We start from the raw sequence: 113,239 nt of genomic DNA, 5'->3' as shown, positions 1-113,239 counted from the left end.
CACCCGAGAGCGCCGGTTTGTGCGTGCCGACCCAGAGCGCCGCCGAACGGTCCCGCGCCTGTTCACGGAACACGCCCGCCGTGCCCCGGTCCGCGTCCGCATCGCCCGGCTGATCCAGATTGTCACGCCAGGTCGCCGGATCGATCTTCTCGCCGGTCTGCTGGCTGTCGTAGCCGTCGCGGGCCAGCTTGCGGTCCAGCAGGCCGGGGAACAGGGCGTCACCCACCCGCGCCTGCCAGGTCGGGCCACCGACGTTCAGCTCCCTGGTGCCGCGGTCGGCGGCCCAGACGACGGCGCGGGCGGCCAGCTCCGGAGTGAAGATCGGCGGCACCGGCTGCGGATGCCGGGGCAGCCGGGTGCGGACCCAGGAGAACTGCGGCGTGTTGACCGCGGGTAGCTGCACCATCGACAACTTCACCCCCGGGCAGTCGTGCAGCAGTTCGGCGCGCAGCGAGTCGTTGAACCCCTGGACGGCGTGTTTGCTGGCGCAGTACGCGGACTGCAGCGGGATCCCCCGGTAGGCCAACGCCGATCCCACCTGGACGATCGTGCCCCGCCCGCGCGCCCGCATGTGCCGCAGCGCGGCGAGGGTGCCGTGCACGGTGCCCAGGTAGGTGACCTCGGTGACCCGACGGAACTCGCGCGCCGGGATCTCCCAGGCCGGCGCGAACACCGAGGCCATCGCGTTGTTGACCCACACGTCGATGCCGCCCCAGTGGTGCACCACGTCGTCGGCGGCCTGCTGCACCGCGCCCGCGTCGGCCACGTCGACCCGGTACACGCGTACGTCCGTCGCGCCGCGCAGTCGGCACTCCCGCTCGGCGGCGACCAGACCGGCCTCGCCCCGAGCCAGCAGCGCCAACCGGGCGCCGCGAGCCGCGTACGCGTGGGCCACGGCCCGGCCGACGCCGGCGCTCGCCCCGGTCACCACCACGGTCCGTGTCACTGTCACCCCTTCTGCCGGGTGGCGATGTCGGAGAGCCGGGCCAGCGTCTCCCGGTTACGCCGGTGCAGGACGAGATCGTTGATCTTGTTGTGGACCCAGCGGAGCGGTCCGGCCGCGAAATCCTCCCCGAGACGCACCCGGGTGGCACCGTCGCCGACCGGTTCGAGGGTGAAGGCCACGATCGCCTCGCCAGCCGGCCAGAGACCGGCCTTGAGCACGAGCCGGTGCGGCGGTTCGCAGACCAGCACCGTCGACGCGTCCTGCAACGAGATCGGCCACGGCCCGGCCCGGTGATGCAGTTGGCTGCCCACCCGGGGCCAGGCCTCGTCCACGTCCCGCATGTGTGCGGTGCCCACCACCCAGTCGCTGTACGTCCAGCCGTCGGAGAGCACGTCGAACACCTGCTGCGGGGGAGCGTCGATCACTTTCTCCACAATTGCCACTGGGCTTTCATACCCACGCCACGCACCGGCTAACGACCGGCGGGGTTAGCTTCTCCGGGGCGGCGGGTAAGGCCTGCGCGGGGCAACGCCTTCGGCGCTGGCCCACCCCTTCGACGGCGACGTTTACTCCTCGGGGCGCAGGGAACCCGCCGGCTGTGCGACAGGACCAGGAGGATCCGTATCAGCGCAGGTCAGCCCCGGTGTACGCCGCCGCTGACCGCGCCGGCTCCGGATCTGTCGCAAGCCCCCGAGCGGTGCTCTACGACGCGGTGCTGCTGGACCGCGACGGCACCCTGATCGAGGACGTGCCGTACAACGGCGACCCGGAGAAGGTACGGCCGGTGCCCGGCGCGCGGGCGGCGCTGGACCGGCTGCGCGCGTCCGGGCTGCGGCTGGCGGTCGTCACCAACCAGTCGGGCCTGGCCCGGGGGTACTTCACCGCTGAGCAGATGCGGGCGGTGCACGCCCGCGTCGAGGAGCTGCTGGGCCGGTTCGACGCGTGGCTGGTCTGCCCACATGACGACGCCGACGGCTGTGACTGCCGCAAGCCGGCGCCGGGCCTGGTGTATGCCGCCGCCCGCGAGCTGGGCACGACGCCGTCCCGCTGCGTACTCGTGGGCGACATCGGCCGGGACGTCGCCGCCGCCCTCGCCGCCGGGGCCGCGGGGGTGCTGGTGCCCACCCCGGTGACCCGGCCGGAGGAGGTCGCCGCCGCCGGGTGGGTGGCCAACGACCTACCGGCCGCGGTGGCGGAGATCCTGCGCCGCCAACACGCCGTGCAGCCCGCGACCCCGCCCACCGAACCGGTACGGACGGCGCTGGTGGTCCGCTCGGACTCGGCCGGGGACGTGCTGGTCACCGGCCCGGCGATCCGCGCCGTCGCGGCCGGGGCGCAGCGGGTGGTGCTGCTGTGCGGTCCGCGCGGTCGGGCCGCCGCCAACCTGTTGCCCGGCGTCGACGAGATCATCGAACATCCGCTGCCGTGGATCGATCCCACGCCGGGGCAGGTCGACCCGGCGGCCATGCGGAGCCTGACCGCGCGGTTGGGCGCGGTCGGCGCGGACCAGGCGGTGGTGTTCACCTCGTTCCACCAGTCCGCCCTGCCACTGGCGCTGCTGTTGCGGATGGCGGGGGTCGGCCGGATCGCGGCGATCAGCGACGACTATCCGGGCTCGCTGCTGGACATCCGGCACCGGGTGCCGGTGGGCGTTCCCGAACCCGAGCGTGCCCTCTCCCTGGCCGCCGCCGCCGGCCATCGGCTGCCCGACGGAGACGAACCGGTCCTGCGGCTGCGTCGGGACGCCGTTCCAGCCCGCCCGGCCGACCTGGGCGATCCGGGGTACGTGGTGCTGCACCCCGGGTCGGCCGCGTCGAGCCGGGCCTGCCCGCCCGACGTCGCCACCCGGATCGCCGGGGCGCTGGCCGACGCCGGGCACCGGGTGGTGGTCACCGGCGGCCCGGACGAGCGGGCCGTCACCGCCCAGGTCGCCGCGGCCGGCGGGACCGACCTGGGCGGCCGCACCGACCTGGCCGGGCTGGCCGCGATCGTCGCGGACGCCAGCGCGGTGGTGGTCGGTAACACCGGGCCCGCGCACCTGGCGGCAGCCGCCGGTGTACCGGTGGTGAGTCTCTTCGCGCCGACCGTCCCGTTCGGCCAGTGGGGGCCCTACCGGGTGCCCACCGTCCGGCTCGGCGACGCCGCCGCGCCCTGCCGGGACACCCGGGCGGCCAGTTGCCCCGTCCCCGGGCATCCCTGCCTCAGCGGCGTCGACCCGATCGACGTGGTCGACGCGGTCCGGACCCTCACCGCCGGCGGTGGTGGCGGCCGATGAACATCCTGCTCTGGCACGTGCACGGCTCCTGGACCACGTCGTTCGTGCACGGCAGCCACCGCTACCTGATTCCCACCACACCCGACCGTGGCCCGTACGGCCTCGGCCGGGCCCGCACCTACCCGTGGCCGGACAGCGCGGTCGAGGTCAGCCCGGAGGAGTTGCCGAGCGCGGACGTCGACCTGGTCATCCTGCAACGGCCCGAGGAGATCGACCGGGCCGAGCAGTGGCTGCGTCGCCGCCCCGGCCGCGACCTTCCCGCGATCTACGTCGAGCACAACACCCCCAAGGGGGACGTGCCGAACACCCGTCATCCGATGGCCGACCGCGACGACCTGCTCATCGCCCACGTCACCGGGTTCAACCAGATCTTCTGGGACACCGGTGCCACCCGCACCACGGTGGTCGACCACGGCATCGTCGCCCCCTCCGCGTCCTACACGGGGGAGCTGGACCGGCTCGCCGTGGTGATCAACGAACCGGTGCGGCGAGGTCGGGTCACCGGCACCGATCTGCTGCCCCAGTTCGCCGAGATCGCGCCGCTGGACGTCTTCGGCATGGGCGTCGCCGGCCTGGCCGACCACCTCGGGCTGCCCGCTGACCGGCTGACCAGCCACGACGACGTGCCCCAGGAACGGATGCACACCGAGTTGGCCCGGCGGCGGGCGTACCTGCACCTGTGCCGGTGGACCTCCCTCGGGCTCAGCCTCATCGAGGCGATGTCGATCGGCATGCCGGTCGTCGCGCTCGCCACCACCGAGGCGGTGATGGCGGTGCCCCCGGAGGCGGGGGCGCTCGCCACCCGGACCGACACCCTGCTCGACGCCGCCCGCCGGTTCATCGCCGAACCGGACACCGCGCGGCAGGCCGGATCGGCGGCGCGAACCGCCGCGCGCGACCGGTACGGCCTCGACCGTTTCCTCGCTGACTGGGACCGGCTGCTGGAGGAGGAAGTATGCGGATCGCGATGATCTCGGAGCACGCCAGCCCGCTCGCCGTCCTCGGAGGGGAGGATGCCGGCGGCCAGAACACGCACGTCGCGGAGCTGTCCGCCGCGCTCGCCGCCGCCGGGCACGAGGTGCGGGTCTACACCCGCCGCGACGCGCCCGACCTGCCGGTGACCGTCCGCAGCCCGGACGGGTACGACGTGGTCCACGTGCCGGCCGGCCCGGCCGAGCCGGTGGCCAAGGACGCGTTGCTGCCGCACATGCGGGAGTTCAGCCGCTGGCTGATCGAGCGTTGGCGCGGCGGCGACTGGGTGCCCGAGGTGATCCACGCGCACTTCTGGATGAGTGGCCTGGCGGCGCTGACCGCCGGTCGGCAGAGCGGGGTGCCGGTGGTGCAGACGTACCACGCGTTGGGCACTGTGAAGCGCCGCTACCAGGGAGTGCAGGACACCAGCCCGGCCCGCCGGATCTCCTACGAGCGGGAGCTGGGCCGCTCGGTGGACCGGGTCGTCGCGCAGTGCCGTGACGAGGTGGGCGAGCTGGTCCGCATGGGCGTGCCCCGCTCCCGGATGACGGTGGTGCCCTCCGGGGTCAACCTCGCCACCTTCGCCCCACTCGGGCCGGCCGCCGACCGGGAACCGGGACGGGCCCGCATCCTCACCGTGGGGCGGCTGGTCGAGCGCAAGGGCTTCCAGACCGTGATCCGCGCGATGGAGTTGGTGCCGGACGCCGAGTGCGTGGTCGTCGGCGGCCCACCCGAGGGGCTGTTGGAGACCGACCCGTACGCCCGCCGGTTGCGGGCACTCGCGGAGTCGTGCGGGGTGGCCGACCGGGTGCACCTGGTCGGCGCGGTGCCCCGGGAGGAGATGGGCCGCTGGTACCGCTCGGCGGACCTGCTGGTCGCGGCGCCCTGGTACGAGCCGTTCGGGTTGACCCCGCTGGAGGCGATGGCCTGTGGGGTGCCGGTCGTCGGCACAGCCGTGGGCGGCATCCGGGACACCGTGGTCGACGGGACGACCGGTGACCTCGTGCCGGCCCGGGACCCGCACGCGCTGGCCACCGCGATGAAGGGGTTGCTCGACGACCGGATCCGGCGCTTCGCGTACGCGACGGCGGCGCGGGAGCGGGCCCGGGAGCGGTACTCGTGGGCGGCCACCGCCGAGCGGCTGGTCGAGGTCTACAGCGAGGTGGCCGCCGTGCGCCGGCCGACCCGGGTGGTGGCCTGATGCCGACGGGCAGCCTGCTCGACACGCATCTGACGAACCTCGCCGCGGCACTGGTGCCGTACCGACGGTGTGAGCGACAGTTGGCGCGCTGGGGCGCGGACCTGGCCCACCGGCTGGTCGCCGGAGGTCGCCTGCTGGTGGCCGGCAACGGCGGCAGTGCCGCCGAGGCCCAGCACCTCACCGCCGAGTTGGTCGGCAAGCTGCACGGCGACCGTCAGCCGCTGTCCGCGATCGCGCTGCACGCCGAGACGAGCGCGCTCACCGCCATCGCCAACGACTACGGCTACACCGAGGTGTACGCCCGCCAGGTGCGCGCCCACGGCCGCCCGGGCGACATCCTGCTGTTGCTGAGCACCAGCGGAACCAGCCCCAACCTGGTCGCCGCCGCGCGGGCGGCCCGCGAGGTCGGGGTGAGCACCTGGGCGCTCACCGGAGTCGCCCCCAATCCGCTCGCCGAGGCCTGCGACGACGTGTTGGCCGTCGCGTCCCCGGACACCCAGGTCGTCCAGGAGCTGCACCTGGTGACCAGTCATCTGCTCTGCGAGTACCTCGAACAGGAGTTGCCCGCCGCGCTGGCGGCAGCCGCCGGTCCGGGGGTCGTCCACCCCGTGGCCGGGGAGCCCGCCCCGGCCGGTCGGCTGCCTGCCGCGCCGGTACGCACCGGGGTCGAGGTGGTGCTCGACGGCGGGCCCGGACGGCAGGTCGACACGTGAGTCGGACAGCGGGTCGACGCGTGAGGATGAGGAGGCAAGCGTGAGGGGACCGGTGGTGGTGCTCGGGGACACCCTGCTCGACCGGGACGTGGAAGGTGTGGTGAACCGGCTCTGCCCGGACTCCCCGGTGCCGGTGCTCGACGAGACGGTGGCCACCGACCGGCCGGGGGGCGCCGGCCTGGCGGCGGTGTTCGCCGCCGCGCAGGGCGCCGAGGTGGTGCTGGTGACGGCGCTCGCCGACGACGCCGGTGGGGCCCGACTGAGTGCGCTGCTGGCCGCCGCCGGCGTGCAGGTGTACCCACTGGCCCTCTCCGGCGCGACGCCGGAGAAGATCCGGCTGCGGGCCCGGGGGCGGGTGCTGCTGCGCCACGACCGGGGCGGCGTGTCCGGGGAGCCGGGTCAGCCCTCCGACGAGGTGCTCCGGGTGATCGCCGAGGCGTCCGCGGTGCTGGTGAGTGACTACGGCCGGGGGGTGGCGCGGGAGCCCGCGCTGCGTGCCGCGTTGGCCGCCACCCGCGCCCCGGTGGTGTGGGACCCGCATCCGCGCGGCCCGGCGGCCGTGCCCGGCGTACACCTGGCCACCCCGAACGAGTCCGAGGTGCGTGACCTGGTCCCCGCGCTACCCGGTGCCTCCCGACTGGCCACCGCGTCGCGGGGTGCCCAGGGACTACGGCGGCGTTGGCGGGCGGGCGCGGTCGCGGTGACGCTGGGCGGCGACGGCGCGTTGCTCTGCCACGCCGGTTCGACGCCGCTGGTGGTGCCGACGCCGGGTAGCGCGGAGGGGGACACCTGCGGTGCCGGCGACCGGTTCGCGGCGGCGGCCAGCGTCGCACTGGCCCAGGGCGCGCTGGTCAGCGAGGCGGTGCAGGTGGCGGTCGCCGAGGCGTCCGCGTACGTGGCCGGTGGGGGAGTGGCCACGGCGCTGCCTCCGTCGGCGCCGGCGGTGCCGACCCGGAGCGCGCCGGGGCCGCGAGCCCTCCAGCCGGGACCACGGGGTGGTGCGGTGGCCGACCGGGTGGGAGTGGCCGCTGTCGCCACACTCCTGGGTGAGGTACGCGCCGCGGGTGGCACGGTGGTGGCGACCGGCGGTTGCTTCGACCTGCTGCACGCCGGGCACGTGGCCACCCTGGAGGCGGCCCGGCAGCTCGGCGACTGCCTGATCGTCTGCCTGAACTCCGACGCCAGCGTGGCCGGGTTGAAGGGGCCGGACCGACCGGTGCAGTCCGAAGGTGACCGCAGCCGACTGCTGGCCGCGCTGAGCTGTGTCGACGCGGTCCTCGTCTTCGACGAGCCGACCCCGCAGACGGCGCTGTCCTGGGTACGCCCCGACGTCTGGGTCAAGGGCGGCGACTACGCCACCGGTGGTGGGGACGCCGGCGCCGCACTGCCGGAGGCGGAGGTTCTCCGCCGTTGGGGTGGGAACACGGTGGTGGTGCCCTACCTGGACGGTCGTTCCACCACCGACCTGATCGTTCGCACGCTCGCGGAGCGGACCCGATGACCGCCACACGGCCCGGTGCCGGGCCCACCGTCCTGGTCACCGGGGGCGCCAGCGGCCTCGGCGCCGCGGTGGTCACCGCGGTGGCCGCCTTCGGTGGCCGTCCGGTCGTGCTGGACCGGCAGCCGCCGGCCGACGGGGTGTCCTGGACCGAGTGCGACCTGGCCGACACGCGAGCCGCCGAGGTGGCCACCCGGCACCTCGCCGAGCAGGCCGGTGGCCTGGACGCCGTGGTGACCGCCGCCGGCACGGACGTGCCGGGTCGACTCGCCGACCTGCCGGGGGAGACCTGGGACCGGATCGTCGCCGTCGACCTGCTGGCCACCGCGGCGGTGATCCGGGCCGCGCTGCCGTTCCTGCTCACCTCCCGCGGCCGCATCGTCACCGTCGCCTCGACCCTGGGCGTCAAGGCGGTCAGCGACGCCACCGCGTACTGCGCGGCGAAGTTCGGCGTGGTGGGGTTCACCCGAGCCCTCGCCGCCGAGCTGGCCGGTCAGGTCGGCGTCACCCTGCTCATCCCGGGTGGGATGCGCACCGCGTTCTTCGACGAACGGGACCCGCAGTACAAGCCGGGCCCGGACGCGAACCTCAACGAGCCCGCCGACACCGCCGCCGCGATCATGTTCGCGCTCAATCAGCCGCCCGGTTGCGCGGTGCGCGAGATGGTGGTCTGCGCCGAGCAGGAGACGTCGTACCCGTGATCCTCGTGCTGCGCGCCCTCGGCGTCGGCGATCTGGTGACCGCGGTGCCCGCGCTGCGGGCGCTGCGGGCCGCGTACCCGTCGCGGGAGCTGGTGCTCGCCGCGCCCGGCTGGCTGGCCCCGTTGGTCGACCTGGTCGGTGGCGTCGACCGGCTGGTGGACACCGCGGGGCTGGATCGCCCGCTCCGGGCGGGGTCGGCCCCGTGGATCGCTGTCAACCTGCACGGGCGCGGCCCGCAGTCGCACCGGCTGCTCGCGGCCACCCGGCCCGGTCGGCTTCTCGCCTTCGCCAGCCCGGACGCCGGCTGCGTCGACGGCCCGCGCTGGGCCGTCGACGAGCACGAGGTGGACCGGTGGTGCCGGCTGCTGTCCTGGTACGACATCCCGGCCGACCGCGCCGACCTGACCCTGCGTCGGCCCGCCGCGGCGGGGCTGCCCGGCGGTGTCACGGTGCTGCACCCGGGCAGCAAGATCGCGGCCAAGCGGTGGCCCGCCGAGCGGTTCGCCGGCCTGGCCCGGGCGTTGACCGAGCAGGGGCACCGGGTGCTGCTCACCGGCTCGGCCGACGAACGGGCGCTGGCGGCCCGGGTGGCCGAGGCGGCGGGCCTGGGCCCGGACGCCGTGCTGGCCGGCCGGACCGACCTCGGCGTGCTCGCCGCGCTGGTGGCCGATGCCCGGCTGGTGGTCAGCGCGGACACCGGCGTCGCCCACCTGGCCACCGGGTACGGCACTCCGTCGGTCGTCCTCTTCGGGCCGGTGCCACCGGCGCGGTGGGGGCCGCCACCGGATCGGCCACGGCATCGGGTGCTCTGGGCCGGCGAGCGGGATTGGCCCAGGTGGGATGGGGTAGGAAGCCACCCGACGATGGCGGCTCTGCGCCTCGAGGAGGTGCTGGCCGCCGTGGCCGAGGTGGAGAGGGTGGTGCGGGTCTCCGGTGCGGTTGCGGCGTAGCGACCCGGGTCGACCGGGGTACGGACGGCGTCGGCGCGGTCGGGGCTGGCTCTTCGTCGACCCGTCCGGAGCGCCGGTGCGGGATCCGGACGTCCTGGCCCGGCTGCGGGAGTTGGTCATCCCACCGGCCTGGCGGGACGTGTGGATCGCGCCGCACCCGAACGGGCACATCCAGGCGATCGGGATCGACGCGGCCGGACGCAAGCAGTACGTCTACCACCCGCAGTGGCGGGAGAAGCAGGACGAGGCGAAGTTCGACCGCGTGCTGGAGGTGGCCCGGCGGCTGCCGACGCTGCGTGAGCGGGTGGGGCGCGACCTGGACGGGCGTGGACTGGGGCGGGACCGGGTGCTGGCCACCGTGGCCCGGCTGCTGGACATGGGGATGTTCCGGGTCGGCAGCGACCAGTACGCCGCCGGCGACGACCCGACCTACGGGGTCGCCACCCTGCGCCCCGAGCATGCCCGGTCCCGCGGTGACTGCGTGGTGCTCGTGTTTCCCGCGAAGGGGGGCATCGAGCAGGTACGCCGGATCGACGACCCGGAGCTGTGCCAGGTGTTGGCCAACCTGCGCCGTCGTCGGCGACGGGCGGAGCGGCTGTTCGGGTACTGGGACGGCAGGGAGTGGCGCGATGTGCGCAGCGACGAGGTCAACGGCTACCTGCGCGACGCCAGCGGTGGGGAGATGACGGCGAAGGACTTCCGCACCTGGCACGCCACGGTGCTCGCGGCCACCGAGTTGGCCACCGCCGGCCCGGCCCGTTCGGTGACCGCCCGGCGTAAGGCGGTGGTCGCCGTGATGCGTGCGGTGGCGGAGCTGCTGGGCAACACGCCGACGGTGGCTCGGGCGTCCTACGTGGACCCTCGGGTGGTCGACCTCTACCACGACGGAGTGGTGGCGGCGGTGGATCCGCGGGCACCGCGCGAGGAGGCGGAGCGGGTGGTTTTGAAGCTGCTGGACGGGGCCTGACCGGCCCCGCCGGCGATTCTGGGGGGAAGCGCGACGGAGCCGGAGCCTCGGGCCTGCGCGGGGTGCCACCGGGCGGCCGCCCGCCGCTCGCGCGGCGGGCGCCTCGCCACGGCCCCCGTTGGCGACCCGCCAGGTGATGACCGGCCGCGTTGGTGTCAGTCTGCCGGCAGCGAGTTGACCGTGGACGCCCGGCGGTTGACGATCCGCGCCAAATCCGAGCGGCTGTCGCGGTGTTCCTGCGGGGTGGTGCCGTACGCGCCCCGGAAAGCTCGGCTGAAGTGGGCCTTGTCGGAGAAGCCCCATCTCGCCGCGACGGTCTGCACCGGCTGGTTGCGCAGCGCCGGGTCGGTCAGGTCGCGCCAGCACCGGGCCAGCCGCAGATCCCGGATGTACGACGCCACTGTGGTGTCCTCGGCCTCGAACAACCGGTGCAGGGACCGCACCGAGATGTGGTGGGCGTCGGCGACCACCTGCGGGCCGAGGGCCGCGTCGCCGAGGTGGCGGTGGATGTACGACTGCACCTGGGTGAGCAGCGCCCGGCGGCGGACCTCGGTCGGCACGGCGTCCTCGGCGACGAGGTGCCGGCCGAGCATGGTGGTGGCCAGGTCGAGCCCCACCGCGCCGAGCCGGCTGGCGTCGGCGGCATGGTACTGCTCGGGACGCCCGGTGATCTGGATCAGGAACTGCGCCAGCAACGCCCCGATCCCCTCGCTGCCGGACATCCGGCCGCCGTAGAGCGCTGCCATCCGCTGCGGCGGTAGGGGCAGCGCGGCGTGCGGGATCATCGTGGTGATCGAGGTGGCCCGCTCCCGCTCCGGCTCCGTCGCGTGGTGACCGAGGTCGTGCGGCAGGGACGCGTTGTAGAAGGTGAACTCACCGGCCAGGATCTCGCTGCGGCGACCGTCCTGGCTGGAGGTGCCGACGCCGCCGGTGGTGAGGGCGAGGATGTACAGCTCCGGGTCGGACTGACGGACCATTTTCCGGGTCCGGGCGGCGTGCAGGGAGGGGTACTCGTACTGCGCCAGCTGGATCGGGCCGAGGTCGATGAAGCTGGCGTGGGCGGCGAAGTCGTCGCTGTGGGCGGACCGGACCTGCATCGGCGTCGAGGTGCGTGCGACGAGTTCCAGCCACATCCCGAATCGTTCACCGGGTGGCAGGACGGTCGTGTCGAGGGTTTCTCTCGGCAGCATCCGGGCCCCTCAGCCCGCTCGGCGCTGGATCAGGGCCTCGACGCCGTCGAGGATCCGGTCCAGGCCGAAGGCGAACTCGTCGTCGGGGTCGTCGTCCTGGTAGAGCACACCGGCGCTCAGCACCCGGTGCAGCGCGGGGAAACGGGCCGGGTCGATGAGTCGGGCCACCAGCCGACCGTACGCCGGCATCATCTCGCTGGGCTCGACGCCGGCCGCCCGGCTGCCCTCGGCGATCTGCCAGGCGAGGGTGGCCTCGTTGCGGACGTACCCGGTGATCAGCAGGAGCACCGACATCTTCTCGCCCTCGCCGAGCGTGGTGCCGTCGAGGCAGCGCAACCCGTCCTCCAGCCAGCCGAGCTGCAGCGGGGTGACCGGTGGGCCGCTGATCGGCACCTGCAGCAGCCAGGACCGTCGCCGCAGCACCTCGTGCTCGGCCCGGGCCCACCGGGTGAGGCCGGCGCGCCAGTGGTTCTCCGGCTCGGGTGGGCCGGGGGACGGGCCGTACCCGGTGTCCACCATGAGCATGAGCAGCTCGTCCTTCGAGCCGACGTACCGGTAGAGGGCCATGGTCGCGGCGCCCAACTCCTTGGCCACCCGGCTCATCGAGACGGCCGTCAGGCCGTCGGCGTCGGCCACGCGTACGGCGGCGTCCACGATGGTGGGCACGCTCAATCCCGGCCGGGGGCCCTTGGGTGGCCGCTCCCGTAGGCCCCACGCGCTCTCGATGGCCGGCGGGAGTACGAGTCCGCCGTCGTCGTCTGTCTTCGCCGCCACATTTCCTCCTTGCCCCGCCATCCTAGTTCTGCGTATGGTCTACGCATTACAGCGTACGTCATACGCAGAAGGAGAACTGATCATGACGATCACCACCACACCGGCACCCCGGGCGGGCCGGCGGGAGTGGATCGGGCTCACCGTGCTGATGCTGCCGCTGCTCCTGGTCTCGATGGACGTGTCGGTGCTCTACTTCGCCGTCCCGTTCATCAGCACGGAGTTGCGCCCCACCGCCACCGAGCAGCTCTGGATCTTCGACATCTACGGCTTCGTGCTGGCCGGGCTGCTCATCACCATGGGCGCTCTGGGGGACCGGATCGGCCGACGCCGACTCCTGCTGATCGGCGCCGTCGCGTTCGGCGCCGCGTCGCTGCTGGCCGCGTACGCCGACAGCACCGCGACGCTCATCGCCGCGCGTGCCGTGCTCGGCGTCGGTGGGGCCACCCTGATGCCCTCGACGCTCGCTCTGGTGCGCAACATGTTCCACGACGCCACGCAGCGCGGCACCGCCATCGCCGTCTGGACCGCAACCCTCACCGGCGGCATCGCGATCGGGCCGGTGCTCAGCGGCGTCCTGCTGGAGCACTTCTGGTGGGGCTCGATCTTCCTGATCAACATCCCGGCGATGCTGCTCCTGCTCCTGCTCGTCCCGTTCCTGGTGCCCGAGTTCCGCAACCCGGCGGCCGGGCGGTTCGACCTGGTCAGCGCGGCACTGTCGCTCGGGGCGCTGCTGCCGGTGATCTACGGCATCAAGGAGATGGCCCGGGACGGCCTCAGCCCGGCGCGAATCCTCGCCATCGTCGGCGGTCTGCTGGTGGCGACGCTCTTCCTGCACCGGCAGCGGACCCGGGCGTACCCGATGGTCGACCTCGGCCTGTTCCGCCGTCGCGGCTTCGCCGGATCACTCGCTGTCAACCTGCTGGCGATGTTCGCCATCGTCGGTTTCGCCATCTTCACCACCCAGCACCTCCAACTGGTGCTCGGCCTGAGCCCGCTGCGGGCGGCACTGTGGAGCCTCGTGCCGTCCCTCGCCGTGGGCGCAATCGCGCCGGCCGCCGCCGCTCTCGCCCAGCGCGTCGAACGGGCGTACCTGATCGCCACGGGGTTCGGGATCGCCGTCGTCGGCTTCGTGGTGTTGACCCGGGTCACCCCGGAGACGCCGCTGTGGCTGCTGCTTGGCGGCGCCAGTGTCTACGCCGCCGGCCTGGTGATGGTGATGTCTCTCGTCACCGAGCTGGTCATCGGCGCGGCGCCACCCGAGCAGGCAGGTGTCGCCTCGGCGCTGACCGAGTCCAGCAGCGAGCTGGGCGGTGCGCTGGGGATGGCGATCCTGGGCAGCGTGGGTGCGGCGGTCTACCGCCGCGAGATCGTCGACGGTCTTCCGGCCGGGCTGCCCGCCGACGCCGGGGCGGCGGCCCAGGAGACCCTGGGCGGTGCGCTCGCGGTCGCCCAGGGACTGCCGGCGGAGCTGGCCGACGCGGTGCGGCACGCCGCCGGTGTGGCGTTCACCGACGGGCTGCACCTGGCGGCGTACGCCGCCATGGCGGTGATGCTGCTGGGCGCGCTCACCGCGCTCGTCACGCTGCGCGGCGTCCGGCCGGCCGACCCCGCGGCGCTGGCCGCCGAGCCGACCGGTCCGGCCGACACGTCGTTGTCGTCGGTCAGTCGATGAGCACGTGCGCGAGCCGGTCGCGGAAACGCCGCTCGGAGTCGCTGACCGACTCGCCGCCGATGCCCAGCAGCCCGCCGCTGGACGCGGCGCCCACCACCTGCTCGGCGATCTTCACGAGCCAGTGCTTGTACGCGCCGGCCTCACCCTCGTCGACCCGCGCGGCCAGCAGGGCGTTGGCCTCGCCGGCCCGCAGCAGCACGTCGTCGATGTACGCCCCGGGGTCGGCGGGCGCGATGACCGGCAGCTCCTCGCCGGTCTCCGGGTCACCGACCCGGGTGACGATCTCGCCGGCCACGGCGACCACCAGCGGGCTGGCCGACTCCCGGCCGGCGGCGATGGTCTCCAGTCCGGCCGCGTTCTCCGCCATGGTCCGGCGGGTGCCGTCGGACTCGGCGGCGCTCGCCGCGGTCAACACCGACTGTGGCAGGCCGACCAGCAGCCCCCACTCCTCGTCGGAGAAACCGAACCCGGTGTACGCCGGCTGCTCGATCACGACAACGCCCCTTCCGCCCTGCTCTTCGTGGTCAATCGGTGTTCTGCTCTGTCGATCCACCGGGCCCGCAACCGCGCCCGGGTCAGGCTAGTCCAGGGTCAGCAGGCCCTGTTCGGACACCACGCGCACCGACAACGTCTTGTACCCGACCTCCTCGAAGAGGACGGTCATCTTGTCGTCCTCGTACGAGAGCACCATGCCCGGCCCCCACTCGGGGTGACGCACCTGACTGTGCACCGGGAACGGCCCGACCGCGCCCTGGTCGGCCACGCTGGTGCCGCTGTGGCAGTTGTCGCAGTGCCCGCAGACGTCGCTCATCTGCTCGCCGAAGTAGGCCAGCAGGGTCTGCCCCCGGCAGGCCCTGGTCTCGGCGAAGGCCCGCATCATGTCGGTACGGGACCGGGTCACCGTCTGCTGGCGTTCCGCCTCGGCGAGGGCCGCCGCGGCGGCGTCCACCGCGGTGGGGGAGTAGCGCGGGGCGCCGATGCGCTGCCGGGCGCGCGGCTCGGCCGCGCCGACCTGCTCCAGCAGGGAGAGGTACTGGCCCAGCTTGCGCGGCCCCAGGCCGGTGGTCTCGCGCAGTTCGGTCTTGGTGGCTGCCTTCTTGCGCAGCAGAGCGGCCAGGTCGCGCAGCTCGTTCTCGTCGGGCAGGCCGCCGCTGAAGAACCGCTGCAGGCTCACGTCCTCGGCCCGCCACAGCAGCAGCACCCGGGCCGGTTGCCCGTCGCGCCCGGCCCGGCCGATCTCCTGGAAGTAGCTGTCCGGCGAGTCGGGCAGCGCCATGTGCACCACCCAGGCGATGTTCGGCTTGTCGATGCCCATGCCGAACGCCGAGGTCGCCACCATGATCGGGACCTGGTCGGCGAGGAACGCCTCGTGCAGCTCCGCGCGGGCGCCCATCGGCATCCCACCGTGGTAGAACTGCGCCGGGTAGCCGGCGTCGGTCAACCGGGTGGCCAGCTCCTCGGCGGCACGGCGGGTCGGCACGTAGATGATTCCCGGCCGCCCCTCGTCGCGCAGCAGCGTCATCAGGCGTCGCCAGCGGTAGTCCTCGTCCGGACAGTGGGCCACCTCGAGGAAGAGGTTGGGCCGGTCCAGCCCGGAGACCACCACGTCCGGGTCGCGCAGCCGCAGCCGGGCGATGATGTCGTCGCGTACCGGCGGGGAGGCGGTGGCGGTCAGCGCCACCACCGGCGGCCGACCGATGCCCTCGATGAGGTGCCCGAGCGCCAGGTAGTCGGGGCGGAAGTCGTGCCCCCACGCCGAGATGCAGTGCGCCTCGTCGATCGCCACCAGGGCCGGCTTCAGGCTCGCGACCTCGGCCATCCGCTCGGGGTTGCTGAGTTGTTCCGGGGTGATGAAGAGGAACTCCGCCCGGCCCTCGCGGACGTCGGCGAGCGCCTCGGCCTGCTGGGTGGCGGACTCGTTCGAGCTGATCCGCACCGCCCGCAGCTCCGGGCGTTGCCGCTCGTTGAGGGAGGCGATCTGGTCCTGCTGGAGGGCGAGCAGCGGAGAGATCACCACGGTGGGGCCGGGGATCAGACTGGCCGGGATCTGGTAGATCGCCGACTTGCCGGCGCCGGTGGGCAGCACCACCAGGGCGTCGCGTCGCTTCATGACCGCGCGCATGGCGGCCAACTGGTTGGGCCGGAGTGCCTTCCAGCCGAACAGGCTGCGGGCGGCGCGGCGCAACGTCATCGAATGCGTGGACAGTTTCATCGAGGGCCGGAGGTACCCGAGCCCAGGACAACCGAAACGCATTCGGAAGATCATGGGCTCGGGTGCCAGGGGCTCAGCGCAGCCGGGGCAGGACCTCGCGCTGGTACAGGTCGAACAGACCCTGGTGGTGCGGGCCGGTGTTAGCCACGTAGACCTCGTCGAAGCCCGCCTTGGCGTACTTGTCGATCATCTCCAGGTGCGCGTCGGCGCTGTTGCCGCAGACGAACGCCTCCTTGAGCATCTCCGGCTCGACCAGCTCGGCGGCCTGCTCGAAGTGCCGCGGCGAGGGGAGCACCTGGGACAGCTCACCCGGCACGCCCGCGTTGGGCCAGCGCTCGTACGCGATCCGCAACCCCTCGTCCTCGCTGTCCGCGTACGCCGCCTTGAAGCCGGCCTGGCACGGCTTGTCTCCGCCGCCGTTCTCGCGGAAGCGGCGGACCATCTCGCCGTCGGGCATGGTGCTCACGTAGCCGTCGCCGATCCGGGCGGCCAGGTCGATGGCCTTCGGTCCGAAGCCGGAGACGTAGATCGGCGGCGGAGTGTCGGGCAGCGTGTAGATCCGGGCATGCTCCACCGTGTAGTGCTTTCCGTGGTGGTTGACGAAACCGCCCTTCCACAGCTCGCGCAGCACCCCGACGGCCTCCTCCAGCATCTCCAGCCGGACGTCCGCCTGCGGCCACGCGTCGCCGAAGATGTGCTCGTTGAGGGCCTCGCCGGTGCCGACGCCGAGCACGAACCGTCCACCGTGCAGCACCGCGCTGGTCGCCGCCGCCTGTGCGATCACCGCCGGGTGGATCCGCACGGTCGGGCAGGTCACCGCCGTGGTCACCGGCAGCGACGAGACCTGGCTGAGCGCGCCGATCATCGACCAGACGAACGCGCTCTGGCCCTGTGCGTCCACCCACGGGTGGTAGTGATCCGAGATCCACAGCGCCTCGAAGCCGGCCCGTTCGGCACCGCGCGCCTGCTCCAGCAACTCGGCTGGCGTGAACTCCTCACTGGACAGAAAATATCCGATCTTCATGGCTTACCCCTTCGGCACGCGGACCTGCTGATGGGGAGAGCCGTACCCCGGCGGCGCCAGGTCACACCGGTTATCGGTGCGGGTGGGTCAGCGGCGTCCGAACATCGCCCGGATCGCGGCGAGGAGCAACAGGGCCCCGACCACCAGGCCGAGCAGGCGTACGCCGGGGATGTCGGCCGGGCTCGTCGCGTCGGCCAGCAGGACGGTATCCATCCCCGCACTCTCCCCGGGGAGCGGGCCGCCAGGCAACTGTAAGGTTTATTGACTATTGAATCGCTCAGTGTGACCATGGCAGAACCGCCTGCCGGTGGCGGTGCGCCGAGGGCGCGCGAGAGATGGGGTACGGGGGCCGCATGAGCGAGCGCAACCAGCGGATCGACGGGGGCGCACCGTCGCCGGTGATCGACACCGATCAGTGCGAGGGCGTGGCGTGACCACTACCAACGGGCACCTCCCGGCGCTCGCCGCCGCCGTCCTGCAACCCGGCTTCGTCGGCACCACCCCACCACCCTGGGTGTGCCGCTGGCTCGGCGAGGGTCTCGGCTCGGTGGTGCTCTTCGCCCGCAACGTCGTCGACACCGAGCAGGTGGCCGCCCTCACCGCGACGCTGCGCGCGGAACGGCCCGACGTCATCGTGGCGATCGACGAGGAGGCCGGCGACGTCACCCGGCTGGAGTCGGTGCACGGCAGCTCCCGGCCCGGCAACTTCGCCCTCGGCGCGGTCGACGACCCGGAGCTGACCGAGGCCGTCGCCCGGGACCTCGGCGCCGAGCTGGCCGCAGCCGGGATCACCCTCAACTACGCGCCGGACGCCGACGTCAACTCCAACCCGGGGAACCCGGTGATCGGCGTCCGTTCGTTCGGCGACGACCCGGCGCTCGTCGCCCGGCACACCGCCGCCTGGGTCCGTGGGCTCCAGGCCGGCGGCGTCGCGGCCTGCGCCAAACACTTCCCCGGGCACGGCGACACCCGGGTCGACTCACACCACGACCTGCCCCGGATCACCGCCGACCGGGACCGGCTGGACACCTGTGAACTGGCCCCGTTCCGCGCCGCCGTGGCCGCGGGGGTGCAGGCGGTGATGACCGGTCACCTGCTGGTGCCCGCGCTCGACCCGGACCTGCCGGCGACGCTGAGTCAGCGCATCCTGGGAGGGGTGCTCCGCGACGAGCTGGGCTTCTCCGGTGTGGTGGTGACCGACGCGATGGAGATGCGCGCGGTCGCCGACCGGTACGGCTTCGCCGGGGCCACGGTCCGCGCCCTCGCCGCCGGGGCCGACGCCATCTGCATCGGCGGTGAACGGGCCGACGAGCAGGCCGCCCGCGAGCTGCGCGACGCCATCGTGGCCGCCGTCGTCTCCGGTGAGCTGCCCGAGGAACGTCTCGCCGAGGCCGCCAAGCGCGTGGGCCAACTCGCCGCCTGGACGGTGGCCGCCCGCAGCTCCGGCTCGGCCGCGGCGCGCGCCGACGCCGGCGTCGGGCTGGTCGCCGCCCGCCGGGCCGTCCGCGTCACCGCCGCCCCGGGTACGACGGTCGCGCTGCCCCTGACCCGCGCGGCACACGTCGTCGAGTTCGAGCCGCTGCGCAACATCGCCATCGGCGCCGAGACCCCGTGGGGCATCGGCGGACCACTGACCGAGCTGCTGCCCGGCACCAGCACCGTCCGTTACGCCGAACGCGACGTGCCGGCGGACCCGGGCGCCGGGGCGGGCAGCCGTCCCCTGGTCCTGGTCGTGCGTGACCAGCACCGGCACGACTGGATGCGCGCCGCCGTGCACCGCGCGTTGGCCGTCCGGCCGGACGCCGTCGTGGTCGAGTTGGGTGTGCCCGAGCTGGTCACCGGGGCGGTGCACCTGGCCACCCACGGCGCCACCCGGGCCAGTGGACAGGCCGCCGCCGAGGTGCTCACCGGCGCCCGCTGACCGCCCGCGCTACGGGAGGTCGGCGACCAGGTCGGCGTACTCGGGGTGCTTGTCGATGAACGCGGCCATGAAGGGGCACTGCGGCACGATCTTCGTGCCGCGTGCCCGGAGCTGGTCCAGGGTGCCGCGGACCAACGCGCCGCCCACCCCCTTGCCCTGAAAGCCCCGATCCACCTCGGTGTGGGTGAAGACCAGCACCTCACCGCGCGGCAGGTACGCGGTGAAGCCGGCCAGCGCGTCGTCGACCAGGATCTCGAAGCGGTGCTTCGCCGGATTGTCCTCCACCAGGGTGCTCATCCGGCCATTCTCCCCGTCGGCTCGGCCAGCGCGTCGAGTTCGCCGAGCAAACGGTCCACCTCCTCGGCGGTGTTGTAGTGGTAGATGCTGGCTCGCACCGCGCCGCCGCTGTCGCGCAGACCCATCAGCTGGAAGTACTCGTAGGCGTAGTAGTCGCCGACGGAGAGGCAGAACCCGGCGGCACCCAGCGCCTCCTGGGTGGCCGCCGGGGACATTCCGGCGACCCGGAACGAGACGGTCGGGCAGCGCCGCGCCGGCGAGCCGTACACGGTGATCGCCGGCCGCTCCGCCAGCCCGGCGAGCAGCCGGTCCAGGAGCGCCTCCTCGTGCGCCTGGGCGGCGGCCAGCCCGGCCCGCAGCCGGTCGCGCCGGTTTCCGACCGCGTCCGGGTCCAGCCCCGCCAGGTGATCCACCGCCGCGGCCACGCCGGCCAGCAGCGGGAAGCTCGGCGTGCCGTACTCGAACCGGTCCGGCACCGCGTCGGAGGACGGCACCAGCTTCGCCGGGCGCAACGCCGCCCACCGGGCCGGGTCCGCCACCATCGCCGCCAGGTGCGGTCCGGACCACTTGTACGCGCTGGTGACCAGCACGTCGGCGCCGAGCGAGGCCAGGTCGGTCGGGCCGTGCGGCACCGAGTGCACCCCGTCGACACAGACCAGCGCGCCGACCGCGTGCGCGGTCTTGGCGATCGCCGACACGTCCGGCATGGTGCCGATGGCGTTGCTGCCGGCGGTCACCGCGACCAACCGGGTCCGCTCACCCACCAGGTCCGGGTACTGGGCCGCGGGCAGCTCACCGGTGTGCCGGTCGACCTCCGCCCAGCGCACGGTCGCGCCGGCCGCCTCGGCGGCCTGCACCCACGGCCGCACGTTCGCGTCGTGGTCGAGCCGGGACACCACCACCTCGTCGCCCGGCCGCCAGGTCGCGCCGAGCGTGCGGGCCAGGGTGTACGTCAGCGCGGTCGCGCTCGGGCCGAGCACCACCCCGGCCGGATCCGCGCCGAGCAGATCGGACACCGCCGAGCGGGCCTCGGCCACCAGCGCCAACGACCGGCGGCCCGCGACGTTGGCGGCGCTGCGGTTGCCGACCGCCGACCGCATGGCATCGGTGACCGCGTCGATCACACCGGCCGCGGTCTGGGTGCCACCGGCACCGTCGAGGTGGACGAAGCCCTCGGTCAGGGCGGGGTACGCGGCCCGGGTGCGGGCGATGTCGAACGGCATGTCCCGGACCCTAGCCGGGGCGCTCCCCGCGCTCGCTGTCGCCTGGCGTCGCGAGCGTCTCGTACTCTTGGCGAGGTGACGAACAGACCCGCCACCTTGCCCATTCCCCCCGTCCGCCGCGCCGCCGGTCTCTTCGCCGGTCTGGCGCTCGGCCTCGCCGTGCTCGCCGGGTGCAGCTCCCAGGGCGCCTCCACAGACTGCGCGCTGGACGCCTGCACCGTCACCTTCGAGCGGGGTGTCGACGCGAGGACGACCATCCTGGGCGTCGAGGCCAAGTTGGTCGGTGCCGAGGGTGACCAGGTGACCGTCGAGGTCGCCGGTGAGCAGCTCACCCTCACCACCGGCCAGCAGGCCGCCGAGGCCGGGGGCTTCGCGGTCACCCTGGACAGCGTGACCGACCAGCAGGTCAAGGTTCGCGTATCGCGTAACCCGGGCAGCTGATCTCGCGGGCGGCGGTGGCCGACGTTTGGGAATCTTCAGAATCGGAGATTGTGACGCCATGTCACTCACCCGTAGCGCCGAAGCCACCGCCTCCCGTACGGCGGACAGCCGGTGGCTGGAACTCCTCGCCCGGGCCGGCTTCATCGGCTACGGCATCGTCCACCTCCTCTTCGCCTGGTTGGCGTTGCAGATCGCGTTCGGTACGTCGTCCGACGACGGCGACCAGTCCGGCGCGCTGCGTACTCTCTCCGCACAGCCCCTCGGCAAGTTCCTGGTCATCGCCGTCGCGGTCGGCCTGCTCGCGATGGCGATCTGGCAGGCGCTGGAGGCGGCGGTCGGGCACCGCGCCGAGCGCGGCAAGGAGCGGGTCATGGAACGGGTCGCCTCGGCGGCCCGGACCATCGTCTACCTCTACTTCGCCTGGACCGCCTTCAAGGTCTTCAGCGACGCCTCGTCGAACAGCGCCGACCAGCAGGAGGCGTTGACCGGCAAGCTGATGACCTCCAGCGGTGGCCGCTGGCTGGTCGGCCTGGCCGGGCTGGTCGTCGCCGCGATCGGCATCGGCCTGGTGATCTACGGCGCCCGGAAGAAGTTCGAGAAGCACCTCAAGACCGGCGAGATGAGCCCGAAGACCCGCCAGCTCGCCCGCCGGCTGGGCATGGCCGGATACATCGCCAAGGGCGTCGCCTACGGCATCGCCGGTCTGCTGGTGATCGTGGCGGCGGTGAACTACGACCCCGAGAAGGCCCGTGGTCTGGACGCCGCGCTGCACACCCTGCGTGAGCAGTCGTACGGCATGTTCCTGCTGACCCTGGTCGCCCTCGGCATCGCCGCCTTCGGCGTCTACTGCTTCCTCCAGTCCCGGTACCGCAAGGTCTGAGCTGGTCGATTCTGAAGATGACGGGCACTCTTGGGCTTTTGCCCGGAGTGCCCGTCGTTTGATCGAAGGGAAGCACCGAAGCCGTGCAGAACTATCTCGAAACGGCCGTCGCCGCGCTCGCCGCGGCGGCGGTCGCCCTGTTCCTGGTCGAGGTCGTCCACCGGTTGACCCGGCGGTTCGGCCGCCGGTCACTGCTGTTGACCGAGTTGACCGACCACGCGCACCGCCCGTTCCAGGTCGCCGCGACGGTCCTGGCCGTGCAGTTCGCCGTCCGCTTCAGCACCGGCTACGCGGTCGGCGAGAGCTGGCGGCGGGTCCTGCTGCACCTGCTCATCCTCGGCGTCATCGCCACCCTGGCCTGGCTGGTCGCCTGCCTGCTGGTCGTCGTGGAGGACACCGCGCTGGCCCGGTTCCGGGTCGACGTGCCGGACAACCGGCACGCCCGACGGGTGCGGACCCAGGTGGTGATGCTGCGCCGACTGACCATCGCGGTGATCGTCATCCTGGCCGTCGGCGTGATGCTGATGACGTTCCCCAGCGTGCGCGGCATCGGCGCCGGCGTGCTGACCTCCGCCGGTGTGGTCGGTGTGGTGGCCGCGCTCGCCGCACAGAGCCTGCTCGGCAACGTCTTCGCCGGCCTCCAGCTCGCCTTCAGCGACGCCGTCCGGCTCGACGACGTCGTCGTCGTCGAGGGGGAGTGGGGCCGCATCGAGGAGCTGACCCTCAGCTATGTCGTGGTGCAGATCTGGGACGACCGTCGGTTGATCCTGCCCACCTCGTACTTCACCAGCAAACCGTTCCAGAACTGGACCCGCACGGAGGCGGCGGTGCTCGGCACCGCCGAGTTCGACGTCGACTGGGCGGTCCCCGTGCAGACCATGCGCGAGGAGCTACGCCGCCTCGTCGAGGGCACCGAACTGTGGGACGGGCGGGTCTGCGTCCTGCAGGTCACCGACGCCACCGGCGGGACGGTCCGGTTGCGCGCGCTGGTCAGCGCCGCCGACGCGGGCAGCCTGTGGGACCTGCGTTGTCTCGTCCGGGAACACCTGGTCGCCTGGATCCGGGACAACCGCCCGACGGCGATGCCCCGGCTCCGCACCGAGCTGGGCGACTCCACCAGCAACCTCTCCTGGCAGTGGGTGCAGCCGAGGCGGCCGGCCCGCCGCCTGTCCGACACCGAGGCGCCCGACGACGCCCGTGTCTTCGGCGGCAGCGACGACGGCGACGCCCGAAGCGAAGCCTTCGTAGGCCCCGAAGAAACCCGCCCCTGACATCCCCGGCCCGCGTCCATCTGGCGACCCGCCCCGCCCGGGCGGGGCTGCCCTGCCGGGCCGGGCCTGCCGGACCCGCCCGCGCCCGGCCCGCGTCCCGCGCCCGACCTCGCCCGCCCGTCCCGCGTCCTGCGTCCGGCCTCGCCCGCCCGTCCCCTCCGGCCCGGCCCTGCCCCGCCCGCAAGATCGTGCAACTTCCTGGTTGTAGTGGCCTCGACGGGGATCGAGGCCACTACAACCAGGATTGAGCAGGATCTTGCGCTATGAACCTCGACGATCATGAACTTGGCGGGTCCGTATGCCTATTTCGTCCCGGTCAACCTCATGATCACCGGCGGGCGGGCGGGCGGGCGGGCGGGAGGGGCGGGCGGAGGGGATGAGGGCCGGGAGAGGGGCGTGCGGGGGTGGGGGTTGGTTTCGGAGGTTTGGTTGGGCTTGGGTGGGGGATGTGCTGCCTGACGTCTCTGGCGCGATCGTGGCGGCTGGCCGCGTATCAGCGGCGCGGCGTCCGGACAACCGGGACGGTGAGCCGCCTGCCGCGCTTTAGGATTGACGAGCGGCGACTTCGGGCATACAGCGCGGTGATGAGGAAAGGAGGACAGCATGGCTGACGTGGCGAAAGCCCGCACATCCCAGAATGGGAGCGAGCCCTCCACCGCCGAGTTGGTGCAGCGGGCCACCGAGCAGATCTCCCGCCTCGTACGGGACGAACTGACGCTGGCCCGAGCGGAGTTGACCCAGAAGGGTAAGCACGCGGGCATTGGGATCGGCCTGTTCGGCGGCGGTGGCGCGCTCGCGTTCTTCGGTCTGGGTGCGCTGGTCGCCACGGCGATCCTGTTGCTCGACCTGGTGTTGCCCGCCTGGGCGGCGGCGCTGATCGTGGCGGTGGCCTGTTTCCTGGTGGCCGGCATCCTCGCCCTGGTGGGCAAGAAGCAGGTCAGCCGTGCTGTCCCACCGGTGCCGGCGGCCACGGTCCGTAGCCTCCGGGCAGACATGGACACCGTCACCGCCGCGGTGAAGGACAGGGGGCGGCAATGACCGGTAACGGGACCGGTGACACGGAAGCGCTCCGCGAGGAGATCCGTCGCACCCGGGTCGAGTTGGGCGAGACGATGGAGGCGTTGGCCGCCAAGGCCGACGTGAAGGCACGTCTCAAGGAGTCCGCCGAGCAGGCGAAGGAGCGGATGCGGGAACAGGCGGCGCAGACCGTCGCCCGGGTCCGCGGGCAGGCCGCGCGTGGCGCCGGAATGGCGCGGGCGCAGGCATACGAAAAGGGCGAGTTGGTACGCGCACAGGCGTACGACAAGAGCGAGTTGGTGCGCCGTAACCCGGTGCCGTGGGCGGCCATCGCGGCCGGCGCGGTGGCCACCGTGGTGGTGCTGATGATCGTGCGGGGGAGGCGTAGGTGAGCAAGAAAATCGGCAGGGTCGCGTACCGGCCGGTCGGCGTGTTGTTGGGTATCGCCGCGGGCACGGTGGCCGGGGCGATCTTCCGGCAGGTCTGGAAGGTCACCGCGGGCGACGGTGAGGCGCCCAACGCGACCGACGAGGATCGCGGCTGGGGCGAGATCCTGGCCGCCGCGGCGTTGCAGGGCGCCATCTTCGCGGTCGTCCGGGCCGCCGTCGACCGGGGCGGCGCGGTCGGCGTACGCCGGATGACCGGCAGTTGGCCGGACTGACCAGCAGCGACTTCAGCCCCCTTCCCGCATCGATGGGAAGGGGGCTTTCGCATGGCATCGCACGCCGCCCAGCGCGCCTGAGGCATCCGTCAGGTCACATGTCGGAGAAATTCGTCGGAGAGGTCGTGACAGACTTTTTACCTCCGTGATTTGCTGGTCCCCGCTGTTGCGAGATGGCGTGGGTTGAGAGAAGTCTCCTTCGTGGGGCCGCCTCAGGCACCGCTGCTCAAAAACGGCCAATCGGCCGGACGGCGTGCACGGCCGCCAGTTTTTCGAGGGAGATACACATGGCTCAGGGAACCGTGAAGTGGTTCAACGCTGACAAGGGCTTCGGCTTCATCACCGTCGATGGTGGGGGTGCTGACGTGTTCGTCCACTTCTCGGCCATCCAGACCAGCGGCTACCGCTCGCTGGAGGAGAACCAGCGGGTGGAGTTCGAGATTGCTCAGGGTCAGAAGGGCCCGCAGGCTGAGCAGGTTCGTCCCATCTGAGTAGGACGGCCGGCCCCCGCCGGCCAGTGGGACGACCCGGCTCACGGGTCACGGTGAAGCCCCGCATCCCGGTTGGGATGCGGGGCTTTCGCCTGATCGGGCTCGCCGCCGCGGCGGGCGGTCAGCGTCGACGCGAGCGCAGACCGAGCCAGAGCACCACCAGCCCGGCCACCGTCACGATCGGGCCGATCACCGCCCAGATCTTCTCGTCGGTCATCACGCTGCCGCTGACGTAGCCGAGGCCCTGGACCGTCCACACCGCACCGATCACCACGGCCAGCAGGCCGAGGGTGAGCGGAAGCCAACCTCTCATCGCGTCCCCTCTCCGCCGCCCGGGGCGGCGCGCCGCCGTCCAGCATCGCCGGCCGGACGGCGTGACGCGAGCACCCCGGGCACGCGGGTCACCACCGGTCGTGCACCTGCGGGCGGATCAGCTCGTCGTAGGTGTCGCGGACGGCTGCCAACTGCTCGTCGGTGAGCGGGGACAGGTCCGCCGCGGCGGCGTTGCGTCGGGCCTGGTCGGCGTCGCGGGCACCGGGAATGACCACTGTGACGCCCGCCTGGTCCAACACCCAGCGCAGGGCGAACTGCGCCATCGTGCGGTCCGCGTCGACGAGCGGGGCCAGCCGGCGTACGGCGGCCAGCCCTCGATCGAAGTCGACTCCGGAGAACGTCTCGCCGACGTCGAAGGCGGCGCCGTGCCGGTTGTAGTTGCGGTGGTCGTCGGCGGGGAACTCGGTGTGCTCGTCGTAGCGGCCGGAGAGCAGGCCACTGGCGAGCGGCACGCGGGCGATGATGCCGACGCCGGCTGCCGCCGCGGCCGGCAGCACCTGCTCCAGGGGCTTGTGGCGGACCGCGTTGAGGATGATCTGGACGCTCGCCACCCCCGGTCGGGCGATCGCGGTGAGGGCCTGGTCGCAGGTCTCGACGCTGACTCCGTACCCGGCGATGGCCTTCTCGGCGACGAGGGTGTCCAGACCGTCGAAGACCTCGTCGGAGGAGAAGACCTCGGTGGGCGGGCAGTGCAACTGGACCAGGTCCAGGGTGTCCATGCCCAGGTTGGCCCGGGAGCGGTCGGTCCACTGCCGGAAGTTGGCCAGGGTGTACGCCTCCGGCCGCTGCTCGACGCGGCGGCCCATCTTGGTGGCGACGGTCAGCCCGGCATCGGGTCGGGTGCGCAGGAAGCGGCCGATGAGTTGTTCGCTGCGGCCGTCGCCGTACACGTCGGCGGTGTCGAGGAAGGTGACCCCGGCGTCCACGGCGGCGGCGAGCACCGCCATCGCGTCGTCCTCGCTGACGGTGCCCCAGTCGGCGCCGAGTTGCCACGCGCCCAGGCCGACCGCGCCAACGGTCCGGCCGAGCCGGTTGAAGCTGCGCTGTTCCATGCCCCGAGCCTAGTGATCGGGTTGCCACCCTGCCAGGCGAGCCGTACCGTCAGCAGTACGGACGTACGGTTAAGGGGGCGGTCATGTGGGACCCGGCGACCTACCTGCGCTTCGGCGACGAGCGATCGCGGCCGTTTCACGACCTCCTCGCCCGGATCCCGGCCGAGCGCCCCCGGGCGGTGGTCGACCTCGGCTGCGGCCCCGGCCAGCTCACCGCCGTCCTCGCCGAACGGTGGCCGGCCAGCCGGGTACGCGGCCTCGACTCCTCAGCCGAGATGATCGAGCGGGCCGAGTCCCTCGGCGCGCCGGTCGACTTCGCGGTCGCCGACCTGCGCGACTGGCGTCCGACCGGCGACGACGACGTGGTGGTCAGCAACGCCGCCCTGCAGTGGGTTCCCGGTCACCAGGAGCTGCTGCGCCGATGGGCCACCGATCTGCCCGCCGGCGCCTGGCTCGCCATGCAGGTCCCCGGAAACTTCGCCGCCGACTCGCACCGCGCCCTGCGGGAGGTCGCCGACCGGCCGACCTGGCGGGCCGAGGTCGCCCCGCTGCTGCGCGCGGACCCGGTCGACGACCCGGCCGACTACGCGGCGCTGCTGACCGCCGTCGGCTGCGCCGTGGACGCCTGGGAGACTACCTACGTGCACCTGCTGCCGGCTCGACCCGCCGCCGAGCACCCGGTGCTGACCTGGATGGAGGGCACCGCGCTGCGCCCGGTCCGGGCCGCACTGGACGCCGCCGGCTGGTCCGCCTTCCGGGCCGAGCTGGGAGTACGGCTCACCGCGGCGTACCCGGTGCGGCAGGGTCAGGTGTACTTCCCGTTCCGCCGCGTCTTCGTCGTCGCCCGCACCGCCGCCCATGCCCAGGAGAATCCGTGACCGACCTGTCCACCTTCATCGCCGGCCTGCCCAAGGTGGAGCTGCACGTGCACCACGTCGGCTCCGCCCTGCCCCGGACCGTCGCCGAGTTGGCGACGCGCCACGAGGGGCGCACCCCCGTGCCGGCCGACCCGGACGCGCTCGCCAGCTACTTCGAGTTCCGCGACTTCGCGCACTTCGTCGAGGTCTACCTGAGCGTCGTGGATCTCATCCGCGACCCGGAGGACGTCTGGATCCTCACCCACGAGGTGGCCCGCGAGCTGGCCCGCCAACAGGTCCGGTACGCGGAGCTGACCATCACGCCGTACTCGCACGTCCGACGGGGCATCCCCGCTCCGGCGTTCTGCGAGGCCATCGAGGACGCCCGCAAGCGCGCCCTGACCGACTTCGGCATCGAGCTGCGCTGGTGCTTCGACATCCCCGGCGAGGCCGGCCTGCCGGCAGCCGAGGAGACGCTGCGGATCGCACTGGACGAGCGCCCGGACGGGCTGGTCAGTTTCGGACTGGGCGGCCCGGAGATCGGCGTACCCCGACCGCAGTTCCGGCCCTACTTCGACCAGGCCCGTGCCGCCGGGCTGCGCTCGGTGCCGCACGCCGGGGAGACCACCGGGCCGCAGACCGTCTGGGACGCGCTGAACGAGTTGGGTGCCGAGCGGATCGGGCACGGCATCTCCGCCGCGCAGGACCCGCGGTTGCTCGCGTACCTGGCCGAGCGGCAGATCGCGATGGAGGTCTGCCCGACGTCCAACGTGCGGACCCGGGCGGTCGCCACCCTCGACGAGCACCCGCTGCGTCAGCTCGTCGACGCCGGGCTGCTGGTCACCATCAACTCCGACGACCCGCCGATGTTCGGCACCACCCTCAACGACGAGTACGCGGTGGCCGCCCGCCTGCTCGGAGTCGGTGCCGAGGGACTGGCCGGGCTGGCCCGCAACGCGGTGACCGCGTCCTTCCTGGACGCCGCCGGCCAGCAACGGATCCTCACCGAGATCGACGCGTACCTCGCCAGCGCCGGCTGAGCCGGTCGGCCGCACGGGTGCCGGCCGGGCGGTTGGTCGAGCGGGGCTGGTTGGTCGAGCGGGGCGCGCGGCGGGAGCGTTGGTGTGGGGGGACCTGTGACTCCCGCCGCGCGCGCGGCTCCACCGGCCGTCGGTGCGTGGTGCGCTCGGCCGGTGGAACTGGTGGGTTCGTGCCCTGAATCCTGTCAGCCCACGGCCGACCCGACGGCGTCGTTAACCGGGATCTAAGGAAGACTTGCGCCGGCGCACAGCCCCGGTCCGGGCCGGGTCAGTCGTCGGTGGGGCGCTGGCGGGGCCAGCGGCGGCCGGTGGCCTTCGTGTCCCGGGCGTCGCGGGCCATCCGACCGACCAGACCGAAGCGGCTGACCTGCCGGGGCGTCGCCTCCGGGTCGGCCAGCAGCATCACCACACTGGCTCCGCCCAGCCGGGCACGGTCGATGCTCACCGAGCCGTTGGCCTGCAACGCGACCCGCTTGGCGATGTCCAGCCCGAGCCCGGTCGAGCCCTGGTCACTGGCGCCCCGGCGCAGCGCGCGGTCCGGGTTGGCGATGCCGGGGCCGGCGTCGTCGATCCGGATCGCCACGTAACCGTCGCGCCGGGACACCGCCACCTCGAACGCGGTGCCCTGCGGGGTATATCGGAAGACGTTGCCGATGACCGCGTCCAGCGCGGCGGCCAGTTCGGCCCGCGGCACCGGCGCCGGGATGCGCAGCTGGGCGCCGGTGACCCGGTGCGGCCGGTTCTGGTCGCCCGCCAACGCCGCCCAGAACACCATCCGGTCCCGGACCACCTCGCTGACGTCGCACATCGCCGGACCGGCCTCGAGCGCCACCGTCTTGCGGGTGGTCTTGATCAGCACGTCGATCTCACCCTCCAGGGTGACGATCGCCTGCCGTATCCGCCGGATCCCGCGCAGCCGGTCCAACTCCGCCGGGCTGAACGAACCCACGCTGGTGTCGTCGGACTCCAACGCCTCCGCGTCCAACCGCAGCACCGTCAACGGGGTACGCAGGCGATGCGACAGGTCGGCCACCAACTCCCGCTCGTCGGTGCGGGCGGCGTCCAGGCGGTCCGCCATCCGGTTGAAGGCGTACCCGGCCTCGGCCAGCTCGCGCGGACCGGTCGGCTCGACGCGTACGCCGAGGTCGCCGTCGCCGATGGAGAGCGCGGCTTTGACCAGACCGCGGGTGGCGTCCACCGCGCGGGCAGCGACCCGGTCGACCACCAGCACCGCCGCGCCGGCCATCGCCGCGCCGACAGCGAACAGCAGCAACCAGGTGCCGCCGGCGCCCTCGCCCAGCGTCGACTCCGGAAGGAACACCTCGACCACGGCCGTCCGGTCACCGAGCACGACCGGGTCGAGCCGGGCCACACCCCCGTCGACGTCGACGACGACCGACTGGCGCTCGGCGCGGGCCCGGTCCAGGTCGCTGCCGCTGGCCCGACCGGCGGATTCGTCCAACCCCAACCCGTGCACCACGGGCCGGGTGGGTGCGCCCTCGGCGCTGGCCACCACGGCACGCTCGACGACCGCCGGGTCGGTGCTGACCGCCAGCGCGCCGGTCACCAGCGCGCTGCGCCGGGCCGCTTCGGCGATCGCCTCGTCGCGGCTCTGCTCGCGCAGGCTGAGCCCGAGCGGGATCAGGAACGCGAGCGCGACGAGACTGCACATGCCGGCCGTGAGCAGGGCCAGCGCCGTCCTCAGTCCGGTGCCACCAGCCGGAACCCGACCCCCCGCACGGTGCGCAGGTAGCGCGGCTTCGCCGCGGACTCGCCCATCTTTCTGCGGAGCCAGTACAGGTGAACGTCGATGGTCTGATCCTCGCCGACCGATGGCTGCCGCCATACCTCCTCCAAGAGTTCCCGGCGGGACACTACCCGCCCAGGTCGTGCGGCGAGATACGCCAACAGGTCGAATTCCTTACGGGTCAGCGCCAGTGGCTCCCCGTCGAGCTGGGCGCTGCGCTCGCCCACGTCCACCCGCAGCCCGCCGACGCTGTGCACCGCGGGCTGCACGGACCGACTGGCCCGCCCGGCCCGGCGCAGCACGGTGGTGATCCGGGCATCCAGGTGCGCGCCGGTGAACGGCTTGACCATGTAGTCGTCGGCACCGGCACGCAGCAGCTTGACCACCGACTGCTCGTCGTCGCGGGCGGTGGCGATGATGATCGGAACATCGGTGATGCCGCGCAACATCCGCAGCGCGTCCGAGCCGTCCAGGTCGGGTAGGCCGAGGTCGAGCACCACCAGGTCGGGTGTCTCTGCGGCCACTCGACGCAGAGCGTCCAACGCCGTACCCACGGCGTGCACGGCATGCCCCCGGTCGGTGAGGGACCGCAGCATCGCGCCGCGTACGACGTGATCGTCTTCGACCAGGAGCACGGAGGCCACGACAAGACCGTACTTGGCCTGGCAAGTTGATCGCGTTGCGGCGTGCCTGGCGACCGGGCAAGCTGGTACGACGATGTCGTTCACCCTGTTCGCCGATGCCCGCCTGGCGCTAGCCCGGGACAGCCTCGCCGGTCTCTCCACCGGCGACGCGCTCGGCGCGCGGTACTTCCCGCCGGTGCCGGCGCCGGTGGATCTCACCGCCGACGCGCTGCCGCCAGCGCCCTGGGAATGGACCGACGACACCGAGATGGCCTGCTCGGTCTACGCCCAGTTGGCCGACTCCGCCGGCATCGACCGGGACCGGCTGGCCCTCTCCTTCGCGCAGCGATGCACCGAGCGGCGGGGCTACGGCGCGGGCGCGATGCTCATCCTGGGGCTGATCCGCTCCGGCACCCCGTGGCCGTTGGCCGCCGCCTCCGCCTTCGACGGGCAGGGCTCCTGCGGCAACGGCGCGGCGATGCGGGTCGGCCCGCTGGGCGCGTACTTCGCCGACTCGACGGCGCGCGCCGCGGCACAGGCGCGCGCGTCCGCCGAGGTGACGCACTCGCACCCGGAGGGGATCGCCGGGGCGGTCGCCGTCGCCGTCGCCGCCGCGCTGGCCGCCCGGGCCCGCCTCGACGGACACCGGCCGGCCCCGGAGCGGCTGCTGGCCGGCATCGCCGCCGCGCTCGACCCGGGCACCGAGGTGCATCGGGGCGTACACCGGGCGGTCGGGCTGCTCGGCCGTCCGTTGCCCCGGGTGGTGGCGGCGCTCGGCAACGGCTCCCGGGTCACCGCCCAGGACACCGTCGGGTTCACCCTCTGGGTGGCCGCCACCCACCTCGACGACTATCCGGCGGCGATCGAGACGTGCGTACGGGCCGGTGGTGACGTGGACACCACGGCGGCCATCGCCGGAGCGGTGGTGGCGGCGCACACCGGCGTCGGCACCCCGGGCGGGGTGCCCGCGCAGTGGCTGGCCGCCCGCGAACCGCTACCTACCTGGCTGCCCTGAGCACCTGTGGCCTGCCCTGGACGACCGGGTCCTGCCCCTGCGCGGTCTGCCCCTGCGCGGTCTGCCCCTGCGCGGTCTGCCCCTGCGCGGTCTGCCCCTGCGCGGTCTGCCCCTGAGCCTGGGCTGCCCGCGATCAACTCGGCTTCCTGCAAGTCGGGCTGTCCGCGCGGCGGGGATGCCGCGATTTCCTGAAGGTCGAGTGGATCACCGTTGAATCGGGCTGTCCGGGCGGCGGGGATGCCACGGTTTCCGGGAACCCGAGTGGATCAAGGATCAGCGCGATGCCGCCGAGACAGCCGGCGTCGGGTCGGCCGGCGTCGGGTCGGCCGGCTGCGGGTCGGCGGGCGTCGGTGCTGCGGGCGTCGGGCCGGTCGGCGTCCGGTCGGCGGTCTTCGCGGTCCCGTCCGCGTAGCCGGCCGTCTCCGTGGGGGTCGTGGCGTCGCTCGCGCGGCCACCCGCCGTGGAGGGCTTCGCGGTCCTGTCCGCGCGGCCGGTTATCTCGGCCAGGGTCGCGGGCGTCGCGGCCTCGTCCGGGTCGCCGGTCACCTCGGCGAGCGCGGTGGCCTCGGCCGGGTCGCGTCGGCGCCACCGGCTGAGCAGCCAGCCGATCGCCGCGCCGCCGCCCAGGCCGGCGAGCAGGCCGGCGGCCAGCAACCCGTCGGCACTGCCCCCGTCGGCATCGTCCGATGGGGCCGGCGGTGCCGCGTCCGCACCGTTGTCCGGAGCCCCAGGCACACCGGCAGCATCGGGCACACCGGCCGCCGGGCCGCCGTGGCCGCCGCCGTGCGCGGCCGGACCCGCCGCTCCGGGGGCCGCCGGCAGCAGGGTCAGCGCCGGGGCCCGGTGCGGACCGGTGGCGTCCGCCCACCGGACCACAGTGCCGTCGGCGTACGTCTGGACGACCTCGAAGGTGAGCCGCTCGGCCTGCGGCATCGGCCCCATGGAGAGCGCCAACCGAGCCGGCCCCGGGTCGCTGGCACCGACCCGGACCCAGGTCACCGCGGTCGTCACAGTGCTCACCCCGGAGGAGTGGATGCCGGGCAGCGGCTTGTCCAGGGTGCGGGAGCTGAGCCGGGGCGCCCAGCCGTCCACCGACATGGGGTAGACCTCGGCGATCGGCGCGTCGGCCGGCAGCCGTACCTCGATCTGCTTGGTCTTCGTGCCGGCCCGCTCCTCCGGGACGCTGAACTCCAGCCGCACCGCCTCGCCCTGCCGGGCCTCGGTCGGGGTGGTCGTCACGTCTGCCGCGTACGCCGTGCCAGGCCAGAGCAGCAGCCCGGCGGCGGTCACCGCGGTCGCCGCCGCGATCCTCCGCCGACGGCCACCGCCGTACGTGCTCGCCATGTCGTGCCCCCATCCGTGTCGGCGTGGCCGGTACCGGTTTCCGGCCACACCTTCTAGTTCGGCTGCGAGGCGCGAAAGGTTCAACGTCGGCGGTAAGGAGGTGCCGTTCCCGGGCGGGGGCGGGGGGACCGATAGCATCGGCAGGAGCCGAGGATCGGCACCGTTTCGTACCGCTTGGAGGAGTCACCGTGTCCGCACCCCGTACCCCCGCCGTGGCCGACCCCGTCGTCGTCGCCGCCGGGACCACGGCGGCCGACGCGGTGGCCGCAGCCGGACTGCCCGCGAACGGTCCCAAGGCCATCGTCGTGGTTCGCGACCCGCAGGGCCAACTGCGCGACCTGGACTGGACGCCGGCCGAGGAGACCGTCGTCGAGCCGGTCACCCTGGATTCGCCCGACGGGCTCAACGTGCTGCGCCACTCCACCGCGCACGTCCTCGCCCAGGCCGTACAGGACATCTTCCCCGAGGCGAAGCTGGGCATCGGCCCGCCCATCGAGAACGGCTTCTACTACGACTTCGACGTCGAGAAGCCGTTCCAGCCCGATGACCTCAGCAAGCTCGAGAAGCGTATGCAGGAGATCATCAAGTCCGGGCAGCGGTTCCGTCGCCGCCGCTTCGGCAGCCTGGACGAGGCGCGCTCCGAGCTGGCCGACGAGCCGTTCAAGCTGGAGTTGATCGAGGTCAAGGGCGAGGGCCTGGACACCGCCGAGGTGATGGAGGTGGGCGGCGGCGAGCTGACCATCTACGACAACCTCGACGCCAAGGAGGACAAGGTCTGCTGGTCGGACCTGTGCCGGGGCCCGCACCTGCCGACCACCCGACTGATCGGCGCGTTCAAGCTGATGCGCTCCGCCGCCGCCTACTGGCGGGGGTCGGAGAAGAACCCCCAACTACAGCGGGTGTACGGCACCGCGTGGCCGACCCGCGACGAGCTCAAGGCGTACCTGAAGCTGTTGGAGGAGGCCGCCCGGCGCGACCACCGCAAGCTCGGCGCGGACCTCGACCTGTTCAGCTTCCCCGACGAGATCGGCTCCGGCCTGGCGGTCTTCCACCCCAAGGGCGGCATCATCCGTCGCGAGATGGAGCACTACTCGCGGCGGCGGCACGAGGAGGCGGGGTACGAGTTCGTCAACACCCCGCACATCACCAAGGCGCAGCTGTTCCAGACCTCCGGTCACCTGCCGTACTACGCGGACACCATGTTCCCGCCCATGCAGCTGGAGGGCGCGGACTACTACCTCAAGGCGATGAACTGCCCGATGCACAACCTGATCTTCAGGTCGCGCGGGCGGTCGTACCGGGAGCTGCCGCTGCGGATGTTCGAGTTCGGCACCGTCTACCGGTACGAGAAGTCCGGTGTCGTGCACGGTCTCACCCGGGTCCGCGGCCTGACCCAGGACGACTCGCACATCTACTGCACCCGTGAGCAGATGGCCGGCGAGCTGTCCACGCTGCTCAGCTTCGTGCTCGACCTGCTGCGCGACTACGGCCTGGACGACTTCTACCTGGAGCTGTCGACCCGGGACGACTCACCCAAGTTCATCGGCGCGGACGAGGACTGGGAGGAGGCCACCGAGGCGCTGCGCACCGCCGCCGCGACCTCCGGCCTGGACCTGGTGCCCGACCCGGGTGGCGCGGCGTTCTACGGGCCGAAGATCTCCGTGCAGGCCCGCGACGCCATCGGCCGGACCTGGCAGATGTCCACCATCCAGGTCGACTTCAACCAGCCGGAACGGTTCGCGTTGGAGTACCAGGCCGCCGACGGCAGCCGCCAGCGTCCCGTGATGATCCACCGTGCGCTGTTCGGGTCGATCGAGCGGTTCTTCGGAGTGCTCACCGAGCACTACGCGGGCGCCTTCCCGGCCTGGCTCGCGCCGGTGCAGGTGGTGGGCATCCCGATCCGCGAGGATCACACCGACTACCTGCACGGCTTCGTCGCGGCGCTGCGTGCCGAGGGCATCCGGGCCCAGGTGGACGCCGGTGACGACCGGATGCAGAAGAAGATCCGGACGGCACAGCAGCAGAAGATCCCGTTCATGGTGATCGCCGGTGACGACGACGTGGCCGCCGGCACGGTCTCCTTCCGCTACCGCGACGGCTCCCAGCGCAACGGGGTGCCGGTCGCCGAAGCGGTGACCCACGTGCTGGACGTGGTCAGCTCACGGACCAACATCGGCCCCTCCGCCGCTGCGGAGTAACCCGCACGCCTCGCGGGGGCGCGCTCGTTGCCCCGCGTGTGCGGCGTGCCCCGCGCGTGTGCGGCGTGCCCCGCGCGTGTGCGGCGTGCCCCGCGCGTGTGCGGCGTGCCCCGCGCGTGTGCGGCCTGCCCCGCGCGTGTGCGGCGTGCCTCGACGTGTCCCGCGTGTGCGGCGTGCCCCGCACGCTCGCTCACCGCATGATCGTGCTCGATCCAGGAAGTAGTGGCCTCCGCGAGGTCGGAGGCCACTACTTCCATGTTCGAGCGCGATCTTCGCCCTCAGCGGGCGATGGCGCGAGCGCGATCTTCCTCTGCGGGCGGGCGATCTGGTACGTGCGCGATCTTCGCCCGCCGTCCGCGACCTTCGCTCGCCGAGCGCGGTCGGGCAGGAGCGCGATCTTCGCTCGCCGTCCGCGACCTTCGCCCGCCGTTCGCGGCGGGGGTGGGGCGGGGTGCGGCCCTCGGGTCAGATGCCGCAGTTCGGCGCTGACCAGCCTCCGACCGCCGCCACGTGGGTGTGGTCGTTGTGATCGGGGTAGCCGGGGCCGAGGATCTGCCCGAAGCCGTGGTTGCGGGCCTGCTGCGCCAGCCGGCAGAACGACGGGGAGCCGACCAGGTCCACCCCGTCGCCGTACAGGTGTCGGCTGTTCGACGCTCCGCCGACGGCGCTGTTGCAGGCGTAGCTGCGGAAGCTGCTGCTGATCGAGATGGCTACGTCGCCGAGGGCGTGCCGCATGGCCTGGAGCTTCCACATCGAGACGAGCGCGTTGAACCGGGCGGTGCTCGCCGAGACCGCGCCGCCGGACCAGTCGCTGTTGCACTTGTTCAGCTCGGGGTAGCTGAAGTTGGCCGGGGTGCAGTCGTCGTCCTGGAGGGCGTAGAGCCGGTTGAACGTCTGAGGGCCGGCGATGCCGTCGGCGGGCAGCCCGTACGCCTGCTGGAAGCGGATCACCGCCGACCGGGTGGCCGGGCCGTACGCGCCGTCGAGGGTGAGCACCGCGCCGTAGCCGGGGTAGCCGGCGACCCGGATCTGGAGTTGCCGGACATCCTCGCCGGACGCCCCCTGGGACAGGGTGCGTCCCCAGGTGTAGCAGCCGTCCGCCTGGGCCGCGCCGGCGGTGAGGGTGACGCCGGCCACTGTGGTGGCGGCGGTCATCGCCAGTGCCGCGAGGAATCTGCCGAGCCGTCGGTACATGGAACCCTCCATCATGCATGGAAGTACATGGATGAATGGAAGTTTCATGCCTCCGCTCTGATCCGTCAAGAACTTGCAATGCCGGGTTTCCCCCGGCGGGTGTCGCGGCAGGCCGGCGGGGCTCCGTAGGATCGGCTCGTGACAGGGGTGGAACGGCACACGGACAGTGACGGCATGGCGGACGGTCTGGAGCGGCTCTGGACGCCGCACCGCATGACCTACATCTCCGGCGAGGACCGCCCGGCCGAGGGCTACGAGAAGCCCGCCGGCTGTCCCTTCTGCCGAGGGCCGAAGCTGCCGCCGGAGGAGAGCCTGGTGGTGGCCCGGGGTGAGCATGTGTTCGCGGTGCTCAACCTCTACCCGTACAACCCGGGGCACCTGCTGGTCTGCCCCTACCGTCACGTGGCCGACTACACGGACCTGGACGTGGCGGAGACCACCGAGCTGGCGTCGTACACCCAGACCGCGATGCGGGTGATCCGCAAGGTCAGCAACGCCCACGGCTTCAACCTGGGCATGAACCAGGGTGGGGTGGCCGGTGCCGGCATCGCCGCCCACCTGCACCAGCATGTCGTGCCGCGCTGGGGTGGTGACGCGAACTTCATGCCGGTGATCGGCCGTACCAAGGTCCTGCCGCAGCTGCTCGGCGACACCCGCGACCTGTTCGCCCGCGCCTGGCCGTCCTGACCGCCGCCGGCCGCGCCGCGCCGGTCGCGCGACCTCCGCGCCGGTCCGGCCGGTCGGCGCGCAGCAGCGGGGTCAGCTCCAACCAGCCCTCCACCCGGTGTACGCGGGGCCCGCGTGTCCGCCCACCGATCTGCTACGCCCCGATCCGCCGAAGGTGGCACGATCGGCCGATGGCAGTCACGACACGGGTGTTGGGGCGCAGCGGCATCGAGGTCAGCGCCCTCGGCATGGGGTGCTGGGCGATCGGCGGTCCCTGGGCGGAGGGGACCCAGCCGCTGGGCTGGGGCGCTGTCGACGACGACGAGTCGGTGCGGGCGGTACGCCGGGCACTCGAACTGGGCATCACCCTCTTCGACACCGCCGACACGTACGGAGCCGGGCACAGTGAGCGGGTGCTCGGCCGCGCGCTCGCCGGTCGTCGCGACGACGCCGTGATCGCCACCAAGTGGGGTTACACCTTCGACGAGGCCGGCCGACAGGCCACCGGCGAGGATGCGTCGCCCGGGTACCTGCGCACTGCCGTGACCGCCTCACTGCGCCGGTTGGGCACCGACCGGATCGACCTCTATCAACTGCACCTGGCCGATCTGTCGGTGCCGAGGGCGCAGGCGCTGATCGGGACCTGCGAGGACCTGGTGGCCGAGGGTCTGATCCGCGCGTACGGGTGGAGCACCGACCGCACCGACCGGGCTGCCGCGTTCGGGCACGCCGCCGCCGGTGCCACCGCGGTGCAACACGCCCTGTCGGTGCTGCGCGACGCCCCCGAGCTGCTGGCCGTCTGCGACAAGTACGACCTGGCCAGCGTCAACCGGGGCCCGCTCGGGATGGGGCTGCTCACCGGCAAGTACACGGCCGCGTCGACGCTGCCCCGCGACGACGTACGCGGACTGGCTCCGGGCTGGTTGGAGTGGTTCCGGGGTGGCCGGCCGGCACCGGAGTGGCTGCGGCGGGTCGGCGCGGTCCGTGCCGCGCTCACCGCCGACGGGCGCACCCTCGCCCAGGGCGCCTTGGGCTGGATCTGGGCGCGCAGCGGTCGCACCATCCCGATCCCGGGCTGCCGTACGGTCGCCCAGGTCGAGGAGAACGCCGCCGCACTGCACCGGGGCCCACTGCCGGCGGACCAGTTCGTCGAGGTGGAGCGTCAGCTCGCCGCCGTCCGCACCGCAGCCCTGCGCGACGCCGACCGCCCCCACTGGCCCCGCCCCATCCACCCCACAGTCCATCCGTAACCCGGCCGCACAAAACACCCCCGGCCTCACCCACGGCGCGGGGGCGTCCGCCTGATGTCGCCCCGCCCCGCTCCGCGTCGGCTGCCCCGAGTGGCCCCGCGCCGTGCCGCCGAGCGCTGCCCCGCCCTTCCCGCCCTGCCCGCGTCGATCATGGAGTTGTGGTGCCTCACAAAAAGGGCATCAATCAACCTTTCGCCCACCACAACTCCATGATCGACCGGGAGACCTCATCAGCTTCCGTCGATCTTGCAGTTTCTGCGGTTACTTATGCCGCAACAGCGACATAGCGGCAACAGGAAGTGCAAGATCGCTGGGGCAGGGCAGGGCAGGGCAGGGCAGGGCAGGGGGCTAGGGGAGTTGTTCCTTGCGGGTCTGGTCGGCCAGGTGGGCGGGCATGGGGTCGTGGCGGACGAAGTGGCGGCGGAAGGTGCCGGTGCCGGCCGTCATGGAGCGCAGCTCGACGGCGTACCGAAGCAGCTCGGTGGCGGGCACTTCGGCGCGGACGAGGGTGCGGCCCTCGGTGTCCGGGTCCGGTTCGGTGCCGAGCACCCGGCCTCGTCGGCCGGACAGGTCGCCCATCACCGTGCCGACCGAGCCGTCCGGGATGCGGATGGTGACCTCGTCGATGGGCTCCAGCAGGGTCGGCTGGCCCCGCTCGGCGGCGTCGCGCAGCGCCAGCGCGCCGGCGGTCTGGAAGGCCGCGTCGGAGGAGTCGACGCTGTGCGACTTGCCGTCGACCAGGGTCACCCGCAGGTCCACCACGGGGTGCCCGGCGACCAGGCCGCGCTCCAGTTGGGCGCGGACGCCCTTCTCCACCGATGGGATGTAGTTGTGCGGCACCGCCCCGCCGACCACCCGGTCGACGAACTCGAAGCCACTGCCGCGGGGCAGCGGCTCGACCTCGATGTCGCAGACCGCGTACTGGCCGTGGCCGCCGGACTGCTTGACGTGGCGACCGTGCCCCTTCGCGGGAACGGTCAGCGTCTCGCGCAGCGACACCTTGACCGGCTCGGTGTCCAGCTCGACGCCGCCGGCGCGCAGTCGGTCGAGCACCACGTCCGCGTGTGCCTCGCCCATGCACCAGAGCACCAGTTGGTGGGTCTCCGGGTTGCGCTCCAGCCGCAGCGTGGGGTCGCCGGCGATCAGGCGGGCGAGGTTGCGGGCCAGGGCGTCCTCGTCGGCGCGGCTCCGGGCGGCGATCGCCACCGGCAGCAGCGGCTCCGGCATCTCCCAGGGGGCGATCAGCAGCGGCTCGTCCTTGGTCGAGATGGTGTCGCCGGTCTCGGCGCTGCCCGACTTGGTGATCGCGCAGATGTCACCGGCCACGCAGAGCGACACCTCCCGCAGGGTGGCGCCCAGCGGGGTGTAGATGTGCCCGACCCGCTCGTCGGCGTCGTGGTCGGGGTGCCCGCGTTCGGCCATGCCGTGCCCGGAGACGTGGACGGTCTGGTCGGGGCGCAGGGTGCCGGAAAAGACCCGGACCAGTGAGACCCGACCGACGTGGCGGTCGATGGTGGTCTTGACGACCTCGGCGACCAGCGGCCCGGCGGGGTCGCAGCTCAGCGGCGGACGCGGCGAGCCGTCCACGTCGGTCACCGCGGGCAGTTCGTGCTCCAGCGGCGACGGGAACGCGGCGGTCAGCACCTCCAGCAGCACGTCGAGCCCGACGCCGGTGTGGGCGCAGACCGGTACCACCGGGTAGAAGTGACCCCGGGCGACGGCCTTCTCCAGGTCGTCGATGAGCACCTCGTCGCCGATCTCCTCGCCGTCGAGGTAGCGGTCCATCAGGGTCTCGTCCTCGCTCTCGGCGATGATCCCCTCGATCAGCTCGTCGCGGGACTCGTCGATGGCCCGCTGGTGCTCCGGGTCGGGGTCGCGGACGTCGGCGGGCAGCCCGGCGCTGTAGTCGAAGACCCGACGGGTGATCAGGCCGAGCAGACCTTCGGTGGACACCCCGTCGTCGCCGAGCATCGGCAGGTAGAGCGGCATCACGTTGTCACCGAAGAGGCGCTGGCAGAGCGCCACCGTCTCGTCGACGTCGGCGCGGGGTTGGTCCAGTCGGGCCACCGCGACAGCGCGCGGCATGTCGACGGCGGCGCACTCCTCCCAGAGCGCGACGGTGGCCGCGTCCATGCCGCCCGCGGCGGAGACCACGAAGAGCGCGGCGTCGGCGGCCCGCAGCCCGGCGCGCAACTCACCGACGAAGTCGGCGTACCCGGGGGTGTCCAGCAGGTTGACCTTGATGCCGTTGTGCAGCAGCGGCGCGCAGGAGAGGCTGACCGAGCGCTGCTGGCGTACGGCGGCGGGGTCGTGGTCGCCGACGGTGGTGCCGTCGACCACGGTGCCGGCGCGGCCGATCGTGCCGGTCGCCGCGAGCAGGGCCTCGACCAGTGTGGTCTTGCCCGCCCCGGAGTGCCCGACGAGCACCACGTTGCGGACCCGCTCGGGCTCGGTCACCACCGGCGTGCCGCCGGTGGAACCCTTCTCGTGACTCTTCTGCGCCATGGGGCGCACCTCCCTCAGCCGGTGGTGGTGGCGACCGCCGCGCGAGGTGGAAGCGGCCCGGGGCGAGTGCGCGGCGATATCCTCCGGTGGTCTGCCGCACAGCGGGAACGGGACGGGTGGACGGGTGAGCTGGCTCACCTCCCGGCTCGATCTCACACCCGTTGCCGGGTAGGCACAAGCCTCCCCCAGGCGCGTCGGCGGTACCGTCCGTATCGCCGGAGCTGGGCGGACCGTTATCGTGGGGACCGCCATGGCGAAGATCTTCCAAGTGTCGGCCCGCGCGGGGATGACCCGCGTCGTCGAGCCGATTGCCCGCGCCCTGCTGCGCGCGGGCGTCACCCCCAATGCCGTCACCGTCGCGGGCACCGTTGGTGTGCTCGTCGGCGCGCTCGGCTTCGGTGCTCGCGGCCACCTGGTCGCGGGCGCGTTGATCGTCACCCTGTTCGCGCTCACCGACCTGCTCGACGGGACGATGGCCCGGATGAGTGGCGGCTCCACCAGGTTCGGCGCGTTCCTCGACTCAAGCATGGACCGGGTAGCCGACAGCGCCGTCTTCGGCGCGGTCGCGTACTGGCTGGCCACCGAGGGCGACCACTCCGGTGTGGCCGCCGCGTTGGTCTGCCTGGCCGCCGGCAGCCTCGTCTCCTACGTCAAGGCCCGCGCCGAGGGGCTCGGCATGACCTGCAACGTGGGCATCGCCGAACGCACCGAGCGACTGCTCATCGTCGGGGTCGGCGGGATCCTCACCGGTGTCGGTGTCGATCCGGCCCTGGAGATCGCGCTCTGGCTGCTCGCCGCCGTGTCGATCTTCACGGTGGGACAGCGGATGACGCACGTCTACCGCCAGGCCCGGCAGCTCCAGCCGGACGGCCAGGCATGAGTGGCGGGCGCGCGACCCGGCGTCGGAAGAACTGCGGCCGGGTCGCGTGAACCTCACCGAGCTGGGCTACATCGCCGGGTGGCGGGTGGTCCGCGCGCTTCCCCGGCCGTTGGTGGCGGCGGCGTTCCGGGCGGGCGCGGACCGCGCGCACCGCGCCGGTGGCGGGGGTACGGCCCGACTGCGCGCGAACCTGCGCCGGGTGGTCGGGCCGGAGCTGCCGGACGCCGAGTTGGACGAACTCGTCAAGCGCGGGTTGCGTTCGTACGCCCGGTATTGGATGGAGGCGTTCCGGCTGCCCGGTCTGAGCCGGTCGCAGATCCTGTCCGCCTTCCGGCTGGACGGCGCGGACCTGCTCGCCGCCGATGTGGCCGCCGGCCGGGGCGCGGTGGTGGCGCTGCCGCACGCCGGCAACTGGGACGCCGCCGGCGCCTGGGTGGCGGCCACCGGCTGGCCGATCACCACTGTCATGGAGCGGCTCAAGCCGGAGGGCGTGTACAAACGTTTCCTGGCGTTCCGCGAGGTCCTCGGGATGGAGATCCTGCCGACCCACGGGGGCCCGCGTCCGGCGTTCGACGTGCTGCTGGACCGCCTGCGGGCCGGTGCGGTGGTGCCGTTGCTGGCCGACCGGGACCTCTCCGCCCGGGGGGTGGAGGTGGACTTCTTCGGTGCGAAGACCCGGATGCCCGCCGGGCCGGCCCTGCTCGCGCTGCACACCGGCGCGCCGCTCTACGTGGCCTCGATGTGGTACGAACCGGACGCCGCCTGCGCGTCGCTGGTCGGTCCGTTGCCGGTGCCGGGGCCCGAGGTGGGGCCGTTGGACCAGCGGGTCCGGTCGCTGACCCAGCTGATCGCCGACCGTCTGGCGGCGGGTATCGCCCGGCATCCGGAAGACTGGCACATGTTGCAGCGGATGTGGCTGGACCAGGCGAGGTCGGGGGAGGGCGCGGCGCTGCCCTCGTCGGCCTCCGGCCCGGCCTGAGGAGGTGGGCTGACGGATGCGGATCGGCATCGTGTGCCCGTACTCCTTCGATGTGCCCGGTGGGGTGCAGAACCACGTCATGGACCTGGCCGAGGCGCTGATCGCGCTGGGCCACGAGGTCAGCGTGCTCGCACCGGCCGACGAGGATTCGCCGCTGCCGGAGTATGTGGTGTCGGCCGGGCGGGCCGTTCCGCTGCCGTACAACGGTTCGGTGGCCCGGATCGCGTTCGGCCCGGTGTCGACCGCCCGGGTGCGGCGGTGGATCACCAACGGTGACTTCGACGTGCTGCACGTGCACGAGCCGCTCACGCTGAGTTTGTCGCTGCTGGCCGTGCTCTCCGCCCGTGGTCCGGTGGTGGCCACGTTCCACACCGCGATGACCCGTTCGCGGGTGCTCGCCGCCGCGCAGGGTGTGCTCCAGATCGTGTTGGAGCGGATCACGGCCCGGATCGCGGTGAGCGCGCTGGCCCGCAAGGTGCAGGTCGAGCACATGGACGGCGGGGCGGTGGAGATCCCCAACGGGGTGGCGGTGGCCAAGTTCGCCGACGCCGAGCCGCTGCCGGGTTGGCCGGGGGAGTGCGCGGCCGGTACCGGCGGCACGCTCGGCTTCCTGGGCCGGTTCACCGAGGCGCGCAAGGGCTTCCCGGTGCTGCGCGACGCGTTCGTGGCGCTGGCCGCCACCCGGCCCGGTCTGCGGTTGCTCGTCGCCGGCCCGGGTGACCCCGACGACCTGTACGACCAGTTCCCGGCCGAGCTGCACGAGCAGATCACGTTCCTCGGCCTGGTCAGCGAAGCGGACAAGGCGCGCATGTTGCGCAGTGTGCACCTCTACGTCGCGCCGAACACCGGCGGCGAGTCGTTCGGCATGATCCTCACCGAGGCGCTGGCGGCGGGCACGACGGTCGTCGCCAGTGATCTGGACGCGTTCCGGCGGGTGCTCGACGGTGGGCGGGCCGGGCGCCTCTTCCCCACGGGTGACCCGGTGGGGCTGCGTGACGTGCTGGCCGAGCTGCTGGACGACCCGGCCGCGCGGGCCACGCTCAGTGCCTGCGGCGATCTGGTGGTCGCGAATTTCGACTGGCCGGTGGTTGCTCGCCGCGTTCTGGAGGTATACGCAGCGGCGATCGAGGCAACCGACGGGCGGGTCATCGACCAGGAGTGGGTGGGGCTGGGCTGAGCCGGTGTGACGGATGGTGCGGTGGTGACCGGCGGGACCGCTCGGGCCGCGCCCAATCGGACGAAACGGAGCAGCACTACGATGCCGCACATGTGGTGGGTGGTGGCCGCGAGCGTGGTCGTGGGGCTGGTCGCGGCGTACCTCATCTGGACCGCCGGCCGGGTGGAGCGGCTGCAGGGCCGCGCGGAGCTGGCGGCCCGGGCCCTCGACGCCCACCTGCTGCGCCGCGCGGCGGCAGCCGCGGTCCTGGCTGAGCGGCGTTTCGGCGTCGAGCTGTACGCGGCGGCCCGGATCGCCCTGGACGCCGGCCCGGACGAGCGGGAGGCGGCGGAGAACGACCTCACCCGGCAGTTGCGCGGTGTCCAGTTGGATCCGGGCGACCCGGACTGCGGGGCGGTCATCGCCGCGAGCCGTCGGCTCGCGTTGTCCCGGCAGGTGCACACCGACCTGGTGAGGGACGCCCGATCGGCGCGCAGCCGGCCGCTGGTGCGCCTGTTGCGGATGGGGCGGGGCCGGGAGTGGCCGCGTTACTTCGACATCGACGACCCGACCCTCGTCGTGCCGGCGGACGTCCCCGCCGCCTGACCCCCGTTGCCCGACGGCCTGGGGTGACCGCTGCCACAGGGCAGGCCACCGGGGGTCTGATTGGCTGTCGGTGCGGCGTTGTACCGCGCGTAGCATTTTCGCTGGCCACCCCCCAGAGCATGTCCAAGGAGCGATGACCCGTGCCCGAAAACACCGCCTCGAACACCGGTAGCGCCCCCGTCGTCGGCACCGCCCGCGTGAAGCGTGGGATGGCCGAGATGCTCAAGGGTGGCGTGATCATGGATGTCGTCAACGCCGAGCAGGCCAAGATCGCTGAGGACGCCGGCGCGGTCGCGGTGATGGCCCTGGAGCGGGTGCCCGCCGATATCCGCGCGCAGGGTGGGGTGTCCCGGATGAGCGACCCCGACATGATCGACGGGATCATCGAGGGGGTCTCCATCCCGGTGATGGCCAAGGCCCGCATCGGCCACTTCGTGGAGGCGCAGATCCTCCAGTCGCTCGGCGTGGACTACGTCGACGAGTCCGAGGTGCTGACCCCGGCCGACTACGCGAACCACATCGACAAGTGGGCGTTCACGGTGCCCTTCGTCTGCGGGGCGACGAACCTGGGCGAGGCGTTGCGCCGGATCACCGAGGGCGCGGCGATGATCCGCTCCAAGGGCGAGGCGGGCACCGGCGACGTCTCCAACGCCACCACCCACATGCGGAAGATTCGCCAGGAGATCCGCCGGCTGGCCTCGCTGCCGGCCGACGAGCTGTACGTCGCGGCCAAGGAGTTGCAGGCCCCGTACGAGCTGGTCAAGGAGGTCGCCGAGAGCGGCAAGTTGCCCGTGGTGCTGTTCACCGCGGGCGGGATCGCCACGCCGGCCGACGCGGCGATGATGATGCAGCTCGGCGCGGAGGGCGTGTTCGTCGGCTCCGGCATCTTCAAGGCGGGCAACCCGGCTCAGCGGGCCGCCGCGATCGTCAAGGCGACCACCTTCCACGACGACCCGGACGTGCTGGCGAAGGTCTCCCGCGGTCTGGGCGAGGCCATGGTCGGTATCAACGTCGACGAGATCCCGCAGCCGCACCGTCTGGCCGAGCGGGGTTGGTAGGCATGGGCGCACCCACCATCGGTGTGCTCGCGCTTCAGGGTGATGTCCGGGAGCACGTGGCGGCGCTGGCCGCGGCGGGTGCGGACGCCCGCCCGGTCCGCCGTCCGGCGGAGCTGGACGCGGTCGACGGCCTGGTCATCCCGGGCGGCGAGTCCACCACCATGAGCAAGCTCGCCGACATCTTCGAGATGCGGGAGCCGATCGACAAGCGGATCGCCGACGGTATGCCGGTCTACGGCTCCTGCGCCGGCATGATCATGTTGGCGACCGAGGTGCTCGACGGTCGACCCGATCAGCGGGGTTTCGCCGGCATCGACATGACCGTCCGGCGTAACGCGTTCGGCCGGCAGGTCGACTCGTTCGAGGCGCCGGTGACCGTCACCGGGGTGCCGGGTGCGCCGTTCCACGCGGTGTTCATCCGGGCGCCGTGGGTTGAGCGGGTCGGTGCCGGCGTCGAGGTCATCGGGGCGGTGTCCGACGGGCCGGCCGTCGACCGGATCGTCGCGGTGCGACAGGGCAACCTGCTGGCTACCTCGTTCCACCCGGAGCTCACCGGTGACCTGCGCGTGCACGCGTACTTCGTGGACCTGGTCCGCGCTGCCGGATGACGGGGTGCCCGTCGCTCAGCCGGCGACGGCACGCCGGCGCCCCGGGCGGCGGCCCGCCACCTCGTCGAGCGCGGTCGCTGTGGCGGCGTCGGCGGGCAACCGCACCACCAGCCGCTGCGGTCGGCCGACAGGCGGAGCCGGTGAGCTGAGATGAAGACCCCCTGACGATGTGAATCCACTTTCCCAACGTCTGCCCGATTTGGGCAGGCGCGGGGAGGCCGCCACGCGCGGTGCGTGACAGCGACCCGAGGGACGTCGGTAGGATTGCGGAGATTCGGCAGGGCCATCTGCCCGCCGCGGCTTCCACCAGAGCTGACCGGCACCTCCGCGTGCGCCGGTGGGAGCGGGGCGTGAGCGGTGCGGTCGATGCAGACGGCGGGTAGCAACGGAGGTAGAAGATGTCCGGCCACTCAAAGTGGGCGACGACCAAGCACAAGAAGGCCGTCATCGACGCCAAGCGCGGCAAGATGTTCGCCAAGCTGATCAAGAACGTCGAGGTGGCCGCGCGGACCGGCGGCGGTGACCCTTCCGGCAATCCGACGCTCTTCGACGCCATCCAGAAGGCGAAGAAGAGCTCGGTCCCGAACGACAACATCGATCGCGCCGTCAAGCGCGGCTCCGGCCTGGAGGCCGGCGGTGCCGACTGGCAGACGATCATGTATGAGGGGTACGGCCCGAGCGGCGTCGCCATGCTCATCGAGTGCCTCACCGACAACCGCAACCGCGCGGCGACCGAGGTACGGACCGCGCTGACCCGCAACGGCGGCTCGCTCGCCGACGCCGGCTCGGTGTCGTACATGTTCTCCCGCAAGGGCGTGGTGATCGTCCCCAAGGAGGGCACCAGCGAGGACGACGTGATGCTTGCCGTCCTGGACGCCGGCGCCGAGGAGGTCAACGACCTCGGTGAGGCGTACGAGGTGGTCTCCGAGCCGACCGACCTGATCCCGGTGCGCACGGCGTTGCAGGACGCCGGCATCGAGTACGAGTCGGCCGAGTCCTCCCTGATCCCCAGCGTCAACGTGCCGTTGGACGAAGAGGGCGCGCGCAAGATCTTCAAGCTGATCGACGTCCTGGAGGACTGCGACGACGTCCAGAACGTCTACGCCAACTTCGACGTCAGCGACGACGTGATGGCAGCAGTAGACGCCTAACCCAACCCCCCCCGCGCCCGCCCCACCCCGCCGCGATCTTGCACTTTCTGACCCGACACACCGGGCAACACCTGGCATATCGCCAACAGAAAGCGCAAGATCGCGGGCGGGATGCGGGGATGCGGGGGTGTTGCGCGGTGGGGGCAGTGCGGTTTGCGCCTGGTGACACCGTGGTACGGCGTGAGGTGCTGCGGGGCGAGGTCTGGTTCGGCTGCCCGACCATCTGCGTCGAGGATTCGCCCGACCTGCTCGCCCTCTACCTCCCACCGGGGGCCGAGTTCGGCTTCCCGGACACCGGCGTCTTCCCCTGCGGGCGGCACCCGTGGGAGGCCGCTGGGCACCGCTCCTGGTCCGGGCACGGCAAGCTGATGCTGCAACGCCCCGGTGAGGCGCACTCGATCGACGTGTTCTGGGCCGGGCCGGCACGCGAGTTCGCCGGCTGGTACTTCAACCTCCAGGACCCGCTGCGGCGTACCCCGATCGGGGTGGACACCCTGGACCACGAGCTGGACCTGTGGTGGGCCGCGGACGCCGACCGGTACGTCTGGAAGGACGTGGAGTTGTTCGCCGAGCGCCTCGTCGAGGGGCGCTACCCGGGCATGGCGGACGCCATCCAGGCCGAAGGTGACCGGATCGCTGCCCTCCTCGACGCCGGTGAGCGCTGGTGGGACCGGTCGTGGGCCACCTGGCAACCGGACCCGGCCTGGACGGCGCCCCCGCTGCCCGCCGGCTGGGATCAGGTGCCACCCGCGCGGTGAGCGGCGGCGACGTCAGTTCCCAGGCAGCGATCTGACCACGAACACCTGATCCAGGCCTCCGGTGCACGGCTCGACCAGTGCCGCGTCCGCCACGTCGTTGTCGTCGGCGCGCAGGCCGACGCACAACTCGCTGCGGTCGGGCCGGATCCGGTACGCGTCGGGCGTCGCTCCGGTCGGTTCGAAGTGGAACACCTGCTTCGGCCTGTTCGCGTCGCAGTCCTTCGCGTTCCAGGGTTCGAGGAAGTTCCGGCCGGGATCCTCCTCCCGGATGGTGAGGCAGCCCTTCCCGAGCACCGGGTGGATCCAGTGGATGAAGAACATTCCGTCGGCCACCGGTTCCAGCGAGGTGTCCGGTGGGGTGGCCTCCGTGCAGGGCCGCTGAACCGCGATCTCCTTCGTGTACTGGCCGTTGCGATCGCGGCCCTCGGTGAGGCAGAGATGCGGGCTGCGGGCGGGGCTGATCTGACTGAGCCCCGCGTTCGGCGAACGGGCACCGTCAGCCGCCGACGCGGTCGGATCGGTCGTTCGGGCGGACTTTCCCTGTTCGTCGTCGCGTCGTTCGATCCAGAAGCCCACGCCGAGCGTGGCCAGCAGGGCGACGACGAGCAGCGCCACCGGTGCGGGCCGCGTGAACCAGCGTGGGCGGGCCGGGCCGGAGTGCTCCGGGGCCACCGTCGTGCCCGCGTCGACCGGTGGCGGGTCTGCCGCCGGGGACGGGGGGGGCCAACTGACCTGCCGCGATGCGGTGCCAGGCCCGTAGCCACGTCTCGACCTGCTCTCCCGCCCCGCACGCGCGCACGAATGCGGCCACCACCTCGGAGCGTGGCAGTGTGGACCGTCGCAGGATGTCCGCCGCGGTGCTGCGGGCCAGTACGTCGCCCGTCGACGCGGCGCGCTGTTCCAGTTGTCGGTAGGTGAGGCCCGACCGGTCCTTGAGCTGGCGCAGCATCTCGACGAATTCGGCCGGGTCGGACGCGTCATCCGGGCGTAGCTCCCCCGTGGTCATCGCCCGATTCTCCAGACACCGCGGACGCGAGGGCAAATCAGGTCCCGGTGACTGTCCGACATGGTCGGACAGGATCCGGACAAGATCCGGACAAGCCGCTGTGAGCTGCCCGGACAGCCCAGCGCGGCGACCAGGGGATTGTCCCGACCGGCCGGGTTTCCTAGCGTCTTGGTCGATGGCCGCGCCGCTGACCGGCGTACGGCCGACCGGCTCGCGCCGGCACGGGTTCGAGCTGAACCACCGCAACGACACGGGGGAGATTCGATGGATGACGCTGTCCGGGATCCGGTGCCGCAGGCGGCCACGGCGGGGGAGTACGTGGCGTTGCTCCGGGAGGTGCGGCGGCGTTCCGGTCTGACCTATCGGGAACTGGCCCGGCAAGCCTCGGCGGCCGGGCACTGGCTGCCGCCGAGCACCCTCGCGACGATGCTGGGGCGGACGACGCTGCCCCGGGAACGCACCGTCGTCGCGCTGCTGGCCGCCTGCGGCACCCCTGCGGCCGAGGTCGACAGGTGGGTGGAGACACGGCGGGACCTCGAAGCTCGCCTCGGCGAGCAGGGTCGAGGGGAGAGCGACGCGCAACGGAGCCCTGCCGGCCCGTCCCCTGCCGTCGCGGAGGACATCCGCCCGAGCGTCGGCTCGGTTCCGCCGCGACCCCAAGCGCCCTGGCCGGCCCGTCGCTGGCTCCGGCTGGCGCTGCTGGCGGTGCTCGGCGTCCTGACGGTCGGGGCGACCGGGGCGCTGCGACCCCTCACCCCTCCCATGGTCGACAGCTCGTCGACCATCGGCTGCCCGGAGGTGCTGCGCCAGGGCATGTACGGCCCCTGCGTGCTGAGCCTCCAGGAACATCTGGTGGCTGACGGACTCACTGTCCCGGTCGACGGCTGGTTCGGCCCGGACACCACCAGCCGGGTGATGGTGTTCCAGGCGTTCGGCGGCCTGCCCGTCAGTGGCACGGCGGACGAGCGGTTGTTCGACGAGTTGGCGGGCGATCGCACGGTGCCCGCCACCTGGTCGGAGGACCGGATCGGCAAACACCTTCGGCGGACGTTCCCGGAGGACCCGTCCGGGGCGGTGCAGGTGGCGCGCTGCCTGTCCGGCCTGGACCCGTACCGGGTGGAGGTCGGACAGGACGGGTCGCGCCGCTGGGGGTTGTTCCAGTTCAGCGACACGGAGGTGTCCCGGTTCGGCGTCGACCGCCAGATGGCGCTGGACGCGGCGTGGAACATCAGGGCGGCACGGGAGGTCTGGTCTCGTACCGGCGACTTCGGCCACTGGACCTGCGCGGCGTAGCTGTCCGGCGGGACGCTCCCGGCAGCGCTCGCCGGCATCCGGTCAGGACACCGACGCCCGGGCGGGGCCGACCGGCGCTCAGCCGATCGTCTCCCGCTCCCGCCAGGCGGTGCGCAGCGAGGTCCGGCCGTTGGTGCGCAGCAGTGACCCCTCGTACACCCGGGCCCCGGCGAGGAGGAACGCGCCGGCGGCGAGCACCAGGAGGACCAGTGAGACGATCGGCTCCCAGCCGGCCGCGTCGCCGGTGAAGAGCCGCAGCGGCATGGCCGTGGGCGACGAGAACGGCAGGTAGGACAGCACGCGCATCGCTGTGGCGTTGTCGTTCAGGAAGATCACCGCGAAGAACGGCAGCATGACGGCGAGCTGCACCGGCGTCGAGACGGCGGCGATGTCCTCCTGCCGGTTGGCCAGCGCGCCGGCTGCGGCCCACATGGCGGCGAGCAGCACGAAACCGATCAGGAAGAACGGCACGAACCAGCCGATCGCCGGGGCGAGCAGGCTGAGCAGACCTCCGCTGTCGCCGATCTGCAGCCCGAGCACCGCCACCAGCGCGATCAGGGCGATCTGGGCGAACGCCAGGATGGCCCCGGCCACCACCTTCCCGGCCAGCAGGGCCCGCACCGGCACGGCGGCGACCAGGATCTCCACGATCCGGGTCTGCTTCTCCTCGATGACGCTCTGCGCGATCTGCACACCGAACGTCTGCGAGGTGATGAAGAAGACGAACGCGAAGACGAACGGCACCAGGAACGCCACCACCGGATCGACCGCGTCCGGGTCCAGCAGGCGAACGGTCGGCTGGGTGCTCAGGGCCCTCACCACGTCGTCGGGGGCGTCGTCCATGGCCAGGACGGCCGGTCCGCTGACCACCGCGGCGTCCACGTCGTCGTCGCGGACGGCCTGCTCGGCTGCCCGGTCATCGGGGACGACCCGGACCTCCAGCCCGGCGGCGCGCAGCGGCGCGGCCAGGCTCTCGGTCACCGCCACCGTGGACGGCCCGCCGGAGAACAGCGGCGGCAGGATGGTGCCGGCCGCGGCGATCAACAGGAAGAACAGCGTGCCGAACAGGAAGGTGCGGTCGCGCAGCTTGACCCGGATCTCGCGTTCGGCGACCAGCCGGGTGGCCTGGGTGACGTTCACTGGGTGACCTCTCGGAAGATCTCGGTGAGCGAGGGGCTGACCGGGCGGAAGGCGCGGACCGGGCCGCGCGCGAGGGCAGCCCGCAGCACGGGCTGTTCGTCGGTGCCGGCCGGCAGGTCGAAGACCACCCGCGCGCCGTCCAACTCGACCACCGTCACACCGGGGTGGTCGCGTACCCAGCCGGCGTCGTGCTCCACGACCAACTCGAACCGGGGCATCGTGTACGAGTCGCGCAGTTGCTGCCGGCTGCCGGCGGCCCGGATCACCCCGTCCCCGATGATCACCAGGTCGTCGCAGAGGCGCTCCACCACGTCGAGCTGGTGACTGGAGAAGAGCACCGGCACGCCGGCCGAGGCCCGTTCCCGCAGTACGGCCACGACGGTCTCCACGGCCAGCGGGTCCAGGCCGGAGAACGGCTCGTCGAGCACCAGCACCTCGGGGTCGTGCACCAGCGCGGCGGCGATCTGGGCCCGCTGCTGGTTGCCCAGCGACAGCGTCTCCAGCAGGTCGTCGCCGCGCTCGCCGAGCCCGACCCGGTCCAGCAGCGCGTCGGTGGACCGTCGTGCCGCGGCGGCGTCCAGTCCGTGCAGCCGGCCCAGGTACGTCACCTGCTCGCGGGTGGTCATCTTGGGGTAGAGGCCCCGCTCCTCCGGCATGTAGCCGAAGCGCCGACGGTCCTGCCGGGTCAGCGTGGTGCCGCCCCAGCTCACCTCGCCGGCGTCGGGGGCGAGCACACCCAGGATGATCCGCATGGTGGTGGTCTTGCCGGCGCCGTTGGCGCCCACGAAACCGGTCATCCGGCCGGCGGACACCTCGAAGGACACGTTTCTGAGCACCTGCCGGTCGCCGAAGCTGCGGTCGACGCCGTCGAGGCGGAGCGTTCTGGTCACGCACAGACGCTAGATCGAATCCGTCGCCGCGCCGTCCGCCCGGCGGCTGAGCGGGCGGGTCCGCCGCACGGCGGACGCCGGTCACCCTCCGGGCCGGACCACCCGGTTCTCGTACGCGAACACCACGGCCTGCACCCGGTCGCGCAGGCCGAGCTTGGCCAGTACCCGACTCACGTGCGTCTTCACCGTCGCCTCGCCCAGGTGGATGGCCGCGGCGATCTCCGCGTTGCTGGAACCGGCCGCGAGCAGCATCAGCACCTCCCGTTCGCGCGGGGTCAGCCCGGCCAGCGCGGCCTCGGCGTCCGGGCCCCGGTGGGCGGTGCCCGCCGGGTCGCCGGGTCGGGCGAAGGTGGAGATCACCCGGCGGGTGATCTCCGGGGCGAGCAGACCGTCGCCCCTGGCCAGCACCCGGATCGCCTCGACCAGCTCCTCCGGCGTGCCGTTCTTGAGCAGGAAGCCGCTGGCTCCGGCCCGCAGCGCGGCGAACAGATAGTCGTCGCGGTCGAAGGTGGTGAGGATCAGCACCGCCGGCGCCCCGGGGCCGTCGGCGACGATCTGCCGGGTGGCCTCCAGGCCGTCCATCCCGGGCATCTCCACATCCATGAGTACGACGTCCGGGCGGGTGGCTCGGGTCATGCTGACGGCCCGTTCGCCGTCGGCGGCCTCACCCACCACCTCGATGTCGTCCTCCACCTCGAGGATGACCCGGAAGCCGGTACGGACGAGGTGCTGGTCGTCGGCGAGCAGCACCCGGACCGTCGGGTTGGTGTCGGGCGTGTGCTCGGTTGCCGCGCTCATGCCGACGGCTCCGCGCCCGCTGGGGTCTGCTGCCTGTCGCTCGGCTCCCGCTGCGGAGCGACCGGGGCGGCGAGGGGGAAGCGGGCGCGGACCCGCCAGCCACCGCCGGACCGGGGCCCGGCCTCCAGGTCGCCGTCGTGGGCGGTGACCCGTTCGCGCATGCCGATCAGCCCCAATCCGTCGGTGTCGGCCCGCCCGCCGCCCCGCCCGTCGTCGGTCACGTCGACCTCCACCTCCCGGGCCAGGTACCGGACCCGCACGTCGAGCAGGGCCGCCTCGGCGTGCTTGAGGGTGTTGGTCACCGCCTCCTGCGTCACCCGGTACGCCGTCTGGGAGACCGATTCGGGCAGCGCGACCGGGTCGCCGTACACCCCGAGGGTGGCCGTCAGCCCGGCGGCCCGAGCCCGCTCGACCAGCTCGTCGATCCGTTCGACGCCGCCGGCCGGCGGCGTCGCGGCGTCGGTGCCGGCGGAGGTCCGCAGGACGCCGAGCATCCGACGCAGCTCGTCGACGGCGGTGCGGGCGCTCTGCTCGATGGCGGTCAGCGCGGTGCGGGCCTTACCCGGGTCGCGGTCGAACACCCGGCGGCAGGCGGATGCCTGCACTCCCATCACCGACACGTGGTGGGCGACCACGTCGTGCAGCTCGCGGGCGATCCGCACCCGTTCGCCGAGCACCGCCCGCTCCCGGGCCTCGGCCTGCGACCGGCGCAGGTCCTCGGCCTGGGCGCGCAGCTCGTGCTCGCGGCGCGCGGCCACCCACGCGGTCTCGCCGAAGAAGTACGCGAACCCCAGGACCAGAACGTTGAGCAGCACGCCGGTGACCACCATGGCGAGCCTCGGTGGCACCGGACCGACCGCGTCGGCGAAGGCGCTCGCCGGGATGTGGTCGAGCAGCACCGCGTAGTAGATCCCCAGCCAGGCGAACATCGCCGCGATCACGCCGACCCGGAGGCGGCGGGACCGCCGGCGGTCCCGGCCCCACGCGCCGACGGTGTAGAGCGTGCAGAACAGGGCCCACGCGGAGAACTGCGTCTCCGGGGCCGAGCGGGCCTGGGCGGCGATGAACGCCACCGCGACGACCAGCAGGGTCGCGGTCGGCCAGCGTCGTCGCCAGATCAGCGGGAGGGTCACCGCGACGGTCCAGAACAGCTGCTCCGGCCCGGACGGCGGTGGGCCCAGCAGGAACGCGCCGGTGCTGCGGGCCAGGGTCAGGCTGACCAACGCCAGCCCGGTCATCCCCAGGCCGATCCAGAGGTCGTTTCGGCGCTGCTCCGCCGTCGGGCCCGGACGACGCCATTCCTCTCGCGGTGCCACGCTCATCCGGGAACGATGCCACGCCGCCCACCAGGCCCGCCGACCGGGCGGGCTCGTGTGGGTCCGGTCGCGCCGACGGGCGGCGGCCCGGCGCGGGGTACGCGCCGGGCCGCCGCCCGCGGTGTCGCTCACGCGGTCGTCTGTTCGCGGGTCTTCCGGGCCGTGTCGATCAGGTCCCAGACCACGATCGCGGCCGCGCCCACGGCGATGGCCAGGCCGATGCCGTCCCGGTTGTCGGCCTCCGCCACCCAGGTCAGGCGCTCGGCCAGGGCCGGGTTGAGCAGTCGGTCGGAGAGCGCGAGCCAGGCCAGCGGCACCGCGAACGCCAGGTCGAGCAGCACCTTCGTGCCGAACAGGGCCCAGGTCCAGCGGTCGATCCGGTACTTCACGATCTCGAAGACCACACTGAGTGCCAGCACGCCGATCAGCGCCGGCAGCCAGAACGACCACAGAGCCGGGTCGAGGATCGCGATGTTCTCGCCGTCGGTGCCGTTCACCCAGGAGTGGTAGTGCTGCAGCGGCAGGTACGCGATGGTCAGCACCAGCATGATCACGGATGCGATGGTGTCGGCGAGGGGGATGCCTCGTCGTACCGGCGCGTCGGGCAACTGGTCGACCGTCCACTCCGGCAGGTCCACGGCCGTCTGGGTGCGCTCGATGATGGCGAAGGTCAGGGTGAGCCAGAAGGCGATCTGCACCGCCACCTGCATCGCCGTGACGATGCCGGGCCCGATGGCGCCGAACCCTTTTCCTTCCGCCGCCTCGACCACCGTGACGATCGTGCCGACGAGCGCCGGGATGAAGCTGAGCAGCAGCTTCAGCAGCCGCAGCCAGAGCAGGTAGTAGGTCGGGCCGATGAGCTGCAACCGGCGGTCGGCGTACCGGGCGGCCAGCACGTCCGGGTTGCCCAGCTCGGTGAGCACCTCCCGCTCGGCGGTGGTGGCGTCCTGCCCGCCGTCGGTCCGGCCCTCGATCATGTCGTCGATGGAGGCCCGCAGCTCGTTGGCGATCTCGTCGCGGCGCTGGGCGGGCACCGATCGCAGGGTGGCGGCGAGGTAGCGGTCGGTCAGGGTGTTCATCGTTGCGCTCCTTGGATCAGCCCGGTGATGGAGGTCTGCACGGCGGCGAGGTCGTCGAGGAGCCGGCTCAGCATCGACTCGCCCTCGTCGCTGGTCCGGTAGAACTTGCGCGGTCGGCTCTCCTCGGTGTTCCACTCGCTGGTCAGCAGCCCCTGGTCCTCCAGGCGACGCAGCAGCGGGTAGAGCGTGTTGGCGTCCACCGGAAAGCCGTGGTCGCTGAGCCGTTGCAGCAGTGCGTAGCCGTAGTCCGGTCGACGCAGCGCGACCAGGCTGGCCACCACGACGGTGCCTCGACGCAACTCCTGTAGGTGCGTCCGTAGAACGTCCTCGCTAACCATGTGTCACACCATACTGTGTGCCACACACTGTTGTCTACGGAGATAACGTCGCGTCTGCGTGGGGTGTTGGGCGCGGCTCGCCTACCCGCGCGTGTTTCGCCAGGCCGCAGGGGTTGTTCACCCCCCTTTGCTCTGCTCCCGCGGATGCGCCAGGACGATGCGGCCGGGTGGTGCCGCCGGGTGGTGCCTCCAGGGCAGCAGAGCAAAGGAAGCGCGCACGGGGCGCCCGGCCAACACCGGACGCCCCGCGACGGGCCCGCTCAGCAGGTCGCGCCCTGCCGGAAGTTCCGCTCGACGAAGCTGGCCGGCCCGACCTGGAAGTAACCCACGCCCGGCCGGATCGGGTGCCCGCTGAACAGCTCGACCCGCGAGCCCACCCGCACCAGGTACGCCTCGGCGTCTCCCGCGTCGTTGCGGATCAGCGAGCCCCGGCGCCCGTAGATGTCCTCCAGCTCGGCGAAGGACATGCCGACCGCCGCTCCGGCGGAGGAGTAGGGCGGTGCGGTGGCCGTACCGACCTCGACCAGCCGATCGTCGCGGAAGGCCAGGAGCAGCACGCCGGCCCAGGAACCGGTCGCGCCGGCGTGCACCACCGCGCCGCAGCCCGGCGCGGTCCAGTCGATGTGCCCGTTCGCGGTGAGCGCCGCCAGGCTGGCGCCGATCCGGTACACCCCGGCACCACCGACGCTGAGCACCTGCGGGTGGTGGTGCCCGGCGTTCGCAGCGGCGCGGACCGGAGCAGCCGCGACCGGACCGGCGGCCGTGGCCGGGGCGAGCGTGCCGAGCGCCAGCACGGCGGTGGTGACGAGGATCGAGGGACGTTTCATGGTGGCTCCTTCGGTGATGGGACTCCTGCCCTGTTAGTCACCGCGTCGGGGCCAACGGTTCGTCACCTTCCGGCTCGGCCCGGTCTACGGTGCAGAGAGACGCCCGCCGGAGGTGACACGGTGACGGCTCCACTGCGGATCGGGCCCTACGCCATCGAGCGACTGCTCGGCGTCGGTTCGTTCGCGACGGTCTGGCTGGGCCACGATCCGGCGCTCGACGCGCACGTGGCGATCAAGGTGCTGGCCGAGAACTGGAGCCACGACCTGCGGGTTCGGGAACGCTTCCTGGACGAGGCCCGGTTGCTGCGCCGACTGGAGCACGAGCGGTTGATCCGGGTGCACACCGTCGGTGAGCTGCCCGACGGTCGCCCGTACGCGGTCCTGGCCTGGGCGAACGGGGGCAGCCTGCGGGACCGGCTGGCCGTTGCGGAGATCCCGGTGCCGGCGGCGCTGCGGCTGCTCGGTGAGGTCTGCGCCGGGGTCGCCGTGCTGCACCGGCATGGAGTCGTGCACCGTGACCTCACTCCGGGCAACATCCTGTTCCGCCGCACCGGACCCGACGACAGCGAGCAGGTGCTGATCGCCGACCTCGGCCTCGCCAAGGCGCTCGCCGCCGCCTCCGGCCTGACCGCCCGCGCCGGCACCCCCGGGTACATGGCCCCGGAGCAGGACGACCCGAGCGCGGTGGTCGACACCCGCGCCGACGTGTACGGGCTCGGGCGGCTCGGTATCCGACTGCTGGCCGTCGACCCGCCGCACGTGAACCCGTCCGGACCTGAATCGGCTGGCTGCGCCCCGGAGATCCGACTACGGGAGGACGTGCCTCCGGCGGTCGCGGCGGTGCTCGCCCGGGCCACCGCCCACCACCCGGCCGACCGCTACCCCGACGCCTCGACGATGCACGCCGCGTTGACCCGCGCGAGCACCCCGGTGGGACGGCCGATGGAGTCGACCGTCGCGGGCGGTCCAGCGAGGTCGTTCGCATCGTCCGGTTCGGAACGACGAAAGCCGTCACCCCGGCCGAGCCGCCCGCACCGGATCCGGCGGGCCGCGACAGCGGTCGTGGCCGTCGCCGTCGTGGCCGCGGTCGGCGCCGAACCACGCGCCACCGGGCCGGCTTGGCAGGTCGGCGGCACGTACACCACCGGGCCGCTCACCGTGGTGTTGCCGGCCGGCTGGGCGGCCACGGGAACCAGTTGGGCCGGTCAGTTCGATGCCGGCGGCGAACCGGAACCGGCGCTGGTGATGTCGCCGCAACCCCGCCGCTGGGCCGCCGACCCCCGGCTGCCCGGCGCGTTCGTCGGCCTCTCCGCCGCCACGGCCGCCCGCACCACACCGGCCGGATTCCTGGCCGAGCGTTCGCACGGAGATTGCCCGGCCGCCCCGCCTCGCACCACCCGCCAGGCGGGCGTCGAGTGGACGGTGGTGGCGTACCGCTGCGACCAGGGTCGGCCGCGGATCGTCGAGTCCGCGGGCCTGCATCCCGGCCGGGCAACCCTGGTGTACGTGCAGATCACGCCCCCGGAGGACACCCCCGAGTTCGTGGACACCCTGCTCGCCGGGGTCCGGGTCAGGTAGGTGCGCCACGATCCGGCCGCGCAGGTCGGCGGTGGGCTAGCGGACCACCACGGTGATGGTGTGCGCGCGGTCGTCCTTGGGGATCGTGACGGCGACGGTGCCGGGTCGGACGAAGCGGATGTCCACCACCCCGACCTCGTAGTGCTGCGAGACCAGTTCCGGCCGGTCCACGGTGACCAGGCCGGGCCCGATGCCCTGGATCCGCAGCACCGCGCCGGTGGCGAAGCAGAGCGACCGCAGCAGTTCCAGCTCGGTGTCGGCCACCGGCAGGTCGTAGCGGACCGCGCCCTGACAACTGCTCGTCAGCGTGGTCGGCGGCGGGGTCGGCCGCTGGGGCGTACCCCGGGTCCTGGTCGGTGCGGGCGGCACCGGCACGGGCCGTCCGGCGGCCGACGGCGGCCGGGACGGCGACCGGCTGGTGCCCGGCGCCACCGACGGCGTGGGCGGCGGTGACGGCAGCGTCGACGCCGACGGGGACGGCCCACGCGGCTGTACGGGCAGCGGCGAGACCGCGTCGCTGCCGCAGGCGGCGACCGCCGCGGCGGCCGTGAGAGCGGTGACGACGCGGCCGACGGCCCGGCGGAGCGGAACCACCCGACCCCCTTCCCCGATCGTCGATGCCATCGCCGACGCAGAGTCAGCCCGATTCGGCGCCGAGCTGTTGTCGGACCTGGTGGCGGGCCAGGTGCAACCGGGACTTCACAGTGCCCACCGGCACGTCGAGCAACTCGGCGATCTCGGGATAGCTGAGCCCGAGTATGTCGCGCAGGGCCACCACCTCGGCGAGGTCGGGGCGGACGGCGTCGAAGGCGTCGAGCAGGTCGAGGCGGGTGCCGGCGACCACGCTCGTCCGTCGGGGGTCGGGCCGGTCGGGCAGCGGCACCCCGCCGGCCTCCAACCGGCAGCGGCGGCGCAGCGTGCGGTACGTGGAGCGGGCCCGATTGGCCGCCAGCCGGTGCAGCCAGGTGCGGAACGAGGAGCGTCCCTCGAACCGCGTGATGCCGTTGGCCAGGGCCAACAGCGTGTCCTGGCAGGCTTCCTCGGCGTCCTCCCGGTTCGGCAGGAACCGGGCGCACAACCGCAGCGCCTCGGGGCGTACCGCGAGCAGCAGGGCGTCCAGCGCGGCCGGGTCGCCGTGCGCGGCGGACCGGGCCAGGGCGTCGATGTCGTCCGCGTCGGGCATGCCGGGTGTCCAATGCTCGCCGGTGCCGATCCCTGAGCGTACGGCGGGCAGTGCCGCAGCGCCCCCGTACGGTCCGGCACCCGACGGCTATTCGAAGCGGGACACGTCCCCGGCTCCCCGGCGCAGGACCTCCGGCTCGGGCCCCGACAGGTCGATCACGCTCGTCGGCTCACTGCCGCAGTCGCCACCGTCGAGCACCGCGTCGAGCTGGTGGTCGAGCCGTTCCTTGATCTCCCAACCCTGGGTCATCGGCTCGTCGTCGCCGGGCAGGAGCAGGGTGCTGGACACCAACGGCTCGCCCAGCTCGGCCAGCAGGGCCTGGGTGACGGTGTGTCGGGGGACCCGCACGCCGACGGTCCGCTTCTTCGGGTGCAGCATCCGGCGGGGCACCTCGCGGGTGGCCGGCAGGATGAAGGTGTAGCTGCCCGGCGTGGACGCCTTCACCAGGCGGAAGACCGCGTTGCTGATCTGGACGAACTGACCGAGCTGCGCGAAGTCGTGGCAGACCAGCGTGAAGTGGTGCCGATCGTCGAGGTGCCGGATCTGCCGGATCCGGTCCAGCCCGTCCTGGTTGCCCAGCTGGATGCCGAGCGCGTAGCAGGAGTCCGTCGGGTAAGCGACCAGCCCACCACCGCGGATCAGGTCGGCGACCTGGCCGACGACCCGGGGCTGGGGGTTGTCCGGGTGCACGTCGTAGTACCTCGCCATCCTCCGAGACTAGGCGCACGAGGGGAGGATCAGGAGACGAGGGCCACCCTCGGCGCGGACGGTGGAGCCGCCGAGATCACCTCGGTAGGGTAGGTCCCGGTCGGCTCCGACCAACAAGATCCACACCGCCGGGGGGCGCCACGCATGGCTGATTCGTTCGCGCATCTGCACGTGCACACCGAGTACTCGATGCTCGACGGAGCGGCCCGACTGAAGGACCTGTTCGCCGAGGCCAAGCGGCTGGGCATGTCCGCTGTGGCGATCACCGACCACGGCAACATGCACGGCGCGAACGACTTCTACAACCAGGCGATGGCCGCCGGGGTCACCCCGATCCTGGGCGTCGAGGCGTACGTGGCGCCGGAGTCGCGCTATCACAAGGCGCGGGTCAAGTGGGGTCGCCCGGAGCAGAAGAGCGACGACATCTCCGGTAACGGCGCGATCACCCACAAGACCATGTGGGCGAAGAACGCGCAGGGCCTGAAGAACCTCTTCACCCTCAACTCGCGCGCCTCCATGGAGGGGCACTACGTCAAGTGGCCCCGGATGGACATGGAGCTGATCGCCGAGCACGCCGAGGGGATCATGGCCACCACCGGCTGCCCGTCCGGCGCGGTGCAGACCCGGCTGCGGCTGGGCCAGTTCGACGAGGCGCTCAAGGTCGCGGCCAGCTACCAGGACATCTTCGGCAAGGACAACTACTTCCTGGAGATCATGGATCACGGCCTCTCGATCGAGAGCCGGGTCCGCGAGGGGCTCACCGAGATCGCCCGCAAGCTGGACATCCCGCCGGTGGTCACCAACGACTCCCACTACACCCACGAGGCGCAGGCCACCGCCCACGACGTGCTGCTCTGCGTGCAGACCGGCAGCAACATCGACGACCCCAACCGGTTCCGGTTCGAGGGTGGCGGCTACTTCATCAAGAGCGCCGACCAGATGCGCGCGGTGGACTCGTCCGAGTTGTGGCAGGAGGGCTGCCGCAACACCCTGCTGGTCGCCGAGAAGGTCGACCCGAAGGGCATGTTCGAGTTCCACAACCTGATGCCGCGCTTCCCGGTGCCCGAGGGGGAGACCGAGGAGTCGTGGTTCCGCAAGGAGACCTTCGCCGGCCTGGGCCGCCGCTACCCGAACGGCATCCCCGAGGGGCACGTCGTCCAGGCGGAGTACGAGCTGGGCGTCATCAACCAGATGGGCTTTCCGTCCTACTTCCTGGTGGTCGCCGACTTCATCCAGTGGGCGAAGAACCAGGGCATCGCGGTGGGGCCGGGCCGTGGCTCGGCCGCCGGCTCGCTCGTCGCGTACGCGCTGGGCATCACCGACCTGGACCCGATCCAGCACGGCCTGATCTTCGAGCGGTTCCTCAACCCCGAGCGGGTCTCGATGCCGGATGTCGACATCGACTTCGACGAGCGTCGGCGCGGTGAGGTGATCAAGTACGTCACCGACAAGTGGGGTGAGGACAAGGTCGCCCAGATCGCCACCTTCGGCACGATCAAGGCGAAGGCCGCGATCAAGGACTCGGCCCGGGTCCTCGGTTTCCCGTACGCGGTCGGCGACCGGATCACCAAGGCGATGCCGCCGGCGGTGATGGGCAAGGACATCCCGCTCACCGGCATCTTCGACAACAAGCACCCCCGTTACGCCGAGGCGGGCGAGATCCGCGGCCTGTACGACTCCGACCCGGACGTTCGCAAGGTGATCGACACGGCCAAGGGCATCGAGGGGCTGATCCGGCAGACCGGCGTGCACGCCGCCGGCGTCATCATGTCCGCCGAGCCGATCATCGAGCACATCCCGTTGACGCGCCGCGACGCCGACGGGGCGATCATCACGCAGTTCGACTACCCGACGTGTGAGTCGCTCGGGCTGCTGAAGATGGACTTCCTCGGCCTGCGCAACCTGACGATCATCGACGACGCGGTCAAGAACATCGAGCTGAACCACGGCTTGAAACTCGACCTGCTGGCGCTGCCGCTCGACGACAAGGCCGCGTACGAGCTGCTGGCCCGCGGTGACACCCTGGGCGTGTTCCAGCTCGACGGCGGGCCGATGCGGTCGCTGCTGCGGTTGATGAAGCCGGACAACTTCGAGGACATCTCCGCCGTCCTGGCCCTGTACCGGCCCGGCCCGATGGGCGTCGACTCGCACACCAACTACGCGCTGCGCAAGAACGGCCTCCAGGAGATCACGCCGATCCACCCGGAGCTGGAGGAGCCGCTGCGGGAGATCCTGGCGCCCACCCACGGCCTGATCGTCTACCAGGAGCAGGTGCAGCGCGCCGCGCAGATCCTCGCCGGCTACACCCTCGGTCAGGCGGACCTGCTACGGCGGGCCATGGGTAAGAAGAAGAAGGAGATCCTCGACAAGGAGTTCATCCCGTTCCGGGACGGTTGCCGCGAGCGCGGCTACTCCGACGAGGCGATCCAGGCGGTGTGGGACGTCCTGGTGCCGTTCGCCGGGTACGCCTTCAACAAGGCGCACTCCGCAGCGTACGGCCTGGTCTCCTACTGGACCGCGTACCTCAAGGCGCACTACCCGGCCGAGTACATGGCCGGGTTGCTGACCAGCGTCGGCGATGACAAGGACAAGATGGCGCTCTACCTGGCCGAGTGTCGCCGGATGCGCATCCAGGTGCTGCCGCCGGACGTGAACACCTCGGCCGGGCCGTTCACCCCGGTCGGCAAGGACATCCGCTTCGGCTTGGCGGCGGTTCGCAACGTCGGGGCGAACGTCGTCGCCTCGATCATGCGCTGCCGCGACGAGAAGGGCGAGTACGCCGACTTCTACGACTTCCTGTCCAAGGTGGATGCGGTGGTCTGCAACAAGAAGACGATCGAATCGCTGATCAAGGCGGGTGCGTTCGACTCCCTCGACCATCCCCGCAAGGGCCTGCTCGCGGTGCACGCCGACGCGATCGACGCGTACGCCGACGTCAAGCGCAAGGAGGCCGTCGGCCAGTACGACCTGTTCGGCGCCGGGTTCGGCGACGCGGACACCGGCAGCACCACGGTGATGCCGACCATCGGCGACAGCGAGTGGGACAAGCGCGACAAGCTGGCCTTCGAGCGGGAGATGCTCGGCCTGTACGTCTCCGACCACCCGCTGTTCGGTCTGGAGCACATCCTCAACGCGGCCGCCGACACCACCATCGCCTCCCTGGCCGAGGAGGGCGGGGTGCCCGACGGGGCGGTCGTCACCCTCGCCGGCATCCTCTCCGGGGTGCAGCGCCGGGTCACCAAGCAGGGTCGTGCCTGGGCGTCTGCCACGCTGGAGGACCTGGCCGGTGGGGTGGAGGCGCTGTTCTTCCCCAACACCTACGAGGTGATCGGGCAGTACATCGCCGAGGACGCCATCGTGGTGGTCAAGGGTCGGGTGGACCGCCGCGACGACACTCCACGGATCATGGCGATGGACATGTCCATGCCCGACGTCAGCACCAGCGCCACGAACAAGCCGGTCACCCTCACCATCCCGGTGCACCGCTGCACCCCACCGCTGGTGGAGAAGCTCAAGGAGACCCTGGTGCTGCACCCCGGCGACACCGAGGTGCACGTCAAACTCCAGAACGGCGGGCGCACCACCACCCTGCGGCTGGGTCCGTTCCGGGTGGCGGCGACGACCGCGCTGATGGGTGACCTGAAGAGCGTCCTCGGCCCGGCCAACGTGAGCTGAGCCCGCATCGGTCCGGCCGGCCCACGCCGGCCGGACCGCCGGGGCTCAGACCCGCTCGGGGGCGCTGATCTCCCGCAGCTGGCCGTCGGCCAACCGCAACCACCGCTGCACGCCGATCTCGGCGAGGAACCGTTCGTCGTGGCTGACCACCACGAACGCCCCCTGGTACGCCGACAGCGCGCTCTCCAGCTGACCCACGCTGACCAGGTCCAGGTTGTTCGTCGGCTCGTCGAGCAGCAGCAGTTGCGGCGCCGGCTCGGCGCAGAGCACACAGGCGAGGGTGGCGCGCAGCCGTTCACCACCGGAGAGCACCCCGACCGGCAGGTTCACCCGGGCGCCCCGGAACAGGAACCGGGCGAGCAGGTTCATCCGCTTGGCGTCCGGCAGGCTCGGCGCGTACGCGGCGAAGTTCTCCGCCACCGTGCGGTCGAGGTCCAGCAGGTCCAGCCGCTGCGACAGGTACGCGATCCGCCCCTCGCCGCGCTTCAGCTCACCGCCGGACGGTTGGAGGTCACCGTTGACCAGGCGCAGCAGGGTCGACTTGCCGACGCCGTTCGCCCCGGTCAACGCGATCCGTTCCGGCCCCCGGATCACCAGGTCGGCGCCGTCGCCGCCGAACAACTCCCGGTCGTCGAAGTGGGCCCGCATCCCCTGGCCGGAGAAGACGGTGCGCCCGCCCGGGACGGTGGTGTCCGGCAGGTCCACGACGATCCGGTCCTCGTCGCGTACCGCCCGACCCGCCTCGTCGAGTCGCGCCTTGGCCTGACCGAGCCGGGACGAGTGCGTCTCCTGCGCCTTGCCCGCCGACTCCTGCGCGCTGCGTTTGAGCCCACCGGCGACGATCCGGGCCAGGCCGGCGTTCTTCAGGTTCTTGGAGGCGTTGCTGGCCCGCCGGTCGGCCCGTTCGCGGGCCTGCTGCATCTCCCGCTTCTCCCGCTTCACCTCCTGCTCGGCGTTGCGCAGGTTGCTCTCAGCCACCTCCCGCGCCGCCTGCACCGCCTCCGTGTACGCGGTGAAGTTGCCCCCGTACCAGCGGATCTCGCCCTGGTCCAGCTCGGCGATGCGGTCCATCCGGTCCAGCAGTTCCCGGTCGTGGCTGACCAGCAGCAGGCACCCGGACCAATCGCTGAGGACGTCGTAGAGCCTGTACCGGGCCTCCAGGTCCAGGTTGTTCGTCGGCTCGTCGAGCAGCAGCACGTCCGGACGGCGCAGCAGTTGCGCCGCCAGGCCGAGGGAGACCACCTGGCCCCCGCTGAGGGTGTGCAGCCGGCGGTCGAGCGACAACTCACCCAGGCCGAGGCGGTCCAGCTCCGAGCGGGTGCGCTCCTCGATGTCCCAGTCGTCGCCGATGGTGGCGAAGTGCTCCTCGGCGGCGTCGCCGGCCTCGATGGCGTGCAGCGCCGTGATCCGCTCGGCGACGCCCAGCACCTGCGCCACGCTCAGGTCGCCGACCAGCGGCAACGTCTGCGGGAGGTAGCCGAGCACGCCGTCGACGGTGACGCTGCCGCCGCTGGGCGGCAACTCCCCGGCGATCAGCCGCAGCAGGGTGCTCTTTCCGGCGCCGTTGGGCGCGACCAGGCCGGTGCGCCCGCCTGGAACGGTGAAGGACAGCTCCGAGAAGACCGGGGTGTCATCCGGCCAGGAGAAGGAAAGGTTCGAGCAGACAATGAACGCATCAGACATGCGAGTGACCTCAAAGGGTGGGTGGGCGTGCCTCAGCCGCCCGGCGACAACGGGAACCGGTGGAACGACGACATGGCCCCGGCGGCTGCGCGGAACGCGCGCCGAACCGATGGCCGAACACATCCGGTCTCACCCGGAGATGTCGTCGTCACCCGCCATGTCTGGTCTCCCTGGTCGTGTCACTGACCCAACTCCGCCGAGTCTAACAACGGATCTTCCCCCCGCCACCGGTTACGGCCCACCCCGGTCGATCTTGCACTTGCTGTCGTAGAAATGTCGCTTCTGCGGGCAACAGTCCCAGCAGGAAACGCAAGATCGGCGAGGTGTCAGCGGGGTCGGTACTCGACCTCGGGGCGGCCGGGAGTGCCGTAGCGGGGGGTGCGGGCGGCCCGGTCCACCGTGACCAGGTACTCCAGGTAGCGGCGGGCGGTCACCCGGGAGATGCCGGTCAGCGCGCTCACCTCGGTCGCGGACAGCCCGCCCTCCGCGCGGGTGCCGTCGGTGAGCGCGGCGCGTACCCGATCGAGGGTCTGCGCGTCGAGCCCCTTGGGCAGGCTGTGCCCGGCGGTGCCGCGCAGGGTGGCGAACATCTGGTCCACCTCGTGCTGGGCGGCGACCTCGCCGTCGGCGAGCGCCTGGGCGCGGTAGTCGGCGTACCGCTCCAGCTTGTCGCGGAACGCGGCGAACGTGAACGGCTTGAGCAGGTAGTGGGTCACCCCGAGGGACACCGCGGTGCGGACCACCGCGAGGTCCCGCGCGGATGTCACCGCGAGCACGTCGACGCTGCTGCCGGCCGCGCGCAGGGCCCGGCAGACGTCCAGGCCGTGCAGGTCGGGCAGCCGAAAATCCAGGAGTACGAGGTCCACGTCGCCGCCGCCGCCCGCGCGCAGGGCCGCCATCGCCGCCCGCGCGCTGTGCGCCACCCCGACCACCACGAAACCCGGAACCCGCTCGGTGTACGCGCTGTGCGCCTCGGCGAGCAGCGGCTCGTCCTCGACGACCAGGACCCGGATGGCGTTCATGACCGCTCGATTCTGCCCGGCAGCCGTACGGTGAACAGGCTGCCGCCGTCGTCGGAGCGGCCCACCTCGGCGCTACCGCCGTGCCGGCGTACCACCTGCCCGACCAGCGCCAGGCCGAGACCTCGTCCGGTGCTCTTGGTGGACCATCCGCGCCGGAACGCGTCGGCGACCCGCTCAGGTGCCAGACCGGGGCCGCTGTCGGCTACCCGGACCACCAGCTCGTCGTCGGTCGCGCCGACGAAGACCCGCACCCGGCGCGGCGCCGGCGTACCGGCCACCGCCTCTAGGGCGTTGTCGACCAGGTTGCCGACAACGGTGAGGAGATCTCCGGTGGGCAGGGGGCTGTCGTCCAGGCGGCAGTCCGGCTCGATGACCAGATCCACGCCGCGCTCGCCAGCCTGCGCGGACTTGCCGAGCAACAGCGCCGCCAACGCCGGCTCGGTCACCGCGCCGACCACCCGGTCGGTCAGCTGTTGGGCGAGGGCCAGGTCCCGGGTCCCGAGCCGGACGGCCTCGTCGGCGCGACCCAGCTCCACCAGCGTCAGCACGGTGTGCAGCCGGTTGGCCGACTCGTGGGTCTGCGCCTGCAACGCCTCGGTCAGCGCGCGCACCGAATCCAACTCGCTGGCCAGGGTGCGCAGCTCGGTCTGGTCGCGCAGGGTCAGCACGGTGCCGAGCACCGCGCCCTCGAAGCGGGTGGTCCGCTGGTTGGCGACGAGCACCCGGTCACCGGCGACGACCGGCTCGTCCCGGGCGTCGCGGCCGGAGTCGAGCAGCTCCGCCGCCGCGGGCGGCAGGTCGATCCCGGCCACCGGTTGGTCGATCACTGGCGCGTCCGGGTCGAGCCCCAGCAGCCGGCGGCCCTCGTCGTTGACGAGCGCCACCCGACGATCGGTGGTGAGCACGACGAGACCTTCCCGCACCGAGTGCAGGACGGCGTCGTAGTACTCGTACATCCGGGTCATCTGGGCCGGCCCCAGACCGTGCGTCTGGCGGCGGAGTCGACGGCTGAGCAGCCAGGAGCCCGTCGCGGCGAGGGCCAGAGCGGGCGCGACCACACCGAACAGCACCGGCAACTGGCCGAGCAGCTTCTTGTCGATCGCGCGGGTGGTTATGCCCACCGAGACCAGACCGACGAGGCGTCGTTGCTCGTCGTACACCGGAACGACAGCGCGCACCGACTCGCCGAGCGTGCCGACGTTGGTGGTGGTGAACGCGCGGCCCGCCAGAGCGGGCCCGATCTCGCCGACGAACGGCTCGCCGATCCGGTCCCTGGTCGGGTGCGAGAAACGGGTGCGGTCGGGGGCCATCACCACCACGAAGTCGGTGCCCGTGGCCTGCCTGGTCGATTCGGCGTACGGCTGAAGGACGCTCGCGGGGTCGGCGGTGGTGAGGGCCGCGCGGACGTCGGGGGAGCCGGCCACGGTCTGCGCCACCGCGAGCACCTCCTCCTGCGCGGCCTGGCGGGAGTCGCTGCGGGCCAGCCAGACGGCGCCCGCCGCGCCGGCCAGCACGAGCAGCGTCACCACCATCGCCTGGAGGGCGAAGAGTTGCCCGGCGATGCTCCACTGGCGTCGGGCCACCTCCACCACCCCTCCTCGTCGCGCCACCGCTTCTGCCGACGCGGTGAACAGAATGACCGCAAGGCTGTCAACGGGTGAGACGCGCTTCACATTGTCGACATGGACACCACCGCATCCGCCACCACCCCGGCACCGGCGGTCCGCCGGGACCGTACCCGTTACCTGTATCTGGCCGTCATCGTGGCCGTGGTCGCCGGCATCGTGGTCGGCCTGGTCGCCCCCGATTTCGGCAAGGAACTCAAGCCGATCGGCACCGGCTTCGTCAACCTGATCAAGATGATGATCAGCCCGGTCATCTTCTGCACCATCGTGCTCGGCGTCGGCTCCGTCCGGCAGGCCGCGAAGGTCGGCAAGGTCGGCGGCCTGGCCCTCGGCTACTTCCTGACCATGTCGACGGTCGCGCTCGCCATCGGTCTGGTCGTCGGCAACCTCATCCACCCCGGTTCGGGCCTGAACCTCGGCCCGGACCTGGTCGGCTCCGGCAAGGCCGCCGCCGGTGACGAGGCCGCCGGTACGGCCGACTTCCTGCTCGGGATCATCCCGACGACGCTGCTCTCCTCGCTCACCGAGGGCAAGGTGCTCCAGACGCTGCTGGTCGCCCTGCTGGTCGGCTTCGCCGTGCAGGCCATGGGCCGGCGGGGCGAGCCGGTGCTCAGCGCCATCACCGTCATCCAGCGGGTCGTCTTCAAGGTCCTCGCCATGATCATGTGGCTGGCGCCGATCGGCGCGTTCGGCGCGATGGCCGCCGTGGTCGGCGCGACCGGCGTGGACGCCCTCAAGAGCCTCGCCCAGATCATGGTGGGCTTCTACGCCACCTGTCTGATCTTCGTGCTGGTGTTCCTGGGCGCGCTGCTGTGGTTCGTGGCCCGGATCTCGATCTTCTCGCTGCTGCGGTACCTGGGCCGCGAGTTCCTGCTGATCCTGTCGACCTCGTCGTCGGAGTCGGCGTTGCCGAGGCTGATCGCCAAGATGGAGCACTTCGGTGTGAGCAAGCCGGTCGTCGGCATCACGGTGCCGACCGGCTACTCGTTCAACCTGGACGGTACGGCGATCTACCTGACCATGGCGTCGCTGTTCATCGCCGACGCGCTGGGCAAGCCGTTGGCCGTCGGCGAGCAGATCTCGCTGCTGTTGTTCATGATCATCGCGTCGAAGGGCGCCGCCGGAGTCACCGGCGCCGGGCTGGCCACGTTGGCCGGCGGCCTCCAGTCGCACCGCCCGGATCTCGTCGACGGGGTCGGCCTGATCGTCGGCATCGACCGGTTCATGTCGGAGGCTCGGGCGCTGACCAACTTCGCCGGTAACGCGGTGGCGACGGTCCTGGTGGGAACCTGGACCGGCGAGTTCGACCGGGAGCGGGCGACGGCGGTGCTGAGCGGCGACGACCCGTTCGACGAGGCCACCATGGTCGACGAGCACGACGACGAGGCGGCGTCCCGCCCCGACGGGAAGGAGGCCGCGCCTGCCGGAGTCCCGGTCTGAGTCACGGCACGGGGGTCGCGGGCGACGCAGCGCCGCCGTGACCCCCGCCCGGCCAGTGGGAGACGGGATCAACGCCGCCGCCCGGATCGCGCTGGCCGTCGTCGGTCGAGGCGGATGCTCGCCGTGCTCAGGCCCGCCAGGCGTCCAGGCACCGCGCCATCACCCGGAAGGGGGTGGCCTGCCCCTTGGTCTGGTCGACGGTGCCGCGCACCGCTTCACCCTCGGTTGGTTCCGCGGTCACATCGATCAGCACGAGCCGCCCAGCCGGTGGCGCCACCTCGACGGTCGCCCCCGCACCGCGAGCGTCGCCCAGCCGCCGCCGAGGCAGCCGACACGCCTCGGCCAGGCCCGGCAGCCGGATGATTTCTCCGCACTCCTAATCGCGATGCGGTAGAGGAAAAGGGTCGCGATCGGAAATCACCACGTGATCGACCCGACTGATTCGGAGAATGCCCTGCACGGCCGACCGGCCGTTCACAGGGGCGACTGCTGCGGAAAAGAACTGCACAACAGCCTTACCGCCCCCTGTCCCCGTTGATCAAGAGGTTTGCGTCACGACACCCCGGTGTGGATGACGCAAAGCTCTTGATCAACCGGGGTGGGTGGGTGGGAGGGGTGGGGGCTAGGGGTTGGTGGTGCAGGGGACGCCGATGCCGAGGTTGACGTGGTTGGTTCGGCCGTTCGACGTCACGATGAGCGGTACACAGGCGGCCTGCGCGACCCAGGTGCCGCCGACGAAGGCCATCCACCGAGCCTGCCCACCCTCCGGCGCGCAGGCGTGCACGGTGACGGCCGCGGCGGGCGTGCCGGTGCCGCCCCAGCCGATCCGGGCCTTGCCCTGCCAGCCCGGTGCCACCCGCAGGTCGACAACTGTGCCGGCGCGGACGACGAGCCCCCATTTGGCGAAGAGTCGCGCCGCCGGACCGGTTTTCTGAGAATCTTCCGCCGACATCACGGGGGCGTCGGGCACCGCCACGTCGTCGCCCACCAACCGGTAGCCCTCCGGCGGGGCTGGCAGCGTGTCGACCGATGGCGTGCACGGCGGCCCACCAACGCCTGCGCTCGTCGACGGCGCCGCGCGGTTGGTCGGCGGTGTGGTGTGCCGGCCCGGGTCGCCGGCCGGCGTGCAGGCGGTCAGGAGCGCCACCAGGCACAGGGAGCCCCACCGGGCCGCGCCCGGGTCGGTCCGGCGTTCGACGGAATTCGAATTCATTCGATATTGATAGCAGATTACCGATATACGCGTTGGTAACGTTGCGGTGGGCGACAGCGCGTGGCAATAGTGGAGTTATGTCGTGATGAACGATCGGTCAGCAGTCGATCTTGCATGTGACATTTCCAACTGCCGCTTATTCAACCGCCTTGGAAATTGGGCTGGTAAACCTCGCCGGGTACCTTCCTGGCGTGCCAGACGCCTCTCGACAGTTGGTTGCCGATCGCTATCGGCTGGTTCGTCCGCTCGGTCAGGGCGGGATGGGCCGCGTGTGGCAGGCCCGCGACGAGATGCTCCAGCGTGACGTCGCCGTCAAGGAGTTGGTGGCGCCGCCCGGCCTGCGTGACGACGAACGCCAGGAGATGCGCGAACGGTCCATGCGCGAGGCGCGGGCCGTCGCCCGCCTGGGCCACCCCAATGTCGTACGCGTCTTCGACGTGCTGCACGCGGGCGGCGATCCATGGATCGTGATGGAACTCGTGCCGTCCCGGTCCCTGCAACAGGTGCTCGAAGCCGAGGGGTCGATGCCGGTGGACCACGCCGCGCGGATCGGGCTCGGCATTCTGGGCGCGCTGCGCGCCGCGCACCGGGCCGGCGTGCTGCACCGGGACGTCAAGCCGGCGAACGTGCTGCTCGGCGACGACGGCAGGGTGGTGCTGACCGACTTCGGTCTGGCCACTCTTCCCGGCGACCCACGGATGACCCAGACCGGGATGGTGCTCGGTTCGCCGGCGTTCCTCGCGCCCGAGCGGGCCACCGACGGCGACGTGGGACCGGCGGCCGACCTGTGGTCGCTCGGCGCCACCCTCTACGCGGCGGTCGAGGGACGCACCCCGTACCACCGCTCGTCTCCGATCGCCACGCTGGCAGCCCTCGCCACCGAGCCGCCACCGCCGCCGCAGCGAGCGGGTCGGCTGACCCCGCTCCTGCAGGGACTGCTGCGCCGCGAGCCGGATCAGCGGATCAGCGCCGATGAGGCGGATCGGCTCCTGCGGCAGGCCACCATGCCGGACGGGCCAGCCGCCGCAGCGAGCCCCACCGGCGTTCGGCCGCTGACCCGGATCGCGACCACGACCACCGCCGGCGACGAGCTTCGTCCGACGATCGTGCCCGAGTTCGTCACCGTCGAGTCCGATCCGCCCACGTCGCCGGCTGTTCCCGCCGGGCCCGGGTTCGGGGCGGGCCGTCGGCGTCGGGCACGGCTGATCGGGTCGATCGGGGCCGCCGCGCTGCTGGTCGTCCTGTTGGTCGCCGCGTCCCTGCTGAACGGCGGCCTGTTCGGTGGCGCGGGTGACCGCACAGGGGCGGCGCCGGCGGTGACCCCGTCGCCGATCGCCGAGACGCCGGTGTCCAGGGTGCTGCCACCGGCGCCCGCGGGTTGGCGCTACTACCGCGACGACCCCCGCTTCCTCGTACCGGTGCCGGACGGCTGGCAGGCGCGACGCGACGGTGAGCGCGCCGCGTTCCGCGAGCCGGACGGCAGCCGCGTGCTCGTCGTCGACGAGCTTCGGTCGATCCCGGCGGACCTCCTCGCCGAGTTGCGAAAACGGGAGGGGGCGCAACGCGGGCGGTACGCCGACTACCGGCAGACGCGACTCGACGCGCTGCGCTACCAACTGCGCGCCGCCGAATGGGAGTGGGCCTACACCGACGGGGACGGCACGCCGATGCACGCGTTGAGCCGTCTCTTCGTCGGCCACAACGGGCACGCGTACTCGATCGACTGGACCACCACCGCGGCTGAATGGTCCGCGAGCGCGGCCGTCTTCGCGCTGATCACGGATGGTTTCCAAGGCCTGCCGGTCGCCGGTGTCCCGCCGTCCCGACCCGCCGGGCCGCCACCGTCGGCGAGCGTGGGCCCGCCGTCGCCCGGTGCGGGCAGTGGCACGACGACCGCCCCGGGAAATCCGTCGCAGCAGGCGGCTGCTCCACCACCGCCGTCGCCCACCCAGCGCAGCACACCCGCCGGCCAGCAGATCTCCAGCTTCGTCAGTGACCGCTGCATCGACATCCCGGACGGCAACGCCGTCGCCGGTGCGCGGCTGCAGATCTGGGACTGTCGGCGGACCGCGAAGCAGCTGTGGACCTTCCCGGCGGACGGCACGGTCCGTTCGATGGGCAAGTGCCTGGATGTGGCGGGCCACTCCACCGAGGACGGCGCCGCCGTTCAACTCGCCGAGTGCTCCGGGGCGGCATCGCAGAGGTTCACCCTCAACAAGGCGTACGACCTGGTGAACACCAGGGCGGACAGGTGCGTCGACGTGCGCGACTCGAACCCGGACAACGGTGCCCGACTGCAGATCTGGCAGTGCAACGGCAACGCCAACCAGAAATGGCGGGCCAGCTGAGCGCTGACGGCAGCGCCCGCGCACCCGTTCCGGGCCCTCCGGCTCGCCCTGCTCGGCGGCTCCCGGCGGTGATTCGTCGCCAAACCCGCCGCCGGTCGGGAGCCGCGGTGAAGAATGGTGGACCGGGGAGGGGTGCCGCGACGAACCGGGGGAGCGGTCGTGCTCGCAACCAGCCTCCTTGGCCGGCTTCGCCGCCGTGACCCGGGTGACGCCGTCCTGCGACGCGCGGCCCGGCTGACGCTCGTCGCGTCCGTCGTCTTCTACGGCTGCCGGTACGGAGCGGGCAACTCGACGCTCGCCACGTACGGGTTGTTCGGCACGATCGCGGCCGGGTCGTTCGCGCAGCTACCCGGTCCGGCACCGCAACGGGCGCGGATCCTCGTGCTGTCGCTGCCGGTGGCGTGGGCGCTGATCGCGGTGGGCTCGCTGTTGGCGTGGAGCACCTGGGCGGCCGCCGGTGGCATGCTGGTCGTCGGGTTCGTGGTGGCGTTCGCCGGGGTCGGCAACCCGCGCCTGGTGGGGTTGGCCAGCGCGTTCCAGCTCTTCTACATCCTGGCGTCGTTCCCGCCGTACCAACCGGACACCCTGCCGGAGCGACTCGGTGGGGTGACCCTCGCCGTCGTGCTGCTGGCCGCGGCCGAGGTGGTCCTCTGGCCCGACCCGGTGCCGGTCTCCTACCGGCAGCGCCTGGCCGAGGCGGCCGACGGTATCGCCGCCTTCCTCGACGCCACCGCCGAGCGGCTGACCGACCCGCACGCCGCCGTGGGTCCGCGACGCGAGCGGGCGTACGACGTGGTGGCGGCGATCGCGCTGAACCGCCGCCCCCCGGCGTGGGCGCCCACCGCGGCGGGCGCCCAGGACCGGGCGTTGCGGATCTGCGGGGCGGCCTTACGGGAGGTGCTCGCCGACGCGGACCGGTTGGCGGCGGACGCCCCACCGCGGCGGATCCCGGACCTGGCAGCGGCGCGTCTGCTGCGCTCGTGCGCGGACACCACCCGCGCGGCCGGCCGGAGCCTGTCACCGGGCGCCCCGGCGGTGCCCCCGGCCGACCTGGACGTGGCGGTCGGGCGAGCCGAGGCGGCGTACCCGGTGGGTTCCGGTCAGGTCCGCGACGAGCCGGACGTCCCCCGGTTGTGCCGGGACGCGACAGCGCTGGCCCTCGCGGACCAGGTGCGGGTCTTCGCCGTCGGTTCTCAGGTGGCGACCGGGGCGCGGCTCGGCGGCGGCGATGCCTCCTCGGAGCTGTTCGCGTACGCCCGGCGCAGTCCGTGGACGCTGTACTGGTGGCAGTTCCGCTCCCACCTGGCACCGCGCTCGGCCCACCTGCACAGCTCGCTGCGGCTGGCCGTGGCGCTCGCCATCGCCCGGGTGGCCGCCGGGGTGTTGCAGCTGACCCACGGTTTCTGGGTGCTGCTGGCCACCCTCACGGTCCTGCGCACGTCCGCCGCCGACACCCGTACGGCGCTGCGACCGGCCGTGCTGGGCACCATCGTCGGTGTGGCCGTCAGCGGCGGGGTGATGCTCGTCGTCGACGAGCCGATCGTGTACGCCGTCGTCCTGCCGGTCACCCTGCTGTTGGCTTTCGGCGTCGGCCGGCTGCTCGGCCCGGTGTGGCAGCAGGCGCTGTTCACAGTGCTGCTGACCGTCGTCTTCGCCCAGCTCAGCCCGGCAGGTTGGCAGCTCGCCGAGGCGCGCCTCGTCGACGTGCTGCTCGGCGCGGTGATCGGCGTGCTCGCCGGGGTGGCGATCTGGCCGCGCGGCGCGGGCCACGACCTGCGGCGCAACGCCACCCGTTACCTGGCGGCCAGCGCGGACGCTGTCGAGCAGACGGTCCAGGCGATCCTCGGTGACGCTCCGCCGCCCACGGGCGCCCTCGACCGGGTCCGTCGCCGGATAATCCTCATCGACTCGTCGTACTGCCAGTACCACTCGGAGCGGCACGATCCGCACCGTCAACAGGTGAACTGGGACGCCGTGCTGAGCGCCGGGCACCACGTCGTACCCGGAGCGGAGTCGTTGCTGCGGCGCAACCCGCCCGGCTGCCTCGCCGGCTGGCCCGGTGCGGCGGCGCTGCTGCGGGACTCCGCCGGGCGCCTGCGATCGGCGTACGACGCCGTCGCCGACGAGGTCGCCCACGGCCGGACCTCGGACCGGGCGTCCGTCTCGACGGCCTGCGTCGACCAGGTGGACCGGATCCGTCCGCTCCTCGGCGGGGCCGACCATCGGTCGGTCCGGCACCTGGTGGAGGTCGACCGGTGGCTGGCCGGCCTCGCCGACACTCTCGCCCGCGCCCGTCCGCCCGCCGCCGTCGAGCCGGCCGGCCGCAGCGACGAGGGCCGACCTGGCGGGTGAGTTTCGGCGCAGACGGGGGTCGGCACGGTGCCCGCGAGCGACTCACGTCCCGGCCCGCGGCCGGACGGGCCGCCGATCGCCGATTGGCCGTGCCCGTCGCGCGGCGTTCGGCCTAGCGTCGAGGGCATGGAGATCGAGCAGGCGCAGAAGCTGTGGGAGCCGGAACCGGGCTGGTTGAACACCGCCAGCTACGGGTTGCCGCCGGAGCCGGCGTGGACGGCGGTGCAGGAGGCTCTCGCGGTCTGGCGGGTCGGTCGTACGTCCTGGGAGGGCTGGGGCGAGTCGACGACCCGGGCTCGGGCCACCTTCGCCGGCCTCATCGGGGTGCCGGCCGCCGACGTGGCGGTCGGCGTGGCGGTGTCCCAGCTCCTCGCGCCGGTCGCGGCGGCGCTGCCCGCCGGTGCCACGGTGGTGGTCCCCGAGGTCGAGTTCACCTCGAATCTCTTCCCCTGGCTGGTGCAGGAGGAGCGTGGTGTCACGGTCCGCACGGTGCCGCTGGGGTCTCTGGTCGACGCCATCGACGCGGACACCGATCTGGTGGCGTTCAGCCTGGTGCAGTCGGCCGACGGGGCGGTCGCGCCGTACGACGAGATCGTGGCCGCGGCCCGCGCGCACGACGCGCTGGTGGCGGTGGACGCGACCCAGGCGTGCGGCTGGCTGCCCTTCGACGGCAGCCGGGCCGACGTGGTCGCGGTGGGCGGCTACAAGTGGCTGATGAATCCGCGCGGGACCGCGTACGCCTATCTGGCCCCCGGGTTGCGCGAGCGGCTGCGCCCGGACGCGGCCGGCTGGTACGCGGGCCGCGATCCGCACGCCTCCTACTACGGCCCCCCGCTGCGGCTGGCCGACGACGCCCGCCGGTTCGACATCTCGCCGGCCTGGTTCAGCTGGGTCGGTGCGGCACCCGCCCTGGAGGTGGTCGCCGAGATCGGTGTGCCGGCGATCGGCGCGCACAACGTGGCGCTGGCCAACCGGTTCCTGACCGGGCTGGGCCGAGCGCCGGGGGAGAGCGCCATCGTCAGCGTGGACGTGCCGGACGCGGAGCAGCGTCTGGCGGCGGCCGGCATCCGGGCGGCGGTGCGCGCCGGACGGGTCCGGGCCTCGTTTCACATCTACTCCACCGAGGCCGACGTGGACGCCGCGCTGACGGCGTTGACCGCCTGAACCTGGCGCCGAGGACGGCCGGGCGCGTGACCGGCCGTCCTCAGCGGCATCAGGAGCAGACGCTGAAGGTCGCCGCGGTGTACGAGAGGCGTCGCCACTCCAGGTCGATCCCGAGGCTCATGTCCCACGTGCCGTCTTCGAGGCGACCGAAGTGAAGGATGTTGCTGCCGGCTCCGTCGTAGTAGTACCACCCCTCGCCCTCGTAGACGGCGAGTCGGGTCGCCGCCCTGGCCAGCGTCCGGGGGCCGACGACGCCGTCACCGACGAGGCCCCGAGCGGTCTGCCACTTCTTGGTGGCGGCGGTCGTCACCGGCCCGAACCGGCAGTCGACGCCCGAGCGGGCGAGGTAACCGTCGGCCCAGAGGATCAACTGCCACATCGCGACGACGTTGTTGTACGAGCGGGTCGACGCGGAGATGGGTCCCTCGTCGTTCCAGTCGTCGGTCCAGGTGCCCGAGCCCGCGACGTACCCCTGGCTGACGCTGGCCGACGCCGGCGCGGCCGGGACGGCGATGGCGATGGCGCCGACTGCGGCGACGACGATCGCCGTCGCCACGGCCCTGATTCGTAGGTACATGGAACATCCCCCTTTGGCTGAATGGCAGCTGTCATGGGGGTAGATGGCCGGCGGACCCACTTTGTTCACGACGGGCGGACATTCGACGTCAGGCCAGGTGGCCGCCGATCTTCGTGTAGCCGCGCAGCAGATCCCGCGAGATGATCAGCCGCTGCATCTCGTCGGTGCCCTCGAAGATCCGGTAGAGCCGGACCTGCCGGTACCAGCGTTCGATCGGCAGCTCCCGGGTGTAGCCCATGCCGCCGTGGATCTGGAGCACCCGGTCGACCACCCGGTTGACCATGCCGGCGCCGTAGAGCTTGCCCATCGACGAGGCGTGCCGAGGGTCCAGGCCGGCGTCGACCGTCCACGCCGAGCGCAGCACCAGCCAGCGGGCGGCCTCCAGCTCCGTCTCGGAGTCGGCGATCATCCACTGGATGGCCTGGTTGGTGCCGATCTTCGTGCCGAAGGTCTCCCGGGTGTTGGCGTACTCGATGGCCATCTGCAACACCCGCTCGGCGATGCCGATGGCGTGCGACGGGATGGTGTAACGCCCCTTGCCGATCCACTCCATGCCGAGCGTGAAGCCCTGCCCGATCTCACCGAGGATGTTGCGGTGCGGCACGCGTACGCCGTCGAAGATGAGTGACGCGGGCCCGCCCTCGCCCATCGTCTGGATGAACTCCGAGCGCCAGCCCATCGACCGGTCCACCAGGAACGCGGTGGCGCCGCCGTTGCGGGCGCCCTTCTCCCGGTCGGTCACGGCGACCACGATGGCGAAGTCGGCGTCGTGACCGCCGGTGATGAAGGTCTTCTCGCCGTCGAGGATCCAGTCGTCGCCGTCGCGGCGGGCGGACAGCCGGATGTTGGCCGCGTCGGATCCGGCACCCGGCTCGGTGATCGCGAAGCAGGAGCGTCGTTCGCCCTCGATGGTCGGGATGAGGAATTCCCGCTTCTGCTCCTCGGTGGCGTGGAACAGGATGTTGTCCGCCTCGCCGCCGAAGCGGAACGGCACGAAGGTGCGCCCCAGCTCGGTCCAGATCAACGACTGGAGGACGGCCGGCAGGTTCATTCCGCCGTACTCCTCCGGGGTGGCCAGGCCCCAGAAGCCGAACTTGCGCGCCTTGAGTTGCAGTTCGCGCACCTCGGAGTGGTCGAGGCCCGGCTGGTGTGCCCGTTCCCGGCGGAGCACCTCCGCCTCCAGGGGCATCACCTCGCGGGTGATGAACGCGCGCACGGTGTCTCGGACGGCGCGTTCCTCGTCGGACAGTGCGAAGTCCACGGTTCCCCCTCGGTCGGCGTGGTGGTGCGCCGCCACGGGCCGTAGCGGTCCTTCATAAACTAGCGGTGTAAGTTTTCATTCGTCCAGACCCCCGGTCCGGCCGACGTGCTGACGCCCACCCGCCGGCGGTCCCCGATAGGGTGCGTGAACAGGTGGTTCCCACGGGGAGGGACACCGCAGACCGAGGAGTTCCGACGTGCCCCGACCCCGACGGCCTCTGCTCACCCGCGACCGGATCGTCGAGACGGCGCTCGCGCTGATCGACGCCGACGGGCTCGACGCGCTCTCCACCCGCCGACTCGCCGCCGCGCTCGGCGTACAGGGTCCCTCGCTCTACAACCACTTCGCCACCAAGGACGAGATCCTCGACGCGGTCGCCGACACGGTCACCGGTGCCGTCGACACCAGCGGCTTCGCCAGTCGGGACTGGCTCGCCGCGCTGCGGGAATGGGCGTGGTCGTACCGGCGGGCGCTCACCGCGCACCCGAACGTCGTGCCGTACCTGGCGCAGGGCCCGGGTCGTCGACCGGCGGCCCTCGCCATGGCCGACGCGGTCTACGGAGGGCTGGTCCGGGCCGGTTGGCCGCCGGCCCGCGCCACCCACATCGGCGCGGCGCTGCGGTACTTCGTGGCCGGGTCGGCGCTCGGCTCGTTCGCCCGCGGTTTCGTCGAGGACCCCGAGTTGTACGCCGCGCACTACCCGCACCTGCGCCAGGCGCACCGGCTCGCCGAGCACCAGCAGAGCGTGGACGAGGGAGCCTTCGCCCTCGGCCTGGACGCCCTGCTGCACGGTCTGGCCGCCGAGTACGCCCGCACCGTCGACCCGGTGGAGTCCGCCCGACCCAACGGGTAGCGTCCAAACTCCCAGCGCTAGTTTCATCGCCCGTCGCGACCCCCATCGCCCACCCTCGAAGGGACGACATGGACCTCGCCGCCCCGCCGCTGTTGCCCGACTCCCTGCGCCTGCGGCGCCACCTGCACGTCGGCGGGGAGTGGACCCCTCCCGCCGACGCCAGCCTCATCGACGTGGAGAACCCCAGCACCGGGGAGCTGTTCGGGCAGGTGCCGGCCGGCACCGCAGCCGATGTGGATCGCGCCGTGGCCGCCGCCCGGTCCGCGTTTCCCGGCTGGTCGGCCGCCACCCCCGCCGAGCGCTCCGCCCACCTCGACCGGCTGTACGCGGCGCTCACCGCCCGCGCCGTCGACCTCGCCCGCACCATCACCGTGGAGCTGGGCGCGCCGCTCAAGCTCGCCACCCGGGTGCAGGTCGGACTCCCCCTGGCCGTGCTGCGCGACCACGTCGCGCTCGCGGCCCGCGAGCCGGTCGAGGAGAGCATCGGCAACTCCCTGGTCGTCCGGGAGCCGATCGGCGTGGTCGGCGCGATCACCCCGTGGAACTACCCGCTGCACCAGGTGATGGCGAAGCTCGCACCCGCCCTGGCCGTCGGCTGCACCGTGGTGCTCAAACCTAGCGAGCTGACCCCGTTGACGGCGTACCTGCTCTTCGACGCGGTCACCGAGGCCGGCCTGCCGCCGGGCGTGCTCAACCTGGTCCCCGGCACCGGGCCGGTGGTGGGTGAGGCGCTCGCCGGGCACCCCGACGTCGACATGCTCTCCTTCACCGGCTCCACCGCGACCGGCGGGCGAATCATGCGGCTCGCCGCCGACCGGATCGCCCGGGTCGCGCTGGAGTTGGGCGGCAAGTCCGCCAACGTGATCCTCCCCGACGCCGACCTCGCCACCGCCGTCAAGGTGGGCGTCGGCAACGCCCTGATCAACTCCGGTCAGACCTGTACCGCCTGGACCAGGATGCTGGTGCACCGCGACCGGTACGACGAGGCCCTCGACCTGATCGCCGCGGCGGTGGCCGGCTACCGACTCGGCGATCCGTTCGACTCGGCGACCCGGCTCGGCCCGCTGGTCTCCGCCGCCCAGGCCGAGCGGGTGCGTGGCCACATCGACCGGGCCCTCGCCGACGGTGCCCGGCTGGTCGCCGGCGGGCCCGACGCCCCGGTGCCGACCCGGGGGCACTTCGTCGCTCCGACCGTCTTCGCCGACGTGCGCCCCGACAGCGCGCTCGCCCAGGAGGAGGTCTTCGGCCCGGTGCTCGCCGTCATCCCGTTCGACGACACCGACGAGGCGGTCGCCATCGCCAACAACTCGAAGTACGGGCTGGCCGGCGCGGTCTGGTCCGCCGACACCGACGCGGCGCTCGCGGTGGCCCGACGGCTGCGTACCGGCGCTGTCGACATCAACGGTGCCCCCTTCAACCCGCTCGCCCCGTTCGGTGGCTACAAGCAGTCCGGCCTGGGCCGGGAGTTGGGCGTGCACGGGCTGGCCGAGTTCTGCGAGCTGAAGGCGATCCAACGATGACCGATCCCGAGCTGACCCCGGCCGCGCCCGCGGGCCGGCCCGAGCTGACCCCGGCCGCGCCCGCGGGCCGGCCCGAGCTGACCCCGGCCGCGCCCGTAGGCCGGCCCGAGCTGACCCCGGCAGCGCCGGCTGGCGGCACCGAGCCGGCGTCCGCGCCGGTCGTCGTTCGCGCGCTGGTCGCGCGCGGGTCCGGCGCCGACCTGCGGGTCGAGCGGGTACGCCTGCCCGCGCCCGGCCCCGGCGAGGTGCGGGTGACGATCAGGGCAGCCGGTGTCTGCCACTCCGACCTGTCCATGGTCAACGGCACCCTCGCCGCGAGGTTCCCGCTGGTGCTCGGGCACGAGGCGACCGGTGTGGTGGCCGGGGTCGGGCCGGGCGGTCAGCTGACCGTCGGCACACCGGTGGTGCTGAACTGGGCACCGGCCTGCCGGGCCTGCTGGTGGTGTCGGCGTGGCGAGCCGTGGCTCTGCGCCGACACCACGGCCCCGACCGTGCCGCGCGGCGAGACCGACGACGGCGTCCCGCTGCACCTGACCCTGGGTCTCGGCGCGCTCGCCGAGGCCGTGGTGGTCCCCGAGCGTGCCGTCATTCCGATCCCCGCCGGGCTGCCGCCGGAGCAGGCCGCCCTGCTCGGCTGCGCGGTGCTCACCGGCGTCGGTGCGGTCCGCAACACCGCCCGGGTGACCCCCGGCGAGTCGGTCGCGGTCGTCGGGCTCGGTGGGGTCGGGCTCGCCGTGCTCAGCGCGGCCCGCCGGGCCGGTGCCACCACGATCCTGGCCATCGACGTCGCCGAGGCGAAACGGGACCTGGCGCTCGCAGCCGGGGCGACCGACTTCCTGCTCTCCGACGACCGGCTCTCCAAGGAGGTACGGGCGCGCACCGAGAGCCGGGGCGTCGACCACGCCTTCGAGTGCGTCGGTCGGGCCGCCACCATCCGCGCCGCCTGGCGGCTGACCCGGCGCGGGGGAGCGGTGACAGTGGTCGGCATGGGCGCAAAGGACGACATGGTCAGCCTGGGCGCGCTGGACATCTTCCACTCCGCGCGCACCCTACGGTCCTCGGTGTACGGCTCGTCCGACCCGGACCGGGAGGTGCCGGTGCTGGCCGCCGAGCTGGCCGACCACGCACTGGATCTGGGTGTGCTGGTCAGCGGGACGATCCCGTTGGACGAGGCGCCCGCGGCGTTCGACCGGTTGGCGCGGGGCGAGGGCGCTCGCTGGGTGGTCACGCTGGACTGACGCCGGTCACGGCCCGGGGTGCGGATCACTTGCCGGTGACGATGCCCGGGTTGATGCAGAGCCCCGGGTTCGCGCCGTTCTTCTCCGCGATCTCCAGACAACGGGTCACCTTGTCGACCTTCGCGTTGGTCTCGGTGATCTGCTTGGAGATCTCGGCGTTCTTGCGGTCCTGCTCCAGGTTGCGGGTCTGCGCCAGTTTGTCCTGGAACGCCTTGATGTTGCCCTCGGTCTTGTCGTCGTGGTTCACCCGGGTGATGGTCACCGAGAGGATGTCCACGTCGGTGGCGAGGCGGGCCTCCGCGCTGGTCTTGATGTTCGCGGCGAACGGCTTCAGGTCGACGTTGAGGTCGCCGGTCCGGGCGTCGATCTTCTCCAGCGGGTTGTACGCGGCGAAGGCGTCGTTGACCGCGCTGTCGAGCTGCACACCCACCCGCTGACCCCGGAAGCTGCCGAAGTCGCCCTTGTAGTCCATGAACTGCTTCGGCGCGTTCTCCGGCTTGACCTGCCATTCGACCAGCACCTCGACGCAGGCGTCGGCGAGGGTGCCGGTGCGCACGCGTACGCAGTTGTTGCCACCGATGTGGTCGTACTTCTGGCGGCCCGCGTCCCACTCGCCGACCTTCTGCCAGGGCGCCACCCACTTCAGGCCCGAGCCGGTCACCTTCCCGGTGGGCTTGCCGAAGCTGGTGACGATGCCGACCGAGCGGATGGGCACCGAGTGGGCGCTGGAGGCGACGCCGACCACCAGCGTGAGGGCGAGGAAGCCGAGCGCCGCGAGGGCGGCCATCCGCTTGAGCGGCCGTGCGGGAGCGACGAGGGCGACGACGGCGCTGACCGCCAGGGCGACGGCGAAGACGATCGCCATGGTGAAGCCGACGGGCATGGGGTACTGACCTTCCGGTGGGCGGTGTGGATCATCAACCTAGGCGGTCCGGTCAAGTCGGTGAAATTGGGCGACGGCGCATCCGCCGCGCGCCCTCCGAGCGAACCCCCGGGTAGAGAACGTCTACCCGGGGGTACGTCTGGTGCTGACCGATCCGATGCCGGCGGAGGCCGTGGAGATCGCGCACAAGCAGGTGCTGTTGGCGGCCGAGGACCTGGACGCCAACGGCGTCGCGACGCTGGTGCTGGAGTTGGTCCAGGCGTGGGGCGTGCCGGCGCTCTGGGAGCAGGTCTGTCGTCCGCTGCTGGCCCGGCTGTCGGGGCGTACCGCCGCCGACATCGCCGTCGAGCACGCCCTCTTCGAGGGCGTGCGGGTCGGGTTGGACGCGTACCGCCGGGAGCCGGGCCGGTCGCTGCCCACCGGCGGGTTGTTGCTGGCCGGTGCCGAGAAGGAGGCGCACAGCCTGGGTCTGCTGGCGCTCGCCGCCGCGTTGCGCGAGCAGGGCCGGGGCTGTCTGAACCTGGGCCCCGCGCTGCCCTGGTCCGCGCTCACCAGCGCGGTGTACCGGGCCCGCCCGCGCACCGTCGTGCTCTGGTCGCAGACGCCGCTCACCGGCCGCGCGTACCGCCTGGTGCGCTTCGCCCGGGACTTCCCGCTCCTTCGGGTGTACGGCGCGGGGCCGGGCTGGATCGAGCCGCTCCGCGGTCCGGCGGTCCGTCTCGGCACGTTGTCGGAGGCCGTCGACGCCTGCCTGGCGGTCGCTCCCGGGCGTGATGCCGACCACATACGATACGGATCGGTGCCGTATCGTTAATGCGCGCCGTAGGCTGATCCGCGTTACGAGTCTGACCCGTATCGTATTGCGTCTCGGGTGACAAGCGTGGGGGGAAAGCCAGGCATGGAGCTGCACAACAACACCGGACACCCGAGGCGGTGGGCGATCCTGGGGGTGCTGGTGATCAGCCTCCTCGTGGTCGTCCTCGACAACACGATCCTCAACGTCGCCCTGCGCACCCTGGCCGACCCGGTGCACGGTCTCGGCGCCAGCCAGGGCGAGCTGGAGTGGTCCATCAACTCCTACACGCTCGTCTTCGCCGGGCTGCTGTTCACCTTCGGGGTGCTCGGCGACCGCGCCGGCCGCAAGCGCTTCCTGATGATCGGTCTGGTGCTGTTCGGCCTGGCGTCGCTGCTCTCCGCGTACGCCCAGAGCCCCGGACAGCTCATCGCGGCCCGCGCCCTGATGGGGGTCGGCGGCGCGGCCATCATGCCGGTGACACTGTCGATCATCTCCAATGTCTTCGACCCGCGCGAGCGTGGTCGGGCCATCGGCGTCTGGGCCGGCGCGGTCGGTCTCGCCGTGGCGATCGGCCCGATCCTCGGCGGCGCGCTGCTGGAGCACTTCTGGTGGGGCTCGGTCTTCCTGATCAACGTGCCGGTGGTCGCCGCCGGCGTGATCCTGGTGGCGCTGCTGGTCCCCGAGTCGCGTGACCCGCGGCCCGGCCGGATCGACGTGCTCGGCGTGCTGCTCTCCGTGGTCGGCCTGGTCGCTCTCTCCTACGGCATCATCGACGGCGGCGAGCACGGCTTCGACCGCCCGGTCGCCTGGGGCTCGATCCTGGTGGGCATCGCGGTGCTGGCCTGGTTCGTGCAGCACGAGCGGCGCAGCGACCACCCGTCGCTGGACGTCCGACTGTTCAAGGTGCCCCGCTTCGCCGCGCCGGTCGCCATCGTCGGCCTGGTCTTCTTCGCCGCGATGGGCTCGATGTTCTTCGGCTCGTTCTACCTGCAACTCGTCCGCGACTACAGCCCGTTGCAGACCGGCCTGCTCTTCCTGCCCTTCGCCGGCGCCCAGCTGGTCTTCGCGCCGCGCAGCGCCGCGATGGTCCGCCGCTACGGCGGCAAGGCCGTCGCCGCCGTCGGGTTGGGGTTGACGGTGGTGTCCCTCGCCGCCTTCGTCTTCATCGGCGCCTCCACCCCGATCTGGATCGTGCTGCTGGTCTTCCTCATCCAGGGCGCCGGAATGGCCAACATCATGCCGCCGGCCACCGAGTCGATCATGTCGGCGCTGCCCCGGGAGAAGGCCGGTGTGGGCTCCGCGGTCAGCAACACCATCCGCCAGGTGGCCGGCGCGCTCGGCGTGGCCGTCCTCGGCTCGGTGCTCTCAGCGGTCTACCGCAGCGACATCGGTGACGCCCTGACCGGCCTGCCCACCCAGGCCAGGGACGCGGCCAACGAGTCGATCTCCGGGGCGTACGCGGCGGCGGGCCAGCTCGGCCCGGCGGCGCCGGGGCTGATCTCGGCGGCCAACGACGCCTTCGTCACCGCCATGCACTGGGCGGCCGGGCTCTCCGCGGTGATCGCCGCACTCGGGATGATCGTGGTGCTGCGCTGGATGCCGGGCAAGGAGGACGCGAGCGTCGCCCCGGCGGCCCCGGTCGCCGAGCCCGAATTGGCCGGCACGGCATAGGTTCGGGAAGAATGACGGACATGACGTCCACCGCCGATGCTCCGCGGTCGCCCGGTCGACCGCGGAGCATCCGCGCCGACGAGGCGATCATCGAGGCCACCCTCGATCTGCTGGCCGAGGGCAGCACCATCGAGGCGCTCTCGATCGAGGCGATCGCCGCCCGCGCCGGGGTCGGCAAGGCCACCATCTACCGTCGCTGGGCCGGCAAGGACGCGTTGCTGCTGGACGCGTTGCGCCGCCTCAAGGGCGTCATGGCCCAGCCGGCGGGTCACTCCGTCCGTGACGATCTGGTGCTGCTGGTCGGCGCGATCGGCAAGAACGTCGACCCGCGAGCGGCCAAGATCATGCCCTGCCTGGCACCCGCGGTGAACCGCAGCGCCGACCAGTTCCAGCTCTACCAGAACATCATCTCGCCCCGACGGCAGCTGATGCGTGAGGTGCTGCGGCGCGGCATCGACGAGGGGGTGCTGCGCGCCGACATCGACGTCGAGGTGACGATGGCGCTGCTCACCGGGCCGATGCTCATCCAGCGGGTGCTCCAGTGGAACCCGGATCTGGACGAGCAGTCCCTGCCCGATCGGGTCGTCGACGCCGTGCTGGAGGGCATCCGGGCCCGCTGACGCCGGGCGCTCGGTCGCCGGTTGCCCTGCCGTGCCCTGCCCGGTCGGCGGCTCTGCCCTGCGACGTCGAGGTGCCCGGTCGGCGGTCCTCATTGTCCGCCGGCCGGCGTCGGATCCCTCGGCGTTCGGTCCGTCGGCCGGCGGTCGGGTCCGTCGGCCGGCGGCGGTCAGCCCGCTGGTGCGCGCAGTCGGTGCAGGCGCAGCGCGAGCTGCACCTCCAGCGCCCGCTCGGGCCGCTGCCAGTCGACGCCGAGCAACTGCCCGACCCGCTCCAACCGCTGGGTCACCGTGTTGACGTGCACGTGCAGTTGCTCGGCGGCCCGGGCCAGGCTGCCACCCACCCCGAAGTACGCCTCCAGCGTCTTCACCAGAGCCGTGCCGCGCCGGGCGTCGTAGTCGAGCACCGGCCCGACGGTGGCCGTGAGGAACTGGGACACGTCCTTCTCACCCCGGTCCCCGACCGTGCCCAGCAACAACCCGACGAAGCCCAACTCCACGGTGCTCGCGCCCTGCCCGGCGCGGCCCAGCGCGCCCAGCGCCGTCAGGCACCGGTCCGCCTCCTGGAACGTCCCGGCCAGCGCCGTCGGCGTGTTCGACGGGCCGCTCGCCCCGGCGGTCACCGGCCGACCGGTCACCCGGGACAGGTCCCGGGCCACCGCGCGGGCGCTGCCGCCCGCGTCCAACCCCGGCAGCATCAGCACCACCCGGCCGTCGCGCGCCGCGGCCAGCCCGCCGCGCGCCGACGCGTACGTGGTGGCCCAGGAGAGCACCCGCTGCCGAGCCGAGCCGGTCGCGGCTATCGCGTCGTCGCCCACCGCCACCAGCACGTGCGGCGCGTCCAGGTCCACCCCGAGCCGACGGGCCCGACTGCGCAGCGCGTCGGTGTCGCGCAGCGGTCGGGCGATCAGGTCGTCCAGCAACTCGCCACGCACCCGCCCCTCCGCCTCCGCGACCGTCCGGCGGAACAGCAGCAGCAGCGCGGTCACCAACGCGGCCCGCTCCAGGATGCGCTGGTCGGCGTCGACCAACTCGTCGTCGGGGCGCAGCACCAGGGCCCCCAGGTTCTCCGTGCCGGCCACCACCGCCGCGTACCAGAGCGGGCTGCGGCGCACGCTGCGCCCCTCGGTCCGGGACGCGGCCACCGCCTCGACGATGTCCGCGCGGTCCGGCTCCTCGATTTCACCCACCCGGGCCAGCAGGCGGCCCTCGGCGTCCAGCGCCAGCAGCGCGCCGCCCAGCACCTCGGTCACCGCGGCGGCCACGTCCTCCACGCCGCCACCGCGCAGCACCAGCGCGGTCATCCGGTCGTGCGCCGCGGCGGCCCGCTCCACCGAGCTGCTGTGCGCCCGGATGGTGGTGTTCGCCGCGGACAACTCGGCCAACGCCGAACGGGTCTCGGTCAGCAGTCGGGCGGTGTCGATCGCCACCGCGGCGTGCGCGGCCAGCGACACCAGCAGCGCCACCTCCTCCCGGACGAACGGCCGGGCCGATCGGTTGGCCGCGTAGAGCACCCCGATCGAGGTCGAGCCGAGCCGCAGCGGCACCCCCAGGATCGCCACCAGACCCTCCTCGCCCACCCCGGCGTCGATCTCGCCGGTGTGGTGGAAGCGCGCGTCCTCCCCATAGTTCGCGGTGACGTACGGGGCGCCGGACTGGGCCACCAGGCCACCGAGACCGGCACCCATCGGCAGGCGCAGCCGCTGGAAGCGGGCCGAGACCGACCCGTCGGTCACCCGCATGTAGGTGTCGCCACGTTCGTCGTCGTTGAGCGTCATGTACGCCACGTCCGCGCCCAGCAGATGACGGGCCCGGTGCACGATCGCCCGCAGCACGTCGTCCAGATCGCGCAGTCCCGCCAGGTCACTGACCGTGTCGTACAGGCCGGACAGCTCGCTCTCCCGGCGGCGGCGGCGCTCCAGCAGCGCACGGACCCGCAACGCCACCGACTTGGCCTGTTCCAGCTCGGCCAGTCGGTCCGGCGGTAGGCCGGCGGCCCGCGCGGCCACCAACGGTCCCTCGAACTCGACCGCCGCGGCCTCTCGGGCGAGCAGCTCCAGGAACTCCACCGGCGAAGACATGGTCGACATTGTGCTCAACCCCACTAGTTGGCCGTCCAGCCCCCGTCGAGGGGGATCGACGCCCCGGTGATGAACGCCGCGGGCGGCGAGCAGAGGTACACCAGCAGCTCGGCCACCTCCTCCGGCTCGATCAACCGTTTGACCGCGGCCCGGGCCAGCATGATCTTCCCGATCACCTCGGCCTCGTCGATGCCGTGACTGGCCGCCTGGTCGGCGATCTGGCTCTCCACCAGCGCGGTACGCACGTACGCCGGGTTGATGCAGTTGGCGGTGACGCCGTGCGCGGCGCCCTCCAACGCGACCACCTTCGACAGCCCCTCCAGGGCGTGCTTGGCCGAGACGTAGGCCGCCTTGTACGGCGAGGCACGCAAGCCGTGCACCGAGGAGATGTTGACGATCCGCCCCCAGCCCCGCGCGTACATGTGCGGCAGCGCCCGGCGGATCAGCAGGAACGGCGCCTCCACCATCACCCGCTGGATGTACTCGAACCGCTCGACGGGAAAGTCCTGCAACGGCGCGACGTGCTGGAGGCCGGCGTTGTTCACCACGATGTCCACGTCCACGTCGAGCGAATCAACCGCCGCGGCGTCGGACAGGTCCACGCCCTCGGCCCGGCCACCGACCTCGGCGGCCACCGCCCTGGCCGCCTCCAGGTTGCGGTCCAGCACGAGCACCTTGGCGCCGGCCGCGCCCAGCCGCAGGGCGCACGCCCGCCCGATGCCGCCGCCGCCCCCGGTGACCAGGGCGGTCCGACCGGTGAGGTCGACCTGTACGACGTGGGGGACCACCACGGGTTCTGCCGTCATGGCGCAAGAAGTTACGAGCTGTGTGCTCCCCGGCACATGGGCCAGCGACACATACTCCGCACCAAAGCTGTGTGGCCACACCCGCCCCCTTTCACCATCCCACCCCGTCCCGGCCGCCCGTCCCGCCATGCCGTCCCGCCCCGTCTCGCCACGCCGTCCCGTCCCGTCTCGCCACGCCGTCCCGTCCCGGCCGTCCCGCCCCGGCGCTCGCGGCAAGATCGCGCAACATCCTGGATGTAGTGGCATCCGGGCGCGTGGTGGCCACTACATCCAGGATCGAGCGTGACCTTGACGGCGCTGGGCTCCTCCAGAACGCCCCCAGCCGGTCGGCATGGTGCTCGTCGTCAAGATCCGCGCAAGATCAGGGATGGTGCTGTCTCTCGCGCGTTGGAGGCAGCAACATCCGGCACGTTGCGCAGATCTTGGGGCGAGGGTGCGAGGCAATTGCGGATGTGCGGGCGTGGCACGCGAGGTGCGGGGGGCGCGCGGGCCGCGTTGCGTTGCGTGGGACTGCGGGCTCGCGGCGCGTGCGGGGAAACGGCATTGGGCGCGTGGCGGCGTGCGGGGTACGGAGGGCGTGTCCCGTGGGGCTGGTGGGAAGAGCGCCGGTTAGGGTGTCGAACACACGTACTGCTGACGGCTGGGGAGGGGGCGGCGTGCGCGTGCTCGGTGTGGACCCGGGGTTGACCCGGTGCGGGGTGGGTGTGGTCGAGGGTGTGCCCGGCCGGCCCTGCACCCTGGTCGCCTACTACGTGGTCTACACCGACCCGGCCGATGACCTGGCGTTGCGCCTGTTGCACCTGGACCGGTCGCTGAACAAGCTGGTCGCCGAACATCAACCGGAGAGCGTTGCCGTCGAGCGGGTGTTCAGTCAGCACAACGTTCGGACCGTGATGGGTACCGCGCAGGCCAGTGGCATCGCCGTGCTGGCCGGGGCGCGGGCCGGGCTGCCGGTGCAGACGTACACCCCGAGCGAGGTGAAGGCCGCCGTGACCGGCTCCGGTCAGGCCGACAAGGCGCAGATGACCGCGATGGTGACCCGGCTGTTGCGGCTGGCCGAGCCGCCGAAGCCGGCGGACGCCGCCGACGCGCTGGCCCTGGCCATCTGCCACGTGTGGCGCGGTGGGACCCGCTCCAAGCTGGCCGCCGCGGCGGACCGGGCACGACGAGGAGGAGCACGATGATCGCGAGCGTGCGCGGCACGGTGACCGCGACGGGTCCGGACCAGGCGGTGATCGAGGTCGGCGGTGTCGGGCTCGCCGTGCACTGCGCCCCGGGGACCCTCGCGGAGCTGCGGGTCGGCCAGGTCGCCCGGCTCGCCACCAGTTTGATCGTGCGGGAAGACTCGCTGACTCTCTACGGCTTCGCCGACGACGACGCCAAGTCCCTGTTCGAGCTGCTCCAGACCGCCAGTGGCGTCGGTCCGCGACTGGCCCAGGCGGTGCTGGCGGTGCACACCCCGGACGCGGTGCGCAAGGCGATCGCGAACGCCGACACGGCCGCCCTGACCCGCGTACCCGGTATCGGCAAGAAGGGTGCGGAGCGCCTGGTGCTGGAGCTACGGGACCGGATCGGCCCGGTGCCGATCGGCGCCGACGGGGCGGGCGGGGTGACCCGCGGCAGCTGGCCCGACCAGGTCCGGCAGGCGCTGGTCGGGCTGGGTTGGACGGCCGGGCAGGCCGATCAGGCGGTGGCCGCGGTGGCGGAGTCGATCGAGGGTGAGACCCCGCCGGTGCCGGTCCTGCTCAAGCAGGCCATCCGACTGCTGGGCCGTACCCGATGACCGCCCGGGCGGCACGATGAGCGTGAGGAGTGAGCCGGGTTTGCGAGCCCCGCAGTCGCGAATGAAGGCGGCACGATGAGCGAGACCGAGGGGCTCGTCTCGGCGTACGTCAGCGACGCCGATCGCGACGCGGAGGCCACGGTACGGCCGAGGCGGCTGGCCGAGTTCATCGCCCAGGACCGGGTGCGCGACCAGCTCGACCTGTTGCTGCAGGGCGCGATGCGGCGCGGGTCGCCGCCGGATCACATCCTGCTGTCCGGCCCACCCGGGTTGGGCAAGACGAGTCTGGCCAACATCGTCGCCGCCGAGCTGGGCGCGGGCATCCGGGTGACCAGCGGCCCGGCGATCGAGCGTTCCGGTGATCTGGCGGCGATCCTGACCAGCCTCGCCGAGGGCGACGTGCTCTTCATCGACGAGATCCATCGGATCGCGCGGCCGGCCGAGGAGTTGCTCTACAGCGCGATGGAGGACTTCCGGGTCGACGTGGTGGTGGGCAAGGGGCCCGGTGCGACGGCGATCCCGCTGGACGTCGAGCCGTTCACCCTGGTCGGCGCTACGACGCGTTCGGGCCTGTTGACCGGCCCGATGCGGGACCGGTTCGGCTTCGTCGCGCACCTGGACTTCTACGCCCCGGCGGATCTGGAGACGTTGCTGCACCGTTCGGCGCGGATCCTGGGGGTGCCGATCACGCCGGAGGGCGCGACCGAGATCGCTGGTCGGTCCCGGGGCACGCCGCGGATCGCCAACCGGCTGCTGCGCCGGGTCCGCGACTACGCCGAGGTGCGGGCGGACGGGGTGGTCGATCTCGACACCGCCCGTGCGGCCCTGATCGTGTACGACGTGGACGCGCTCGGCCTGGACCGGCTGGACCGTGCGGTGTTGACCGCGTTGGTCGACTCGTTCCGGGGCGGCCCGGTCGGGTTGTCCACCCTCGCCGTGGCGGTGGGGGAGCAGCCGGACACGGTCGAGGAGGTGTGCGAGCCGTTCCTGGTGCGGGCTGGGCTGTTGGCCCGTACGCCCAGGGGGCGGGTGGCGACCGAGGCCGCTTGGCGGCATCTGGGACGCACACCACCCAATGGTACATTTGGTGCGGACAGTCCACCTATGCCCGACTTGTTCTCCTTGGATGTCGATCAGCCGTGATGCGAACGTGATCTGTGCCGCATTCGGCGTTCCCAGGTGCAGGGTTTAGACTTCGCCGCGGTCTGTACAGGACGTGAGAATCCGCCTCCGCTCCGGCACCCGCGGTGCCGGGGAGGTGGCCAATGGGAAGGTCAGTAACCGTGCATTTGGCAGCACCGAATGGCGGGGCCGGCGGTTTCACGCCGATCCTGATGATCGCTCTGCTCTTTGGCGTCATGTACTTCATGATGATCCGGCCCCAGCAGAAGCGCCGCAAAGAGGCGGAGGCGATGCAGTCCAACCTCGGCCCCGGCGACGAGGTCGTGACCATCGGTGGGCTCTACGGCACCGTCACCGGCATCGAGGACGACACGGTCCTGATCGAGGTCGCACCGGGCGTGCAGACTCGCTACGCCCGCCCGGCCATCGCGCGGGTGGTCACTCGCGCGGAGCTGCCGAGCGAGCCGGTCACCGAGGACGCGGACACCGCCAAGGACTGACCCCTCCCCTCGGGAGCGGCGAGTCCGGCGTACGGCCGGTGGCCGGCTTCCGGGTCGTCGCGCCCGAACGGGGCAGCGGGCGAGACGTGAAAACTGGATAGTTGGGTCGACGCCGGGCGTCGGCACGTTCCCGTGACCGTCGGCGTTCCGCGCCGGGGTGCCCGGTCCTCGTGTCGGCATTCCGTCGGCTCAAGGCAGACCCCGTCGGGCGGGACCCCCGGCCCGACACCGCCGCCGCTGCGACAGCGGCGCGACCGTACAGGGAGACAGGACAGCCGTGGCACCACCTCAGGGACAGATGCGCCCCGGGCGGCAGCTCGCCGTGCTCGGGTTCATCTTCGTGGTCCTCTATCTTCTGGTGTTCTTCGCTGGCGCCAGCGGCAGCTGGAAGGACCGGCTCGAGCCCAAGCTCGGCCTGGACCTCATCGGCGGCACGCGGGTGACACTGGAAGCGACCAACAGCGTCGACGGCAAGCCCCCGACGGCGGAGAACCTCGAAGAGGCCCGGGAGATCATCGAGAGCCGGGTCAACGCGTTCGGCGTGGCCGAGGCCGAGGTGGTCACCGAGGGCAATCGCAACATCGTCATCTCCCTGCCCGGTGAGAACCGGGACCTCACCGACGTGGGCAGCGCGGCCGAGCTGCGCTTCCGCAAGGTGCTCAAGGCCGCCTCCGGCAGCGGGGTGGCCGAGGCGCCACCCGCCGCCACGCCAGTTCCGTCCGGCAGCGCCGCCCCGACCGGCAGCGCGACCCCGACCGGCGCCGGGACCCCGACGGGCAGCGCCTCGCCGAAGGTGACCTCGTCGCCCAGCGGCGGTCAGGGCGGCATGGCCCCGGCGTCGCCCAGCGCCACGCCGACCCCCTCCGCGTCCGCCACGGCCTCGCCGAGCGCCGCCGCGCCCAGCGCCAGCGCCAGCGCGGAGCCAGTGCCGGCCAGCATCGAGGAGCAGCGCAAGGTCGTCGAGCAGAAGGTCGGCGCCGCCGCGTGGCAGGCTGCCAACGGGCTGCAGGCCCCGGCGGACCTGAGCGCCGACCCGTCGCTGGCCGAGAAGCTCAAGCCGTTCGGCACGCTGTCTCCGCAGGAGGTCGCGGTGCTGCCGGCGCAGATGCAGTTCAACGTGCCGACGATCGGCTGCGTGCAGCTCGACCAGCGCCCCCCGGCGTCGATCTCCGATGCGAAGCAGCAGGTGGTCTCCTGCGAGGACGGCGCGTCGAAGTACCTGCTCGACCAGGCAAAGGTACTGGGCACCGACGTGTCCGACGCCGACGCGGTGCTCGACCAGACCAACGCCTGGGTGGTCAGCCTGGACTTCACCAAGGACGGTCAGGGCAAGTGGACCTCGCTGACCCGTGAGGCGTTCCAGAACGAGGGTCAGGCCTGCGACGCGACCGCGCTGGGCCAGGACGGCAAGTGCCGGGTGGCCGTCGTGCTGGACAACGAGATCGTCTCCTCCCCGGAGATCCAGGGCGTGCTGACCGGCAACTCCCAGATCACCGGCACCTTCACCCAGAAGGACGCCAGCACCCTTGCCGGTCAGCTCCGCTACGGCGCGCTGCCGGTGACCTTCGAGCAGCAGGAGGCGCAGAACGTCACCGCCACGCTGGGTGCCAGCCACCTGCGAGCGGGTCTGCTGGCTGCCGGCATCGGCATGCTGCTGGTCATCATCTACGCGTTCTTCTACTACCGGCTGCTCGGCTCGGTGATCTTCCTGAGCCTCATCCTCTCCGCGCTGCTGGTCTTCGGTGCGCTGGTGGTGCTCGGCCGGCAGATCGGCTTCACGCTCACCCTCGCCGGCATCGCCGGAATGATCGTCTCGCTCGGCGTGGCGGCGGACTCGTTCGTCATCTACTTCGAACGACTGAAAGACGAGATCCGGGAGGGGCGCAGCCCGCGTAGCGCGGTGCCGCGCGCCTGGATCCGGGCCCGCCGGACGATCATCTCGGCCAACGCGATCACCCTGCTCTCCGCCGTGGTGCTCTACGTGGTCTCGGTCGGCACCGTCAAGGGCTTCGCGTTCGCGCTCGGCCTCGCCACCGTGCTGGACCTGGTCGTGGTCTTCCTCTTCCGGCACCCGATCATGACCATGTTCGCCCGGACCCAGGCGTTCCTGTCCCCGCGGGTCAGCGGTCTGGGCCGAGCACTGCCGGCTCGCAACCAGCCGACTCAGCCCCGCAACCCGCGCGCCAAGGAGGCCTGAGATGGCTGAAAACGGTTTGGCGAGCCGCCTCTACAACGGCGAGGCCGGTCTCAACATCGTCGGTCGACGCAAGCTCTGGTTCGGCGTCGCCGGGCTCCTGATCCTGATCGCGATCCTCAGCTTCTCGATCCGTGGGTTCAGCCTGGGCATCGAGTTCGCCGGCGGCAACTCGTTCCAGGTGCCGGCCAGCGTCGGCACCCTGGACGACGCCGAGCGGGAGGTCAACTCGGCCCTCGCCGCCGAGAACACCGGCGTCACGGTGGCCACCACGCAGAAGGTTGGCGGCCCGGGCGGCGACTCCTACGAGCTGCGCACGCCGCAGCTCACCGTGGAGCAGGCCAACTCGGTCAAGGCCCAGATCGCCGAGGACCTCGGCATCAGCGCCGACCAGATCAGCAGCAACCAGGTCAGTGAGGCCTGGGGCAGCCAGGTGACCGAGCGGGCCGTGCTCGGTCTGGTCATCTTCATCGCGCTGGTGATGGTCTACCTGATCCTGCGCTTCGAGTGGCGGATGGCCGTGGCCGCGGTCGCCTCGCTGATCACGAACCTGATCCTCACCGCCGGCATCTACTCGCTGGTCGGCTTCGAGGTCACCCCGTCGACGATCATCGGCTTCCTCACCATCCTGGGCTTCGCGCTCTACGACGTGGTGGTGGTCTTCGACAAGGTCCAGGAGAACACCCGGGGCATCACCGCCAACAACAACCAGACGTACGCCGAGGCGTCCAACCTGGCCGTCAACCAGAGCCTGATGCGGTCGTTGAACACCTCGGTGGTCGCCCTGCTACCGGTCGGTGGTCTGCTCTTCATCGGTGCCGGCCTGCTCGGTGCCGGCACGCTGAAGGACCTGGGTCTGGTGCTGTTCGTCGGTATGGCGGTGGCGTTCCTGACCTCCATCCTGGTGGCCACCCCGCTGCTGGCGCTGTTGAAGAACTACGACCCGCGGATCCAGGCGCACAACAAGCGCGTCCTGACCCGGCGGGGCGCGATCGGCCGCGGCGAGGTCACCGGTAAGGGTGCCGCCGCGAGCCCGGTGGCCCAGGCCGACGCGACCGGCGAGCCGGTCGACCAGGACGCCGCAGCGCTGGCCGGTGCCGCCCCCAAGGTGGGTGCTCGGCCGGCGGGCAAGCGGTCCACCGGTGCCCGGGGCGGTCGCCCGGGTGGTGGCGGCAGTCGACCGGGTGGCGCCAAGCGGCGCTGACCCGACAGGAAACGCCCGAACGGCGTCCGGCATGCTGTTGCCGGACGCCGTTCGTCGTCGAAGGAGAGCGAAGCAGCCGTGACGGAGACCCACAGCGCCGTAGCGCACGGGGACAGTGGCCCGGAGGTCGCCCGACTGGTCGCCAGTCGGGTGCTGGACGTGCCCGACTTCCCCAAGCCCGGCGTCATGTTCAAGGACCTGATGCCACTGTTCGCCGACGGCACGGTCTTCCGTGAGGTGATCGACGGGATCGTCGCGTACCACGGGCGGGACACCTTCGACGTGGTGGTCGGCATCGAGGCGCGCGGGTTCGTCGTCGCGGCGGCCATCGCGTACGCGACCGGGGTGGGCGTGGTGCCGGTGCGCAAGGCCGGCAAGCTGCCGCGCCCCGCGCACTCGGTCTCCTACGAGCTGGAGTACGGCGAGGCCACCCTCGAAGTGCACGAGGACGCCTTCACCGCCGGGCACCGGGTGCTGGTGGTCGACGACGTGCTGGCCACCGGTGGTACCGCCGAGGCGACCCTGGACCTGGTCGAGCGGGCCGGGGGCACCGTCAGCGGCTTCACGGTGCTGCTGGAGCTCGGCTTCCTGGGTGGGCGCGAGCGACTGGCACCGCGTCCGGTCCACGCCCTGTTGACCGTTTGAGCCGGTCGGTGCTCTGCTGACCGTTTGGTCCCGCCCGGTCGGTTGGACCCGGCGCCGACCGTCCGGCGGAGCGGCAGGGGGCCGTCCGTGCGGGTAGCATTGCCCTTTGCTGACGCCGGCGGTATCCCGTCCGGCGGGCGAGACCAGGTCGGCCGATCTTCGGCCGGCGTGTTTCCGGCGAGCGGTGAGGAGGCCGGTGTCCCACGATGTCGTCCCTCCGGCGGAGGGCACGGTGCACCCGACAGGCGACGCTGACGGCTCGGTGACCGACCGGACAGGCGACGCGCCGGCCCGGGTGACGGGCACCGGCAACGGCTCCGGCCGGACTCCCGGCGAGAACGCGGCGCGTCCGACCAGCGGCCCACCGAGCGTCGAGGCGTCCCCCGGCGCCGATGGCGTGGTGGTCCCGTTCCCGACCGACGCCGGCATCGACCCGTCGCCCAGCGGCGGGTTCGGGCTGTCCAACGCGCCCACCGGTCGGCGGGTCCGGGCCCGGCTGGCCCGGTTCAACGCGCCCTGGCAGACCTCCCAGGTCAGCGAGGTGCTGGAGCCGCTCATCGCCAGCCACCGGGACAACCACCCCAAGGCGGACGCCCGGCTGCTCCAGCGCGCGTTCGACACGGCCGCTCGGTGGCACTCCGGGCAGTACCGCAAGTCCGGTGACCCCTACATCACCCACCCCCTCGCCGTGGCGACGATCCTCGGCAACCTGGGGATGGACACCACCACGCTGGTCGCCGCGCTGCTGCACGACACCATCGAGGACACCGAGTACACCCTCGACCAGATGCGCGCCGACTTCGGTGGCGAGGTCGCCCTGCTGGTCGACGGCGTCACCAAGCTCGACAAGGTCAAGCTGGGCGACGCGGCCAAGGCCGAGACGATCCGCAAGATGGTCGTGGCCATGGCCAAGGACCCGCGGGTGCTGGTGATCAAGCTGGCCGACCGGCTGCACAACATGCGCACCCTCACCTTCCTGCCCCGCCCCAAGCAGGAGCAGAAGGCCAAGGAGACGCTGGAGATCCTGGCGCCGCTGGCGCACCGGCTCGGTATGAACACGATCAAGTGGGAGCTGGAGGACCTCTCCTTCGGCACGCTCTTCCCGAAGCGTTACGAGGAGATCAACCGGCTGATCGGGGAGCACCAGCCGCAGCGCGAGGCGCTGCTGCGGCAGGTGACGCAGAAGGTGCAGACCGACCTGAAGGCCGCCAAGATCAAGGCGGAGACCACCGGGCGGCCGAAGCACCTCTACTCGATCTACCAGAAGATGATCGTGCGGGGTCGCGACTTCAACGACATCTACGACCTGGTCGGTGTACGAATCCTGGTCGACACGGTGCGCGACTGCTACGCGGCGCTGGGGGTCATCCACGCCAACTGGCAGCCGGTTCCGGGCCGGTTCAAGGACTACATCGCGATGCCCAAGTTCAACATGTACCAGTCGTTGCACACGACGGTCATCGGGCCCACCGGCAAGCCGGTGGAGATGCAGATCCGCACGTACGCGATGCACCGCACCGCGGAGTTCGGCATCGCCGCGCACTGGAAGTACAAGGAGCACAAGGGCACCCAGATCGTCGGCCCGCCCGCGCACATCGACGAGATGACCTGGCTTCGGCAGCTGCTCGACTGGCAGCGGGAGGCGGCCGACCCGAGCGAGTTCCTGGACGCGCTGCGCTTCGACCTGTCCAGCCAGGAGGTGTACGTCTTCACCCCGAAGGGTGACGTCATCCCGCTGCCGACCGGGTCGACGCCAGTGGACTTCGCGTACGCGGTGCACACCGAGGTGGGGCACAAGTGCATCGGCGCGCGGGTCAACGGCAAGCTGGTGCCGTTGGAGTCGACGCTGTCCAACGGCGACGTGATCGAGATCTTCACGTCGAAGTCCGAGACGGCCGGCCCGACGCAGGACTGGTTGGGCTTCGTCAAGAGCCCGCGCGCCCGGACGAAGATCCGCCAGTACTTCAACAAGGAGCGGCGCGAGGAGGCGATCGAGGCCGGCAAGGACGCGATCGTCAAGGCGATGCGCAAGCAGGGCATGCCGTTGCAGCGGATGCTCACCTCCGACGCGCTGATGTCGATCGCCCGGGATCTGCACCTGGCCGATGTGGCGTCGCTCTACGCGGCGGTCGGCGACAGTCAGGTCTCCGCGCAGTCGGTGGTGCAGAAGCTGATGGCCGCGTACGGCGGCGAGGAGGGCGCGGCGGAGGACATCGCCGAGACCGCCGTCGCCACCCGGCCGCCGCGCAGCCGGCAGAGCAGCAGCGACCCGGGCGTGGTGGTCCGGGGCGTCAGCGACGTCTGGATCAAGCTGGCCCGCTGCTGCACACCGGTCCCACCGGACTCGGTGTTCGGCTTCGTCACCCGCTCCGGCGGGGTGAGCGTGCACCGCGACGACTGCGCCAACGCCGAGGACCTGCGCGCGCAGAGCGAGCGGGTCGTCGAGGTGAGTTGGAAGCTCACCTCCGCGTCGACGTTCCTGGTCGCCATCCAGGTCGAGGCCCTGGACCGGCACAAGCTGCTGGCCGACGTCACCCGGGTGCTCTCCGACGAGCGGGTCAACATCCTCTCCGCCACCGTCACCACGACCCGCGACCGGGTGGCGGTGAGCCGGTTCAGCTTCGAGATGGCCGACCCGAAGCACCTGGGCCACCTGCTGGCCACGGTGCGCAAGGTCGACGGCGTCTTCGACGCCTACCGGGTCACCTCCGGCGCCTGAACGTGGGTTCTGACGCATCGATTGCTGACGCAAAGTTGCGGGTGATCTCGGCGGCCCGCTCGGAGTGGATCTTTCCGTTCACTGGGCTGTAGCCCGCCCAGATCCGCGAGTTCGTCAGGCTGCTCGCCGAGGGCGGCGGTGACGTGATCCCGATGGACGGCCGCTCATGGTCGACGGTGCACACCATGGCTACCCCGACTCGACAAGCAGCACCACACCGTCCGGCCGACGTCGGCGGGCCACCGTAGCGAGATCGCGATCAGGGGCATTGCCGTATGCAAATCCGTGATAGCTTCATCTCGGGGAGTGATCCTCAACGGGGGCTTTGCACCCTGCTAAATCCAGGCTGCGAGAAAGGTGTTCCAATGCGAAGAGGAGTCAAGCGGGCTCTCATTGCTTCAGTTGCGATGGGGCTCACTACGCTGGTTCTGCCCAGCACGCCAGCATTCGCCATCGCGAAGGTGCCGTGCACTAGTTCGACCGTTGAATTGATCAACGCTCTTAATATCCGCTCGTGCTACTCGGGCAACGGGAATACTGCCCTCAGCGGTAACCTCGTAGTTTTCAAGGCTGGGAGCAACGATGCTTCGGTCACGCTCTCAAACGGGTCTAGTTATGGCCTCATGCCGGGCCAAAGTTTACGGTGGCCGCTTCCCGGGGTGAGCGTGACGAGGGTTTCGATTTTCAACTAGACACAATTCTCCGGCTAGGTGAGACGGTTTTCCGGCGACCAAGCCGGTAGCTGAAGCTATTCTGAACGAAATTTGGCAGTCTCCGCACAAGAAGCCCTGAACGCCGTAGCGGCAAGTTCAGGGCTTCTTGTGTGTTTCCTTGAAATTGTGTCGTCGTCTACGGCCTGTTCCGTCGTTGGCAGCGCGATGGAACCTGGGACAAGATCCTGGCCGCGTCACAGGCCACCGCAGACGCGCAAGACCGGATCACCTGGACGATCAGCGTGGACTCGATGACCAGCCGCGCCCACCAACACGCCGCCGGCGCCCGCAGAGACGGCCACCTGCAGAAAGAGCCACCCGGCGGCGTGCACGACGAACCCGCCGATCACGGCCTCGGACGATCTCGCGGCGGTCTGACCACCAAGACGCATCTGGCCTGCGAGCAGGGACAGAAGGTCCTATCGATGGTCGTGACCGCCGGGCATCGTGGTGACAGCCCGCAGTTCATCCCGGTCCTGCGCCGTATCAAGGTGACCCGTCTCGGAGTAGGCCGGCCCCGCACCTGCCCCGACCTCGTCCTGGCCGACAAGGCCTACACCAGCCGCGGTAACCGCGCCTACCTGCGCAAGCGGGGAATCAAGACGTGCATCCCGAGCAAGAAGGATCAGGACGCCCACCGCAAGGCCAAGGGCAGCCGCGGCGGTCGCCCACCGAAGTTCGACCGAGACCTCTACCGGATGCGACACGCCGTCGAAAACGGCATCAACAGGCTCAAGCGCCACCGCGGCGTGGCCACCCGCTACGACAAGTTGGCCGTCCGGTTCCAGGCCATCCTGACCATCACCATCATCTGCGAATGGCTCTGACCCGGCTTATGAAACACGCCTTAGGTGGAGATGGCATCGGGGCCACCGAAAGGCCGCCCCGATGCTGGAGTTGCCTTCTCAACACCCGCCGGATCAGTTCCGGGGTCCGACGCGTACCCCGAGAACACGACAGCGCCCGCCGGCTCAGCCGGCGGGCGCTTCGTCGTGCGCGCGGGGGTCAGCCCTGCGGGTTGCTCATCGTGAGGTCCTTGATGATGAGCTCCTTCTTCGGGTGCCCACCACCGGGCTGCGGGGCGAAGGCACCGTCGTCGCCGGCCTTGGCCACGTCCTTGACGATGTCCAGACCGCCGGTGACGGTGCCGAGTACCGTGTACGTCGCGTCCAGCGGCGAGTCGCCGTAGACGATGAAGAACTGGCTGCCGGTGCTGCCCGGCTGGCCGGAGTTGGCCATCGCGATGACACCCTCCGGGTACGGCGGGCGCTTGTCGGTGGGCAGGTTCTCCTCGGGCAGGCGGTAGCTCGGGCCGCCCTGCCCGTCGGTGGGGCGCCAGCCGTTGCCGGTGGCGCTGGGGTCACCGCACTGCAACACCTTGATGCCCTCGGTCACCATTCGGTGGCACTTGGTGTTGTCGAAGAAGTTCTTCTCCGCGAGGTAGGTGAAGCTGCCCGCCGTGCACGGCACCAGCGACCGGTCGACCTTGGCCGTGATCGGGCCGAGGTTGGTGTCGATCGTCATGGTCTGCACGCCCTGGGCGGACTGCTCGTTGCTCGGCACCCCCACGTCCTTGATCTGCGGGGGCCGCTGGTCGGTGGGCAGCGCGTTGTACGCGCACTCGGCCGCGCCGGCCGCCGGCGCGGCGGTGTCGCTCTTGTCGTCGTCGCCGCCGAGGCTGACCGCCAGCCAGACGGTGCCGGCGACCACGAGCACCAGCGCGGCAGCCGCGCTGACGATCGCCGTCGTCTGCCGGCGCTTGCGGGCCTTGGCCGCGCGCTCGGCCATCTCCTTCTCGAGCCGGGCGCGTGCCGCCGCGCGCTGCCGCTCTCTGGTGGACGTCACGCCTGGATCCTCCTGGCTATCTGCTGCTGGGTGCCGAGTGATTGGGTGGGGCGACCGGTCAGCCGGCGCTCGGGCTGCTGGCCGGGGTGCCGGAGGCCGACGGCGCCGGTGCCGCACCGGTGGCCGGCTCACCGACCGTGAGGCTCTGGATCGTCACATCGGTGTTGGGCTTGACCTTCGCCCCGGTCCCATTGTCCACGGTCGGGAGGGCGCCGATCTTCTCCACCACGTCGAGCCCGCCGGTCACCCGGCCGATGACCGGGTACTTCGGGTCGGCGGTGGTGAAGTCCTTGAAGAAGATCAGGAACTGGCTGCCGTTGCTGCCCGGCGGGTTGGAGACCATCGTCACCGTGCCCTTCGGGTACGTCGGCGGCTGGCCGGGGGCCGGACTGGCCGACGGCGACGCCGACGGCACGGTCGGGACCTCCTCGTCGTAGAACGAGTAGGTCGGCCCACCGAGACCCGTGCCGCTGGGGTCGCCGCAGCGCAGCGCGCCCTCGGCGGTGATCTCGTGGCACGTGGTGTTGTCGTAGAACGACCGGCTCGCCAGGTGGGCGATGCTCGCCGCCGCGCACGGAGAGTTGGTCAGGTTCAGTTCCGCGGTGATCGGCGCGCCCTGGTTGGTGGTCACGGTCATCGCCCGGGTGCCGTCGGTCGGCAGATCCTTGGTGGCCGGCGTGCCGACGTCCTTGAGGTTGGTGTTGGCCGTCGCGTCCTGCGGCGTCCAGAGGCAGGTGTCCGCCGCGGCCGTGGTCTGCTCCGGGTCGGAGTCGAAGGCCCCGAGCGCCCAGGCTGAGCCGGCCACGACCAGCACGAGGATCAGAGCGGCGCCAACTCCGGCCTGGATCTGCCGTCGCCGCCGCGTCGAGGCGGCCCGGCGGGCCAACTGCCGGTCGAGCTTGGCCCGCGCCAGTTTGCGCTGCCGGTCCCTGCTGGAAGCCACCGGTGCTCCCCTTTCCTCTACCTGGTCGTCGCCGGCGGCCGGTCGCCCCGGCCCGTCCGGGCGTCACGTGTGCCGCGCCACACGCCCGCCAGAGTGTACGGCTAGTGACTGGGAATGTGGTGTACGAGGTCCACCCCATCCCGAGCAGCGCTTATCGGAGGTTGTCACTGTGCCTGACGGGGCGGGTGGGACGGACGCGCCAAACTCGCTCGGCCCGCCCGATAGGCTGCTGTGCAGGACGACAGCTGCTCGACGGAAAGGACAGCGCCTGTGCTCGTGGCCGGCTTTCCCGCGGACGCCTTCGGCACCAACTGCTACGTGGTTGCCACCGCGCCGGGGGAGCAGTGCGTGGTGGTCGACCCGGGCATCGGGGTGCTCGACCAGCTCGACGCGCTGCTCGCCGAGCACCGCCTGCATCCGGCCGCCGTGCTGCTCACCCACGGCCACCTGGACCACACCTTCTCGGTCGCGCCGGTCTGTGGCGCGCGCGGCATCACCGCGTACGTGCACCCCGGTGACCGGGAGATGCTGGCCGACCCGTCCAAGGGCCTCTCGACCGACCTGACGTCGCTGTTCGGCGGCCGGCTGAGCTACACCGAGCCGGAGGACGTGGCGGAGTTGACCGACGGCGCCACCCTCACCCTCGCCGGCCTGGAGATCGCTGTCGACCACGCCCCGGGCCATACCGGCGGGTCGGTGCTGTTCCGGCTGCCGGGCGCCGGGTCGGGCTGGGAGGCTGACGAGCTGTGCCTCTCCGGTGACGTCCTCTTCGCCGGGTCGATCGGCCGCACCGACCTGCCGGGCGGGAGCATGCCGGCCATGCTCACCAGCCTGCGCGACAAGATCCTTCCGCTGGCCGACGACACCGTCGTGCTGCCCGGCCACGGCCCCAGCACCACCATCGGTCGCGAGCGCGCCAGCAACCCGTACCTCATCGAGGTGGCTGGCACGTCGCCGGCCGCTCCCACCCGGGGCCTCTAGATCTTCTGTCCGCGCCGCGCGCGGACCCACGACACCACCGCGCCACCGGCGCGGAACCGCAAGGAGTACGCCGATGAGCAAGCCCACGCCCATCTCCGGCTTCCCGGAGTGGACTCCCGGCCAGCGGATGATCGAGCAGTTCGTGCTCGACCGGATCCGGGCCACCTTCGAGCTGTACGGCTTCGCGCCGCTGGAGACCCGCGCCGTGGAGCCGCTGGACCAGCTGCTGCGCAAGGGCGAGACCTCGAAGGAGGTCTACGTGATCCGGCGGCTGCACGCCGACGCCGAGGGTGCCGGTGGTGACGACCAGCTCGGCCTGCACTTCGACCTGACCGTGCCGTTCGCCCGGTACGTGTTGGAGAACGCCGGCAAGCTGAGCTTCCCGTTCCGCCGCTACCAGATCCAGAAGGTGTGGCGGGGCGAGCGGCCGCAGGAGGGCCGCTACCGGGAGTTCGTCCAGGCCGACATCGACATCGTCGACCGGGACACCCTGGCTCCGCACCACGAGGCGGAGATGCCGCTGGTCATCGGGGACGCGCTGCGCTCGTTGCCGATCCCACCGGTGACGATCCAGGTCAACAACCGCAAGATCTGCGAAGGCTTCTACCGGGGCATCGGGCTGACCGACCCGGAGGCGGCGCTGCGAGCCGTGGACAAGCTCGACAAGATCGGCCCGGCGAAGGTGGCCGAGCTGCTGGCCCAGACCGCCGGGGCGAGCGAGGCGCAGGCCAAGGCGTGCCTGGCGCTGGCCGAGATCTCCGCCCCGGACTCGTCGTTCGCCGACGCGGTCCGGGCGCTCGGGGTGAGCGACCCGCTGCTCGACGAGGGCATCGAAGAGCTGGTCCGGGTGGTGGACACCGCTGCCGAGCACTCGCCCGGCCTCTGCGTGGCGGACCTGCGCATCGCCCGTGGGCTGGATTACTACACGGGCACCGTCTACGAGACCCAGCTGCGCGGCTACGAGCGCTTCGGCTCCATCTGCTCCGGCGGCCGGTACGACAATCTGGCCAGCGCCGGCGCTGTCTCGTACCCGGGGGTGGGGATCTCGATCGGGGTGACCCGCCTGCTCGGTCTGCTCTTCGGCGCGGGGGAGCTGTCGGTCTCGCGGGAGGTGCCGACCGCCGTGCTCGTCGCGGTGACCAGCGAGGAGCACCGTACGGCCAGCAACCGGGTGGCCGAGGCGCTGCGGCGGCGCGGGGTGCCGACCGAGGTGTCGCCGAGCGCGGCGAAGTTCGGCAAGCAGATCCGTTACGCCGAGCGGCGCGGTATCCCCTACGTGTGGTTCCCCGGTGCGCAGGGAGCGCCCGACGAGGTGAAGGACATCCGCTCCGGTGAGCAGGTCACGGCCGGTGCGGGGGAGTGGACGCCACCCCCGGGAGACCTCAAACCGACTGTCGGTTGAGTGCCCCCACTGGCGCTGACGGCCGCGGGGACCTACGGTAGCGTAAGTTACGCCACCGTAGGGAGTCTCTCGTGACCGTCAGCACCACACTGAGCCAGACCGCGCTGCTCGTCGAGTTGGAGCCGGTTGTCGCACGCAACCTGGACCGCCACCTCTCGCTCGCCAAGGAGTGGTTCCCGCACGAGTACGTGCCGTGGAGCGAGGGGCGGACCTTCGACGGGCCGCTCGGCGGCGAGGCGTGGTCGCCGACCGACTCCACCATCCCGGACGTGGCCCGCACCGCGCTGATCGTGAACCTGCTGACCGAGGACAACCTGCCCTCGTACCACCACGAGATCGCCACCCTGTTCGGACGCGACGGCGCGTGGGGCACCTGGGTGCACCGGTGGACCGCCGAGGAGGGCCGGCACGGCGTCGCGATCCGCGACTACCTGACCGTCAGCCGGGCGGTCGACCCGGTGGCGTTGGAGCGGGCCCGGATGACGCACATGTCGGAGGGCTACACCAACGCCCACGGCGACGAGGTGCTGCACTCGCTGGCGTACGTCTCGTTCCAGGAGCTGGCCACCCGGATCTCGCACCGCAACACCGGTAAGGCCACCGGCGACCCCACCTGCGAGGCGCTGCTGGCCCGGGTGGCCGCCGACGAGAACCTGCACATGGTCTTCTACCGCAACCTGCTCGCTGCCGCGTTCGAGCTGGCCCCGAGCCAGGCCATGCGGGCCGTCGCCGACGTGGTGGCCGACTTCCAGATGCCGGGCAGCGGCATCGACGGATTCGCCCGTAAGTCGGTGGCGATCGCCCTGGCCGGCATCTACGACCTGCGCCAGCACCGTGACGAGGTGTTGCAGCCGGTCCTGCGGCAGTGGGACGTCTTCAACGTGACCGGCCTAGACGCCGACGGCGAGGCCGCCCGCGAGCAGCTCGCCGCCCAGCTGGAGAGCCTGGACCGCGCCGCGAGCCGCTTCGAGGAGAAGCGCGACGCCCGAGCCGCCCGCCTAGCCTCCCGCTAAAACCCACCCCCACCCTGTCCCCCTGGGCCTGGGCCTCTGGGCTTGTCGATCATGAAGTTATTGCCACTCCCGTCGGCGTGTCGGGGCAATAACTTCATGATCAACCCGAACGGGGTGGGGTTAGGGGTGGGGGAGGGGGAGGAGGAGGCAGGTGCTGGTGGCGTGGGCTACCAGGCGGTCGGTGGCGTCGGTGATGCGGGCCTCGGCCAGGGCCGTACGGCGGCCGCGTTGCAGCACGGTGCCCTCGCAGCGCAGGGTGCCGCTGTCGACGGTGACCGCGCGGAGGAACTTCACGTTGAGGTCCAGCGAGGTGTAGCCGACGCCGGCGGGCAGGGTGGTGTGCACGGCGCACGCCGCGGCGGTGTCCAGCAGGGTCGAGAGCACGCCACCGTGGACGCTGCCCAGCGGGTTGTAGTGGAACTCCTGCGGAGTCAGCTCGACGACGACACGGCCCTCGTCGGCTTCCATCCTGCTCATGTCGAGAAGGTGCATCACCGGCGGCGCGGCCAACTCGCCGGCGATCATCGCCCGGAGCATGTCGAGGCCGCTTCGCCGACCGACCTGGGCGGCGTTGGTCGCCGGGTCCGCCCAGGTGAAGGTACGGCTGCGCACTGGTTCCTGCGTCTGCGTCATGGACGCAGCCTGGCAGTCGGTTGCTGAGTCTGTCAACGAGATCTAGCCTGGTCGGATGCGACCCGGGGCTCTGGACTGGTCAGTGGAGAACTGCACCATCGCCCGCGCGATGGAGGTCCTCGGTGAGCGGTGGACGTTGGTGGTCCTGCGTGAGGTGTTCACCGGCGTACGTCGCTTCGACGACATGCGGGTACGCACCGGCATTCCGCGCCAGGTGCTGACCAACCGGCTCGCCACCCTGGTGGAGCAGGGCGTGCTCAGTCGCGAGCCGTACCGGGAGCCCGGCAGTCGACTGCGCCACGAGTACCGGCTCACGGACAAGGGTCTGGATCTGTGGCCGGTGCTGGTCGCCGTCCTCGCGTGGGGCGACCGGTACCTGGCCGACGCGGAGGGCTCGCCGCTGCGCGTCACGCACCGCGACTGTGGCGCCGAGGTGCGCGCCGACCTGCGCTGCGCCGACGGCCACGAGGTGGGTCGGCCACGTGACGTGGTCCCCAGCCCGGGGCCCGGCGCCCGACGCCGTACCCCCTGACCCGACGCCCGCCGCGTCCCGCGCTGGGCGGCGACGTGGATCAGACATTGATGACCGTACGCGCCGAAAGTGCGGTGGTCGTTGATTGGGTGTGACGGTGGCTGTTCGCCAGCGTGTCGGGGGTGTTGCGGCCGTGCGGCCGGCCGGGGTCGACGAATTCGGGCGAATCCAAGCCTTGTTAATGATCTTAAGTATGTGAATACTTCAGTCTCATCCGGCCGGTTTCCCCAGATCGGCCGGGTTGCCCTCGGGTCAGCCGCCCCCGGCGGACCCGCTCCCCCGCCCAGGAGGTTTGTTACATGCGACCCACGAGGTCCTCATTCCGTGTTGCGGCCACAGTCGCCGTTTCCGGAACCCTGGTCGTCGGCTCGCTCATCGGCGCGCCCGCCCAGGCCGCTCCCGCCGCGTCGCCCGACGCCGCCGCCGCGATCTCCGCGGAACTCGGCGACAGCTCCGCCGGCTCGTACATCGACGCCAGCGGCAAGTCCGTCGTCACGGTGACCGATGCCGCCGCCGCCAGCAAGGCCAGCAAGGCCGGCGCCGTCGTCCGCTACGTCACCCGCGGCGCCGCCGAGCTCAACCGGGCCACGGCCGAGCTGGAGCGCTCCGCCAAGATCCCGGGCACCGCCTGGTGGAGTGACCCGGTCACCAACCAGGTCGTCGTCTCCGTCGACAGCACCGTCACCGGTGCCAAGCTGGAGCGGGTCAAGGCCGCCGCCGCGCGGGCCAACGGCGCGGTCCGGGTCGAAGCCGAGGCAGGCGTGCTGAGCACCCGGATCTCCGGCGGCCAGGCCATCTACGCCGGCGGGGGCGGGCGTTGCTCGCTCGGCTTCAACGTGCGCAGTGGCAGCACCTACTCCTTCCTGACGGCCGGGCACTGCACCAACATCTCGGCCAGCTGGTACTCGAACTCCGCTCAGACCGCGCTGCTCGGCAGCCGTACCGGCACCAGCTTCCCGGGCAACGACTACGGCATCGTGCGGCACAACAACTCGGCCAACGCCGCCGGCAACGTCTCCCTCTACAACGGCAGCTTCCGCGACATCACCGGCGCCGGCAACGCCTCCGTCGGCCAGGCGGTGCAGCGCTCCGGCAGCACCACGGGCCTGCGCAGCGGCTCGGTGACCGCGACCAACGCCACGGTGAACTACGCCGAGGGCTCGGTCTCCGGTCTGATCCGCACCAACGTCTGCGCCGAGCCGGGCGACAGCGGCGGCTCGCTGTTCGCCAACACCACCGCCCTGGGCCTGACCTCCGGCGGCAGTGGCAACTGCCGCACCGGCGGCACGACCTTCTTCCAGCCCGTCACCGAGGCGCTGAGCCGCTACGGCGTCAGCGTCTTCTGATCCACGCACCGCTCGCGGGCCGCCGGAACTCTCCGGCGGCCCGCGTCGCGTACGCCGGGTCGGCCGGAGGGCGACTCACGGCAGCAGGTCGGGCCGGCCGGGGGTGGGCCCGCTCGGTGGCCCGAGAGGATCCGGGGGTACGACGCCGATGCTCGGCAGGTCCGGGCCGACGCTCACGGTGCCGCCGGTCGACCAGACGAGGTGCGCCCGCCGGGCGGAGAGAACCGCCAGCAGCGGCCAGAGGGAGACCGCCAGCGCGGTCACCCGCTCGGCCAACCCCGTACGGGAGCCGCTGGTCACCTCGAACGCGCACCAGCCGAAGAGCGCGAGCAGCACGAGCGTGGCGCTCAGCCCGACCGCCCGGCGGAACGCCCAGGGCGGCTCCGGTCGGGCGGAGCGATCGGTGTCGTGGCCGCGCGGCAGCCGCAGTGCCGACCCGGCCGGCCAGAGCACCAGGGCGAGGACGGCCACCGTCGCCGCGACGCCGTGGCTGAGCGAACCGCCGACCGGCGGCCGGGGAAAGGCGACGAGCGCGATGGTGGCCACCCCACCGATCGCGAGCAGGAAACGGCTGGGCAACCCGGCCGCGTGCAGGACGGCGGCGACCGACAGGTAACAGCAGCCGAGCAGCACCAGGGCCACCACCATGATCCAGGCGTCGGTGGCGTCCTGTCCTGCCAGCTCGCTGATGGTGTCCCGGACCGGGTCGTACCCGACGGGCTGTCGGGCCTCCGCAACCGTCCAACCGGCCACCAGCAGCACGGGTGCCGCCGCCGCCGTGGCGACGGCCCAGTTCGGTACGGGCCGCATTTCGCCACGTTAACCGGCGAGACAACCGGTTGCTGCGGGTTCGCCCAGTGCGGCCGACCCGACGGGTGCCCGGAGACGGGGCGGCCACCCCTGACAGAATGCGGGTGAGGACTGTTCCACGATGAGGAGTTGCCAGCCGTGATCCGTACCCACAATGCCGGAAGCCTGCGCGCCGCGGACGCCGGCTCGACGGTGACGCTCGCCGGCTGGGTGGCCCGCCGCCGCGACCACGGCGGGGTCATCTTCGTCGACCTGCGCGACGGTTCCGGTGTTGTCCAGGTGGTGTTCCGCGAGGAAGACGCGCACGCGCTGCGCAACGAGTTCTGCGTGAAGGTCGTCGGCGAGGTGACCCGCCGCCCGGCCGGCAACGAGAACCCGGAGCTGCCCACCGGCGAGGTCGAGGTGACCGTCGTCGAGCTGGAGGTGCTCTCCGAGGCGGCGCCGCTGCCGCTGCCGGTGGACGACCAGATCGAGGCCGGCGACGACATCCGACTCCGGTACCGCTACCTGGACCTGCGCCGCAGCGGTCCGGCGAACGCGCTGCGGCTGCGCTCGCGCGCCAGCCAGCTGGCCCGGGGCGTGCTGCACGAGCGGGACTTCCTGGAGATCGAGACGCCGACGCTGACCCGCTCGACGCCGGAGGGCGCCCGCGACTTCCTGGTGCCGGTGCGCCTGCAGCCTGGCAGCTGGTACGCGTTGCCGCAGTCGCCGCAGCTGTTCAAGCAGCTGCTGATGGTCGGCGGCATGGAGCGGTACTACCAGATCGCCCGCTGCTACCGCGACGAGGACTTCCGCGCCGACCGGCAGCCGGAGTTCACCCAGCTCGACATCGAGATGTCGTTCGTGACCGAGGACGACGTGATCGACCTTGGTGAGGCGATCGTCTCGGCGCTGTGGAAGGACCTGGCCGGGCACGAGATCAGCCGGCCGATCCCGCGGATCACCTGGCACGACGCGATGGCGCGGTACGGCTCGGACAAGCCGGACCTGCGCTACGGCGTCGAGCTGACCGAGCTGACCGACTACCTGCGCGGCACCGAGTTCCGGGTCTTCGCCGGAGCCATCGACGCGGGCGGTTACGTCGGCGCGGTGGTGATGCCGGGCGGCGCGGCGCAGAGCCGCAAGGAGCTGGACGGCTGGCAGGACTGGGCGAAGGCGCGCGGCGCGCGCGGCCTGGCGTACGTGGTGCTGGACGCGGAGACCGGCGAGGCACGCGGCCCGGTGGCGAAGAACCTGTCCGCCGAGCACCTGGGTGGGCTGGCCGACGCGGTCGGCGCGAAGCCGGGTGACGCGGTCTTCTTCGCCGCGAGCGCCACCACGCGGGAGGCGCAGGAGCTGCTCGGGGCGGCCCGCGTCGAGATCGCCAAGCGGTCCGGCCTGATCGACGAGAGCGCCTGGGCGTTCTGCTGGGTGGTCGACGCGCCGATGTTCGAGCGCACGGACGAGGGCGGTTGGACGGCCGTGCACCACCCGTTCACCTCGCCGAACTCGGAGTGGGTCGACCGGTTCGAGGAGGCTCCGGACCGGGCCCTGGCGTACGCGTACGACATCGTCTGCAACGGCAACGAGATCGGCGGCGGGTCGATCCGTATCCACCGCGGTGACGTGCAGAAGCGGGTCTTCGACCTGCTCGGCATCACCGCCGAGGAGGCGCAGGACAAGTTCGGCTTCCTGCTGGAGGCGTTCAAGTACGGCGCCCCGCCGCACGGCGGTATCGCCTTCGGCTGGGACCGGGTCTGCATGCTGCTCGCCGGTGCCGACTCCATCCGTGAGGTCATCGCGTTCCCGAAGACCCGCGGTGGCTTCGACCCGCTGACCAGTGCGCCCACCCCGATCACCGCGCAGCAGCGCGCCGAGGCCGGCATCGACGCCAAGCCCAAGCCCGCCGCAACCGCCCACACCGGCACGGCCGGCCCCGCGGCCCCGGTGGCAGACCCGGTCTGACCCCACCCCCCACCCCGCCCCTGCTTGGTTGATCAAGAGGTTTGCGTCATCATCGCCCGGCGAGATGACGCAAACCTCTTGATCGTTGGCGGGGGAGTGGGCTCAGGTGCGAGTGCTTGTTGTCGGGGGTAGTGGGCTTCTCGGGCGGGAGGTCTGTCGGCGGGGCGTGAGCGCCGGGTTCTCCGTTGTCGGGACGTTTCACTCCGGTGAGATCGCGGTGCCGGGGGTCGCGGCCCGGCGGTTGGACGTGACCGACCGGTCCGCCGTGCGCGCGCTGGTCGCGCGGGTGCGGCCGGACGCCGTGGTCGGGACCCCCTATCGGTACGGCGACTGGGCGGTCACCGCCGACGGGGCCGCGCACGTGGCGCTCGCCGCCGCGGAGGTGGGTGCCCGGCTGGTGCACGTGTCCAGCGACGCGCTGCACGCCGGACGACCCGTGCCGTACGCCGACGACGAACCACCAACGCCGGTGCACCCGTACGGGGCTGCGAAGGCCGCGGCCGAGACCGCCGTACGGGCGATCGACCCGGGCGCGGCGCTGGTGCGAACCTCCCTGATCGTGGGGGAGGGCAGCAAGCAGATCCAGCTCTGCCGGGACGCGCTCGCCGGTCGGGCCACCCTGTTCAGCGACGAGCTGCGTTGCCCGATCGACGTCGTCGACCTGGCCGACGCGGTGCTGGAGCTGGTCGGCTCGACGTACGCCGGTGTGCTCAACGTGGCCGGCCCGGACGCGGTCAGCCGAGCCGAGCTGGGCCTGCTGGTCGCCGAGCGCTACGGCCTGGACCCGGCCGCACTGAAGACCACCACCAGCGCGGCCACCGGTCTGATCCGCCCTCTTGACGTACGCCTGGACTGCGGGCGGGCGACGGCCCTGCTGCGGACCCGGCTGCGTGGGGTGCGTGAACTCCTGACTCCCTGAGCGGCCGGATCCGGCGGAACCAGATGCACAGCTTCTATGCACAACTCTTGTGCACGGAAGCTGTGCAGAGATAGTGTGCATGCATGGAGAGTCCTTCCGCCGACGGCCCGGCCGAGCCGCGCCGCGTCCATCTGGACAACCGACAGGTCCGCACGCTGGCCCATCCGCTGCGGATGAGGCTGCTCGGCTCGCTTCGCGTCGACGGCCCGGCGACCGCCACGGCCCTGGCCGAGAAGCTCGGCACCAACACCGGTGCGACGAGCTACCACCTGCGGCAACTCGCCGAGGTGGGGCTCGTGACCGAGGACCCCGCCCGGGGCACCAGCCGGCAGCGCTGGTGGCAGTCGGCACACGACGTCAGCGACTTCGAGCCCACCGACTTCGACGACGACCCGGACGCCCGTGCCGCCGTGCAGTGGATCCAGGCGGACCAGGTGCGCGTGATGGCGGACCTGGCCCAGCGCTGGCTGGCCGTCGAGCACCATCAACCCCGCGACTGGCGCGACGCGGTCGGCATGAGTGACCTGGTGCTGCCGCTCGACCCGACGCGGCTGCGGGCCCTCAGCGACGAGTTGTGGGCGGTGCTGATGCGCTACCGCGACGAGCCTGTGGTCGAGGGCGCTGACGTGAAGCCCGTGCACCTGTTCCTGGCCGGCTTCCCACGGCTGGACGAGCGCTGGTGAGCGCGAGGAG

Annotated in this window: 101 protein-coding genes and 3 pseudogenes (1 of these 104 running past the window's edge); 62 read left to right on the top strand and 42 right to left on the bottom strand. The window is 72.0% G+C overall.

Features of this window, described 5'->3' with window-relative positions; genetic code table 11:
• On the bottom strand, nt 1–946 hold the 5' portion of the coding sequence (locus tag ACZ6NZ_RS10475; protein ID WP_465857708.1) for an SDR family oxidoreductase. Its footprint begins 56 nt before the window's first position; the window shows 946 of its 1,002 coding nt (coding positions 1–946); its start codon is at nt 944–946; its stop codon lies beyond the left edge, outside the window.
• A gap of 2 nt (nt 947–948) precedes the next feature.
• Nucleotides 949–1,371 carry an SRPBCC family protein gene (locus ACZ6NZ_RS10470; RefSeq protein WP_465857705.1) on the bottom strand — a complete coding sequence of 141 codons (423 nt, stop codon included), beginning with the start codon at nt 1,369–1,371 and terminating at the stop codon, nt 949–951.
• Nucleotides 1,372–1,544: 173 nt separating this feature from the next.
• Between ACZ6NZ_RS10470 and ACZ6NZ_RS10465 the strand changes: the two genes are divergently transcribed.
• From ACZ6NZ_RS10465 to ACZ6NZ_RS10430, 8 genes are read left to right on the top strand one after another with little or no spacing between them, the layout of a single operon-like run.
• Nucleotides 1,545–3,221 carry an HAD-IIIA family hydrolase gene (locus ACZ6NZ_RS10465; RefSeq protein WP_465857703.1) on the top strand — a complete coding sequence of 559 codons (1,677 nt, stop codon included), beginning with the start codon at nt 1,545–1,547 and terminating at the stop codon, nt 3,219–3,221.
• Nucleotides 3,218–4,192, top strand: coding sequence for a glycosyltransferase (locus ACZ6NZ_RS10460; RefSeq protein ID WP_366612428.1), 975 nt, complete (start codon nt 3,218–3,220; stop codon nt 4,190–4,192). Before ACZ6NZ_RS10465 ends, ACZ6NZ_RS10460 begins: the two co-directional genes overlap by 4 nt.
• Nucleotides 4,177–5,394, top strand: coding sequence for a glycosyltransferase (locus ACZ6NZ_RS10455; protein WP_465857700.1), 1,218 nt, complete (start codon nt 4,177–4,179; stop codon nt 5,392–5,394). The genes ACZ6NZ_RS10460 and ACZ6NZ_RS10455 overlap by 16 nt, the downstream gene beginning before the upstream one ends.
• Nucleotides 5,391–6,107, top strand: coding sequence for a D-sedoheptulose-7-phosphate isomerase (locus ACZ6NZ_RS10450; RefSeq protein ID WP_465858405.1), 717 nt, complete (start codon nt 5,391–5,393; stop codon nt 6,105–6,107). Before ACZ6NZ_RS10455 ends, ACZ6NZ_RS10450 begins: the two co-directional genes overlap by 4 nt.
• Nucleotides 6,108–6,147: 40 nt before the next feature.
• Nucleotides 6,148–7,608: a PfkB family carbohydrate kinase gene (locus ACZ6NZ_RS10445; protein WP_465857698.1), complete on the top strand. Its 1,461-nt coding sequence runs from the start codon at nt 6,148–6,150 to the stop codon at nt 7,606–7,608.
• Nucleotides 7,605–8,306, top strand: coding sequence for an SDR family oxidoreductase (locus tag ACZ6NZ_RS10440; protein ID WP_465857696.1), 702 nt, complete (start codon nt 7,605–7,607; stop codon nt 8,304–8,306). The genes ACZ6NZ_RS10445 and ACZ6NZ_RS10440 overlap by 4 nt, the downstream gene beginning before the upstream one ends.
• The gene (locus ACZ6NZ_RS10435; RefSeq protein WP_465857694.1) at nt 8,303–9,256 is read left to right on the top strand and encodes a glycosyltransferase family 9 protein; all 954 of its coding nucleotides are present in this window, start codon (nt 8,303–8,305) and stop codon (nt 9,254–9,256) included. Before ACZ6NZ_RS10440 ends, ACZ6NZ_RS10435 begins: the two co-directional genes overlap by 4 nt.
• Nucleotides 9,240–10,223 carry a DNA topoisomerase IB gene (locus ACZ6NZ_RS10430; protein WP_465857692.1) on the top strand — a complete coding sequence of 328 codons (984 nt, stop codon included), beginning with the start codon at nt 9,240–9,242 and terminating at the stop codon, nt 10,221–10,223. The genes ACZ6NZ_RS10435 and ACZ6NZ_RS10430 overlap by 17 nt, the downstream gene beginning before the upstream one ends.
• A gap of 155 nt (nt 10,224–10,378) precedes the next feature.
• Here ACZ6NZ_RS10430 and ACZ6NZ_RS10425 read toward each other — a convergent pair whose 3' ends face one another.
• Nucleotides 10,379–11,413: a helix-turn-helix domain-containing protein gene (locus tag ACZ6NZ_RS10425; protein WP_465857690.1), complete on the bottom strand. Its 1,035-nt coding sequence runs from the start codon at nt 11,411–11,413 to the stop codon at nt 10,379–10,381.
• A 9-nt stretch (nt 11,414–11,422) separates the two neighbouring features.
• Nucleotides 11,423–12,187, bottom strand: coding sequence for a TetR/AcrR family transcriptional regulator (locus tag ACZ6NZ_RS10420; protein WP_465857688.1), 765 nt, complete (start codon nt 12,185–12,187; stop codon nt 11,423–11,425).
• Nucleotides 12,188–12,263: 76 nt separating this feature from the next.
• Here ACZ6NZ_RS10420 and ACZ6NZ_RS10415 point away from each other — a divergent pair, with 76 nt between their 5' ends.
• Nucleotides 12,264–13,859 (top strand): MFS transporter, encoded by a 1,596-nt coding sequence (locus ACZ6NZ_RS10415; protein WP_465858404.1) that lies wholly within the window; start codon nt 12,264–12,266, stop codon nt 13,857–13,859.
• Here ACZ6NZ_RS10415 and ACZ6NZ_RS10410 read toward each other — a convergent pair.
• From ACZ6NZ_RS10410 to ACZ6NZ_RS10395, 4 genes are all read right to left on the bottom strand, one after another.
• On the bottom strand, nt 13,849–14,352 hold the full coding sequence (locus ACZ6NZ_RS10410; protein ID WP_465857686.1) for a hypothetical protein: 504 nt from the start codon (nt 14,350–14,352) through the stop codon (nt 13,849–13,851). The two genes, ACZ6NZ_RS10415 and ACZ6NZ_RS10410, sit on opposite strands and share 11 nt — an antisense overlap.
• A gap of 87 nt (nt 14,353–14,439) precedes the next feature.
• Nucleotides 14,440–16,071: a RecQ family ATP-dependent DNA helicase gene (locus ACZ6NZ_RS10405; protein ID WP_465857684.1), complete on the bottom strand. Its 1,632-nt coding sequence runs from the start codon at nt 16,069–16,071 to the stop codon at nt 14,440–14,442.
• A gap of 73 nt (nt 16,072–16,144) precedes the next feature.
• On the bottom strand, nt 16,145–17,095 hold the full coding sequence (locus ACZ6NZ_RS10400; RefSeq protein WP_465857682.1) for a TIGR03557 family F420-dependent LLM class oxidoreductase: 951 nt from the start codon (nt 17,093–17,095) through the stop codon (nt 16,145–16,147).
• Between the two features lie 87 nt (nt 17,096–17,182).
• On the bottom strand, nt 17,183–17,308 hold the full coding sequence (locus ACZ6NZ_RS10395; protein WP_465857681.1) for a hypothetical protein: 126 nt from the start codon (nt 17,306–17,308) through the stop codon (nt 17,183–17,185).
• Between the two features lie 217 nt (nt 17,309–17,525).
• Here ACZ6NZ_RS10395 and ACZ6NZ_RS10390 point away from each other — a divergent pair, with 217 nt between their 5' ends.
• Nucleotides 17,526–19,016, top strand: a complete 1,491-nt coding sequence (locus tag ACZ6NZ_RS10390) for a glycoside hydrolase family 3 protein (RefSeq protein ID WP_465857679.1) — start codon at nt 17,526–17,528, stop codon at nt 19,014–19,016.
• Between the two features lie 9 nt (nt 19,017–19,025).
• Here the strand turns inward: ACZ6NZ_RS10390 and ACZ6NZ_RS10385 are convergent, their stop codons facing one another.
• Nucleotides 19,026–19,313: a GNAT family N-acetyltransferase gene (locus ACZ6NZ_RS10385; RefSeq protein ID WP_465857676.1), complete on the bottom strand. Its 288-nt coding sequence runs from the start codon at nt 19,311–19,313 to the stop codon at nt 19,026–19,028.
• Nucleotides 19,310–20,536 carry a cysteine desulfurase-like protein gene (locus ACZ6NZ_RS10380; RefSeq protein WP_465857674.1) on the bottom strand — a complete coding sequence of 409 codons (1,227 nt, stop codon included), beginning with the start codon at nt 20,534–20,536 and terminating at the stop codon, nt 19,310–19,312. Before ACZ6NZ_RS10380 ends, ACZ6NZ_RS10385 begins: the two co-directional genes overlap by 4 nt.
• Nucleotides 20,537–20,611: 75 nt before the next feature.
• On the opposite strand from ACZ6NZ_RS10380, the gene ACZ6NZ_RS10375 reads away from it, so the two are divergent.
• From ACZ6NZ_RS10375 to ACZ6NZ_RS10345, 7 genes are all read left to right on the top strand, one after another.
• Nucleotides 20,612–20,977, top strand: coding sequence for a hypothetical protein (locus tag ACZ6NZ_RS10375; RefSeq protein WP_465857672.1), 366 nt, complete (start codon nt 20,612–20,614; stop codon nt 20,975–20,977).
• Nucleotides 20,978–21,035: 58 nt separating this feature from the next.
• Nucleotides 21,036–21,857: a DUF1206 domain-containing protein gene (locus tag ACZ6NZ_RS10370; protein WP_465857670.1), complete on the top strand. Its 822-nt coding sequence runs from the start codon at nt 21,036–21,038 to the stop codon at nt 21,855–21,857.
• 83 nt (nt 21,858–21,940) lie between these two features.
• A complete protein-coding gene (locus ACZ6NZ_RS10365; protein WP_366612412.1) occupies nt 21,941–23,128 on the top strand; it encodes a mechanosensitive ion channel family protein in 1,188 nt (395 codons plus the stop codon).
• Nucleotides 23,129–23,731: 603 nt separating this feature from the next.
• Nucleotides 23,732–24,166 carry a phage holin family protein gene (locus tag ACZ6NZ_RS10360; RefSeq protein WP_030338239.1) on the top strand — a complete coding sequence of 145 codons (435 nt, stop codon included), beginning with the start codon at nt 23,732–23,734 and terminating at the stop codon, nt 24,164–24,166.
• Nucleotides 24,163–24,537 (top strand): DUF3618 domain-containing protein, encoded by a 375-nt coding sequence (locus tag ACZ6NZ_RS10355; protein WP_355007247.1) that lies wholly within the window; start codon nt 24,163–24,165, stop codon nt 24,535–24,537. The genes ACZ6NZ_RS10360 and ACZ6NZ_RS10355 overlap by 4 nt, the downstream gene beginning before the upstream one ends.
• On the top strand, nt 24,534–24,806 hold the full coding sequence (locus ACZ6NZ_RS10350) for a DUF4235 domain-containing protein (RefSeq protein ID WP_357202603.1): 273 nt from the start codon (nt 24,534–24,536) through the stop codon (nt 24,804–24,806). The genes ACZ6NZ_RS10355 and ACZ6NZ_RS10350 overlap by 4 nt, the downstream gene beginning before the upstream one ends.
• Nucleotides 24,807–25,093: 287 nt before the next feature.
• Nucleotides 25,094–25,297, top strand: a complete 204-nt coding sequence (locus ACZ6NZ_RS10345; RefSeq protein ID WP_030338233.1) for a cold-shock protein — start codon at nt 25,094–25,096, stop codon at nt 25,295–25,297.
• Between the two features lie 121 nt (nt 25,298–25,418).
• Here the strand turns inward: ACZ6NZ_RS10345 and ACZ6NZ_RS10340 are convergent, their stop codons facing one another.
• Both ACZ6NZ_RS10340 and ACZ6NZ_RS10335 read right to left on the bottom strand, forming a co-directional pair.
• Nucleotides 25,419–25,610, bottom strand: a complete 192-nt coding sequence (locus tag ACZ6NZ_RS10340; protein ID WP_357235836.1) for a hypothetical protein — start codon at nt 25,608–25,610, stop codon at nt 25,419–25,421.
• An 88-nt stretch (nt 25,611–25,698) separates the two neighbouring features.
• Nucleotides 25,699–26,682 carry an aldo/keto reductase gene (locus ACZ6NZ_RS10335; RefSeq protein WP_366612409.1) on the bottom strand — a complete coding sequence of 328 codons (984 nt, stop codon included), beginning with the start codon at nt 26,680–26,682 and terminating at the stop codon, nt 25,699–25,701.
• Between the two features lie 83 nt (nt 26,683–26,765).
• On the opposite strand from ACZ6NZ_RS10335, the gene ACZ6NZ_RS10330 reads away from it, so the two are divergent.
• Nucleotides 26,766–27,560: a trans-aconitate 2-methyltransferase gene (locus tag ACZ6NZ_RS10330; RefSeq protein ID WP_465857665.1), complete on the top strand. Its 795-nt coding sequence runs from the start codon at nt 26,766–26,768 to the stop codon at nt 27,558–27,560.
• Nucleotides 27,557–28,579, top strand: a complete 1,023-nt coding sequence (locus ACZ6NZ_RS10325; protein ID WP_465857662.1) for an adenosine deaminase — start codon at nt 27,557–27,559, stop codon at nt 28,577–28,579. Before ACZ6NZ_RS10330 ends, ACZ6NZ_RS10325 begins: the two co-directional genes overlap by 4 nt.
• 268 nt (nt 28,580–28,847) lie before the next feature.
• Here ACZ6NZ_RS10325 and ACZ6NZ_RS10320 read toward each other — a convergent pair whose 3' ends face one another.
• Nucleotides 28,848–30,251: a HAMP domain-containing sensor histidine kinase gene (locus ACZ6NZ_RS10320; protein WP_465857660.1), complete on the bottom strand. Its 1,404-nt coding sequence runs from the start codon at nt 30,249–30,251 to the stop codon at nt 28,848–28,850.
• A gap of 29 nt (nt 30,252–30,280) precedes the next feature.
• Nucleotides 30,281–30,970, bottom strand: coding sequence for a response regulator transcription factor (locus ACZ6NZ_RS10315; protein ID WP_091401712.1), 690 nt, complete (start codon nt 30,968–30,970; stop codon nt 30,281–30,283).
• A gap of 73 nt (nt 30,971–31,043) precedes the next feature.
• Here ACZ6NZ_RS10315 and ACZ6NZ_RS10310 point away from each other — a divergent pair, with 73 nt between their 5' ends.
• Nucleotides 31,044–31,964 carry an ADP-ribosylglycohydrolase family protein gene (locus tag ACZ6NZ_RS10310; protein WP_465857657.1) on the top strand — a complete coding sequence of 307 codons (921 nt, stop codon included), beginning with the start codon at nt 31,044–31,046 and terminating at the stop codon, nt 31,962–31,964.
• A 273-nt stretch (nt 31,965–32,237) separates the two neighbouring features.
• Here ACZ6NZ_RS10310 and ACZ6NZ_RS10305 read toward each other — a convergent pair whose 3' ends face one another.
• Nucleotides 32,238–33,308 (bottom strand): DUF1775 domain-containing protein, encoded by a 1,071-nt coding sequence (locus ACZ6NZ_RS10305; RefSeq protein WP_465857655.1) that lies wholly within the window; start codon nt 33,306–33,308, stop codon nt 32,238–32,240.
• 188 nt (nt 33,309–33,496) lie between these two features.
• Between ACZ6NZ_RS10305 and thrS the strand changes: the two genes are divergently transcribed.
• Nucleotides 33,497–35,506, top strand: a complete 2,010-nt coding sequence (gene thrS / locus ACZ6NZ_RS10300; RefSeq protein ID WP_465857653.1) for a threonine--tRNA ligase — start codon at nt 33,497–33,499, stop codon at nt 35,504–35,506.
• 465 nt (nt 35,507–35,971) lie between these two features.
• Here thrS and ACZ6NZ_RS10295 read toward each other — a convergent pair whose 3' ends face one another.
• Nucleotides 35,972–36,700 (bottom strand): D-Ala-D-Ala carboxypeptidase family metallohydrolase, encoded by a 729-nt coding sequence (locus ACZ6NZ_RS10295; RefSeq protein ID WP_465857651.1) that lies wholly within the window; start codon nt 36,698–36,700, stop codon nt 35,972–35,974.
• Nucleotides 36,701–36,874: 174 nt separating this feature from the next.
• Here ACZ6NZ_RS10295 and ACZ6NZ_RS10290 point away from each other — a divergent pair, with 174 nt between their 5' ends.
• Together ACZ6NZ_RS10290 and ACZ6NZ_RS10285 are read left to right on the top strand one after the other, a co-directional pair.
• Nucleotides 36,875–37,387 (top strand): HIT family protein, encoded by a 513-nt coding sequence (locus ACZ6NZ_RS10290; protein WP_465858403.1) that lies wholly within the window; start codon nt 36,875–36,877, stop codon nt 37,385–37,387.
• Between the two features lie 170 nt (nt 37,388–37,557).
• Nucleotides 37,558–38,616 carry an aldo/keto reductase gene (locus tag ACZ6NZ_RS10285; RefSeq protein ID WP_465857649.1) on the top strand — a complete coding sequence of 353 codons (1,059 nt, stop codon included), beginning with the start codon at nt 37,558–37,560 and terminating at the stop codon, nt 38,614–38,616.
• Nucleotides 38,617–38,964: 348 nt separating this feature from the next.
• On the opposite strand, the gene ACZ6NZ_RS10280 is transcribed toward ACZ6NZ_RS10285, so the two are convergent.
• A complete protein-coding gene (locus tag ACZ6NZ_RS10280) occupies nt 38,965–41,121 on the bottom strand; it encodes an elongation factor G-like protein EF-G2 (protein WP_465857647.1) in 2,157 nt (718 codons plus the stop codon).
• Between the two features lie 250 nt (nt 41,122–41,371).
• Here ACZ6NZ_RS10280 and pgsA point away from each other — a divergent pair, with 250 nt between their 5' ends.
• The 8 genes from pgsA (at nt 41,372) to ACZ6NZ_RS10240 (ending at nt 48,317) form a co-directional block, all read left to right on the top strand.
• On the top strand, nt 41,372–42,001 hold the full coding sequence (pgsA, locus tag ACZ6NZ_RS10275; protein WP_366611847.1) for a phosphatidylinositol phosphate synthase: 630 nt from the start codon (nt 41,372–41,374) through the stop codon (nt 41,999–42,001).
• Nucleotides 42,002–42,047: 46 nt separating this feature from the next.
• A complete protein-coding gene (locus tag ACZ6NZ_RS10270; protein ID WP_465857644.1) occupies nt 42,048–42,980 on the top strand; it encodes a phosphatidylinositol mannoside acyltransferase in 933 nt (310 codons plus the stop codon).
• 16 nt (nt 42,981–42,996) lie between these two features.
• Complete coding sequence (locus tag ACZ6NZ_RS10265) at nt 42,997–44,157, top strand: glycosyltransferase family 4 protein (RefSeq protein ID WP_366611845.1); 1,161 nt, start codon at nt 42,997–42,999, stop codon at nt 44,155–44,157.
• Nucleotides 44,158–44,238: 81 nt separating this feature from the next.
• Nucleotides 44,239–44,742, top strand: coding sequence for a hypothetical protein (locus ACZ6NZ_RS10260; protein WP_366611844.1), 504 nt, complete (start codon nt 44,239–44,241; stop codon nt 44,740–44,742).
• A 140-nt stretch (nt 44,743–44,882) separates the two neighbouring features.
• On the top strand, nt 44,883–45,800 hold the full coding sequence (pdxS, locus tag ACZ6NZ_RS10255) for a pyridoxal 5'-phosphate synthase lyase subunit PdxS (RefSeq protein WP_465857642.1): 918 nt from the start codon (nt 44,883–44,885) through the stop codon (nt 45,798–45,800).
• A gap of 2 nt (nt 45,801–45,802) precedes the next feature.
• Nucleotides 45,803–46,408: a pyridoxal 5'-phosphate synthase glutaminase subunit PdxT gene (gene pdxT / locus ACZ6NZ_RS10250; RefSeq protein ID WP_366611842.1), complete on the top strand. Its 606-nt coding sequence runs from the start codon at nt 45,803–45,805 to the stop codon at nt 46,406–46,408.
• A gap of 398 nt (nt 46,409–46,806) precedes the next feature.
• The gene (locus ACZ6NZ_RS10245) at nt 46,807–47,559 is read left to right on the top strand and encodes a YebC/PmpR family DNA-binding transcriptional regulator (protein WP_366611838.1); all 753 of its coding nucleotides are present in this window, start codon (nt 46,807–46,809) and stop codon (nt 47,557–47,559) included.
• A 146-nt stretch (nt 47,560–47,705) separates the two neighbouring features.
• Complete coding sequence (locus ACZ6NZ_RS10240) at nt 47,706–48,317, top strand: ribonuclease FAU-1 family protein (RefSeq protein ID WP_465857639.1); 612 nt, start codon at nt 47,706–47,708, stop codon at nt 48,315–48,317.
• 12 nt (nt 48,318–48,329) lie between these two features.
• Here the strand turns inward: ACZ6NZ_RS10240 and ACZ6NZ_RS10235 are convergent, their stop codons facing one another.
• Nucleotides 48,330–48,989 carry a hypothetical protein gene (locus tag ACZ6NZ_RS10235; RefSeq protein WP_465858432.1) on the bottom strand — a complete coding sequence of 220 codons (660 nt, stop codon included), beginning with the start codon at nt 48,987–48,989 and terminating at the stop codon, nt 48,330–48,332.
• 112 nt (nt 48,990–49,101) lie between these two features.
• Nucleotides 49,102–49,266: pseudogene (locus ACZ6NZ_RS10230) on the bottom strand (helix-turn-helix domain-containing protein); the annotation flags it as partial.
• A gap of 321 nt (nt 49,267–49,587) precedes the next feature.
• On the opposite strand from ACZ6NZ_RS10230, the gene ACZ6NZ_RS10225 reads away from it, so the two are divergent.
• Complete coding sequence (locus tag ACZ6NZ_RS10225) at nt 49,588–50,616, top strand: helix-turn-helix domain-containing protein (protein ID WP_465857637.1); 1,029 nt, start codon at nt 49,588–49,590, stop codon at nt 50,614–50,616.
• Nucleotides 50,617–50,694: 78 nt separating this feature from the next.
• Here ACZ6NZ_RS10225 and ACZ6NZ_RS10220 read toward each other — a convergent pair whose 3' ends face one another.
• From ACZ6NZ_RS10220 to ACZ6NZ_RS10190, 7 genes are all read right to left on the bottom strand, one after another.
• The gene (locus ACZ6NZ_RS10220; RefSeq protein WP_465857635.1) at nt 50,695–51,756 is read right to left on the bottom strand and encodes an ABC transporter permease; all 1,062 of its coding nucleotides are present in this window, start codon (nt 51,754–51,756) and stop codon (nt 50,695–50,697) included.
• Nucleotides 51,753–52,646: an ABC transporter ATP-binding protein gene (locus ACZ6NZ_RS10215; RefSeq protein WP_465857633.1), complete on the bottom strand. Its 894-nt coding sequence runs from the start codon at nt 52,644–52,646 to the stop codon at nt 51,753–51,755. The genes ACZ6NZ_RS10220 and ACZ6NZ_RS10215 overlap by 4 nt, the downstream gene beginning before the upstream one ends.
• Before the next feature lie 81 nt (nt 52,647–52,727).
• Nucleotides 52,728–53,444 carry a response regulator gene (locus ACZ6NZ_RS10210; RefSeq protein WP_465857631.1) on the bottom strand — a complete coding sequence of 239 codons (717 nt, stop codon included), beginning with the start codon at nt 53,442–53,444 and terminating at the stop codon, nt 52,728–52,730.
• Nucleotides 53,441–54,766, bottom strand: coding sequence for a sensor histidine kinase (locus ACZ6NZ_RS10205; RefSeq protein WP_465857629.1), 1,326 nt, complete (start codon nt 54,764–54,766; stop codon nt 53,441–53,443). Before ACZ6NZ_RS10205 ends, ACZ6NZ_RS10210 begins: the two co-directional genes overlap by 4 nt.
• Nucleotides 54,767–54,888: 122 nt before the next feature.
• A complete protein-coding gene (locus tag ACZ6NZ_RS10200; protein WP_465857627.1) occupies nt 54,889–55,839 on the bottom strand; it encodes an HAAS signaling domain-containing protein in 951 nt (316 codons plus the stop codon).
• A complete protein-coding gene (locus ACZ6NZ_RS10195; protein ID WP_366611824.1) occupies nt 55,836–56,177 on the bottom strand; it encodes a PadR family transcriptional regulator in 342 nt (113 codons plus the stop codon). Before ACZ6NZ_RS10195 ends, ACZ6NZ_RS10200 begins: the two co-directional genes overlap by 4 nt.
• Before the next feature lie 260 nt (nt 56,178–56,437).
• Nucleotides 56,438–57,004: a hypothetical protein gene (locus ACZ6NZ_RS10190; RefSeq protein WP_465857625.1), complete on the bottom strand. Its 567-nt coding sequence runs from the start codon at nt 57,002–57,004 to the stop codon at nt 56,438–56,440.
• Nucleotides 57,005–57,124: 120 nt separating this feature from the next.
• Between ACZ6NZ_RS10190 and ACZ6NZ_RS10185 the strand changes: the two genes are divergently transcribed.
• Nucleotides 57,125–58,582 carry a serine/threonine-protein kinase gene (locus tag ACZ6NZ_RS10185; RefSeq protein ID WP_465857623.1) on the top strand — a complete coding sequence of 486 codons (1,458 nt, stop codon included), beginning with the start codon at nt 57,125–57,127 and terminating at the stop codon, nt 58,580–58,582.
• A 36-nt stretch (nt 58,583–58,618) separates the two neighbouring features.
• Here the strand turns inward: ACZ6NZ_RS10185 and ACZ6NZ_RS10180 are convergent, their stop codons facing one another.
• From ACZ6NZ_RS10180 to ACZ6NZ_RS10170, 3 genes are all read right to left on the bottom strand, one after another.
• Nucleotides 58,619–59,176: a hypothetical protein gene (locus ACZ6NZ_RS10180; protein WP_465857621.1), complete on the bottom strand. Its 558-nt coding sequence runs from the start codon at nt 59,174–59,176 to the stop codon at nt 58,619–58,621.
• A gap of 43 nt (nt 59,177–59,219) precedes the next feature.
• The gene (locus ACZ6NZ_RS10175; RefSeq protein ID WP_465857619.1) at nt 59,220–59,765 is read right to left on the bottom strand and encodes an RNA polymerase sigma factor; all 546 of its coding nucleotides are present in this window, start codon (nt 59,763–59,765) and stop codon (nt 59,220–59,222) included.
• Between the two features lie 87 nt (nt 59,766–59,852).
• Nucleotides 59,853–60,473, bottom strand: coding sequence for an L-threonylcarbamoyladenylate synthase (locus tag ACZ6NZ_RS10170; protein ID WP_465857617.1), 621 nt, complete (start codon nt 60,471–60,473; stop codon nt 59,853–59,855).
• Nucleotides 60,474–60,617: 144 nt separating this feature from the next.
• On the opposite strand from ACZ6NZ_RS10170, the gene dnaE reads away from it, so the two are divergent.
• Nucleotides 60,618–64,148: a DNA polymerase III subunit alpha gene (dnaE, locus tag ACZ6NZ_RS10165; RefSeq protein WP_366611814.1), complete on the top strand. Its 3,531-nt coding sequence runs from the start codon at nt 60,618–60,620 to the stop codon at nt 64,146–64,148.
• 45 nt (nt 64,149–64,193) lie between these two features.
• Here the strand turns inward: dnaE and abc-f are convergent, their stop codons facing one another.
• The 3 genes from abc-f to ACZ6NZ_RS10150 form a co-directional block, all read right to left on the bottom strand.
• Nucleotides 64,194–65,831 carry a ribosomal protection-like ABC-F family protein gene (gene abc-f, locus ACZ6NZ_RS10160; RefSeq protein WP_465857614.1) on the bottom strand — a complete coding sequence of 546 codons (1,638 nt, stop codon included), beginning with the start codon at nt 65,829–65,831 and terminating at the stop codon, nt 64,194–64,196.
• A gap of 326 nt (nt 65,832–66,157) precedes the next feature.
• Nucleotides 66,158–66,853 carry a response regulator gene (locus ACZ6NZ_RS10155; protein WP_465857612.1) on the bottom strand — a complete coding sequence of 232 codons (696 nt, stop codon included), beginning with the start codon at nt 66,851–66,853 and terminating at the stop codon, nt 66,158–66,160.
• Entirely contained in the window at nt 66,850–68,442 is a 1,593-nt protein-coding gene (locus tag ACZ6NZ_RS10150; RefSeq protein ID WP_465857610.1) for an ATP-binding protein, read from the bottom strand. The genes ACZ6NZ_RS10155 and ACZ6NZ_RS10150 overlap by 4 nt, the downstream gene beginning before the upstream one ends.
• 93 nt (nt 68,443–68,535) lie before the next feature.
• Here ACZ6NZ_RS10150 and ACZ6NZ_RS10145 point away from each other — a divergent pair, with 93 nt between their 5' ends.
• Complete coding sequence (locus ACZ6NZ_RS10145; protein ID WP_465857608.1) at nt 68,536–69,918, top strand: cation:dicarboxylate symporter family transporter; 1,383 nt, start codon at nt 68,536–68,538, stop codon at nt 69,916–69,918.
• Nucleotides 69,919–70,540: 622 nt separating this feature from the next.
• Here ACZ6NZ_RS10145 and ACZ6NZ_RS10140 read toward each other — a convergent pair.
• On the bottom strand, nt 70,541–71,131 hold the full coding sequence (locus tag ACZ6NZ_RS10140) for a hypothetical protein (RefSeq protein WP_465857606.1): 591 nt from the start codon (nt 71,129–71,131) through the stop codon (nt 70,541–70,543).
• 191 nt (nt 71,132–71,322) lie between these two features.
• Between ACZ6NZ_RS10140 and ACZ6NZ_RS10135 the strand changes: the two are divergent.
• The 4 genes and pseudogenes from ACZ6NZ_RS10135 to ACZ6NZ_RS10120 all read left to right on the top strand — a co-directional run.
• Nucleotides 71,323–72,567: pseudogene (locus ACZ6NZ_RS10135) on the top strand (serine/threonine-protein kinase); the annotation flags it as partial.
• 231 nt (nt 72,568–72,798) lie between these two features.
• On the top strand, nt 72,799–73,479 hold the full coding sequence (locus tag ACZ6NZ_RS10130) for an RICIN domain-containing protein (RefSeq protein WP_465858402.1): 681 nt from the start codon (nt 72,799–72,801) through the stop codon (nt 73,477–73,479).
• 159 nt (nt 73,480–73,638) lie between these two features.
• Nucleotides 73,639–75,831, top strand: coding sequence for an FUSC family protein (locus ACZ6NZ_RS10125; protein WP_465857604.1), 2,193 nt, complete (start codon nt 73,639–73,641; stop codon nt 75,829–75,831).
• A gap of 126 nt (nt 75,832–75,957) precedes the next feature.
• Entirely contained in the window at nt 75,958–76,995 is a 1,038-nt protein-coding gene (locus ACZ6NZ_RS10120; RefSeq protein ID WP_465857602.1) for an aminotransferase class V-fold PLP-dependent enzyme, read from the top strand.
• A gap of 49 nt (nt 76,996–77,044) precedes the next feature.
• On the opposite strand, the gene ACZ6NZ_RS10115 is transcribed toward ACZ6NZ_RS10120, so the two are convergent.
• A complete protein-coding gene (locus tag ACZ6NZ_RS10115) occupies nt 77,045–77,572 on the bottom strand; it encodes a peptidoglycan-binding domain-containing protein (RefSeq protein WP_465857600.1) in 528 nt (175 codons plus the stop codon).
• An 88-nt stretch (nt 77,573–77,660) separates the two neighbouring features.
• Nucleotides 77,661–78,833, bottom strand: coding sequence for an acyl-CoA dehydrogenase family protein (locus ACZ6NZ_RS10110; RefSeq protein ID WP_238670770.1), 1,173 nt, complete (start codon nt 78,831–78,833; stop codon nt 77,661–77,663).
• Between the two features lie 196 nt (nt 78,834–79,029).
• Between ACZ6NZ_RS10110 and ACZ6NZ_RS10105 the strand changes: the two genes are divergently transcribed.
• From ACZ6NZ_RS10105 to ACZ6NZ_RS10095, 3 genes are all read left to right on the top strand, one after another.
• Complete coding sequence (locus ACZ6NZ_RS10105; protein WP_465857598.1) at nt 79,030–79,686, top strand: TetR/AcrR family transcriptional regulator C-terminal domain-containing protein; 657 nt, start codon at nt 79,030–79,032, stop codon at nt 79,684–79,686.
• Between the two features lie 68 nt (nt 79,687–79,754).
• A complete protein-coding gene (locus tag ACZ6NZ_RS10100) occupies nt 79,755–81,206 on the top strand; it encodes an aldehyde dehydrogenase family protein (protein WP_465857596.1) in 1,452 nt (483 codons plus the stop codon).
• On the top strand, nt 81,203–82,444 hold the full coding sequence (locus tag ACZ6NZ_RS10095; RefSeq protein WP_465857594.1) for an alcohol dehydrogenase catalytic domain-containing protein: 1,242 nt from the start codon (nt 81,203–81,205) through the stop codon (nt 82,442–82,444). The genes ACZ6NZ_RS10100 and ACZ6NZ_RS10095 overlap by 4 nt, the downstream gene beginning before the upstream one ends.
• A 25-nt stretch (nt 82,445–82,469) precedes the next feature.
• Here ACZ6NZ_RS10095 and ACZ6NZ_RS10090 read toward each other — a convergent pair whose 3' ends face one another.
• Nucleotides 82,470–83,327: an SPFH domain-containing protein gene (locus ACZ6NZ_RS10090; RefSeq protein WP_366611797.1), complete on the bottom strand. Its 858-nt coding sequence runs from the start codon at nt 83,325–83,327 to the stop codon at nt 82,470–82,472.
• Nucleotides 83,328–83,469: 142 nt separating this feature from the next.
• Between ACZ6NZ_RS10090 and ACZ6NZ_RS10085 the strand changes: the two genes are divergently transcribed.
• The 3 genes from ACZ6NZ_RS10085 to ACZ6NZ_RS10075 all read left to right on the top strand — a co-directional run bounded on the left by ACZ6NZ_RS10085 (nt 83,470) and on the right by ACZ6NZ_RS10075 (nt 86,414).
• Nucleotides 83,470–84,141 (top strand): transcriptional regulator, encoded by a 672-nt coding sequence (locus ACZ6NZ_RS10085; RefSeq protein ID WP_465857591.1) that lies wholly within the window; start codon nt 83,470–83,472, stop codon nt 84,139–84,141.
• Between the two features lie 84 nt (nt 84,142–84,225).
• Nucleotides 84,226–85,794 (top strand): MFS transporter, encoded by a 1,569-nt coding sequence (locus ACZ6NZ_RS10080; RefSeq protein ID WP_366611861.1) that lies wholly within the window; start codon nt 84,226–84,228, stop codon nt 85,792–85,794.
• An 11-nt stretch (nt 85,795–85,805) separates the two neighbouring features.
• Complete coding sequence (locus ACZ6NZ_RS10075; protein ID WP_366611794.1) at nt 85,806–86,414, top strand: TetR/AcrR family transcriptional regulator; 609 nt, start codon at nt 85,806–85,808, stop codon at nt 86,412–86,414.
• A 167-nt stretch (nt 86,415–86,581) separates the two neighbouring features.
• Here the strand turns inward: ACZ6NZ_RS10075 and ACZ6NZ_RS10070 are convergent, their stop codons facing one another.
• Entirely contained in the window at nt 86,582–88,501 is a 1,920-nt protein-coding gene (locus tag ACZ6NZ_RS10070; protein ID WP_366611792.1) for a helix-turn-helix domain-containing protein, read from the bottom strand.
• Nucleotides 88,502–88,515: 14 nt separating this feature from the next.
• Entirely contained in the window at nt 88,516–89,298 is a 783-nt protein-coding gene (locus ACZ6NZ_RS10065; RefSeq protein ID WP_465857589.1) for a 3-hydroxybutyrate dehydrogenase, read from the bottom strand.
• Between the two features lie 656 nt (nt 89,299–89,954).
• Here ACZ6NZ_RS10065 and ruvC point away from each other — a divergent pair.
• From ruvC to ACZ6NZ_RS10020, 9 genes and pseudogenes are all read left to right on the top strand, one after another.
• A complete protein-coding gene (gene ruvC / locus ACZ6NZ_RS10060; RefSeq protein WP_112584546.1) occupies nt 89,955–90,482 on the top strand; it encodes a crossover junction endodeoxyribonuclease RuvC in 528 nt (175 codons plus the stop codon).
• Entirely contained in the window at nt 90,479–91,081 is a 603-nt protein-coding gene (gene ruvA, locus ACZ6NZ_RS10055) for a Holliday junction branch migration protein RuvA (protein ID WP_366611789.1), read from the top strand. The genes ruvC and ruvA overlap by 4 nt, the downstream gene beginning before the upstream one ends.
• Before the next feature lie 75 nt (nt 91,082–91,156).
• Nucleotides 91,157–92,224, top strand: coding sequence for a Holliday junction branch migration DNA helicase RuvB (gene ruvB, locus ACZ6NZ_RS10050; RefSeq protein ID WP_465857586.1), 1,068 nt, complete (start codon nt 91,157–91,159; stop codon nt 92,222–92,224).
• A gap of 140 nt (nt 92,225–92,364) precedes the next feature.
• Nucleotides 92,365–92,703: a preprotein translocase subunit YajC gene (yajC, locus tag ACZ6NZ_RS10045; protein ID WP_465857584.1), complete on the top strand. Its 339-nt coding sequence runs from the start codon at nt 92,365–92,367 to the stop codon at nt 92,701–92,703.
• 277 nt (nt 92,704–92,980) lie between these two features.
• Entirely contained in the window at nt 92,981–94,900 is a 1,920-nt protein-coding gene (gene secD / locus ACZ6NZ_RS10040; protein WP_465857582.1) for a protein translocase subunit SecD, read from the top strand.
• A 1-nt stretch (nt 94,901) separates the two neighbouring features.
• A complete protein-coding gene (gene secF / locus ACZ6NZ_RS10035; RefSeq protein WP_465857580.1) occupies nt 94,902–96,101 on the top strand; it encodes a protein translocase subunit SecF in 1,200 nt (399 codons plus the stop codon).
• Nucleotides 96,102–96,179: 78 nt separating this feature from the next.
• Nucleotides 96,180–96,746: an adenine phosphoribosyltransferase gene (locus ACZ6NZ_RS10030; protein ID WP_366611783.1), complete on the top strand. Its 567-nt coding sequence runs from the start codon at nt 96,180–96,182 to the stop codon at nt 96,744–96,746.
• Between the two features lie 196 nt (nt 96,747–96,942).
• Nucleotides 96,943–99,465 (top strand): RelA/SpoT family protein, encoded by a 2,523-nt coding sequence (locus ACZ6NZ_RS10025; RefSeq protein WP_465857578.1) that lies wholly within the window; start codon nt 96,943–96,945, stop codon nt 99,463–99,465.
• An 847-nt stretch (nt 99,466–100,312) separates the two neighbouring features.
• Nucleotides 100,313–101,005, top strand: a pseudogene (locus tag ACZ6NZ_RS10020) (IS5 family transposase); the annotation flags it as partial.
• Between the two features lie 178 nt (nt 101,006–101,183).
• On the opposite strand, the gene ACZ6NZ_RS10015 reads toward ACZ6NZ_RS10020, so the two are convergent.
• Both ACZ6NZ_RS10015 and ACZ6NZ_RS10010 read right to left on the bottom strand, forming a co-directional pair.
• Complete coding sequence (locus tag ACZ6NZ_RS10015) at nt 101,184–102,023, bottom strand: peptidylprolyl isomerase (protein WP_465857576.1); 840 nt, start codon at nt 102,021–102,023, stop codon at nt 101,184–101,186.
• A gap of 58 nt (nt 102,024–102,081) precedes the next feature.
• Nucleotides 102,082–102,966 carry a peptidylprolyl isomerase gene (locus tag ACZ6NZ_RS10010; RefSeq protein WP_465857574.1) on the bottom strand — a complete coding sequence of 295 codons (885 nt, stop codon included), beginning with the start codon at nt 102,964–102,966 and terminating at the stop codon, nt 102,082–102,084.
• 270 nt (nt 102,967–103,236) lie between these two features.
• Between ACZ6NZ_RS10010 and ACZ6NZ_RS10005 the strand changes: the two genes are divergently transcribed.
• The 3 genes from ACZ6NZ_RS10005 (at nt 103,237) to ACZ6NZ_RS09995 (ending at nt 106,362) form a co-directional block, all read left to right on the top strand.
• Entirely contained in the window at nt 103,237–103,947 is a 711-nt protein-coding gene (locus ACZ6NZ_RS10005) for an MBL fold metallo-hydrolase (RefSeq protein ID WP_238659786.1), read from the top strand.
• Nucleotides 103,948–104,020: 73 nt separating this feature from the next.
• Nucleotides 104,021–105,349, top strand: a complete 1,329-nt coding sequence (gene hisS / locus ACZ6NZ_RS10000) for a histidine--tRNA ligase (RefSeq protein WP_465857571.1) — start codon at nt 104,021–104,023, stop codon at nt 105,347–105,349.
• 71 nt (nt 105,350–105,420) lie between these two features.
• The gene (locus ACZ6NZ_RS09995; protein ID WP_465857569.1) at nt 105,421–106,362 is read left to right on the top strand and encodes an acyl-ACP desaturase; all 942 of its coding nucleotides are present in this window, start codon (nt 105,421–105,423) and stop codon (nt 106,360–106,362) included.
• A 120-nt stretch (nt 106,363–106,482) separates the two neighbouring features.
• Here the strand turns inward: ACZ6NZ_RS09995 and ACZ6NZ_RS09990 are convergent, their stop codons facing one another.
• On the bottom strand, nt 106,483–106,995 hold the full coding sequence (locus ACZ6NZ_RS09990) for a PaaI family thioesterase (RefSeq protein WP_465857567.1): 513 nt from the start codon (nt 106,993–106,995) through the stop codon (nt 106,483–106,485).
• A 55-nt stretch (nt 106,996–107,050) separates the two neighbouring features.
• Here ACZ6NZ_RS09990 and ACZ6NZ_RS09985 point away from each other — a divergent pair, with 55 nt between their 5' ends.
• The gene (locus tag ACZ6NZ_RS09985) at nt 107,051–107,527 is read left to right on the top strand and encodes a winged helix-turn-helix transcriptional regulator (protein WP_465857565.1); all 477 of its coding nucleotides are present in this window, start codon (nt 107,051–107,053) and stop codon (nt 107,525–107,527) included.
• A 299-nt stretch (nt 107,528–107,826) separates the two neighbouring features.
• The gene (locus ACZ6NZ_RS09980; RefSeq protein ID WP_366611766.1) at nt 107,827–108,873 is read left to right on the top strand and encodes a S1 family peptidase; all 1,047 of its coding nucleotides are present in this window, start codon (nt 107,827–107,829) and stop codon (nt 108,871–108,873) included.
• Between the two features lie 75 nt (nt 108,874–108,948).
• Here the strand turns inward: ACZ6NZ_RS09980 and ACZ6NZ_RS09975 are convergent, their stop codons facing one another.
• Nucleotides 108,949–109,683, bottom strand: coding sequence for a DUF998 domain-containing protein (locus ACZ6NZ_RS09975; RefSeq protein ID WP_465857563.1), 735 nt, complete (start codon nt 109,681–109,683; stop codon nt 108,949–108,951).
• Between the two features lie 138 nt (nt 109,684–109,821).
• Here ACZ6NZ_RS09975 and aspS point away from each other — a divergent pair, with 138 nt between their 5' ends.
• The 3 genes from aspS (at nt 109,822) to ACZ6NZ_RS09960 (ending at nt 113,229) form a co-directional block, all read left to right on the top strand.
• Complete coding sequence (gene aspS / locus ACZ6NZ_RS09970; RefSeq protein WP_465857562.1) at nt 109,822–111,627, top strand: aspartate--tRNA ligase; 1,806 nt, start codon at nt 109,822–109,824, stop codon at nt 111,625–111,627.
• Between the two features lie 106 nt (nt 111,628–111,733).
• Entirely contained in the window at nt 111,734–112,546 is an 813-nt protein-coding gene (locus ACZ6NZ_RS09965) for an SDR family oxidoreductase (RefSeq protein WP_465857560.1), read from the top strand.
• Between the two features lie 83 nt (nt 112,547–112,629).
• Nucleotides 112,630–113,229, top strand: a complete 600-nt coding sequence (locus ACZ6NZ_RS09960) for a helix-turn-helix domain-containing protein (protein ID WP_465857558.1) — start codon at nt 112,630–112,632, stop codon at nt 113,227–113,229.
• Nucleotides 113,230–113,239: the final 10 nt, after the last annotated feature.

This window comes from Micromonospora sp. NPDC047756 (assembly GCF_055587245.1).
This window is presented reverse-complemented; position numbering and strand designations above follow the sequence as displayed.

Excerpts from the sequence above, each read along its gene's own strand:
- ACZ6NZ_RS10460 (WP_366612428.1), top strand. The coding sequence starts at position 3,218 with ATGAACATCCTGCTCTGGCACGTGCACGGCTCCTGGACCACGTCGTTC.
- ACZ6NZ_RS10455 (WP_465857700.1), top strand. The coding sequence starts at position 4,177 with ATGCGGATCGCGATGATCTCGGAGCACGCCAGCCCGCTCGCCGTCCTC.
- ACZ6NZ_RS10440 (WP_465857696.1), top strand. The coding sequence starts at position 7,605 with ATGACCGCCACACGGCCCGGTGCCGGGCCCACCGTCCTGGTCACCGGG.
- ACZ6NZ_RS10425 (WP_465857690.1), bottom strand. The coding sequence starts at position 11,413 with ATGCTGCCGAGAGAAACCCTCGACACGACCGTCCTGCCACCCGGTGAA.
- ACZ6NZ_RS10405 (WP_465857684.1), bottom strand. The coding sequence starts at position 16,071 with ATGAAACTGTCCACGCATTCGATGACGTTGCGCCGCGCCGCCCGCAGC.
- ACZ6NZ_RS10400 (WP_465857682.1), bottom strand. The coding sequence starts at position 17,095 with ATGAAGATCGGATATTTTCTGTCCAGTGAGGAGTTCACGCCAGCCGAG.
- ACZ6NZ_RS10395 (WP_465857681.1), bottom strand. The coding sequence starts at position 17,308 with ATGGATACCGTCCTGCTGGCCGACGCGACGAGCCCGGCCGACATCCCC.
- ACZ6NZ_RS10385 (WP_465857676.1), bottom strand. The coding sequence starts at position 19,313 with ATGAGCACCCTGGTGGAGGACAATCCGGCGAAGCACCGCTTCGAGATC.
- ACZ6NZ_RS10380 (WP_465857674.1), bottom strand. The coding sequence starts at position 20,536 with ATGCCGTTCGACATCGCCCGCACCCGGGCCGCGTACCCCGCCCTGACC.
- ACZ6NZ_RS10370 (WP_465857670.1), top strand. The coding sequence starts at position 21,036 with ATGTCACTCACCCGTAGCGCCGAAGCCACCGCCTCCCGTACGGCGGAC.
- ACZ6NZ_RS10360 (WP_030338239.1), top strand. The coding sequence starts at position 23,732 with ATGGCTGACGTGGCGAAAGCCCGCACATCCCAGAATGGGAGCGAGCCC.
- ACZ6NZ_RS10355 (WP_355007247.1), top strand. The coding sequence starts at position 24,163 with ATGACCGGTAACGGGACCGGTGACACGGAAGCGCTCCGCGAGGAGATC.
- ACZ6NZ_RS10345 (WP_030338233.1), top strand. The coding sequence starts at position 25,094 with ATGGCTCAGGGAACCGTGAAGTGGTTCAACGCTGACAAGGGCTTCGGC.
- ACZ6NZ_RS10340 (WP_357235836.1), bottom strand. The coding sequence starts at position 25,610 with ATGAGAGGTTGGCTTCCGCTCACCCTCGGCCTGCTGGCCGTGGTGATC.
- ACZ6NZ_RS10335 (WP_366612409.1), bottom strand. The coding sequence starts at position 26,682 with ATGGAACAGCGCAGCTTCAACCGGCTCGGCCGGACCGTTGGCGCGGTC.
- ACZ6NZ_RS10330 (WP_465857665.1), top strand. The coding sequence starts at position 26,766 with ATGTGGGACCCGGCGACCTACCTGCGCTTCGGCGACGAGCGATCGCGG.
- ACZ6NZ_RS10320 (WP_465857660.1), bottom strand. The coding sequence starts at position 30,251 with ATGTGCAGTCTCGTCGCGCTCGCGTTCCTGATCCCGCTCGGGCTCAGC.
- ACZ6NZ_RS10310 (WP_465857657.1), top strand. The coding sequence starts at position 31,044 with ATGTCGTTCACCCTGTTCGCCGATGCCCGCCTGGCGCTAGCCCGGGAC.
- ACZ6NZ_RS10305 (WP_465857655.1), bottom strand. The coding sequence starts at position 33,308 with ATGGCGAGCACGTACGGCGGTGGCCGTCGGCGGAGGATCGCGGCGGCG.
- ACZ6NZ_RS10295 (WP_465857651.1), bottom strand. The coding sequence starts at position 36,700 with ATGTACCGACGGCTCGGCAGATTCCTCGCGGCACTGGCGATGACCGCC.
- ACZ6NZ_RS10290 (WP_465858403.1), top strand. The coding sequence starts at position 36,875 with ATGGCGGACGGTCTGGAGCGGCTCTGGACGCCGCACCGCATGACCTAC.
- ACZ6NZ_RS10285 (WP_465857649.1), top strand. The coding sequence starts at position 37,558 with ATGGCAGTCACGACACGGGTGTTGGGGCGCAGCGGCATCGAGGTCAGC.
- ACZ6NZ_RS10280 (WP_465857647.1), bottom strand. The coding sequence starts at position 41,121 with ATGGCGCAGAAGAGTCACGAGAAGGGTTCCACCGGCGGCACGCCGGTG.
- pgsA (WP_366611847.1), top strand. The coding sequence starts at position 41,372 with ATGGCGAAGATCTTCCAAGTGTCGGCCCGCGCGGGGATGACCCGCGTC.
- ACZ6NZ_RS10265 (WP_366611845.1), top strand. The coding sequence starts at position 42,997 with ATGCGGATCGGCATCGTGTGCCCGTACTCCTTCGATGTGCCCGGTGGG.
- ACZ6NZ_RS10260 (WP_366611844.1), top strand. The coding sequence starts at position 44,239 with ATGCCGCACATGTGGTGGGTGGTGGCCGCGAGCGTGGTCGTGGGGCTG.
- pdxT (WP_366611842.1), top strand. The coding sequence starts at position 45,803 with ATGGGCGCACCCACCATCGGTGTGCTCGCGCTTCAGGGTGATGTCCGG.
- ACZ6NZ_RS10245 (WP_366611838.1), top strand. The coding sequence starts at position 46,807 with ATGTCCGGCCACTCAAAGTGGGCGACGACCAAGCACAAGAAGGCCGTC.
- ACZ6NZ_RS10225 (WP_465857637.1), top strand. The coding sequence starts at position 49,588 with ATGGATGACGCTGTCCGGGATCCGGTGCCGCAGGCGGCCACGGCGGGG.
- ACZ6NZ_RS10210 (WP_465857631.1), bottom strand. The coding sequence starts at position 53,444 with ATGAGCGCGGCAACCGAGCACACGCCCGACACCAACCCGACGGTCCGG.
- ACZ6NZ_RS10205 (WP_465857629.1), bottom strand. The coding sequence starts at position 54,766 with ATGAGCGTGGCACCGCGAGAGGAATGGCGTCGTCCGGGCCCGACGGCG.
- ACZ6NZ_RS10200 (WP_465857627.1), bottom strand. The coding sequence starts at position 55,839 with ATGAACACCCTGACCGACCGCTACCTCGCCGCCACCCTGCGATCGGTG.
- ACZ6NZ_RS10195 (WP_366611824.1), bottom strand. The coding sequence starts at position 56,177 with ATGGTTAGCGAGGACGTTCTACGGACGCACCTACAGGAGTTGCGTCGA.
- ACZ6NZ_RS10190 (WP_465857625.1), bottom strand. The coding sequence starts at position 57,004 with ATGAAACGTCCCTCGATCCTCGTCACCACCGCCGTGCTGGCGCTCGGC.
- ACZ6NZ_RS10175 (WP_465857619.1), bottom strand. The coding sequence starts at position 59,765 with ATGCCCGACGCGGACGACATCGACGCCCTGGCCCGGTCCGCCGCGCAC.
- ACZ6NZ_RS10170 (WP_465857617.1), bottom strand. The coding sequence starts at position 60,473 with ATGGCGAGGTACTACGACGTGCACCCGGACAACCCCCAGCCCCGGGTC.
- dnaE (WP_366611814.1), top strand. The coding sequence starts at position 60,618 with ATGGCTGATTCGTTCGCGCATCTGCACGTGCACACCGAGTACTCGATG.
- abc-f (WP_465857614.1), bottom strand. The coding sequence starts at position 65,831 with ATGTCTGATGCGTTCATTGTCTGCTCGAACCTTTCCTTCTCCTGGCCG.
- ACZ6NZ_RS10155 (WP_465857612.1), bottom strand. The coding sequence starts at position 66,853 with ATGAACGCCATCCGGGTCCTGGTCGTCGAGGACGAGCCGCTGCTCGCC.
- ACZ6NZ_RS10145 (WP_465857608.1), top strand. The coding sequence starts at position 68,536 with ATGGACACCACCGCATCCGCCACCACCCCGGCACCGGCGGTCCGCCGG.
- ACZ6NZ_RS10140 (WP_465857606.1), bottom strand. The coding sequence starts at position 71,131 with ATGAATTCGAATTCCGTCGAACGCCGGACCGACCCGGGCGCGGCCCGG.
- ACZ6NZ_RS10130 (WP_465858402.1), top strand. The coding sequence starts at position 72,799 with ATGCACGCGTTGAGCCGTCTCTTCGTCGGCCACAACGGGCACGCGTAC.
- ACZ6NZ_RS10120 (WP_465857602.1), top strand. The coding sequence starts at position 75,958 with ATGGAGATCGAGCAGGCGCAGAAGCTGTGGGAGCCGGAACCGGGCTGG.
- ACZ6NZ_RS10115 (WP_465857600.1), bottom strand. The coding sequence starts at position 77,572 with ATGTACCTACGAATCAGGGCCGTGGCGACGGCGATCGTCGTCGCCGCA.
- ACZ6NZ_RS10100 (WP_465857596.1), top strand. The coding sequence starts at position 79,755 with ATGGACCTCGCCGCCCCGCCGCTGTTGCCCGACTCCCTGCGCCTGCGG.
- ACZ6NZ_RS10095 (WP_465857594.1), top strand. The coding sequence starts at position 81,203 with ATGACCGATCCCGAGCTGACCCCGGCCGCGCCCGCGGGCCGGCCCGAG.
- ACZ6NZ_RS10090 (WP_366611797.1), bottom strand. The coding sequence starts at position 83,327 with ATGCCCGTCGGCTTCACCATGGCGATCGTCTTCGCCGTCGCCCTGGCG.
- ACZ6NZ_RS10080 (WP_366611861.1), top strand. The coding sequence starts at position 84,226 with ATGGAGCTGCACAACAACACCGGACACCCGAGGCGGTGGGCGATCCTG.
- ACZ6NZ_RS10075 (WP_366611794.1), top strand. The coding sequence starts at position 85,806 with ATGACGGACATGACGTCCACCGCCGATGCTCCGCGGTCGCCCGGTCGA.
- ACZ6NZ_RS10070 (WP_366611792.1), bottom strand. The coding sequence starts at position 88,501 with ATGTCGACCATGTCTTCGCCGGTGGAGTTCCTGGAGCTGCTCGCCCGA.
- ACZ6NZ_RS10065 (WP_465857589.1), bottom strand. The coding sequence starts at position 89,298 with ATGACGGCAGAACCCGTGGTGGTCCCCCACGTCGTACAGGTCGACCTC.
- ruvA (WP_366611789.1), top strand. The coding sequence starts at position 90,479 with ATGATCGCGAGCGTGCGCGGCACGGTGACCGCGACGGGTCCGGACCAG.
- ruvB (WP_465857586.1), top strand. The coding sequence starts at position 91,157 with ATGAGCGAGACCGAGGGGCTCGTCTCGGCGTACGTCAGCGACGCCGAT.
- secF (WP_465857580.1), top strand. The coding sequence starts at position 94,902 with ATGGCTGAAAACGGTTTGGCGAGCCGCCTCTACAACGGCGAGGCCGGT.
- hisS (WP_465857571.1), top strand. The coding sequence starts at position 104,021 with ATGAGCAAGCCCACGCCCATCTCCGGCTTCCCGGAGTGGACTCCCGGC.
- ACZ6NZ_RS09990 (WP_465857567.1), bottom strand. The coding sequence starts at position 106,995 with ATGACGCAGACGCAGGAACCAGTGCGCAGCCGTACCTTCACCTGGGCG.
- ACZ6NZ_RS09985 (WP_465857565.1), top strand. The coding sequence starts at position 107,051 with ATGCGACCCGGGGCTCTGGACTGGTCAGTGGAGAACTGCACCATCGCC.
- ACZ6NZ_RS09980 (WP_366611766.1), top strand. The coding sequence starts at position 107,827 with ATGCGACCCACGAGGTCCTCATTCCGTGTTGCGGCCACAGTCGCCGTT.
- ACZ6NZ_RS09975 (WP_465857563.1), bottom strand. The coding sequence starts at position 109,683 with ATGCGGCCCGTACCGAACTGGGCCGTCGCCACGGCGGCGGCGGCACCC.
- ACZ6NZ_RS09960 (WP_465857558.1), top strand. The coding sequence starts at position 112,630 with ATGGAGAGTCCTTCCGCCGACGGCCCGGCCGAGCCGCGCCGCGTCCAT.